Source organism: Kitasatospora sp. NPDC001095 (genome assembly GCF_053598615.1).
The window spans coordinates 169,555-283,298 of record NZ_JBSFKQ010000004.1; the positions used below are offsets into that span (position 1 = coordinate 169,555).

Genomic DNA, 113,744 nt, shown 5'->3' on the forward strand with positions numbered 1-113,744 from the left:
CCCCGACTCGGCCAGTCGCAGCCGGACCGCGTCCACCAGGGCCGCCGTCCGCTGCTCGCGGGCCGTCCGGCCATACGGGCAGGGCCCGTGCCCGGGCTCCGGCGGCACGCCGGGCACCGGCACGCTCCGCAGCGGCCGGTGCTCCCGCGCACCGCCGTCCTGGCCGGGCGTGCCACCCCGGAGGACCGTTCCACGCAGACGGCCCATCAGTACACACCTCCCCCGACCGCCGGCACCGGCGGCAGCACCTCGTTCAGGAAGCTCGCGCAGAAGCGCGCGAGCGGGCCGCTCTCCCGGATTCCGGGCGGGACGCCCTTCACGACGTCCTGGGCCAGGCCCGGCTCCGGCTCCACCTCCCCCGCCAGCGGCAACCGCAGCCCTCGGACGATCTGCCGGGCCGGCAGCCCGCCGGCCCGCACCGGCCGCACCACGGCCCGCACGTCCCCGAGCCGCATCCGGGCCGCCGCGGCGACGCGGTCGGCAGCGGCCACCGCGCGCAACTCGGCCGACACCACCAGGAGCGCCAGGTCGGACTGCTCCAGCGCCTGCCCCGCGGCCGCGTCGAGGTGTCGGGGCACGTCGACCACCACCAGCCCGCCGCGCCGCCTGGAGGCGGCCAGCACGCTGCGCATGGCCTCCGGCGGCACCGTCAGGGTGTCGCCGCGGTCCCAGGAGAGACAGGACAGCGCGGAGAGCCGCTTGAGCACCGGCAGCGCCCGGGCCAGCTCGGCCCCGCTGACCCGCCCGCGGGAGCCCGCCAGATCGGGCCAGCGCAGCCCGCTGACCCGCTCGCCGCCGAGCAGGATGTCGAGGCCCCCGCCCAGCGGATCGCCGTCCAGCAGCATCGTCCGCCGTCCCGCCCGCGCGGCCGTGACCGCCAGCGCGCAGGCCAGGGTCGAGGCCCCGGCCCCGCCCGAGCCGCCGAGCACCGCGACGGTGACCGCCGGGCAGCCGACGCCTTCGGCCGCGTCGGCGATCCGGTCGAGCAGCCAGGCCTCCGCGTCGGGCAGGAACAGCACGTGTTCGGCCCCGAGTTGGACGGCTCTGACCCACACCCCGGGGTCGTCCAGGTCCAGCCCGAGCAGCAGCACCCCGCCGCGCCGCCCCAGCGCGGAGCAGCGGACGGCCTGGTCGTCCCCGACCAGGACCAGCGAGGCCCCTTCCCAGAGGGCCCGCGTCGGCGGGGCGCCCCGGACCAGCCTCGGCTCGGTGCCCGCCGCCGCGCAGACCCGCAGCAGGTGCTCGGCCAGGCCCTCGTCCTCGGTGACGATGAGCGGCCCGGCGACCGCGGGGCCCTCGGCGGTGATGTGGTCGGCGATCGGCGTCGACATGGATGCTCCCCTCCGCGCCGCCTGCCACCAGGCCGGCGACGCACGTCGGACGATTCCGGCGGGCGGCCGCCCGACAGGCCTCTGAGGGAGGAAGGGGTGAGGCCCTGCCCGGCGACCGCCGCCGGTCATCACGGTGGGGGGAGATCCGGATTCCGTCATCCGGCATTCGATTGCCTGTGGATAACCCGTGGGCTGTGGATGAAATCGTTCACCCGGGCGGGGGGCTAATCGGCGAAGAATTGACGAAAAGGGGTCACCGAGATGAACCGGCGGTCCGTCGCACCCCGTTCGACCGATCTCTCCGACCCCCGCCCGCCGCCTTCCGGACACCGCCTCCGGGCGGGCTCGCGGCACCGATCGGAACCAGCCGTTCGATCTCCGACGAACATGAGCGAATGGCAACGCAGAGTGACGGAAGTCGATCGGCGGGCCGAGGTGTCGACACCCCCTGTAGGCCGCCGAGGCCAGGACGGCGGCTCCGCCGCGAGAGGCGTTCAGGCCCTGAAAATGGCCCCGGACGTGCGACGACCCCCGCCGGGGGGGAGAGCGGGGGTCGTCTATCCACAGCCCGGCTCGGGGGGGAGGAGCCGGACCGGGTTAGCACGGTCGCGAACGATCCGTGACTTCCATGGTGTACCCGAGCGGCCAGAAACACAAACCCGCACGCCCGCGAGTACGCCGAATGGCGGGGTGTTTTGCGGCTCCCTCTATCCTCGGTTCCCGTGGACACCACCGAGAACGCCGACGACCACGCCGACGAGTCCCAGGGCGACACCACCGGCGCCGAAGAGCTCCGCCCGCAAGAGCTCCGCCCGCCCGTTCGCCCGAGGCCCGGAGGGCCGCGCACGGCGGCCTTCTTCGACCTCGACAAGACCATCATCGCCAAGTCGAGCGCGCTGGCCTTCAGCCGCCCCTTCTACCAGGGCGGTCTGATCAACCGTCGGGCCGTACTGCGCAGCGCGTACGCCCAGTTCGTCTTCCTGGTCGGCGGCGCCGACCACGACCAGATGGAGAAGATGCGCGAGTACCTCTCCGCGCTCACCCGGGGCTGGAACGTCCAGCAGGTCCGCGAGATCGTCGCCGAGACCCTGCACAACCTGATCGACCCGATCATCTACGACGAGGCGGCCTCGCTGATCGAGCAGCACCACGCGGCCGGCCGGGACGTGGTGATCGTCAGCAGCTCCGGCTCCGAGGTGGTCGAGCCGATCGGCCGGCTGCTCGGCGCGGACCACGTGATCGCCACCCGGTTGAAGGTCGAGGACGGCTGCTACACCGGCGAGATCGAGTACTACGCCTACGCCGAGAACAAGGCCGCGGCCATCCGGGAGTTGGCCGCGACCGAGGGCTACGACCTGGCCGCCTCGTACGCGTACAGCGACTCCTCCACCGACCTGCCGCTGCTGGAGGCGGTCGGCCACCCGTCGGCGGTCAACCCCGACCGCGCGCTGCGGAAGGAGGCGCAGGCCCGGGAGTGGCCGGTGCTGGTCTTCGACAAGCCGGTGGAACTGCGGCGGCGGCTACCCGAGTTCTCCGCTCCGAGCGGCTCGGTGCTGACCGCCGTGGCGGTCGGGACGGCCGCGGTGACCGCCGGGGTGATCTGGTACCTGGCCCGCCGGCGGCGCCCGCTCGCCTGAGGCGCCGGGGCCCACACCCCCGGAATCCTTGGCCAAAACGGGCAATCGGGACAGACTTCTCGTTTCGGGTTCCCCTTTCGCCCGAAACGCGATACAAATGAAGCACGGCCCGCGAGACCCGGTCAGGACCTAAGAGGTCAAACCGACAACGCAGTTCAGGCCCCACGGACCGCACGTACAGATATCCGGGCACCCACATGCAGCCGACCCGCTGTCGGGCCGCCGGACCAGACGAACGGGCAGGATCCCCGTCTGATCGGCACTTCCGGTGCATGCATGGTCACCCGGTATCTGCACCAGCGGCGGCACCCGGCAGGATCAGGTGCCGCCGCATCTTCGTTCCCGCACGCCTCCAGGGTTCCCACGCGCTTCCCGACGTCCGCACGCCCCTCGCGGGGCGTGCGCGCCGCTCCACGTCCGGCCGCTCAGACCATCCCGCGCTGCATCGCCTCGCAGACCGCCGTGCTCTCCCGCACGCCGAGCCGCAGCGCCCGGCCACAGTGGGCGATCCAGGCCGCCATCCCGTCCGGGGTGCCCGCCAGGTAGCCGGCCAGGGCCCGGCGGTAGGCGGCGGTGCCGAGCTCCGCCAGGCCGACCTCGGCCGGGCAGATCGACTTCGGGTCGAGCCCCTCGGCGATCAGCACGATCCGCTGGGCGGCCCGCGCGATCACCCCGTTGTGGGTGCCGAACGGCCGCAGCGCGAGCAGTTCGCCGTGCACCACCGAGGCCACGACGAGGGCCGGCGTGCCCACGCCCTGGCCCTCCGCGCGCGCCACCAGCAGTCGGGAGAGCTGGTCGAGCCGGGCCGCGACCTCCTCCGCACCGGGCGCCGGCGGCAGCGCGGGCAACGGCCCGTCCGCGGCGTCGACCTCGACGCTCTCCACCGGCTCCAGTGCCAGCGGGAACAGCTCCTCTGCGCCCTCCCCGGCCCGCCGCGGACGACCGGCGGCCGGATCGCCGTCACCGACCGCGAGCAGGTGCAGCCGGGCCAGCACCTGGAGCGGCGAGTGCCGCCAGATGCTGAGCAGCTGGCCGGCCTCGGCGGCGATCCGCAGGGCCGCGCCGACCGTCCGGGCTTCGGGGTCCGCGCCGAAGTCGCTGCGGCGGCGGACCTCCTCCAGCGGCCAGTCGGCCCCGGCCAGGGCCGCCGACGCGCGGGCTCCGCGCAGCGCGGACTCGGAGGTGACCTCGGCCGCGCGGCGGCGCATCACCCGGTGGCCGTAGAGCCGGTCGACGGCCTTGCGCACCTCGGCCACCGCGTCGGGCACCCCGGGGAGCTGGGCCAGCGGGGCGAGGGGATCAGTTCCAGTGCTCACCTACCCGAGAGTAATGAACGGGCCGCCCCTCCCGGAACAGCAACCCCGCATCACCCGTTAGAGGCAATCCTCACTTCCCGCCCCCGGCGAAACCCAAACCCCGGCTAGCATGACCACTATCGGAGACGATAACGATTTCCAACTGGGGAACGCGTCGCGCGCCCTGGGCAGGCGGCCCACCCCGAGGGCCCTGAGTGAGAGCCGGAGTCCCCAGATGAAAATCGCCTTCGTCGGCAAGGGCGGCAGCGGGAAGACCACGCTGTCCGCACTGTTCATCCGCCACCTGGCGGCCATGGGCCGACCGGTCATCGCCGTGGACGCCGACATCAACCAGCACCTGGGCCCGGCCCTCGGCCTGACGGACGACCAGGCCGCAGAACTGCCCTCGCTGGGCAGCCGCCTGCCGGAGATCAAGGAGTACCTGCGCGGCAGCAACCCGCTGATCCGCTCCTCCGACGAGATGATCAAAACCACGCCGCCCGGCCGCGGTTCGCGACTGCTGCGGATCGTCGAGGAGAATCCGGTCTACGCCTCCTGCGCCCGCCCGATCGCGCTGGACGAGGGCTCGGTCCGACTGCTGGCCACCGGCGCGTTCACCGTGGAGGACCTCGGGGTGGCCTGCTACCACTCCAAGGTCGGCGCGGTGGAGCTGCTGCTCAACCACCTGCTGGACGGCCCGGGCGAGTACCTGGTGACCGACATGACGGCGGGCTCGGACTCCTTCGCCTCCGGCCTGTTCACCCGCTTCGACCTGACCTTCCTGGTGGCCGAGCCGACCCGCAAGGGCGTCTCCGTCTACCGCCAGTACAGGGACTACGCCCGCGACTTCGGCGTGCGACTGAAGGTCGTCGGCAACAAGGTGCAGAGCCCGGACGACCTGGCCTTCCTGCGCCGCGAGGTCGGCGACGACCTGCTCACCACCTTCGGGCAGTCGGACTGGGTGCGCCGCCTGGAGCAGGGTGCCGAACCGCCGCTGAAGTCCCTGGAGCCGGCCAACCGGACGGTGCTGGAGGAGCTGCGGATCGAGGCCGACGCGGCGTACGGACGGCGGGACGCCCGCCGCTACACCGAGCAGGCGGTGCTCTTCCACCGCCGCAACGCGGAGAGTTGGGCCAACTCCAAGGTCGGCATCGACCTCGCGACCCAGGTGGACGAGGACTTCGTCCTGGGCGGGCTCGCGGACGACGGCGAGCACACGGCCCCGGCGGGCGCCCACGTCTGACCGGCACCGCCGCAGTCGAACGGGCCGCGGCCTCCCCACCCCGGGGAGGCCGCGGCCCGTTCCTCGTGCCCGGGCGCGTCCACGCGCCGCCCGCTCCCGAGGCCGACCGACCCACCGCCACCAGCAGATTCCCGACCGTTCGGCCACCACCCATTGGAGTGAACCAGGGGGTTTTCCGCTTCCCTCCCGGAACCACGCTGTGCAAAGCTTTCATTACCCTCGGTTTACCGAGTCTTGATGGTTCGTCCGGCGGCCCCGGTGAGACGTCCCGCACCTCGCCCGGAGTCCTGGCGGGCCTGATGGTCAACGCCGGCCGGTGGCGCCCGCACTCCCCCGCCGCGCCCACGCCATCCCGCCACACCGTCGCGCCCACGACAGCCGATCCGCCCCGGAGCCCCACCCCCGGACTCACCGCCGGACCTGACTGCGTTCGCTCCCCCGGACAGACGGGAAGACAATGACCCTCGACATCTCCAGTGCCCCCATCGCCTCCGACACCACCGACCACGCACCGCCGGGCCCCGGCCCCCGGATCCGCTGGGCCCAGGACCTCTCCGCCTCCCTCGTGGTCTTCCTGATCGCCGTGCCGTTCTCCCTCGGCATCGCGCTCGCCACCGGCGCCCCGCTCACCGCCGGACTGGCCGCCGCGGCCGTGGGCGGGATCGTCGCCGGGCTGTTCGGCGGCACACCGCTCCAGGTCAGCGGTCCCTCCGCGGCGCTGACAGTGATCACCGCCGGGCTGATCGCCCAGTACGGCTGGCGGGCCACCTGCGCCGTCACCGTCGCTGCCGGCCTGCTCCAACTCCTGCTCGGCGCACGCCGGGTGGCCCGGACGGCGCTCGCCGTCTCGCCCGCGATCGTGCACGGCATGCTGGCCGGCGTCGGGATCACCATCGCCGTCGCGCAGCTGCACGTCGTCCTCGGCGGCTCGCCGCAGAGCTCCACGATCGCCAACCTCCTGGCCCTTCCCGGGCAGTTGGCCGGCCCGCACCCGCCGGCGCTGCTGGCCGGCGCGGTGACGGTGGCCGTCCTGCTCGGCTGGCCCCGGCTCGGCCGACTGCCGGGCCGCGCGGGCGAGTTCGGTGCCCGGCTGGCCAAGGTGCCCGGTCCGCTGGCCGGGGTCGCGCTGGCCACCGCGCTCGTGTTCACCCTGGACCTGCGGCTCGCCCGGATCGAACTGCCCGCCTGGCGGCCGCAGGCGTTCCTGCCCGCGCTGCCGCACGGCCCGGTGCTGGGGCTGCTCGCCGCCGTCCTCACCGTCACCGCGGTCGCCAGCGTGGAGTCGCTGCTGTCCGCCGTCGCGATCGACCGGATGGCCCGCCGCACCGGCGACCTCGACCGCGAACTGCGCGGCCAGGGCCTCGCGAACCTGGCGAGCGGCCTGGTCGGCGGGCTGCCGGTCGCCGGCGGCGCGGTGCGCGGCACCGCCAACGTACGGGCCGGCGGCCAGACCAGGTGGTCCTCGGTACTGCACGGCGTCTGGGTGCTGGCCGCCGCGCTGGCGCTGACCGGCGGGCTGCGCCGGATCCCGCTGGCCGCGCTCGCCGCGTTGGTGCTGGCGGTCGGGCTGCAGATGGTGGATTTCGCGCACATCCGAAAGGTGCACCGGCACCGCGAGTTCCCCGTCTACCTGATCACCGTGCTCGGCGTGGTGGCCGCCGGCGTGCTGTGGGGCGTCGCGATCGGCGCCGGCACCGCCATGCTGCTCGCCCTCTACCGGCTGACCCGCGCCCACGTGGACGTGGAGACCGGCCCCGGCGGCACGGTCACCGTCCACACCCACGGCCCGCTCACCTTCACCACCGTGCCCAGGCTCGGCCGGGCGCTGGCCGGCATCCCGGCCGGAGCCGAGGTCACCGTGGTCCACGACGGCTCCTTCCTGGACCACGCCGCGTACGAGACGCTGCACACCTGGCGGGCCGGGCACCAGGACACGGGCGGCCGGGTCTCACTGGTGACGCGCCGCCAGGACGACGAGGTGCTCGACCCGGACGGCACCGTGCGCGCGGGCAGTTCACCGGGCCCGCACCGCTGCCGGGCCTGGACGCCCTGGGTCGGCCACCACTGCATCGAGCAACAGGAGGACCCGCACGGCCGGCTGCTGGACGGCGTCCGGGTGTTCCAGCTGCACACCGCCCCGCTGATCCGGCCGGAACTCGCCCGGCTGGCGCGCGAGGGGCAGACGCCCTCCCAGCTCTTCCTGACCTGCGCGGACTCCCGGATGGTCACCAGCATGATCACCAACAGCGGTCCGGGCGACCTGTTCACCGTGCGCAACGTGGGCAACCTGGTGCCGGCCCCGCACGAACCCGGCGCGGCGGACGACTCGGTGGCCGCCGCGGTGCAGTACGCGGTCGAGGTGCTGGAGGTGCGGTCGATCACGGTCTGCGGCCACTCCGGCTGCGGTGCGATGCAGGCCCTGTTGGACGGCGTGCACGAGCGCCCCGGGCCGCCCACCCCGCTGGCCCGCTGGCTGCGCAACGGCCGCGGCTCGCTGGACCGGCTCCGACGCGTCCCGGCGGAGTTCGCCTCCCGGCCCGTGGTGGACGTCGTGGAGCAGCTCTGCATCACCAACGTGGTCCAGCAGTTGGACCAGTTGATGGCGAACCCGGCGGTCGAGCGCCGGGTCGAGGAGGGCACCCTGCGGCTGGTCGGGATGTACTTCGACTTCGCGACGGCCCAGGCCTACGTCCTGGACCGGGCCGCCGGGACGTTCAGCCCGGTCGAGGCCCACCCCGGGAAGCATCCGAACGCGATCGAACGCCCCGCCGAGGCTCCGATCGGAACCGACCCCGGCGTCCGACCGAACGCGGCATCGGCCGAACGGGTGAATGAGGACGATCGGGTTCCGGTCGAGGGTGGTGAGGCGGACCCCCGGCTGGCTGCCTGAGAGCCGGGCCCGTGTCCCCGCCGGGCGGGCCGGGGCACGGGCCCACCCGCCCCCGCGCGGTCGTCCGGTCCTCCCCGGCGGACCGCACCGGAGGTCGGTCGACCGCCGATCAAAGGTCTACACCAATTCCCAGGAGCCTCTTGTCAACTGCCCCGTTCGCCTGGTGAGCTGTGCGCTGGGACACACGGGACAATCCCCACGCACGGGATCGCCCCCGATCATGACTCGATGAGGAGTGCGCGTTGAGCAACGAGAGCCTGGCCAACCTGCTCAAGGAGGAGCGGCGCTTCGCCCCGCCGGCAGAGCTCGCCGCAGCCGCCAACGTCACCGCGGCCGCGTACGCGCAGGCCTCCGAGGACCGTCTGGGCTTCTGGGCCGAGCAGGCCCGCCGCCTCACCTGGGCCGTCGAGCCGACCGAGACCCTCGACTGGTCCAACCCGCCCTTCGCCAAGTGGTTCGCCGACGGCAAGCTCAACGTCGCGTACAACTGCGTCGACCGCCACGTGGAGAACGGCCTGGGTGACCGGGTCGCCATCCACTTCGAGGGCGAGCCCGGCGACGGCCGTTCGATCACCTACGCCCAGCTCAAGGACGAGGTCTCGCAGGCGGCCAACGCGCTGCTGGAACTCGGCGTCCGCAAGGGCGACCGGGTCGCCGTCTACCTGCCGATGATCGCCGAGGCGGTCATCGCGATGCTCGCCTGTGCCCGGATCGGCGCCACCCACTCGGTGGTCTTCGGCGGCTTCTCCTCCGACGCCGTCGCCTCCCGCATCCAGGACGCCCAGGCCAAGCTCGTCATCACCGCCGACGGCGGCTACCGCCGCGGCAAGCCCTCCGCCCTCAAGCCGGCCATCGACGAAGCACTCACCAAGGCCGACGGCGTCGAGCACGTCCTGGTGGTCCGCCGCACCGGGCAGGACACCCCGTGGACCGAGGGCCGCGACGTCTGGTGGCACGAGATCACCGCGCGCCAGTCCACCGAGCACACCCCCGAGGCGCACGACGCCGAGCACCCGCTGTTCATCCTCTACACCTCGGGCACCACCGGTAAGCCCAAGGGCATCCTGCACACCTCGGGCGGCTACCTCACCCAGGCCAGCTACACCCACCACGCGGTCTTCGACCTCAAGCCGGAGACCGACGTCTACTGGTGCACCGCCGACATCGGCTGGGTCACCGGCCACTCGTACATCGTCTACGGCCCGCTCTCCAACGGCGCCACCCAGGTCATCTACGAGGGCACCCCGGACACCCCGCACCAGGGCCGGTTCTGGGAGATCGTCCAGAAGTACGGCGTGACCATCCTCTACACCGCGCCGACCGCGATCCGCACCTTCATGAAGTGGGGCGACGACATCCCCGCGAAGTTCGACCTGTCCTCGCTGCGCGTGCTGGGCAGCGTCGGCGAGCCGATCAACCCGGAGGCATGGGTCTGGTACCGCGAGCACATCGGCGGCGGCCGGTGCCCGATCGTGGACACCTGGTGGCAGACCGAGACCGGCGCCATCATGATCAGCCCGCTGCCGGGCGTCACCGAGACCAAGCCGGGCTCGGCCCAGCGCGCCCTGCCGGGCATCGCGGCCACCGTGGTGGACGACAACGCCGTCGAGGTGCCGAACGGCTCCGGCGGCTACCTCGTGCTCACCGAGCCGTGGCCGTCCATGCTCCGCACCATCTGGGGCGACGACCAGCGCTACATCGACACCTACTGGTCGCGCTTCGAGGGACGCTACTTCGCCGGTGACGGCGCCAAGAAGGACGAGGACGGGGACATCTGGCTGCTGGGCCGGGTGGACGACGTCATGCTCGTCTCGGGCCACAACATCTCCACCACCGAGGTCGAGTCGGCCCTGGTCGGCCACCCGTCCGTGGCCGAGTCCGCCGTGGTCGGCGCGACCGACGCCACCACCGGTCAGGCCATCGTCGCCTTCGTGATCCTGCGCGGCGGCGTCGCCGACAGCCCCGAGCTGGTCGAGGAACTGCGGGCGCACGTCGGCCGCACACTCGGACCGATCGCCAAGCCGAAGCAGATCAAGGTGGTCGGCGAGCTGCCGAAGACCCGCTCCGGCAAGATCATGCGCCGCCTGCTGCGCGACATCGCCGAGGGCCGCGAGGTCGGTGACACCACCACCCTGGCCGACAGCACGGTGATGAGCCAGATCCAGGCCCAGCTGCCGTCCTCGGACAACGGCAACGGCTGAACCCACCCGGCCGGTGACGGCCGAGCCCCTTGAGACAACGGCTGTGCCCCGGGCGGCAACCACCGCCCGGGGCACAGCCGTTTCCCGCAGCCGTTTCCCAGAGCCGGATCCGTCAGCCGTTACGTCACCACCCCCCGTGACTGCTGGGCCCCGGGGTGCAGAACCAGTCCACAGGGTTTAAGTCCTTTAGTAAGACAATCCGGATGTCACCCAAACGTCCCGCTAGACTATTAAAGACGCATCAAGACCCTTGACAGGAGTCACGGGCGTCACAGGGCGCGCCGGGAAGTCTGGTCGGCAACTGCACCACCCGTGCATCCGTTGCCGCTCCCAGTCCCAGGAGGTCCCGCGTGACCGATCAGCCGCCCGTCCACGAGCCGACGACCCGCCGCCGGCAGTTCCTCGGTCGGCTGTCACTACCCGAGCGAACCTTCATCACCGACGCCCTGCGCACCGAGACGGTCGGCGGCATGCTGCTGCTGGGCGCCGCCGTCGTCGCACTGATCTGGGCCAACGCCTGGCCTCAGGCCTACCAGAGCGTGCTCGACTACACCGTCGGCCCCTCCACCCCGCTCCACCTCGACCTCTCCCTGGCCACCTGGGCCAAGGACGGCCTGCTGACGATCTTCTTCTTCGTCGCCGGGATCGAGCTCAAGCGCGAGTTCGTCGCGGGTGAGCTGCGCACGCCCAGCGCCGCGCTGCTGCCCGTCATCGCCGCCGTCTGCGGGGTGGCGCTGCCCGCGATCCTCTACGTCCTGGTGAACTCCGGCAGCGGCGGGCATCCCGGTGGCTGGGCGATCCCGACCGCCACCGACATCGCCTTCGCACTCGGGGTACTGGCCGTGGTCGGCAGCCACCTGCCCTCCCCGCTGCGCGCCTTCCTGCTCACCCTGGCGGTGGTCGACGACCTGATCGCGATCCTGATCATCGCAATCTTCTACAGCCACGGCATCAAGTTCTGGGCGCTCGGCCTCGCCTTCGCCGGCCTGGTGCTGTTCTGGTTCCTGCACCGGCGCGGTGTCCACGGCTGGTACCTCTTCGTACCGCTGGCCTTCGTGACCTGGGCGCTGATGCACGAGAGCGGCGTCCACGCCACGGTGGCGGGCGTCGCGATGGGCCTGATGCTGCGCTGCCACCGGGAGGGCGACGAGCAGCACTCCCCCGGCGAGCACATCGAGCACCTGGTCCGCCCGCTCTCGGCCGGCCTGGCCGTCCCGGTGTTCGCGCTGTTCTCGGCCGGGGTGGCCGTCTCCGGACCGAAGCTGCGCGAGGTGTTCACCCAGGCCGCCCCGCTCGGCATCGTGATCGGTCTGCTGGTCGGCAAGTCGATAGGCGTGCTCGGCGGCGCCTGGCTGACCGCCCGGTTCACCAGGGCCGAGCTGAACCCGCAGCTCAAGTGGGCCGACATGGTCGCGGTCTCGGTGCTCGCGGGCATAGGTTTCACCGTCTCGCTGCTGATCAGCGAGCTGGCGTTCCCGGACGACCCGGCGCTCGCCGCCCGGGCCAAGACGGCCGTGCTGGTCGGTTCGGTGCTCTCCGCGGTGGTCGCCACGGTGCTGCTGAAGCTGCGCAACCGGCACTACCGCGCACTGTGCGAGGAGGAGGACCGCGACGTGGACGGGGACGGCATCCCGGACATCTACCAGGAGGACGACCCGGCCTGGCGGGCGCGGGTCGGTGAGTTCACCCACCGGGCCGGCGAGGAACACAGCCCCGGCCCCGACCCGAGCCCCGACTCCGGCCACGCCTCCGACCCGCGCTCCGGCGCCGACCCGGGCTCCGCCTCCGACCCGAGCTCCGGCTCCGGTTACCGGGGCCGCCCCGGACAGCCCGACTGAGGCGCCCGCAGGCTCCCGGCGAAGGCGCCCGGAAGCCCCCCGCCGCCGGGACACGTCCCTCCCGCGGGGCCCCGGAGTGGTGTCCGACTGACCGGTAGGGGCATGATTCTGAGCTGTCGACAACCCACAGACGCCTCCGGGACTCCCCACCGGCCCCGGAACCGCTACCCGCGGCGGCGTCACGCCGCACAGCCGCAGAGGAGAACAGCTGATGCCCACAGGAGCCGCAGACCCGTCCAGCAACGGCCGGGTGCCCTACGAGGGCGAGCGTTCGGTGGGGCAGCTGTTCGCGGCGGCCACCGCCGACCTGTCCGCGCTGGTCCACGACGAGATCGCGCTCGCCAAGGCCGAGATCCGGGCGGACGTCAAGCGCGGCGTCTCCGGCGGCGTCTCGCTGACCGTCGCCGGCGTGGTGGCGCTGTTCTCCATCCCGATGCTGAGCGCCGCGGCGGCCTTCGGCATCCACGCGCTGGGCCTGTCGCTGGGCTGGTCGTTCCTGGTCGTGGCGGGCGCCTACCTGCTCCTCGCGGTGCTGCTCGGGATGCTGGCCTGGCGCTCGTTCAAGAAGATCGAGAAGCCGGTCCGCACCATCGAGGGCGCCCAGAAGACCGCCGACGTGCTGAAGAACGCCCGGCCGCGCCCGGCCACCCAGGAGGAGATCGACCGGGCCTTCGGCCGCATCCCGTAACCGACCCGGCCCGGCCTACCGACACACCGGGCCCAACGACGCACCGGTACAGCGCGCACCGGCAAACCGGCGCACCGACGGCCCGGCACCTGCTGGACCGTCGGCACGTCGGCCTCGGCTCCCCCGGACGCCCCGGACACCCCGGGCCCGCCGAGGCGGCCGGGGCCCCAGCAGCCCCGACGGCCCCAGCGGCCCCGCATCGACAAGCACCGAAGGCACCGAACCCGCCGACAGCGAGTGCCGGGCACGTGTCGGGCCCGCGGATGTGACACGCTCTCGGTATGCCGCTTGACCAGAAGCCCGTGCCCGCGCAGCCGTCCGCCGACTCCGGCCCCGACTCCGACGCCGGACTCACCCCCGAGGGCTCCGTCGACCCCGACGAGCCCGGCGCCGCCCCCAAGGGCACACCCGAGGGCATCGGCCTGGCACCCGCGCGGGAGCCCGACCGGGAGCCCCGCGCGGCGGCATCCGCCGGGTCCCCGGCGGACGGCGACGAGGCCTGGAGCATCCGGCAGCCCGGCCCGTGGACGCACCGCGACCTCGCGGCCAACGGCGCCCGCTTCCACATCGCCGAGCTGGGCTCCGGCCCGCTGGTGCTGCTGGTGCACGGCTGGCCCGAGTACTGGTGGGCCTGGCGGCACCAGCTGACCGCGCTCGCCGAGGCCGGCTACCGCGCGGTGGCGCTCGACCTGCGCGGCATCGGCGGCAGCGACCGCACCCCGCGCGGGTACGACCCGGGCAACCTCGCCCTGGACATCACCGGGGTGATCCGCTCGCTCGGCGAGCGCCGGGCCCACCTGGTCGGGCACGCCTCCGGCGGCACCCTGGCCTGGGTGGCGGCGGTGATGCGACCGTCCGTCATCCAGAGCCTCACCGTGGTCTCCGCAGCGCACCCGAGGGACCTGCGCCGGGCGCTGCTGACCGACCGCCGGCAGTTCGCCGCCTTCGAGCACGTGCTGGGCTTCCAGCGGCCGTGGATACCCGAACGCCGTCTGGTGGCCGACGACGCCGAGCTGGTCGGCCACTACCTGACGTCCTGGACCGGCCCGAACGGTCTGGACGAGGCCGCGGTGCGCGCGTACCGGCAGGCGATCCAGATTCCCAGCACCGCGCACTGCTCGATCGAGCCGTACCGCTGGCTGCTGCGCTCGATGGCCCGGCCGGACGGCATCCAGTTCGCCCGGCGGATGAAGAAGCCGATCACCGCGCCGACCCTGCACGTCCAGGGCGCGGCGGACCCGGTGCTGCTGTCGCACACCGCGCTCGGCGGCGGCGAGTACGTCGCGGCGCCGTACCGCTGGCGGCTGCTGCCGGGGGTCGGGCACTTCCCGCACGAGGAGGCGCCGGAGGAGTTCACCGCCGAGCTGCTGGACTGGGTCGGCCGCCACAAGGAGTGACCCGGCACGGAGCCGGACACGGGCCGGGCACGGAGCCCGACACGGGGCCGGACACGGCCGTACGTGCGGTCGGGCGGAAGGGTCCTTGGCCCCAACTCCCTTACTTTGTCGCTCATATGACAACCGCATAGGCCAATTTCGGCGAAGCCCGGGCGGTTACCTCCACCGGCCCAGGGGCATCCATACCGGTATGAGTTGGATGCCCGAAAGCGGCGGCGCCCCGCGCGGCCGACGTCACAACAGCCCCCAGCGCTCCGCCCACCGTCCCGACCGGGCGGACGACCTCGGCTTCGACGGCCCCGACGGCCGTCAGCGCTCGGAGCGGCGGCAGCTCGGCATCCCCCGCATCCTCGGCCGGCGCGCCCGCTGGGTGGGCGCACGACTGCGGCGCGAGACCTGAGGCCTCGCGCCGCATCCGTCCACGGCCCGAACGCACGGGCCGAACGCACCCGGCCACATGCACCGGCCGAACGCGCCGGCCACAAGCGCCGGGCCGCCCACACCGGGCCGCACGCACCGGCCGCCCACAGGCCGAGCGCCCCGCCCGGCTCCCCGTTCAGTTGACGATCGTCGGCGACAGCGCGGTGAACCAGAGCAGGACGAAGGTCGCCACCGACATGATCGGCACCAGCACCTTGGTCTCGACGCTGTTGCCGCTGCGCTTGATCAGCACGATCTCGTAGCGCTCCTTGTGCGGCCAGAGCAGCGGTGCGCCCTTCTTGGTCAGGCAGTCGCCGAGCAGGTGCGCCAGCGTGCCCAGGCCCACCGCGTACGGCAGCCAGCCTGGCGAGTTGGGCATCCAGGTGTTCATCCCGAAGGTGCCGAGCGCGGCCAGGCCGATGACGGTGATCCACGCCTCCGGTCCGTCGCCCGGCGGGCAGAGCCGCAGGGCCCGGATCGCGAGCGCCAGCAGGAAGAAGGTCATCCCGAGGGTGAAGTTGCGGCCCAGGTAGGTGACCCCTGCCCAGGTCCCGCCGCCCATCAGCGCGACGAACAGCAGCGAGTGGGTGGCGTGCCGGTGGCCGCCGGAGATCCAGGCCACGAAGCGGCAGAGCACCTTGGAGACCGGCCCGAGGAAGTTGGCGATCGAGCCGTCGTGGTGGTCGAGGTCGGGCAGCAGGGCCGCGCCCGCGCACAGCACCGTACCCATCAGTATGTCCGCCGGCTGCAGCGTGGTGTGCAGCAGCAGCGGGGGCAGGAAGGGGGCCGAGGCGGCGTACAGCATCGCCCCGCTCACCGCGTGCGAATGACCCATCATCGGACTGCCGGTCCCTCCCGTCGGCCCACACCGGGACGGCGCCCGGTTGAGCCGAACGGGTGAGCGCGGCCGACGCTACCAGGGCCACCTGACGGAGCGACGGATATCGGACGGTCCGGCCCGGCGCGCCCGCCGGCCGCTCCCGGAGCCGGGCCCGTACCCTCCCCGGCCACTCCCGGGGCCGGGCCCGCACCCTCCCCGGCCGCTCCCGCACCCTCCCCGCCCCCGCCCGGTCAGAGCGCGCAGCCCTGGGTGTCCACCCGGGCGGTCGCGGCGCCGCCCTGCTCGACGTCCTCGCGCACCTCGGACGCGGTCAGCACGTAGCCGGTGTCCGCGCTGTCCAGGGACTTGGCGAAGACCACGCCGTACACCTCGCCGTCCGGGGTGAGCAACGGGCCGCCGCTGTTGCCCTGCCGGACCACCGAGCGCACCGAGTAGACGTCGCGGACCACCTGCCCGCGGTGGTAGATGTCCGGGCCGTTGGCCTGGATCCGGCCGCGGATGCGGGCCGGCTGGACGTTGAAGGCGCCGTTCTCCGGGAAGCCCGCCACGATCGCGCTGTCGTTGGTCTTCGCCTCGCCCGCGAAGGCCAGCGCGGGCGCGTTCAGCTTGGGCACGTCCAGGACGGCGATGTCGCGCTGCCAGTCGTAGCGGACCACCGTCGCGTCGTACAGCTGCCCGACGCCGCCGATCTGCACGGTCGGCTCGTTGACCCCGCCGACCACGTGGGCGTTGGTCATCACCCGGTGCGGGGCGAAGACGAAGCCGCTGCCCTCGAGGGTCTTGCCGCAGGAGGTCGCGGTGCCGACCACCTTGACCAGGCTCTGCCGGGCCCGTGCCACCGCCGGGCTGGCGGCCAGCGCGGGGTCGGGGCTGTCGACCTGGGTGATCGGCTCGTGCTCGAAGGGGTTGAAGACCTGCGGGAAGCCGTTGCGGGCGAGCACCTTGGAGAAATCCGAGAACCAGTTCGGCGCGTCGTCGGGCAGCGCGTTCTGCACTCCGCCGAGGACCGCCGAGGAGCGGACCTGCCGGGAGACCGTCGGAAGGGACGCCCCGGCCAGCGCCGAGCCGATCAGCCAGGCCACCAGCAGCATCGAGACGACGTTCACCACCGCGCCGCCGCTCGCGTCCAGCACCCTGGCCGGGCGCCGCCCGATGTGCCCGCGCAGCTTCCAGCCGTAGTGCGCGGTGATCGCCTGGCCGATCGCGGCGAGGACGATCACCACCACGACCGCCACCACCGAGGCCGTGGTGCCGGGGCCGATGTGGTCGAGCACCAGCAGCGGCAGCAGCTCGACGGCGAGCAGGCCGCCGCCGAGGAAGCCGACCAGTGAGAGCACGCCGACCACGAAGCCCTGCCGGTAGCCCGACACGGCGAATGCCACGGCCGCGGCGATCAGCAGCCCATCCAGGACGTTCACTCGGACACCCTCCCACGGTCCGCGCGCCGGACGCGCCGACGGCCGGTCACGAAGCGTCGGCTTCGCCGCCCGGCAGCACCCGGGAGTGTTCGAGGTCGCCCCGGACCAGCGCCAGCGCGTCGTCCGGGAGGTCGACGATCCGGGACGGGTCCCAGGGCAGCTCCAGGCCGCTGTGGTGCAGCACCCGGTCGATCACCCCGGCGGTGAAGCCCCAGACCAGCCGCCCGGCGACCGAGAAGGCCGGGCCGAGGTGCCCGGACGGCTGGCGCAGCCGCACCCGGTTCGCCGGGTCGGCCAGCTCCGTGATGGGGACCCGGAACACCGCGCCGGTCTCGGCCGTGTCCACCGGGCGCACCGGCGTCTCCTCGCGCCACCAGCCGAGCACCGGGGTCACCACGAAGCTGCTCACCGGGATGTACAGCCGGGGCAGCTCCGCGAACACCTGCACCCCGGCCGGGTCCAGGCCGGTCTCCTCCCAGGCCTCGCGCAGCGCCGCCGCGATCGGGCCCGGGCCGTTCGGATCGCCGTCCTCCGGGTCCAGCACACCGCCCGGGAAGGACGGCTGCCCGGCGTGCGAGCGCAACGAACGGGCCCTCTCGATCAACAGCAGGTCCGGCCCTTGGGGCCCCTCGCCGAACAGCATCAGCACGGCCGCCGGACGGCCGCCCTCGGCCGGTGGCAGGAAGCGGCTCAGCTGCTCTGGCAGCACCCGCTCGGCCGCCACACGGACCGGCTCCAGCCAGGCCGGCAGCCCGTCCGGCTCGATGCCCCGCGCGACTCCTCCGGCTTCCGGCCCGGGGTGCCCGCACCGCCCGCTCACGCGTCCACCGCCAGGTCCGCGACCCGTCCCTGGTGGACGGCTGCGTCCGCGCGGGCGGCCGCCTCACCGGGGAAGTCGGCCGGCGGCCGCAGCCGCTGCCCTGGCTGGCCGCCCATCTCGTACTTCAACAGTTTGCGTGCCTTCTCCGGGTCGGTCTCCCCCTCGCCGTACGAGGGGCAGAGCGGCGCGATCGGGCACGCGCCGCAGGCGGGCTTCTGGGAGTGGCAGATCCGGCGGCCGTGGAAGACCACCCGGTGCGAGAGCATCGTCCACTCCGACTTCGGGAAGATCTCGGCGACGGCCGCCTCGACCTTCACCGGGTCCTCCTCGGTGGTCCAGCCGAACCGTCGGGCCAGCCGCCCGAAGTGGGTGTCCACGGTGATGCCGGGAACACCGAAGGCGTTGCCGAGGACGACGTTGGCGGTCTTGCGGCCGACGCCCGGCAGGGTCACCAGGTCGGCCAGGCGGCCCGGGACCTCGCCGCCGAACTCGTCGCGCAGCGCTATCGAGAGGCCCAGCAGCGACTTCGCCTTGTTCCTGAAGAAGCCGGTCGGGCGGATGATCTCCTCCAGCTCCTCCGGGTTCGCCGCCGCCATGTCCTCCGGCGTCGGGTACTTCGCGAACAGCGCCGGGGTGGTCTGGTTCACCCGCAGGTCGGTGGTCTGCGCCGACAGCACGGTGGCCACCAGCAGCTGGAAGGGGTTCTCGAAGTCCAGCTCGGGATGCGCGTACGGGTACAGCTCCGCCAGTTCGCGGTTGATCCTCCGGGCCCGACGCACCATCGCCAGGTGCGATTCCGGCTTCCTCGGCTTCACCGCCGCCTTCTTCGCCACCGGCTTCTTCGCCGCGGCCTTCCGGACCTTGCTCTCTGCCATGCACGAAGGCTACGCCGACCGGCGGACCGCTCGTGGCCGATCAAGCACGGAAACCGGCCCTGGCAAGGCCTGTTGTCCGATGAACTCCGCCCGCGGCCGTCACCTGTGAGGGGGAGTGCGCGGAGGACCGGGGTCCTGCCGGCGGAGGGCCACGGCGTGGTGCGCGGCGCGTTGACGGTCCTCCTCGCGTACGAGGAGGACGCGGAGCTCGTCGCCGTCCCGGAGGCCGGTGACACCGGACCGGTGCACCACGCCCGCCTGCGCGCCGCGTTCGCCGCCCGCGCGCTCGGTCTCCCCGGCGAGGACGCCCGGGCACCGCCGGCGCCGGGGCGGCGCCGTTGACGCCTCGTCACCCCCTCGGCGGCTCAGCCCACGGTGCGGCCGATCGTCCCCTCAAGGCTGTTCAGCAGCCCGCTGAGGGCCTCGGCGAGCCGGTCCTGCTCGGCGGGGGTGAGGCCGGCGAGCAGGGCGCGGTCGTAGGCGACGAGTTCCTGGATCAGTCCGTCCACCAGCGTCCGGCCCTGCTCGGTGAGCGCGAGGTGGGCGACCCTGCGGTCCCGGTCGTCGGTGCGGCGGCTGACCAGGCCGCGCTCCTCCAGCAGCCGCAGCCGCTTGGTGACGGCGGCGCCGGAGGCGAAGCTCTCCCGGGCCAGCTGGGTGGGGGTCAGCTCGCGGTCGAGGCGGAGCAAGGCGCCGAGGATGTCGAACTCGGCGCGGGTGAGGCCGGCCCGGGTGAGCGGGTCGGGGGTCTGCTGGAGCAGCGCGGCGCAGCGGTTGATCCGGCCGAGGACGGCGATCGGGCCGGTGTCCAGCCCCGGGTAGGCCCGCTCCCACTGGCGCAGCACACCTGCGACGACGTCCTCCACGCGTGCTGCTCCCGTTCTGCGGCCTGCCGATCGGCTTCGATCCTAGGCCGTGTCCGGCAGGGGCCCGGCCGGGTCGGGAAGGCGGCCGCGGCCGCGGCGTTCCAGCAGGGCGGCCAGCAGGTGGTGGGCCTGCTGCTCGGTGGCGGTGGCGCGCTGGTGCGGGAGGTCGGGGCGGCGCCACTCGCCGGCGGCGGTGTCGGTGGCCTCGCGCAGCTCCAGCAGGGCGGTGGCGAGGCCGGTACGGGCGGCGCGCGCCTCCGGGGCGCTCACGGCCTGGTCGGCGCGGACGGCGGCCAGCGCCCGCTGTCCGGCGGCCTCGGCTCCGGCCAGGGCGCGGGCCAGTCGGGCGGCGGTGCGGCGGTTGGTGACCAGCAGGCAGGCCGCGAGGCCGGTGAGCGCGCCGACGCAGGTGTCCAGCCAGCGGTCGGCGACCAGCGCCCCGGCCGGCTGGGGGCCCGCGAACTCCGTCATCAGCAGCGCCAGAGGGGTCACGAAGACCGTCGCCAGCCAGTAGCTGCGGGCGATCGTCGCCTCCGCGCCGAACTGGCAGACCAGCCCGAGCCCGATCAGCGCCGCCGGGCCCGAGTGCGCGAGGGGCAGCGCGGCGGTGAACAGCAGCAGGCCGAGCAGGTTGCCCAGCACCCGCTGCAGGGCGCGCTGCCAGGAAAGCGTGCTGTTGGCCTGGAACACCGAGGCCGCGGTGACCACCGCCCAGTACGGCCGGCCGACGCCGAGCGCCAGCGAGAGCCACCCGGCGGCGGCGCAGCCGACCGCGACGCGCAGCGCGATCGGCAGCAGCGCCGACCCGGGCCGCAGCGCCCGCCGGAGCGGTGGCCGGGTGCCGGGGCGGCGGGCGGCCGGCTCGGCGGCCTCCGCCTCGGTGAGGTCCGGCGACGGCAGCGGGCGGCCGCGCCGCAGGTCGCGGGCCCAGCCGAGGTACCGCGCGGCGTCCTCGGGCCGGGCCGGTCCGGCCAGTGCGGCCTCCGCGCGCACCAGCAGCCGCTCGGGCGCGTCGCCGAGGGCGCGCCGCCGGGCCGGGGCGGAGAGCGCGAGGCTCTGCCAGGCCGCCTCGACCGCGCCGACCAGGGCGGTACGGGCGGCCCCGTCCGGCGCGCCGGGCCCGGTCCGCAGCAGCCGGGCGGCGGCCTCCAGCGCGCGGGCGGTGGCGATCCGCTCCGGCCCGTACGGGCGCACCAGGGCCGGGGCCATGCAGACCAGCCAGGCCAGGGTGGCGCCGAGCACGGTGAGTGCCAGGTGCGGCGGGACCTCGGCGAGCCGCTGCGGGACGAAGGCGCAGCTGGCGGAGGTGAAGGTGATGATCAGGCTGCCGGGCGGGCCGACCCTGGCGGCGTCGCAGAGCAGTTTGTGCAGGGCGGCGAGCACCGCCGCCACCGCGACCAGGACGGCGGCGTCCCGGGTCAGCGCGGCGGCGGTGAGGGCGGCGCCGGTGCTGAGCACGGTGCCGAGCAGCACGCCGGCCAGTGTCCGGGCCCGGGCCCGGTAGGGCAGGCCGTGCCCGTACAGCGCGCCCAGGCCGCCGGCCGCGGTGTAGAGGGCGAGGTCGAGTCGGCCGAGGCCGAGCAGGGCGAGGTCGAGCGCGCCCAGGGTGACCACGGCGCTGAGCGCAGGCTTGTGCCAGCCGTCTCCGGCCGGACCGACCCGAACTGCCTGACGGAACTGGGCGGTTGTGACCATACAAAAAGATTAGCAGGTAATTTACCCGTAAAGTATATCCCTCTCGGACTCCCGCGCGCACCCGGCCCCGGACAGTAGATTGCCGCCGGACCGATGAGTTGCGCGGCGAACCCCGGTCCATCCCCCAGACCGACTCGCACGACCGAAGGAACACCCGATGAGCACCGTGGTCTCCACCGACGGCACCGTCCTCGCCTGCTCCGTGACCGGCTCCGGCCCGGCCGTCGTCCTGGTCGACGGCGCGCTGTGCCACCGCGGCGTGGGGCCGAGCGCCGCGATCGCCGAGCAGCTGGCGGCGCACCACACCGTGTGGACCTACGACCGGCGCGGGCGCGGCGACAGCGGGGACAACGGGCCCTTCGCGGTGGAACGCGAGATCGAGGACCTGGCCGCCGTCATCACGGCGGCGGGCGGCTCGGCCCGCGTCTTCGCCCACTCCGCCGGCGCCGCGCTCGCCCTGCGGGCCGCCGCCGCGGACATCGGCATCACCCGGCTCGCCGTCTACGAGCCGCCGTTCAGCACCGAGGAGGCGCAGAGCGAGCGCTTCCGCGAGTACGTCGCCGAGCTGACGGCGGCGCTCGCCGAGGGGCGCCGCGGGGACGCCGTCGCGGCCCTCATGGTCTACGCCGGGGCGCCGGCGGAGGCGGTGGAGGGCATGCGCGGCGCGCCCGGGTGGTCACTGTTCGAGGCGGTCGCACCGACCCTGGCCTACGACGCGGCGGCGCTCGGCGACCGGACCGACTCGGCCGTCCCGGTCGACCTGCTGGCCACCGTCGCCGTACCGACCCTGTCCCTGGACGGCGGCGACAGCCCGGAGATGCTGCGGGCCCCGGCCCGCGCGGTGGCGGCGGCCGTGCCCGGCGCCGAGCACCGGACGCTGGACGGCCAGACCCACGAGGTGGTGGCCGAGGTGCTGGCGCCGGAACTGGTGGCGTTCTACGCCTGACGCACGGCCGGTGCCGCGGGGCGACCGTCTATTCGATCAAATCGCACAGAGATTCGATAAAAGGCTCCCGGCACCGGCTCCGCCCGGTAACCGGCCGGTACGAATGGCCCCGCACGGCACACCTCGGCACACCCCCTCCTCATATGATCGGAGCGACATGCGCCATGCTTGGTGACGCAGAACACTGAACGGAACTTGCGCCGGACGGCCCACCCGCCGTACGGCCGAGAAGGAGGAAGCACGTGGACGACGTTCTGCGGCGCGCCGCACTCTTCGCGGCACTCGACGACGAACAGGCCGGCGAGCTGCGCGCTTCCATGACCGAGGTCACCCTCGCCCGTGGGGAGTCGCTGTTCCACGAGGGCGACCCGGGCGACCGGCTGTACGTCGTGGCGGAGGGCAAGGTCAAGCTGCACCGCGCCTCGCCGGACGGCCGCGAGAACATGCTGGCCGTGCTCGGCCCCAGCGAGATGATCGGCGAACTGTCGCTGTTCGACCCGGGCCCGCGCACCGCGACGGCCAGCGCGCTGACCGAGGTCAAGCTGCTGGGCCTCGGTCACGGCGACCTCCAGCCCTGGCTGCACGCCCGCCCCGAGGTCTCCATCGCGCTGCTGCGGGCCATCGCCCGCCGACTGCGCCGCACCAACGACGTGATGTCCGACCTGGTCTTCTCCGACGTGCCCGGCCGCGTCGCCAAGGCCCTGCTGGACCTCTCCCGCCGGTTCGGCGTGCAGTCCGAGGAGGGCATCCACGTCGCCCACGACCTCACCCAGGAGGAGCTGGCCCAGCTGGTCGGCGCCTCCCGCGAGACGGTCAACAAGGCGCTCGCCGACTTCGCCGGCCGCGGCTGGCTGAAGCTGGAGGCCCGCGCGGTGGTCCTGCTGGACGTCGAGCGGCTGTCGCGCCGCTCGCGCTGACGCCCGCGAACGCGGAAGGGCCCGTCCGATCGGACGGGCCCTTCCGCGTTCGCGGTCAGTCGAGCTCGGGGATCAGCCCGTGCTCCTCCAGGTAGTCCAGTTGGGCCCGCACCGACAGCTCGGCGGCCGGCCAGAGTGCCCGGTCCACGTCAGCGTAGACCCTGGCCACCACCTCGGGCGCGGTCCGGCAGCCCGTCTCGACCGCCGTCTCCACCTGGGCGAGCCGGGCCGCCCGGTGGGCCAGGTAGTAGTCGACGGCGCCGAGCGCGTCCGCGAGCACCGGGCCGTGGCCAGGCAGCACGGTCCGCACGCCGTGGTGCGAGGCCATGGTGTGCAGCCGGCGCAGCGAGTCCAGGTAGTCGCCGAGCCGGCCGTCGGGGTGCGCGACCATCGTGGTGCCGCGGCCGAGCACGGTGTCGCCGGTGAGCACCGCGCCGTCGTCCGGCAGGTGGAAGGTCAGCGAGTCCGAGGTGTGCCCCGGGGTGGCCACCACCCGCAGGTCCAGGCCGCCGACGTCCAGGCGCTGGCCGCCCACCAGGCCCTCCGAGCCCAGCCGGTGTGCCGGGTCCAGGGCCCGCACCTCGGTGCCGGTCAGCTCGGCGAAGCGGGCCGCGCCCTCGGAGTGGTCGGGGTGGCCGTGGGTGAGCAGGGTCAGCGCGACCCGCTTGCCCCGCTCCTCCGCGAGGTCGATCACCCGGCGCAGGTGGCCCTCGTGCAACGGGCCCGGGTCGATCACCACCGCGAGGTCCGAGCCGGGCTCGGAGAGCAGCCAGGTGTTGGTGCCGTCCAGCGTCATCGGCGACGGGTTCGGTGCCAGCACGCACAGCGCCCGAGGGGTGGCCTCGCCGCCGACGACGGCGGCGGGGTCGCCCGGCAGGATTCCGCTCACCGGCCGCCTCCGCCGTCTCGGTGCAGGGCCCGCAGCGGCAGCACCCGGGTGAGGGCGCGCTGCGCCACCTCGGCGAACGGGACCTGGCTGTCACAGGCGGGGGTACGGGGAGTCAGGCGGCGGGCGGGCATCTCTGGCGCCGTCCGGCGAGCCACGTCGTTGTGGGTCATCGGGCGTCGGTCCTTTCTCTGCGTCGGTACGGGTCGGTCACGTCGTGCGGGAACACGGGCCCGCGCGGTCCTACGGGCCTCGCGGGATTCGTACGGGCCTCGCGACCCCGACGGGTCCTGCGGGTCCTGCGGATCGTACGGATCGTACGGATGGTCCCAGTGGGTGGAACGGTCAGGAGCCCTCCGGGAACTCCCCGTCGATGGTCAACTCCTCGTGACCGGGCCAGCGGACCGTCAACCGGTCGCCGCGGACCTCGGCCCGGCCCAGGACCGGCGCCAGCCGGCGGTCGGCCGCCGCGGCCAGCGCCTCGGCCGCGGTCCGCACCGAGGACAGCTCGCGCAGCACCGTCACGGTCGGCGGCAGCATGCCGAACCGGCCCTCCCGGTAGCCCCGCACCGCCTCGGCCGGCGTCAGCCAGGCGACCCGGTCGGCCTCGCCGACCTCCAGGGCCGCGCGCTGGCCGGCCGGCAGCGCGGCGACGAAGAACCAGGTGTCGTAACGCCGTTCCTCGAACTCCGGGGTGATCCAGCGGGCCCAGCCGCCCAGCAGGTCGCTGCGCAGCACCAGGCCGTGGTCGCGGAGGAACTCGGCGAAGGACAGCTCGTGCGCCTCCAGCGCGGCCCGTTCGGCGGACCAGTCGCGCGGTACGGCGATGCTGTCGGAGTCGGGGCCGGCCAGCAGCACGCCGGCCTCCTCGAAGGTCTCGCGGACCGCCGCGCAGACCACCGCCCGCGCCGTCCGGGCGTCCAGCCCGAGCCGCCGGGCCCACTCCTCGGGAGCCGGTCCGGCCCAGCCCGGCTCGACCTCGGCGTCCCGCGGGTCCACCCCGCCGCCCGGGTAGGCGTACATCCCGGCCGCGAAGGCCATCGAGGTGCGCCTGCGCAGCAGGTAGGCCTCGGGCCCGTCGGCGGCGTCGCGCAGCAGCACGACCGTCGCGGCGGCCTTGGGCACCGGCGGGGTCACCGCGCCGGATTCGACCGCCCGGATCCGGGCGGGCCAGCCGGGCGGCATCGGGAGCGTCGTCGCTCGATGGTCCATGCCCGGATGCTAGGGCGTGTCCGACGATTCCCGCCAGGCTCACCGGTCGATCGGACACCCTCCGGTCACACGGAGGCGGGGCCGGAAGGTGCCCGGCCCCGCCTCCGCGATCAGGCTCAGGCGGCCTTGACGCGCACCACGAGCTCGACCTCGACCGGGGCGTCCAACGGCAGCACCGCGACGCCGACGGCGCTGCGGGCGTGCACGCCGGCGTCGCCCAGCACCTGGCCGAGCAGCTCGCTGGCACCGTTGACGACGGCCGGGACGGCGATGAAGTCGGGGGCGGCGGCGACGAAGCCGACGACCTTGACGACCCGCTCGATCCGGTCGAGGTCGCCGATCACCGACTTCACGGCGGCCAGGGCGTTCAGCGCGCAGATCTGCGCCAGCTCCTTGGCCTCCTCCGGGGAGACCTCGGCGCCGACCTTGCCCGTGGTCGGCAGCTTGCCGCCGACGACCGGGAGCTGGCCGGAGGTGAACACGAGTTCGCCGGACTCCACGGCCGGCACGTAGGCGGCGACCGGGGCGGCCACCGGAGGCAGGGTCAGGCCCAGCTCGGCGAGCTTCTCCTCGACCTTGCTCATGCGTTCTTCTCCCGCTTGAAGTAGGCCACCAGCTGCTCCGGGTTCGGGCCGGGCACGACCTGGACGAGCTCCCAGCCGTCCTCGCCGAAGTTGTCCAGGATCTGCTTGGTGGCGTGCACCAGCAGGGGCGCCGTCATGTATTCCCACTTGGTCATGGCCAGACTCTAGACGAGCCGTCGCGGCGAACCGCGCCGCCCGCCCCCGGGCGTGTGAGGTGGGGCACAAAGAGGGCATGATCGGGCCTGACGACCCAGGTGCTCCGGGCATCCGGTGCGCTCCCTGGTTACCCTCGCGAGAGGGCACCCTGGTGAGGGGCACCCTCGTCAGGAGGGGACGCCCGTAAGACGGAGACGGACGGAGACGGAGCGTGGCACGCACCCCCGACCAGGCGGCCCGGCGCGACCCCGACTGGGAGGGCGTCCGGCTGCACGTGGTCAGCGGCAAGGGCGGCACCGGGAAGACCACGCTGGCCGCGGCGCTGGCCCTGGCGCTCGCCGCGGACGGCGGACGGGTGCTGCTGATCGAGGTCGAGGGCCGGCAGGGCGTCGCCGAGCTGTTCGGGATCGCCGCACTGCCGTACGAGGAGCGCCGGATCGCCTCGGTCTCCCGCCCCCAACTGGGGCTCCCGGCCGGGGAGGGCGGGCCCGGCGAGGTCTTCGCGCTGGCGATCGACACCGAGCTGGCGCTGCTGGAGTACCTGGAGATGTTCTACAAGCTCGGCCGGGCCGGGAAGGCGCTCCAGAAGGTCGGCTTCGTCGACTTCGCCACCACCATCGCGCCCGGCGTGCGGGACGTCCTGCTCACCGGCAAGGCCTGCGAGGCGACCAGGCGCAAGGACCAGGACGGCCGGCGGCGCTACGACGCGGTGGTGATGGACGCCCCGCCGACCGGGCGGCTGACCCGGTTCCTGAACGTCAACTCCGAGGTCGCCGGGCTGGCCCGGATCGGCCCGATACACACCCAGGCGCAGGCCGTGATGCGGGTGCTGAAGTCGCCGGAGACCGCGGTGCACCTGGTCACCCTGCTGGAGGAGATGCCGGTGCAGGAGACGGTCGACGGCATCGCGGAGCTGCGCGAGGCGAAGCTCCCGGTGGGCGGGGTGATGGTCAACATGGTCCGGCCCCCGGTGCTGGACGCGGCGGCGGTGGCCGCGGTGGACGGGGACCACCGCGAGGAGGTCGCCCTGGCGCTCGGGGAGGCCGGGCTCGGCGGCCGCACACGCACCGCGGAGAAGGTCAGGGCGGCGGTGGAGCCGCTGCTCGACCCGCTGCTGGACCAGGCCAGGGAGCACGCCGAGCGGGTCGAGCTGGAACGCGCGCAGCGCGCCGACATCCAGCAACTGCGGCTCCCCACGTACGAACTTCCGCTGCTGGGCGAGGGCGTGGACCTCGGCGGGCTGTACCGGCTGGCGGGCGAACTGAAGCGGCAGGGGGCGGCATGACCTCGAACAGCGGGGTGCGGAGCACCGGGCGGCGGCTCGCGGTGGACGAGCTGATCGACAACCAGAAGACCAGGATCATCGTCTGCTGCGGCTCCGGCGGCGTCGGCAAGACCACCACCGCCGCGGCGCTCGGCCTGCGGGCCGCCGAACGCGGCCGCAAGGTCGTGGTGCTGACCATCGACCCGGCCCGCCGGCTCGCCCAGTCGATGGGCCTCACCGAGCTCGACAACACCCCCAGGGTGGTCAAGGGCGTCAGCGGTGAGGGCGAACTCCAGGCCATGATGCTGGACATGAAGCGGACCTTCGACGAGGTCGTGCTGGCCCACGCCGAGCCCGAACGGGCCCGGGCGATCATGGAGAACCCCTTCTACCAGTCCCTGTCGGCCGGCTTCGCGGGCACGCAGGAGTACATGGCGATGGAGAAGCTCGGGCAGCTGCGCGCCGCCGAGGAGTGGGACCTGATCGTCGTGGACACCCCGCCGTCCCGCTCGGCGCTGGACTTCCTGGACGCACCCAACCGGCTCGGGTCCTTCCTGGACGGCCGGGTGATCCGGATCCTGACCGCCCCGGCCAAGGTCGGCGGGCGCAGCGCGATGCGCTTCCTGAACGCCGGGATGGGCCTGCTCACCGGCACCCTCGGCAAAATCTTCGGCGCCCAACTGCTCACCGACGTGCAGACCTTCGTCAGCGCGATGGACTCGATGTTCGGCGGCTTCCGGGAGCGCGCGGACCGCACGTACCAGCTGCTCAAGGCGCCGGGCACGGCGTTCCTGGTGGTGGCCGCGCCGGAGCGGGACGCGCTGCGCGAGGCGGCGTACTTCGTGGACCGGCTGGCCGCGGACCGGATGCCGCTGGCCGGGCTGGTGCTCAACCGGGTGCACGGCACCGGGGCACCGCAGCTCACCGCGGAACGGGCGCTGGCGGCCGCCGAGACGCTGGAGGAGAACGGCTCGGAGCACGCCTCGCCGGAGGCCGAGCTGCTCGCGGCCGGGCTGCTGCGGCTGCACGCCGAGCGGATGCAGATCATGGGGCGCGAACGCCGCACCCGCGACCGCTTCGTCTCGGTGTACCCGGACGTGCCGATCGTGGAGGTGCCGGCGCTGCCGGGGGACGTGCACGACCTGGACGGCCTGCGGGCCATCGGGGAGCGGCTCAACGGCGCCGAGTAGCCGACGGTGTGGCGTGGCCTCTCGCCGGAGCCACGGTCTCGCCGGAAGTGCGATCTCGCCGGGGGCGATCTGGCCGGATCCACGGCCCGGTTGACGGCGCGGGGGTGACCGCCGGCGCGCGGTGGCCCGCGCCCGAGGGCCGACCGGCCCGGACCGCGCGGTGCGGCCGGGCTCAGCCCGCCTGGGCGTAGTCCGTCAGTATCACCCCGGTCGCGAGGGACTCCTCGTACTCGGTGCGCGCCGTCTCCAGCAGCTTCCGCCATGAGATGACGGTCGGGCGGCGGCGCAGCAGCGCCCGGCGCTCCCGCTCCGTCATCCCGCCCCACACCCCGAACTCCACCCGGTTGTCCAGGGCGTCCGCGAGGCACTCCGTCCGGACGGGGCAGCCGCTGCACACCGCCTTCGCGCGGTTCTGTGCCGCCCCCTGGACGAACAATTCGTCCGGATCACTCGTGCGACAGGCGGCCTGCGCACTCCAGTCGTCAACCCAGCCCATGCCGGCGCCGTCCTCTCCCGTATTCGAGGCTCCCCCACGGCGGCAACGGCATATTCACCGTTGCCAGTTGAGGACGTTACGGAAGAACGACAGCTTGCAACAGCCCCTTCGGGCTCAATCTCGAATGACCCAATCGGACTATGGGTGGCGATCAGCTCACTCGTTGGAGTGATCGCAGGTCGCACACCTTGCCAAGAGCGGCGCCCCCACGCTCGTCACAGGAATCGTCACGGAGAGCGACCGGCCACACGGGCACAACAGGTCACAGTCGCCTCAGAACCCGGCCATCGGCGGGCAATCCGGGCAACTCTCCTCGCCCACAAGAGTGAATGATGTTGACGCACCGAAGCTGTCGCAAGCTTGTGACAAGCCTAGGCGAACACCTGCCCCGGTGTGCGGGAATCCGCAACGTAGGGTTCTCCTCATGGCACCGAAGCGCCCTCAGGCATCCCAGCCCCCAGGCAACACCGGAGCTCCGCGCGGCAAGGCCGACGGATCCCCGATGGAGCACGTCGGCAACGGCGTCAAGTTCCTGGGCGTCAGCGTGCTCTCCGGAGTCCTGCTGGCAGGCCTCGCCCTGCCCGCGGTCGGCGCCATCGGGCTGACCGCCAAGGACACGGCGGAGAGCTTCTCCAACATCTCCGACGACTTCAAGACGCCGCCGCTGACCCAGGCGACCCAGATCTTCGACGCCAAGGGCGGCCTGATCGCCAAGGTCTACGAGCGCGACCGCACCGTCATCACCGCCGACCAGATGTCGCCGTTCATGCGGCACGCCCAGGTGGACATCGAGGACGCCCGCTTCTACGAGCACGGCGCCGTCGACCTCAAGGGCGTGCTCCGCGCGATCAGCAAGAACGCGGAGAGCGGCACCACCGCGCAGGGCGCTTCGACGCTGACCCAGCAGTACGTGAAGAACGTCAACGTGGAGAAGGCAGGCGACGACCAGGCGGCCGTCCTGGAGGCCCAGCGCAAGACCCTGGGCCGCAAGATCCAGGAGCTCAAGGTCGCCATCAAGCTGGAGGAGGACCTGTCCAAGGACCAGATCCTCACCAACTACCTCAACATCACCTTCTACGGCCACCAGGCCTACGGGGTCGAGGCCGCCTCCCAGCGCTACTTCAGCAAGAGCAACAAGGACCTGACCATCGCCGAGGCCGCCACCCTGGCCGGCATGGTGCAGAACCCGTCGTCCTACGACCCGGTGCGCTACCCCGAGAACACGGTCAAGCGCCGCAACGTCGTGATCGACAAGATGCTGGAGAACAAGCACATCACCGCCGACCAGGCGAAGGAGGCGAAGGCCGCCCCGCTGGGCCTGAAGTACAAGGACCCGCAGAACGGCTGCATCACCGCCCAGGCCGGCATGGGCTTCTTCTGCGACTACGTCCGCCACGTGGTCAAGCAGGACCCGGCCTTCGGCAAGAGCGCCGACGAGCGCAAGAAGGTGTGGAACACCGGCGGCCTGAACATCTACACCACGCTGGACCCGGACAAGCAGGCCGCCGCCCAGAACGCCGTCACCAAGAAGGTCTACGTGACCGACACGGTGTCGGCCGCCGCGACCATGATGGAGCCGGGCACCGGCAAGATCCTCGCGATGGCCCAGACCCGCCCGTACGGCCTGGACTCCAACAAGAACCAGACCGTCGTCAACCTCAACGTGGACGCCGCGATGGGCGGCGGCAACGGGTTCCAGACCGGTTCGACCTTCAAGCCGATCCTGGCCGCGGCCGCGCTGGAGTCTGGCATGTCGAACACCCAGTCGTTCCCGTCCGAGAACAAGATCGAGTACCCGCAGATGTCCACCTGCTCGGGCACCTGGAAGAACACCGTCAAGCCCAAGGAGACGGTGAAGAACGAGCAGGACAGCGAGGTCGGGCCGTACCAGCTGAAGGAGGCGATGGCCCGCTCGGTCAACACCTACTTCGTGCAGATGGAGCAGCAGGTCGGCCTCTGCGCGATGAAGCAGATGGCCAACAAGCTGGGCATCACCCAGTCCGCCAAGGGCGACGCCTTCCAGGAGGTGCCCTCGATGGTCCTCGGCACCCTGGAGCTCTCGCCGCTGACCATGGCGAACGTCTACGCGACCTTCGCCGCCCGCGGCAAGTACTGCACCCCGGTCGCGATCAACAAGATCACCACGGTGGACGGCAAGGACATCCCGGTCCCGCAGTCCCAGTGCAGCCAGGCCTTCTCCGAGCAGACCGCCGACTCGCTCAACGCCGTCCTGCTGAACGTGACCGAGAAGGGCACCGCGGCCGCCCTGACCATGGACGACGGCCGCAAGATCGCCGGCAAGACCGGTACCACCGACGAGAAGAAGGCCGCCTGGTTCAGCGGCTACACCCCGTCGCTGGCCACCGCGGTCTGGCTCGGCGGCCCGGCCGGCGGCGTCAAGATGAAGAACATCACCATCGGCGGCAAGCCCTTCACCGAGGTGTTCGGCGCCGACGGCCCCGGCCCGATCTGGGCGATGGCGATGAACCAGGCGCTCAAGGGCACCCCGCTGGAGCCGATCCAGACCGCCAGCATCCCGGACCCGCAGCCGGCCGCTCCCGCGCCGGGCGCCCCCGCGGCCGGCGCCACCCCGCCGGCCGCCGACCCGAACGCCCCGCAGCCCGGCGGCAACCCCCCGCCGCCGCAGCAGGGCGGGAACCCCGGCCAGGCCGGTGGCCAGCCCGGCGGGCTGCCGGGCGGCTTCCCGGGCGGGTTCACCTTGCCGCCCCTCCCCGGGGGCGGGAACGGCGGCCGGCACGGCGGCGGCAACGGGAACGGGAACGGCTGACCCGGCGGCCGGGTGACCGGCCCTCCGGAACATGCCGAAGGGGCGCCCTCCAGCGCGGAGGGCGCCCCTTCGGCATGTTCCCGGGGCGTGCTCGCGGGGCGCGCTCGCGGGAGCGGCCGGGCGCGCCGGTTCAGGCCAGGGCGGCCTTCACCGCGGCGGCGACCCGGCCGCCCTCGGCCAGGCCGTCGACCTTGGGCTTCACCAGCTTCATGACGGCGCCCATCGCCTGCGGGCCGCTCGTGCCGCCCTCGGCCACGGTGGCCACGGCGGCCGCGACGATCGCGGCCAGCTCCTCGTCGGAGAGCTGCTTGGGCAGGTAGGCCGCCAGCACCTCGCGCTCGGACCGCTCGCGGGCCGCCTGGTCCGTCCGGCCGGCGGTGTCGAAGGCCTCGGCCGCCTCCCGGCGCTTCTTCGCCTCGCGAGCGATCACCTTCAGCACGTCGTCGTCGGACAGCTCGCGCTTCTGCTCGCCCGCCACCTCCTCGCTGGTGACGGCGGTCAGGGTGAGCCGGATGGTGGACGCGCGAAGCTCGTCCCGTTCCCTGATGGCAGCCGTGAGGTCCGCTTGCAGCTGCTCCTTGAGCGTTGTCATTTCCTCTTCTTATCCTTCGGCCGTGGGTGGGCTCAACCAGGTTTCCGCTGGGCATCCACCGGGATTTCCGCAGTTGAACGAGTATCCCCGACGGTCCCGGCCGGCCGTCGCCCGACAGCGCACGGGTCGCAGGCGGTTCCGCTCGGAAGCGGGCGACGATCCGGGGCGGGAACGCGCGGCGGTCGAATCCGTGAACAATCGACGTCCGGGACCGGGAGCGGACGAATGGATTCGGCCAAGATGGCCGATAATGCTCGTACAATTTCGGCCGCAATGCCGAAAACTGCCGCGGGCGGCGCGAAGTTGCCGGTCACAAAGGGGCAAATCGAACGTTGTGACCACTTCGCCGAAAAAAGTCCGCGTAGTACACTCGTTCGCGCGTCGCTCGAGTAGCCCGATGGCGGCGATCGACTCACCGTCGAATCAACGCCGAATCACCGCCGAAGGCCGCCACGAACAGCTGCGACAAACCGTCACCACGTCCCCGATTCATTATTCCACAGCACTGACACACTGCTGCCCGAGCACCGTTCGACCCTGACACCTTGTGTCCGGGCGCCTTGCGGCCCAGGCCGACACGAGCGTTCACGCCTGCGCTCCGCCCGGCTGTCCGACCGCCTGGCCGGCAGTGATCGTTTTTCGGAGTGATCGGCGCCGACAAAAACGGCGCATCGAGTTCTGACTTTTATTCTGCTCACGACGGCAGGAAGCGCGGGGGAATGGACAACAATCAGCTTCGCTCGATGCTGGTAACCCAACGGAAGATGATCGGATGGAGCCAGGAGCAATTAGCCGAGCACTCCACCGTCAGTGTCCGCACCATCCGTAACCTGGAAACCGGCGCCATCAAGAATCCGCGGCGCAGTTCCGTGGAACTCCTGGTGGGCGCGCTGTTCTCCGCGGCGACCGACCGGAACGACACCGTGCTCTCCCGGGCCGTCCAGGCGGGCGCTCCGGCGGAGCTGCTGTCCGCCCGGCCGGAGGCCGGATGGCCGACCCACGTCGCCGAACTCCCGGACAACGCGCGCTGGCGGGGCCTGCGCCCCAAGACGGACATCACCGTCGGCCGCCGGGCCGACCTGCTGCACGTCGTGACCGCCCTGCGCCCGGGCCGGCCGCTGGTGCTCACCGGCCCCGCCGGGGTCGGCAAGACCCGGCTGGCGCTGGACTCGGCCGCCCACCTGTTGGACCGCTTCCGGGACGGCGTCGTGGTCCTGGAACTCGGCTCGGTGACCCCCGAGGGCGTCGACCCGGCCGCCGCCGCGGCGCAGGCCCAGCGCGCGCTCGACACGCTCTTCCGGAGCTTCGACCGCGATCCGCGGACCACGCCCGAGCCGCAGCTGCTGCTGGTCATCGACAACGCCGAGCACGTCATCGACACGGTGGCCCGGCAGGTCAGGGCGCTGCTGGCGCGCCACCCTGCGCTCCACATCATGATCACCTCGCTGCGGGCGCCCGCCGGGGTCCCCGCCGACCTGTGGGAGGTCTCACCCCTGCCGGTCGACCATCCGGACGGCCCCTACGGCTGCCCGCCCGCCGCCGAACTGTTCTGCCGCCGGGTGCACTCGGTCGCCCCCACCCTCGACCTGCGCGACCAGATGCCGCAGGTGGTCGAGCTCTGCCGGCGCCTCGGCGGCCTGGCGCTCGCGATCGAGAACGCGGCCGTCCGGATGCGCTCGGTGCCCCTGCACGTCCTGGTGGAGGAGTGCCGGGTGCTGCCGATCCTCGGCCAGGAGGAGGTCGGCGGGCTCTCCCACCACCGCTCGCTGCACCGCAGCCTCGCCTGGGCGTACGGGCTGCTCGACGAACGGCAGCGCCGGGCGCTCAGACGGCTCTCCCGGTTCCCCGAGGAGTTCTCCATCGACGACGTCCGCCGGGAGCCGGACGGCGGCGACCGGGAGCCCGCCCGCAACCTCGACGTCCTGGCCGAGCTGGTCGACTTCTCCGTCGTCCAGGTCAAGCGCGGGCACCAGTACGCGTACCGGGTCCCCCGGATGATGCGCGAGTACGTCAACGCCATCCCGGCCTGAGGACCGGCCCGCACCGCCGTACCCCGCCGTACTCGCCGTACCCCTCCGTACCCGCCGCGCCAGGAGTGCCGGCCGTGCCCGGAATGCCGCTCCGGGCACGGCCGGTGGGCCGGCGGCCGCCGCTCTCACCACCGACGCCGGGCGTGCGCCGGCTGATCGACCGTCTGAGAGCATGGCCTGATGCGACCGCTGCACTCCGTTCCCCTCGGCATCGCCGTCACCGGCGCCGCCTGTCTCGCCTACTCCGTCGGGTACGAGGTCCGGGCCTTCCGCCTCCGCCGGATCGAGGTCCCCGTCCTCCCGCGCGGCGCCCGGCCGATCCGGATCCTCCAGGTGTCCGACATCCACATGGTGAGCGGGCAGGGCAAGAAGCAGCGCTGGCTGAAGAGCCTGGCCGGCCTGCGCCCCGACCTGGTGGTCAACACCGGCGACAACCTCTCCGACCCGCTCGGCGTCCCGGCCACCCTCGACGCGCTCGGGCCGCTCATGGAGTTCCCGGGCGTCTACGTCTTCGGCTCCAACGACTACTACGGACCGGCCCGCAAGAACCCGGCCCGCTACCTCCAGGCCATGCGCAGCGGCGCCCACGGCCTGAACAACCCCGACGGCACCGCCCGCCGCGGCATCACCGGCGCCGTCCACAACCCGTGGGAGAAGCTCCGCGACGGCTTCGACGGGGCCGGCTGGCTCGACCTCACCAACACCCGCGGCCGCCTCACCGTGAACGGCCTCGACCTGGAGTTCACCGGCCTCGACGACCCGCACATCCGCCGCGACCGCTACAGCGAGGTCGCCGGCGGCCCCTCCGCCGACGCCGACCTCTCCCTCGCCGTCGTCCACGCGCCCTACCTGCGCGTCCTCGACGCCTTCACCGCCGACCGCTACCCGCTGATCCTCGCCGGGCACACCCACGGCGGCCAGCTCTGCATCCCCTTCTACGGCGCCCTGGTCACCAACTGCGACATCGACACCCGGCGGGTCAAGGGCCTCTCCACCCACACCGCCGGCGGCCACCGCTCGTACCTCCACGTCTCGGCCGGCTGCGGCACCAACCGCTACACCCCCGTCCGCTTCGCCTGCCCGCCCGAGGCCACCCTCCTCACCCTCACCCCGGCCCCCCGCTGACCCCCGCCGGACGCCCGCCCGGAACCGGATTTCGTGTCTAGGCGAGCGTCCGGTAGAGTTCTACTCGTCGCGAAGGAGACGGAGCGACAAACAGAAAGACCGGGGTGTGGCGCAGCTTGGTAGCGCGCTTCGTTCGGGACGAAGAGGCCGTGGGTTCAAATCCCGCCACCCCGACCCAGGTCAGAGGCCCTATCGGAGAGATCCGATAGGGCCTCTGGCGTATCTGCCAGCACGAAAGTACAGCAACCGCTCCGGCCCTCCCCGACCGCCAGCAGTGGATGCTAAGGAAGTGCCGGCAGAGCCGAAGTACTTCGCCGACACCATGGCGTGATTCAGGTCACACCCGGGCTGTGGCGCTCAAGGCGCATGACGTCGCGCCAGACCCCGTGGTGTTTGCCAATGTGCTCACGGGCGCCGATGACTCAGAAGCCGGCGCGGGCGTGGAGGGCAAAGCGAACGGCTCCGGCCAGAAGTCCTGGACCGTCGCCTCGCTCTGCTCGCCCCGCCGCGCCCCCGACCGCGTCCTCGTCCTGGAAGACCGCTGGGTCGACCAGCACTGCCTTGGCCCTGACCGGGCTCGACCAGCCGGGGCTGGCGGTGGCCGATGTCGGTACCGACTCGCGCTGGTCGTAGAGGTCAAGGTGCCCTTGCGGCCGTGCGGAGCCGGCGGCGGTGATGCCGGCCCGCGTCGGGCCGCCTACCTGACGGGGCAGGCCCGCTTGGCGAGCTGGGTCCGGGTTTCCGGATACGGGGGGAGGGGCACCGCAACCTGGCGGGGCCGAGGCGTGGTCCGCAGCGAGCGGCCCCGATACGGCGGCATCCACGCTCGTTGGGGTCGAGCGTGGATGCCGGTGAAGCGTTCGGCTGTTCAGGTGTGCCGGCCCTATGGGCCGGTGGCCAGGGGTGGTGCGGTCACCAGTGGTTACTTGGGTCGGACCGTCGGCACCACGGCCGGCGCGGCCTCGCCCGAGGAGGTCGCCACCCTGCCAGCTGCCGCATGGACCGACCAACGGTGACCTGAGCCCGCAGATGAGCCTCGTCCAGGGAAGCCTCAACAAGTGCCGGCGTCCGGGACTTCGCCGCCCGCGCGGGCGTCCAGATCATCTGATCCATAGCCGGATTACGGCCCGTAGTCCGGCTACGAATCTGGCCTTCCGCCCAGCAGTTCACTGGGGAACGCCCTCCCCTGCCCTGCTGCCGAAGGCCTCCCATGCCAACGCACAGCACCAGGAGGTCGGCTGCCTCCCACGGGCGTCCCGCAGCAGCGACTGCGGGACGCCCGCTGGGTCGACCTTCCTCACGGCGGCCGTCAGCTGTTCGGCTCAACAGCGGAGGTGGATCGGACTCAAAGCGCCCATGGTTGACACATGGCCAAGGCTGGCAGCCGGATCGCACGTCGGTTGCCCCTACCCGCGGAGCGGACCTGGCTGGATCGCCGACGGGCTCTCGACGCCACCGTCCTGCTGCGGGACCGCCAGGGGTTGGACACCTCACTGGCCTGCTCAAGGAACGACGGAGCGAAGGCGGTAGGCAGCCGGCAAGGCAACCACCTGGAGGATGATCGTGACGCTCACCGAGGCCGAGTTGCTGACGGCCGACGAGGATCGTCTGGGGGAACTCTTCCGTACGAGCCCGCCCGGTGACATTCCCGACGGCCCGATGGAGGGCACCGCCATCATCGGCGCGGGCACGGGCGTGACCCGACCGATCGCCGCGTTGGTGCGCCTGGCCGTGTGGCGGGGAAAGGTCTTCGACCGCACTGGCGGGTACCTGAGCAATCGGCTGTCCGCACTGGACGCGCTCGCCGTCCTCGCCACGGTCGCTCCGGGACCGAGTCGGCTGGACGGCGAGGAGTGCATCGTCATCGACTACTCCAGAACATCCCTCGTCGCTCGCGGCGTGCGCGATGAGATCCGCCAGGTGGGCCCGGACCTGTATCTGGGCGTGATCTGGCTGCTGGGCGCCAAGGTGGGCTGGTTCTCGCTGAGGAAGCCGCAAGCAGGAACCGGACCGGACGAGAAGCAGCCGAACGCGAGCGCATGATCGCCCCGATCCGCTTCGCCGCTCTTCCGGCTGCCCGACAAGGCTGCAGGAACATCCCGATCGGCTGACGTCTGGCGGCCTGGGCACCGATCGGGCGAACTCCGGGTGAAGGCCATGGTCCATCCCGGCCGGGCTGCTCTGTTTGAAAGGTCCTACAACGATGACCACCCCCATCATGCGCGCTCGCAGGTCAGCACTCGGCACGTCCCGCCGTGCACGAAGGTGGACCGCGGCCGTCTCAGCCACCGCGGCTGCCTCGCTCGTCGCCGCTCTGACCTCCTGCAGCGCCCCGCAAGACGCTCCCGCCGCCACCCCGAGCACACTGGCGGGAACAGTCGCAGGAGCGGGCAACGCGCTACACGGGGCCCAGGTGACGCTCTTCGTCGGAACCCGCCAGGGAACCGAGGCACTGGGCCGCGCCACAACCGACGCGACCGGCTCCTTCAACATCTCCTACGCCCAGCCGACAGACGGAGTGCTGTACGTCGAGGCCGCGCCTGCGGACACTCCCGGGCTCCGGCTGCGTTCCGTCGTCGGCACCGGCGCCGGAGGTGGCGTCCCCCAGCGGGCCCTGAGCGCGGTGAAGGTCAACGAACTCACCACCGTCGCCGCCACCTACGCCTTGGCCCAGTTCAGCGACCAGCACGGCATCTCCGGTCCGAGCCCCGGGCTGCAGAACGCCGCGGCGACATCGTTCAACCTCGCCGATCCGGCCACCGGCAAGCCGGGCGGAGTCGTCACGAACCAGGACAACGGCACCAACAACGAGACACTCGCCACCCTTGGCACGCTCGCCAATCTGCTCTCGCTCTGCGCGACGCCGAACGCCCCGCACTGCGGGGACGTGCTCCGCCTCGCCACACCGCCCGGTGGCACCACCCCGGTCGACACGGTGCAGGCGGCCCTCAACCTCGTCCACAACCCGACACTCTCCCCGGCCGAGCTCTACGCCCTCGCGCAGACGGCGAACGCCTTCTCTCCCGCGCTCACCGCGGCCCCCACCTCCTGGATCCTGGCGCTGCGCTACACCGACACCGGCCTCTACGCCCCCGGGCGCATCGCGTTCGACGCCAAGGGAAACGCCTGGGCGACCAACAACTGGCAGGCCGGCACCAGGGACCCGAGCCCCTACGTCACCGTGCTCGATCCGGTCGGCCGCCCCACCCTTGGGAGTCCCATCAGCGGCGGCGGCATGAAGGCCGGGGCCTGGGGTATCGCGATCGACCATGACGGCTCCGCGTGGGTGAGCAGCTACGGGGGCGACGCGATCTCGAAGTACTCGGCCTCCGGAACCCCGCTGTCGCCCGACACGGGCTGGAAGAACGGCGGCCCCGACCATCCGCAGGGTGTCGCCGTCGACCAGAAGGGCAACGTGTGGATCGCCAACTTCTATGGCATCAAAGGCGCGCCCGGCCAGGGCAGCGTGATCGTTTACCCGCACGGCGACCCCTCGAAGGCGATCACGATCACCGGCGGCGGCCTCGACCACCCGTTCGCCGTCCAGATCGACGGCCAGGGACGGGCCTGGGTCACCAACGCCCGCCTCAGCGGCGCCAAACTCTACGAAACGCGCGTGCCCGATTCCAACGTCGAGTTCGGTGGAGGCGTCACCGTCATCGGCCCCGACTTCAAACCGACCGCGTTCTCGCCCGTCAAGAGCAGCTCGTTCAGCTGGCCCCTGGGACTTGCCATCGATTCCAGGAACAACGTCTGGGTGCCCGACTTCTTCAGCAACACCGTCACCGAGATCCGGCCCGATGGAACCATCGCCGGTGAGCACAAGCTGCCGATCACGGTCGCCCCCTGGTCCGTGGCCGTGGACGGGTCCGACCGCGTATGGGTCGCCGGCTTCGGCGCCCCGTCCGTATGGCTGCTGTGCGGCGAGAACACCGCCGCCTGCCCGAACGGCACCTCCACCGGCACGTTCCTGTCCCCCTCACAGGGGTTCCGCAACGCAGCGATCCAGCACCTCACGGCAGTGCAGCTCGACCAGTCCGGCAACGTCTGGCTGGCCAACAACTGGTCGGCACTCCTCCCCCCGACCGGCGGCGTAGGCCTGGTGGAACTCATCGGACTCGCCACCCCGGTCTGCACACCCCTCACCCCGCTACCGATGCGACCGTCATCGGCAACCGCGACCGCCTGCCCGAAGCAGTGAAACCGGCGCACCCGACCGGCCCGCGGGTAGCGAATCCGGCCCCCAACCGACCACTACCCGTGCGCCCCAGGCAGACACCCGGAACGGAACGGCTACCGCCCCTGGTGACACTCCAGCCCGACCAGCGGCCGACGCGAAGGAGCCGACGGAGCACTGGCACGGGGGCTTGCCGAAAAAGCCTGACCGCTGACGAGCCACTGGCGCGCGTCCGCTGTACAGCAGCAAAGTACAGCAACCGCCCCGTCCAGCAGTGACCATCGGCGCCCCTGGCACCACCTCTGACGTGCGCAGATGACCTCAGCGACCACCCTGCCCGTAATTCGGGACGAAGAGGCCGTGGGTTCAAATCCCGCCACCCCGACCCAGTGCAGAGGCCCTATCGGAGAGATCCGATAGGGCCTCTGTCGTTGTGCCCGGCCCACCGGGTGACCGTGCCTCAGCCGACCCGGCGACGGGGATCCGTCCGAGCACCTTCCTCCTTCCGTGCCCCGCGCACTTCCTTCCGTGGCGTTCCGCCGATCCGGGCCCGCGCGTGGTTCACCCGCGTCGTGGCCGGGGTCCGGTCGGAGGACGGTGGTGAGTCCGGTGCGGGAGGTGATGTCGAGCTCCCGGTAGGCCCCGTAGAGGTGGTGGGCGACCGTACGGGGGCTGAGGAAGAGCGGGCGGCGGATATCGCGGTTGGTGAGGCCCTGGGCGGCGAGGCGGGCGATCTGGAGTCCCTGGGGGTGAGGGGGCGCTGCGGGGTGTCGGCCGGGGTTGAGGGCCGGGGTGCCGGTGGCGGAGAGTTCGGTGCGGGCGCCGCCGGCCCCGGACGCGGACACCCCGCCGGTGCGGGCGGCGAGCAGCAGGACGCCCCCTCGGCCTGGAACCGACGGGCGGCCAGCAGCAGCGCGTCCAGTGAGGCCCGGTCCAGCCCAGCCACTGGATGTCGCCCAGGACGCACAACCGCGGCTGGTCTGCGGCGAGTTCGGCGAGCAGTCCGAGTCCGGCGAGGCCGACCAGCAGCCGGTCGGCTGCGCCCCGCCGCCCGCCGGTCCGTCACCGGCCGCGCTGCCACCGGCTCCCCCGTCAAGAGCCCGAACGCCACCTCCAGCGCCACCGGTCAAGGCGCCACCGCCGACACCCCGCTGGTCGACACCCGGCTGTTCCGCAGCCGCTCCTTCGGCGCCGGCCTGCTCGCCCAACTCGCCTTCTGGCTCGGCCAGGGCTCCTTCTTCCTGGTCCCCCCTGCACCTCCGGTTCGGCCGCGGTCCGGATGCCCTCGGCGCCGGGCCGGTCTTCACCGCGCCCGCCGGCACCCCGGGCGGGCGGGCCGAAGCCCACCCGCCCGTTCCCTTCCCTCCCCCCGATCGGGTTGGATGGTCGGATGAGCGAGGAGAAGAGCGCCGTCCCGGCGTGGGAGCAGAGGTTCAGGGCGGCCCGGGTGTCGCTGCCCGACTGGGCCGAGGACGCCCCGGACCGGGCGCTGTACGTGTCCAACGCGACCGGCACCTACGAGGTCTACGCCTGGGACCGCGCCACCGGCGCCCACCGCCAGGTCACCGACCGTCCGAACGGCACCACCGACGCCGAGCTGTCCCCCGACGGCGACTGGGTCTGGTGGTTCGACGACCACGACGGCGACGAGTTCGGCGTCTGGCGCCGCCAGCCGTTCGCGGGCGGTCCCGACGAGGAGGCCGTGCCCGGCCTCGCCGCCTCCTACTCGGCCGGCCTGGCACTCGGCCGCGACGGCACCGTGGTCGTCGGCCGCTCCACCGACGAGGACGGCACCACCCTGCACCTGTACCGCCCCGGCAGCGCCGGGCCGGTCGAGATCTACCGGCACGAGGAGTACGGCGGCGTCGGCGACCTCAGCCACGACAGCACACTGCTCGCCATCGACCACACCGAGCACGGCGACGCGATGCACTCCGCGATCCGGGTCGTCCGGATCACCGGGGAAGGCGGCGTCGAGACCGTCGCCGAGCTGGACGAGGTCACCGGCCGGGACGAGCCGCGCGGCGTCGCCTGCCTGGGCTTCGCCCCGGTCGAGGGCGACACCCGCCTGCTGGTCGCCCACCAGCGCACCGGCCGCTGGGAGCCGATGATCTGGGACGTCGCCACCGGCGTCGAGACCGCCCTCCCGCTGCGCGACGAGCAGGGCCGCGAACTGCCCGGCGACGTCTCCGCGCAGTGGCGCCCCGGCGCCGAGGAACTGCTGGTGGAGCACGAGTACGAGGCGCGCAGCGAGCTGTTCTCGTACGGACTCGCCGACGGCCTGCTGACCCGCCTGGACACCCCGCGCGGCACCGTCGGCGGCGCCACCGCCCGCCCGGACGGCACCGTCGAGTACCTGTGGTCCTCCGCCGCCGAGCCCTCCGCCGTCCGCTCCACCTCCGGGACGGTCGTGCTGCGGGCGCCCGGCACGGTGCCGCCCGGTTCGGTGCCGGTCGAGGACGTCTGGGTGGACGGCCCCGGCGGGCGGGTGCACGCCCTGGTGCAGCGGCCGACGACGCCCGCGCAGGGCCCGTACCCGACCGTGTTCGAGATCCACGGCGGCCCGACCCACCACGACAGCGACTCCTTCGCCGCCGGCCCGGCCGCCTGGCTGGATCACGGCTTCGCGGTGGTCCGGGTCAACTACCGCGGCTCGACCGGCTACGGCCAGGCCTGGACGGACGCGCTGCACGAGCGGGTCGGCCTGATCGAGCTGGAGGACATCGCGGCGGTCCGCGCCTGGGCCGTCGACAGCGGGCTCGCCGACCCGGCCCGGCTGGTGCTCACCGGCGGCAGCTGGGGCGGCTACCTGACCCTGCTCGGCCTCGGCGTCCAGCCCGACAGCTGGGCCCTCGGCGTGGCCGCCGTGCCGGTCGCGGACTACCACACGGCGTACGCCGACGAGATGGAGGCGCTCAAGTCGCTGGACCGCACGCTCTTCGGCGGCACCCCGGAGGAGGTCCCGGAGCGCTTCACCGCCTCCTCGCCACTGACCTACGTCGAGCAGGTGCGGGTGCCGGTGTACATCAGCGCCGGGGTCAACGACCCGCGCTGCCCGATCCGGCAGATCGACAACTACGTCGAGCAGCTGGAGCGGCTCGGCAAGCCGCACGAGGTGTACCGCTTCGACGCGGGGCACGGGTCTCTGGTGGTGGAGGAGCGGATCAAGCAGCTGCGGCTGGAGATCGACTTCGTCCGGCGGCACCTGGGCGCGGCGCCGGCGGAGGCCGACGCGAGCGGCGCCGGAGGGCAGGCGTGAGACGCCTGCTGATGCTCGCGGGGGCGGCGGTCGCCGGGGCCCTGGTGCTCACCGGCTGCTCGGGCTCGCAGCAGAACGAGGCCTCCTGCCCGCCCCCGGCGGGCCCGGTGGTGCCGAGCCCCTCGGCGGTCGTGCCCACGAGCTCGGCCGCCACACCGCCCGCCGCACCCACTGCCACACCGCCCGCCGCACCGCCCGCAGCACCGCCCGCCACCGCGACCAAGGCGAGCGCACCGGGCGCGGGGAGCACGGGGAGCACAGTCGGCGGCGGAGCCGCGGGCACATCCGTGCTGCTGACGGCGTACGAGCCGACCGATCCGGACGGCACCGTCGAACTCGCCAAGGGATCGAAGGGGTCCGGCGGCTCCAAGGGTTCCTCGGGCTCGAAGGGCTCCAAGGGGTCGAAGAGCGGTCGCACCGTGCACCACCACATCGACCACTACGACTCCGACGACGACCACGGCGGCAGCGGCAACGGCCACTGCCACAGCGACCCGACGCCGCTGCCCACCGGCTCGTCCTCGCCGACCCAGTCGCTGCTCCCGACCCAGCCGGCGATCCCGACGCCCACTCCGACGCCGCCCCCGCCGGCGGTCAAGCCGACGCCGGCGCCGGCCCTGCCGACCAAGCGCTGAGCCGGGGGCGGAGCGGGACTCCGCCGGTCAGTCCAGGACCGGGTCCAGTCCGAGGGCCCGGTCCTGCTCCGCCTCCGCCTCGCGGCGCACCAGGCGGAACCACATGAAGACGACGAACCCCGCGAAGACGAACCACTCCAGGGTGTAGCCCAGGTTCTGGAAGGCGCGCAGGGTGAGCCCGTCCCCGCCCTGCGGCTGCACGCTCGGTACGGAGGCCAGCCCGGCGGGCACGTCGTCGGCGGCCACCCAGCCGTCGTACCAGCCGTCGTACTCCAGCACGTTCAGCAGCGACGCCCGGTTGATCATGCCGAGCTGCCCGGCAGGCAGGCCGCCCGCCACCGCGCCGTTGCTGCCCACGGCCTCGTTGGCCTGCAGGCGCCCGGTCACCGTCACCTCTCCGCCCGGCGGCGGCCCGGCGGCGGCCGGGGTTCCGGGCGCCCAGCCGCGCACCACGGCGACGGCGTGTCCGTCGGGGGTGCGCAGCGGGGTGAGCACGTAGTAGCCCTGCTTGCCGTCCACCACGCGGTTGGGGACGAGCAGTTGGTGTTCGGTGTCGTAGCTGCCGGTCACCGTGACGGTCCTGCCGACGGTCTCGGTGGTCACCTGCGGGGTCGCCTGGTTGAGCAGCGCGTCGAGCGGCCGGGCATCACTCGAAGCGGTGATCGCCTGCTTGGTCTCCTGGTGCGTGGACACCCGGTCCTCGAACCGGCCGAGCTGCCAGGAGCCCAGGAACAGGCAGACCGCCACGGCCGCCACGGCCACGACGGTGCCGCCGAGCCAGCGCGGAGTCAGGAGGAACCGGTACACACCCCCACGGTATCCACTCCTCACACCCGGCCCGCCCCCCGGGCCCCGTACCCGGCGGCCTCCGACCCGCTACGACCCGCCGAGCACGCCGGGCCCCGCCGGTCACCGCCGGGCGGTCACCCCGCCGTCGGTGAACCCGACGGCTGCGGCGCCGGGCCGCCCAGGCCCTGGACGCCGCCGCGGTAGACGGTGCCGCCGCACGACACGGGCAGGATCGCCGTGGCGACCGCCGGGCTGCCGGGGGCGGGAGTGTGGGCGATGGTCACGGTGGGCGCCGTGGTGGGCGGGTTCCCGGTCGGGCTGGCGCTCGGGCTGGGGGCCGTGGTGGGGTCCGCCGACGGGGACGAGGAGGCCGGCGGGTTGGCGCTGGGCGCGTCGCTGGTGACGGAGCCCGGGGCGCCGGGCTCGACGGCGGCCGGGACGTCCGAGCGCAGGGCCACCTGGTTGACGCCGTTCGAAGCCGGGGTGGTCAGGGAGCCGGAGCCGGTGCAGGTCCGTTCGGGGACCCAGGCGAACGGCACCCGGTACCCGGCCCGCGGCGCGAGCACCGGCGGCTCCCCGTCCATCGCGGGCAGGTCGGCGGCCGGGTCGCCCGGGGCGTGGTCGGCGGAGTGGACGCGGCCGCGGTCGCCGCCGCTGACGGCGGTGACCGCCACCGAGCCCGGCCCACCGAGCCGGCAGCTGTGCCCGGAGACGTTGTAGACCGTGAAGGAGCCGTAGATCCGCCCGGTGCCGTCGGCCGCGCCGACCTGCGAGACGCCCTCGCCGAGGTCCTTCCGGGTGCAGAGCGGGACGATGCCGCCGCCGTCGGCGCCGCCGGTGCCGGAGGGCGCGATGCCGCCGTCGGTGTGCGTCAGCCCGCCGCCGGGGGTGTGCGGGGCCGTGGCCGAACCGGACGGCGACGTGACCCCGCCGGTGCCGCTCGGGTCCCCGTGCGAGGCCCCGCCAGTGCCGCCGGCGCTTCCGGTGACGCCGCTGGAGGAGGTGGCGGCCGGGCTCTTGGCGTCCGCCGATCCGGGGCCGCCGGAGAGCCCGAGGTGCTCCCCCTCGTGCAGGACGGGCAGGCCGATCGCGACGACGAAGGCGAGCGCGGCCACCCCGGTCCAGGCACCGCGCCGGGCGGCCTGGCGGCGGGGCACCGCCCGGCGGATCCGCGGCAGCGCCTCGGCCGCGGGCTGGATGCCGGAGACGGCGCCGTGCAGCAGTTCGCGCAGCGCCCGTTCCTCGGTGGAGAGGTCCGGCAGCTCCGGGGTCAGGGAGTCCGCCTCGGACGACGACGCGTTCGCGGCGCCGGGCGCGTTCGGGGCGGGCGCGTTCGCGGCGCCGGGCACGTTCGGGGCGGGCGCGTTCGGGACGGGCGCGTTCGGGACGGGCGCGTTCGGGATGGAGGCGTCAGGCCCGTTCGGGCCGGAGGCGCCGTCCGCCTCAGCCATGTCCGGCCTCCATCTGGACGCGGAGGGCGGCGAGTCCACGCGAGCCGTAGGCCTTCACCGAGCCGAGCGAGATGCCCAGGGTCTCGGCGACCTGCGCCTCCGTCATGTCCACGAAGTAACGCAGCACCAGAACCTCCCGCTGACGGCGTTGCAGACCACGTAGCGCGGCCTTCAACTGGTCGCGCTCCAGGGCATCGTAGGCACCTTCTTCTGCACTGGCCATGTCAGGCATGGGCTTCGGCAGCAGTCGCAGCCCGAGGATGCGGCGGCGCAGCGTGGAGCGGGACAGGTTGACGACCGTCTGCCTGAGGTAGGCCAGGGTCTTCTCGGGCTCTCGCACCCGGCGCCGGGCGGCGTGCACCCGGATGAACGCCTCCTGGACGACGTCCTCGCAGGTCGAGAGGTCGTCGAGGAGCAGCGCGGCGAGCCGCAGCAGCGAGCGGTAGTGCGCCTGGTAGGTCGCGGTGAGCAGGTCCTCGCTGGTACCCGCGTCGGTACCCGCGCCGGAGTCCGCCGCACCGGGTGCGGCCGCCGTCATCTGGTCTTCTTCCGGCCTACTCGCAGGCCACGGGGCGCGCGACGGGAAGGACACCGCGGCTCTCGCCGGGATGCCCGCCCTTGCCCCCACCATCACGTTCGCCACGCACGTTGGACACTCGATCCCCTGTCATGGTTGCCCGGCCCGGGGCCCATTCTTCCGCATCGGCGGAAGCGGGCTCCAGGGGATTCCCACGGGATTCCGGACAGATTGTGTCGAGGAGCGGACACAGGTATGGACAGCTGGGGAGACAGGTGGGGAAACCCGATGCCTACTCGGTCGGTTGGCCCGCCGTCAGCTCCGCCGCCACCAGTTCGGCCAGCTGCACCAGGTTGAGCGCCGCGCCCTTGCGCAGATTGTCCCCGCACAGGAAGAGGTCCAGCGCGTCCGGTTCGTCCAGCGCCCGCCGGACCCTCCCGACCCAGACCGGGTCCGTTCCGACCACGTCGTTCGGCGTCGGGAACTCGCCCGCCGCCGGGTCGTCGTAGAGGACCACGCCGGGCGCGTCCCGCAGGATGTCCTGCGCATGCTCCTGGGTGACCTCCCGTTCGAACCGGGCGTGCACCGCCAGCGCGTGGGTGCGGACGACCGGGATGTGGACACAGGTCGCCGAGACCTTCAGGGCGGGAAGGCCGAGGACCTTGCGGGACTCGTCGCGGATGCCCATCTCCTCGGCGGACCAGCCGCCCTCGCACAGACCGCCGGTCCAGGGCACCGCGTTGAACGCGAGCGGGGCGGCGAACGGACCCTGATCGGCGATCAGCGCGCGCAGGTCACCGGTCTGCCGGCCGACCTCGGCGCCCGCCACCAGAGCGGTCTGCGCGCGCAGCGCCGCCTCGCCGGCGCGGCCCTCGCCGTCGGCGGCCTGGTAGGAGGCGACCACCAGCTGCGCCAGCCCGTACTCGGCGTGCAGCGCGCCGAGTACGGCGATCATCGCGAGGGTGGTGCCGGCCGGACTGGCGACGATCCCGCGCGGGCGGATCCGCAGCGCGGCCGCGTTGACCTCGGGGACGACCAGCGGCACGTCCTCGGCAGTACGGAAGACGGCCGAGTCGTCGATCACCACGACGCCCTTGGCCGCCGCGATCGGCGCCCACTGGGCGGAGACCTGGTCGGGGACGGCGAACACCGCCACGTCGACCCCCTCGAAGGCCTCCTCGGCCAGCGGGACGACCCGGACGGACTCCCCGCGCACCACCGCCGTACGGTCGGCCGAGCGCGGGGAGGCGACGAGACGGATCTCGCCCCAGACGTCCTGGCGGAGGGAGAGCAGCCCGAGCAGCACCTCGCCGACCGCGCCGGTGGCGCCGACGACGGCGAGGTTCGGACGCCGGGTCATCGCCCGGCGTCCCGGCCCGGTGCCCGGGTCATCGCCCGGCGCTCCCGCTCCGCTCCCGGGTCATCGCCCGGTGCCGCCGTAGACGACGGCCTCGTCGCTCTCGCTGTCCAGGCCGAAGGCGCTGTGCACGGCCCGGACGGCCTCCGGGACGTCATCCGCGCGGGTGACCACCGAGATGCGGATCTCCGAGGTGGAGATCAGCTCGATGTTGACGCCCGCGGCGGACAGCGCCTCGAAGAAGGTCGCCGTGACCCCGGGGTTGGAACGCATGCCGGCGCCGACCAGCGAGATCTTGCCGATCGCGTCGTCGTAGCGCAGCGACTCGTAGCCGATGCCCTCCTTGACCCGGCCCAGTGCGTCGATGGCCTTCTGGCCCTCGGTCTTGGGCAGGGTGAAGGAGATGTCGGTCAGGCCGGTCGATGCGGCGGAGACGTTCTGCACCACCATGTCGATGTTGACCTCGGCGTCGGCGATGGCGCGGAAGATGCGCGCCGCCTCGCCCGGCTTGTCGGGCACGCCGACGACCGTGACCTTGGCCTCGGAGGTGTCGTGGGCGACTCCGGAGATGATGGCCTGCTCCATCTCGCCCCCTTCGGGCTGGTTCGGGTTGTCATTGCTGACGATCGTCCCGGGAAGACCCGAGAAGGACGAGCGTACGTGAATCGGGATGTTGTAGCGACGGGCGTACTCGACACACCGATCGAGCAGGACCTTGGAGCCCGACGAGGCCAGCTCCAGCATGTCCTCGTAGGCGATCCAGTCGATCTTGCGGGCCTTCTTCACCACGCGCGGGTCGGCGGTGAACACGCCGTCCACGTCGGTGTAGATCTCGCAGACCTCGGCCTTGAGCGCGGCGGCGAGCGCCACGGCGGTGGTGTCCGAGCCGCCCCGGCCCAGCGTGGTGATGTCCTTGCTGGTCTGGGAGACGCCCTGGAAACCGGCCACGATCGCGATGTTGCCCTGGTCCAGGGCGGTGCGGATGCGGCCCGGCGTCACGTCGATGATGCGCGCCTTGTTGTGGACGGAGTCGGTGATGACACCGGCCTGGCTGCCCGTGAAGGACTGCGCCTCGTGCCCCAGGGATTTGATCGCCATGGCCAGCAGCGCCATGGAGATGCGCTCTCCAGCGGTCAGCAGCATGTCGAACTCACGGCCGGCAGGCAGCGGTGACACCTGCTCGGCGAGTTCGATGAGCTCGTCCGTCGTGTCGCCCATCGCGGACACCACGACGACGACCTCATGGCCGGCCTTCTTGGCGTCAACGATTCGGCGGGCCACGCGCTTGATGCCTTCGGCATCCGCAACGGATGAGCCGCCGTACTTCTGCACGACAAGGCCCACGTGCGCTCCTCGACTCGAAGTCTTTTCCGGGGGCTACGGGCCCCCGTACCCCCCTGGGAAGAGGGGGGTGCGGTCGTCGTCAGTCTACCGAGCAGGGGTGCTCCGACTGGCGCTTTCCATATGGTGAGACGGTAGTTTCAGCACGTGAGCGGCGTGCGGGTGGCTCCGCCGTCAGGTCTGCGGGCGATTCGGCGCGGTTCCGAAGAATCGGCGGATCGGGGGGCGGCGATCCGGCCGGATTTTCTTTTCCGGCCGGGCGCTGAGGCATCCGTCACAATCCGGGCCCGCCATTGCTGAATTCCGCCGGTCGCCGGTCGCCTGCCGCCGGTCGCCTATCGCCTGGCCGCCTGGCCGCCTGGCCGCCTGGCCGCCTGGCCGCCTGCAGACGTTCCTGTACCGGCTGCGACCTGCTGCCTAGCGGCCCAGACCGAGCTCGGCCGCCATCAGGTCGCCCGCCTGCTGCTCCAGCTGCTCGTCGGTGAGCCCGTCGTCGTCGGTGTCCGCGCCGTCCGGCACCGCGCCGATCGGGCTGTCCAGCCGGACGTGGGCGATCAGCGACTGCAGGGCCCGCAGCACCGCCGTACAGGTCGTGCCCCAGTTGGAGAGGTACGAGAACTGCCACCACCACAGCGCCTCGCTGACCCGGCCCTCGCGGTAGTGGGTCAGGCCGTGCTGGAGCTCGCTGACCACGCCGGCCAGGTCGTCCGAGATCCGGAAGGCGTTGGGCTTCTCCGGCGGACCGTACGGGTCGAAGACCTCGTGGTAGACGTCGATCGGCGCGAGCAGCTCGGCGAGGCGCTCGCGCAGCTGCTCGCCGTCCGGCTCGGGGCCCGCGTCGGGCTCGAAGCGGTCCTCCGGGACGACGTCCTCGATCGCGCCCAGTCGGCCGCCCGCCAGCAGCAGCTGCGAGACCTCCAGGAGCAGCAGCGAGACCGCGCTGCCGGGCTCGTCGCCCTTGGCGACCTCGGTGACGGCGAGCACGAAGCTCTCCACCGAGTCGGCGATCTGCACGGCGAAGTCGTCCGGCTCCGAACCGTGGCCGTGGGTGTGCGGGGCGTGGACGTCCGCGTGCGGGGCGTGTGCCCCTGCGTGCGGGGCGTGTGCCCCCGGTTCCCCGTGGGACTGCTGGCGGGGGGTGTGGGGCTGCTGGTTGATCGTCCGGTCAGACATCGAGCAGTCGTCTCCCTTCGAAGGCGCGGCCGAGGGTGACCTCGTCCGCGTACTCCAGATCCCCGCCGACGGGCAGGCCGCTCGCCAGACGGGTCACCTTCAGGCCCATCGGCTTGCAGAGCCGGGCCAGGTAGGTGGCGGTCGCCTCCCCCTCCAGGTTGGGGTCGGTGGCCAGGATCAGCTCGGTGACCGTGCCGTCCGCAAGCCGCGACAGCAGCTCGCGGATGCGCAGGTCGTCCGGGCCGACGCCCTCGATGGGGCTGATCGCGCCGCCCAGCACGTGGTAGCGGCCGCGGAACTCACGGGTGCGCTCGATGGCGACGACGTCCTTGGGCTCCTCGACCACGCAGATGACGGCGAGGTCGCGGCGGGGGTCCAGGCAGACCCGGCACTGCTCGGCCTCCGCGACGTTGCCGCAGACCACGCAGAAGCGGACCTTGTCCTTGACCTCCAGCAGGGCGTGCGCCAGCCGGCGCACGTCGGTCGGGTCGGCCTGCAACACGTGGAAGGCGATCCGCTGGGCGCTCTTGGGCCCGACGCCGGGCAGCCTGCCCAGTTCGTCGATCAGGTCCTGAACCACGCCCTCGTACAACGTCGCGCCTTCCCTCGGATGGTCGGTGGTGCCGGTCGTCCGGCGGTACCGGTTGGTCGGTGGTGCCGGTTGGTCGGCGCACCGGCTCGTCGATGGCACCGGATGGCCGGTGGTGCTCCGGTGCCATCATCCAACGAATCGGGCGTCGGACACAGCGCCCGACGCCCGACTCCCACATAAATCACATGGGTCTGTCGTCTGAACTTCAGACCTTCTGGAACTCGAAGCCGAGGTTAGAACGGCAGACCGGGGATGCCGCCGCCCAGGCCCTGGGTCAGCGGGCCCATGCGCTCGGCCTGCATCTTCTGCGCGGTCTGGCTGGCGTCCCGTACGGCCGCCAGGACCAGGTCGGCCAAGGTCTCGGTGTCCTCCGGGTCCACGGCCGCCGGGGCGATGGTCAGCGCCACCAGCTCACCGGCGCCGGTCACCGTCGCCTCGACCAGGCCGCCGCCCGCCGTACCGTTCACCTTCGTCTCGGCCAGCTCCTGCTGGGCCTTCGCGAGATCCTGCTGCATCTTCTGCGCCTGCTTCAGCAGCTGCTGCATGTTGGGCTGGCCACCACCGGGGAACACGGCTGTCTCCTTGCTGTCACGGCTGTCTTGCGGTGCTTCGTGCGTCACCGCCGAGCCTACGTGCTGCCCGCTGCTCCGGGCCCCGGAAAGGGGCCCGGTTCAGGGTCCGCTCAGGGCTCCGCTCAGGAGCCCTGGTGGTGGATCTCCTCCAGCACCGTCGCCCCCAGCTCGCGGATGATCAGCTCCTGGCCGGAGAACACGTCCTCCTTGAGGTCCGGGTCGTCCGCCTCCGGGATGTCGTCCTCCGGGGCCACCGACTGCACCGGACGGGCCGGCGCCGCGGGCGGCGGGGCCTGCACCGGCGCGGGCTGCGCGGGCTGCACCTGGACGGGCGCCGGCGCGGCCTGGACCGGCGGAGCCTGCACGGGCGTCGGCGCGGGGGCGGGCATCGACGGCGCGGCGGCCGCCGGACGGGCCGGGGCTCCCCAGCCACCGCCACTCTGGGCGCCGCCACCCGGCGCACCGCCACCCGGGCCTCCGGCGCCGCCGGACGGGTCCACGATGCACTCGATCCGCCAGTCCACGCCCAGCGCGTCGGCCAGCGCGGAACGCAGCACGTCGTCGCTGTTGCTGCCGACGAAGCTGTCCCGGGCGCCGGCGTTGATGAAGGACACCTGGAGCACGCTGCCGTCGAACCCGGCCACCTGGCCGTTCTGGCTGAGCAGGATCCAGGTGAAGCGCCGGCGGTTCTTCACCGCCTCCAGGATCTGCGGCCACAGCTGCCGCACCTGCGCGGCCCCCTGCTGCGCGGAGGCCGAAGGCTTCCCACCCGGAGCCGCCGGGGCGGGGGCCGGAGCGGGCACGGGAGCGGGAGCCGGCGCCTGGGCCGGGGCGGCCTGCGGCTGCGCCACGGGCGGCGCCGCGGGGGCACCGCCGACGGGGGCACCGCCGGCGGGTGGGAAGCTACGCGGGATCGGCCAGGCACCCGGCGCCGGCCCGGCGGGCGCGGCGGGCTGCGGAGCCGGTGCGGGCTGCGGAGCGGGTACGGGCTGTGCGGCCGGCATCGGGGCGGGAGCCGCCAGAGCCTCGGCCACCGGCGCGGCCGCCATCGGAGCCGCCGTCGGCATGCCCACCGGAGCCGCCAGCGGCGCGGCGAACCCGCCCGCCGCGGCCCGCCGCTCCAGCTTGTCCAGCCGCGCCTGCAGCGACAGCTCGTCGCTGTACGCGCCCGGCAGCATCACCCGGGCGCAGATCAGCTCCAGCTGCAGCCGGGGCGCCGCGTTGCCGCGCATCTCGGTCAGCCCGGTGTTGACGAGGTCGGCGGCCCGGCTCAGCTCGGCCGCGCCGAACGCGTCCGCCTGCGCCTGCATCACCGCGACGCGGTCGGCCGGGGCGTCGATCAGCCCCTTCTCCCCGGCGTCCGGCACGGTGGCCAGGATCACCAGGTCGCGCAGCCGCTCCAGCAGGTCGGTGACGAAGCGGCGCGGGTCGTGCCCGCCCTCGACCACCCGGTCGATCACCTGGAACACCGTCGCCCCGTCGTGCGCGGCGAAGGCGTCCACCACCTCGTCCAGCAGCGCGGAGTCGGTGTACCCGAGCAGCGCCGTGGCCATCTGGTACGTGACGCCGCTCTCCGCAGCCCCGGCCAGCAGCTGGTCCATGACCGACATCGAGTCGCGCACCGACCCGGCGCCCGCCCGCACCACCAGCGGGAACACGGAGTCCTCGACCTGGATCCCCTCCCGGCCGCACACCTCCGCCAGGTAGTCGCGCAGCGTGCCGGGCGGAACCAGCCGGAACGGGTAGTGGTGCGTCCGGGACCGGATCGTCCCGATCACCTTCTCCGGCTCGGTGGTCGCGAAGATGAACTTGAGGTGCTCCGGCGGCTCCTCGACCACCTTCAGCAGCGCGTTGAAACCGGCCGAGGTCACCATGTGCGCCTCGTCCAGGATGAAGATCTTGTACCGGCTGTGCACCGGCGCGAAGAACGCCCGCTCGCGCAGCTCGCGCGCGTCGTCCACACCACCGTGCGAGGCGGCGTCGATCTCGATCACGTCGATCGACCCTGGCCCGCCGGTCGCGAGGTCCCGGCAGGACTGGCACTCCCCGCAGGGCGTCGGCGTCGGCCCCTGCTCACAGTTGAGGCAACGGGCCAGGATGCGCGCGCTCGTCGTCTTGCCACAGCCGCGCGGCCCGCTGAACAGGTACGCGTGGTTGACCCTGTTGTTGCGCAGGGCCTGCTGGAGCGGGGCGGTCACGTGCTCCTGCCCGATGACCTCCGCGAAGGTCTCGGGGCGGTAGCGGCGGTACAGGGCTAGGGACACACCACCGACGATATCGGGACGGGCCGACAAACGCGTCGCCCCTCACCCCCCACCGGGCTCCGGGAACGCAAAGACCCCCCGTGCACCCGCCAGAGCCCTCCTACCCTTGCTGCCTTCCGGCCCTGGGGGGGTTCAGAGAGATGACGCCACACGAGGGGCTGACCCCCACACTACCGGATCCGCGGCCCGACGATCCACAGGCCACCCCCACCCTCCCGCCTGCGGGATAGGTGGTCGCGAGCACCCCGAAACATGTACTAAGCTCTCCCTCGGAGGATTCGCCTAGAGGCCTAGGGCGCACGCTTGGAAAGCGTGTTGGGGGCAACCCCTCACGAGTTCGAATCTCGTATCCTCCGCCTTGATCGAAGGCCCGGACCGCTCAGCGGCCCGGGCCTTCGTCGTTTACTCTCTGGCCCGCTCAATCGATGTACGTTATTCTGTACAACATGAAGACGATGAGTGCCACCGAGCTCCGCGGCAATCTCGCCGCCGCGCTCGATGCCGTCGAGAGCGACGCCGAAGAGCTCGTCATCACACGCGCCGGCCACGAGCCGCTGGTCGTCGTCTCGCTGGCCGAGTACGCCTCGCTCCGCGAGACCGACTACCTGCTGCGCTCCCCGGCCAACGCCGACCACCTCCGCCGCTCCCTGCAGGAGTACCGGGAGGGCCGTGCGGTGGCCCGCGAACTGATCGACCCCGAAGACCTCACCGAGCAGAGCGCGTGAAGGTCCAGTTCACCGAGCGCGGCTGGAGCGACTACCTGTCCTGGCAGGCCGACGATCGCCGCCTTCTCAAGCGCATCAACCTGCTGATCGACGACATCCGCCGAAACGGCAACGAGGGCATCGGCAAACCCGAACCCTTGCGGCACGAGCTCGCCGGGGCCTGGTCCCGCCGGATCGATCAGGAACACCGCCTGGTCTACATCCTTGACGAGCAGGCCGACACCCTGTGCGTCATCGCATGCCGTTACCACTACGGCAAGTAGGGCCTGAGACGACCAGAGAGACACACGCCCCGGTCTCAGTTCTGGTCTCATTCACCCCCGTCCAACCGGGTTCGGCCGCCGCCCAGCGGTTCGCTCCGCCACTGGTCAGGACGGGTGTGAACCCCGACGAACAGCGTTCGGGAGAATTGGAAAGGTGTTGGGGGCAACCCCTCACGAGTTCGAATCTCGTGTTCTCCGCCTTCACGGAGGCCCGGACCGCATCACGCGGCCCGGGCCTTCGTCGTTCCGTGGTCCCGATTTTTGCTCGGACCCGCTGCAACCCGTCATCCGACTGTCAGCCGATCCTCGTCCCGTTCGCCGGGTGCCAGCAGGCGGCGCAGGGCGGTCGGGGTGTGGCCGAGGTGGCGGCCGTGTCGAGGGCTACCGGACGCCGGGGTGGCCCGAGGGGAGCACCCGCCTGCACCTCGACTTCACCGTCCCCGACCTGGACCGCGCGGTCGAGGAACTGCTCGCCCTCGGAACCTCCCGGCCCGCCTTCCAGCCGGGCGAGGGTCAGTGGGTCGTCCTCACCGACCCCCAGGGCGGCCCCTTCTGCCTGATCCCCGCCACGACCGCCACCAACTGACCGTCCGAGACGAACGGAGAATCCCCGTGGCAACCATCCACCGAGCCGTCCCGATCGACGCCACCCCCGAAGAGGTCTGGGCAGCGATCCGCGACTGGGGTGAGGTCCACCGCAGACTCGCCCCCGGCTTCGTCACCGACACCCGCGTCGAAGGCGACGTCCGAGTGGTGACCTTCGAGGACGGCACGGTGGTGCGCGAGCTCATCGTCTCGCTGGGCGACGACGCCCGGCGCATCGCCTACGCGGTGGGGGGCGGCTCCCTGAACGTCCTCCACCACCACGCCTCCACGCAGGTGTTCGCCGAAGCCGGCGGCCGCAGCCGCTTCGTCCGGATCACCGACGTGCAGCCGCACGGCCTGGCGGAGCCCATCGCCGCGATGGTCGACCAGGGAGTCCGGACGATCCGGAAGACGCTGGAGGCCACTGCCGCCCCCGCTTCCCGATGACTTCCGGGTCCTGCGCCGGGCCGGGGGCGGGAACGTGCGCGGTAGGGAGCCGACGGAGCAGGCGGTCGAGGTGCTGGCGTTCGGCCGAGCGGCAGCGGCTTCGGGCGCCGCCCCGGCCGCCTCGGGGTGTTGCGGACATGCTCAGAGCGCCCCTAGCGTGAGTGGCCCCGTTGATCCATTCACACGGAGAGGCAAGCCTTGATGATCCGTCACATCAGAACCGCGGCACGAACGGTGTTGGCAACCGGCCTGCTCGTCACCGGCGCGCTCGCCGGGGCGCCTCCGGCGGCGGCCGCCACGGCGCCGACGGCCCTGACCGCGTCCGACTACACCCTCACCGCGGACTACCACCGGTTCGACACGCTCAACTCGGCCCTCGTCACGACGTTGGGCACCTCCGCCGTGCACACGGTGATGGAGAACGCGAACCACACCCGGCAGGCGCTCCCCTCGTCCTTCTCCGTCGCCGGCCTGTCCACCGGTTTCCGGTTCGACGACGGCGACAACTCCGACTGCCAGAGCGTCCCGCAGGGCATCACGACGAGCCGGGACGCCGTGGGGACGGCGAACAGCGGCAACTACGACGGCCACCAGCTCGTGCTGGTGAGCTGGTACACCAAGGACGGCTGCGACGGCGCCCAGCAGCGCAGCCGGATCACCCTGGCCGACTGGGACGCCACCTACCCCAACACCTACCGCAAGATCCTCCTCGTGGAGCCGACCGGCACCGCGGCAGCGCCGGACTTCAAGGACATCCCGATCCACGCCGGCGGCGTCTCCTGGTACGGCGACTACCTCTACGTCGCCGACACCGGGCGCGGGATGCGCGTCTTCGACATGCGCAAGATCCTGAACACCGACACCGGTGGCACCGCCGACCAGATCGGCCGCCAGTCCGGCACCACCTACTACGCCCACAACTACGCCTACGTGCTGCCCCAGGTCGGCACGATCACCGCGCAGACCACCGCCGCCGACAAGCTGGTGTGGTCCTCGGTCTCCCTCGACCGGGTCAGCAAGTCGATCGTGATGACGGAGTACACCTGCCAGTCGGGCTGCACCGACTACCCCAACCGCCCGCCGAGGGCCGTCCGCTTCCCGTTCGCGACCGGGGCGACGACGTTCGCCGCGACGACGACCGCCAGCCAGGCCCTCCAGCTGCCCTGGTACAGGCTCAACGGGGTGGCCTCCCACAACGGCCGGTGGTGGTTCAACTCCTCGGGACAGAAGCAGCTCTACTACTGGACCCCGACCGCGGGCCCCTCGACCTTCGCCTGGGTGAGCGGCGGCGAGAGCCTCTCCTACTGGGAGGACGCCACCAACCCCGACCTGCTGTGGTCGCTGCAGGAGACCACGGGCGGACGCAACGTCTTCGCCGTGACCCAGAGCACCTACGGCGGCGGCTGAGCCCCGGGCCCGTGACGTGGCCCGTCAGGCCCGGAACGGCGGAGACCGCCCGCCCGACCTCCCGTGCGCCCGGGGCTGCGGGCGGCGGTGGGTGTCCGATTCGTTCAAGACCGGGTGGGCGGCAGGTGCCTAGCGTGGCGGGCATGGACAGCACACGTGTAGCGCGGTTCGCCTTCGTCGGGTTGGCCGTTTCGGATGTGGCCGCGTCGGTTGCCTTCTACCGGCGGTTGGGGGTGGGGTTTCCCGAGGGGGCGGAGGGGGAGCCGCACGTCGAGGGCGAGTTGCCGGGCGGGCCGCTGCTGGTGCTCGATGCCGAGGCCACCATTCGGTCGTTCCATCCCGGTTGGCGGCCGCCGAGCGGCGGCACCCGGACGGCGCTGGCGTTCCACTGCGGGAGCCCTGCGGGGGTGGACGCGTTGTACGGGGAGTTGACCGGCGCCGGGTACCACGGGGAGCTGGCGCCGTGGGACGCCTTCTGGGGACAGCGGTACGCCGTGGTGCACGATCCGGACGGCAACGGGGTGGATCTGCTCGCGCCCCTGCGGGCGAGCCAGGGCGACACCCCCTAGGAGCGCAGCAGCGCGGTCACCGGCAGGCCCGCCAACTGCCGTACGTCGCGGGCCAGGTGGGCCTGGTCCGCGTAGCCGGTGCGGGCCGCCGTGTCGGCCAGCGGGACGCCGCCGCGGGCGAGGGCCAGGGCGCGCTGCATGCGCAGGATCCGGGCGAGGGTCTTGGGACCGTAGCCGAAGGCGGCCAGCGAGCGGCGGTGGAGTTGGCGTGCTCCGAGGCCGACCGTCTCGGCCGTCGCGGCGACGGAGCGTCCGGCGGCGAGCGAGGCGGCCACGGCGCGGACCAGTGGGTCCTCGGGCCGGGCCTCGGCCGCCAGCCGCAGGGCCAGGGCCTCCAGTGCGGCGGCCGGATCGGGAGCGGCGTCGATGCGTTCGGTGAGACGCCGGACCGCGGAGGACGGCCACAGGTCGGCCAACTCGACGCGGCGGTCTAGGAGTTCGTGGGCCGGGACGCCGAGCAGCGCGGGGGCGGCGCCGGGGCGGAAGCGTACGCCCGCCCACGGGCCGCGCAGTGCGGGGTCGGGGTGGAAGGCGTGGCTGTCCGGTCCGGCGACCAGCAGCCGGCCCTCCGTCCACAGCAGGTCCATGCAGCCGTCGGGCAGGACGGGCAGGGCGGGCGCCGCACGGACGGGCAGGGCGGGCGCCGCACGGGCAGGCAGGGCGGGCGCCGCACGGGCAGGCAGGGTGGCTGTAGGAACGGGCACCCGGGCCGCGCCCGTACGCCCGACGGCGCGCTTCGTCCACACGACCGCGCCGGGCAGCCGGGACGCGCGCTCCTGGTACGCCGAGGACGAGTGCATGGCGTGAGGCTACGCGCCGCGGGCCGGGGACGCGCGCACGCCGATGGCCCCGGCCGCGGTGGGGCGGCCGGGGCCATCGGCCCGGAGGGGGGAGGTCAGCCGACCGGCGAGGACGCGGGCTCCGCCGGCCCCTCGACCCCCGCGTCGGGGCCCTTCCGCCCGTCGCGCATCAGCACCAGGGTGAGTGCCGCGGCCGCGACGACCGCGAGACCGCCCACCGTGAAGGTGGTGGAGGTGGCGGTGTTGAACGCCTCCCGGGCGGCCGCGACCAGCCCGCCGTCCCCGGTGGAGCCGGCCGCCGCGAGCGCACCGGTGATGTCGTGGCGGGCGGCCTCGGGGGCGGCGGCGGGCATCGCGCCGGTGTAGGTGCTGGAGAGCACGGTGCCGAGGATGGCCACGCCGAGCGCCGCGCCGGACTGCTGGATGGTGTCGTTGAGCGCGGAGCCGACGCCGGCGTGCTCGCTGGGGATGGCGCCCATCAGCGCGTTGGCGGCGGCCGGCATGCCGAGGCCGGAGCCGATGCCGAGCACCAGCATGGCCACGGCGACCTTGGTGAAGCCGTCGCCGACCGAGAGGGTGGCCAGCAGCCCGAAGCCGCCCGCGATGATCAGCATGCCGATCGAGGTGAGCACCCGCGCCGGGACCTTCTTGCCGAGCACCGCGCCCAGCGCGTTGAACACCAGCGAGGCGATGGCCAGCGGGATGAAGGCGAGGCCGGTGTCGGTGGGCGAGAACTCCAGCACGAACTGGAGGTACTGGGTGAGGACCAGCATCAGTCCGCCGGTGGCGAAGGTCAGCAGGACGAGCGAGAAGCTGGCGCCGGTGAAGACCCGGTTGCGGAACAGCTTCAGCGGCACCATCGGCGAGTCGGTGCGGACCTGCCGGACGGCGAAGCCGACCAGCGCGGCCACGGCGAGGAGGAGCGCGCCGAGGGTGCTCGGGCTGGTGAAGCCGTCCCGGGGCACCACGATGATCGACCAGACCAGGGCCGCCATGCCGACCATCGACAGCACCATGCCCAGCAGGTCGGGACGGCGCCACGGCCCCTTGGACTCCGGCATCAGCAGCACCGCGGCGAGGATGGCGACCGCCGCGATCGGCACGTTGAGCAGGAAGACCGCGCCCCACCAGAAGTGCGCGATCAGCGCGCCGCCCAGCACCGGACCGCCGACCAGGCCGATCATGGCCACCGCGGTCCAGGCGGCGATCGCCTTCGGGCGCTCCTCGTCGTCGAAGACGGTGATCAGGATGGAGAGCGTGCTCGGCATGACCAGCGCACCGCCGACGCCCATCAGGACGCGCCCGGCGATCAGCTCACCGGGGCTTCCGGCGTACGCCGCGACCAGTGAGGCCGCACCGAACAGCACGAGGCCGACGATCATCACCTTCCTGCGTCCGAAGCGGTCGGAGAGGCTGCCCGAGGTGAGCAGCAGGCCGGCGAAGACCAGGATGTACGAGTCGATGATCCACTGGATGTCCTGCGCCCCGGCCTTGAGGTCCTCCGCGATCGGCGGGATGGACACCGTGAGCACCATGTTGTCGATCACCAGCACCAGGCTGCTCAGGCAGAGCACGACCAGGATGAGCCAGCGCTGTGGATGACGTTCCACGGCGTTTCCCCCTTTGGACTGCGGATGAACTCCGGATCGGGCGCGGGCCGTCGGCCGCGCGGAAGTCGGCGCGGGCACACCGACCTCCGTCCCCTGGGGTACGGTGTGCGCCGCTCCGAACACTGTACGGACACCGCACACTGTTCGCAATGGCGTACACCGTTCGACCTCCGCACACCGTTCGCATCGCCGTACACTGTTCGCAGCAGCCGCTGCGGGCTGCGCCGGACCGGACCGGGTCCGGACGACTGGTGAGGAGGGCCCACATGGCGGCCAAATCAGAGGACGGTACGACCCCGGGCATCCCCCTGCCGTGGAACCGGCCCCAGCGACGGAGGGAGCAGCCCGCCCTCAGCCGCGAGCAGATCGTCGCCGAGGCCTTCGCGCTGCTGGACTCCGACGGCATCGAGGCGCTGAGCATGCGCAAGCTCGCCGCCCGACTGAACGCCGGCGCGACCTCGCTCTACACCCACGTCGCCAACAAGGACGAGCTGCTCGCCCTGGTCGTCGACCAGGTCTTCGGCACCCTCCCGCAGCCCCGGACCGAGGGCTCCGAGGACCCGAAGGTCTGGCGCGCGACGGTCATGGAGTGCGCCGAGAGCATGCGCGCGGCCATCATGCGCCACCCGTGGATGGTCTCGGTGATCGGCGACGTCGGGATGATCTACCTCGGCCCCAACTGGATGCGGCTCTCCGACGCCCTGCTGGCCGTGCTGGAGACGGCCGGCTTCGAGGTCGGCCAGGCGAACGACGCGATGAGCGCGGTCATGGGCTACACCATCGGGACCGCCGCCGTGGAGGCCTCCTGGGTGAACGCGCTGGCCCGCAGCGGCCAGGACGAGCAGGAGTGGATGAACCAGCTGCTGCCCGCCGTCATCGAGGCCACCAAGGACTTCCCCCGGCTGCACCGGCTGTACACCACCGAGGTTCCGGACGAGGTCGCCGCGGGCCGGGACAGCAGCTTCGCCCGCGGCGTCAACGTCATCCTGGACGGGGTCGAGGCGGCTCTGGCCGCCAGCCGCCAGGCCTGAGGGCGCCGGCCCCCGGGTGGGCTCGACTCCCCTCGGGGGACTCGGCTCCCCTCGGGGGATCAACTCCCCCATGGGCAGGCGCCTTTGCCCTAGGGGTGCTCAACTCCCGCTGAGCGCCTGCACCTCCGCGTACCCCGGCACCGAACCGACCGGCTCGCCCGCCGCGACGGCCGCCGCCGTGGCCACCGCCGCCGCCAGTGCCGCGCGGTACAGCAGCGAGCCGAGGCTGACCCGGGCCACCCCGAGCGCGGCCAGCTCGGCGAGGCCCGGGCCGGCCGGCGTCCAGAGGATATTGAGCGGGACGGCGAGCGCGCCGACCAGTCGGCCGATGGCCGCCGGATCGGACAGTCCGGGGACGAACACGCCGTCCGCGCCCGCCTGCTGGTAGACCTCCAGGCGCCGGAGCGCCTCCGTCTCGGGGGCATCCTGCCCGCACCAGTAGGTGTCGGTGCGGGCATTGACGAACAGCTCCGGCACGGCCGCCTTCACCGCCGCGATCTTCGCGGCATGACGGGCGGACGGGGTCAGCGAGCCGTCCGCCCGACCGTCCTCCAGGTTGATGCCGACCGCCCCGGCCGCCTCCAACTCCACTGCGAGCTCGGCGACTTCGTCCGGGTCGTCACTGAAACCGGCCTCCACGTCGACGCTGAGCAGGAAGTCGGCGCACCCGAGCCGGCGCGCCAGCCGTACGGTCTCCTCGCGGGTGGCGGCGGCGCCGTCGGGCAAGCCCGCGACGGCCGCCACGCCCAGGCTGGTGGTGCCGATCGCGGGGTGGCCCTGGGCGGCGAGGGCGAGAGCCGAGGCGTGGTCCCAGGCGTTGGGGAGCAGCAGCGGGCGGCCGGGGCGGTGGTGCAGGGCGGCGAAGGGGGTCATCGGGTCGTCTCCGTCGGGTCGTTCGTACGGTCTCCGGCGACACCGGCCGGGTCGGCGGTTGTGCCCACCGGGTCGGCGGTCGCGCAGGACGTGCTCCCGACCGATTCCGCGTAGTAGTACCCCGCCTCGGCGACGTGCCCGACGAGCTCCCGGAAGCTCCAGCCCGTCCCCGGCGAGTCGTCCAGCCGTTCGTCCGGCAGCGCGGCGATCCGCTGCGACCAGATCGCGGCCAGCCGGATCAGTCGGCTGCGGGCCTCGTCCAGGTCGGCGATGGTGAACGGGGCGAGGTCGGCGGGGGTGGTGGCGCCGGAGGCGTGCCAGTGGTCGGGCTCGGTCGGCCGGCCCGCCAGTCGGGCCTCCAACTCGGCCAGGTGGTCCAGGAGATGGTCGGCGATGCGGCGAACCGCCTTGTGCGGGGCGTAGGTCCGCCCGTCGGCGTTGACGATCGGGCGACCGTCCCAGGCCGTCCAGCCCGCCGCCAGCGCGAGCACGTGGTCGACCATCGCCGGTACCAGCGCGGCGAGTTCACCCTTTCCGAGGTCCCGCACGGACGGCGGCGCAGCAGCGGACGCATCGGTGTCCGCCGGATCGGAGGCGCCGTACAGGATGCCCTCGGCGATGACCAGGGCCTGCGAGCGGCCCGGGCAACTCCTGGGCGGTGCACCGAAGGTGAGCGCGACACCCTCGGGCGCGCCGGACTGGGCGGCCTGGATGTCGAGCAGGACGAGCGTCCCGGCCGGTACCACGACCTCGCCGAGCGCGGTCGCCCGGACGGCGAGCCGACGCATCGTCCGGATCGGCGGGTCCGCGCGCAGCACGCCGGCCAGACCGTCCTCGTGCCCACGGGCGCCCTCGACCAGGGCGGCGGTGGCGTCGCAGGCCTGGACGAGCAGGCCGATCCGGTTCGCGGCGGTCTCCTCGTCCCCGTCCCCCATCGCGGGCAGCAGCCGGGTGACCGCCGCGTCCTCCGCCGGGGAGTGCGGGCCGTCGGCGAAGTACGCCCGGGAGACGGTCGCGACGTCCCGCGCCACCGCCTCCGGGTCGGCCAGGCCGAGCTCCGCCGCGAGCACCCGGACCACCCGCAGCCGGACGTCGGGCTCGAAGCCGGCGGCCGCGGCCACCCGCAGCCGGTCCGGGTCAAGGCGCTCCAGGTCGGCCAGCACCAGCGCCCGGCGCCGGTCGTGCGGCGCACCCGAGCTGAACCGGGCGACGGTGGAGCGCAGCCAGGCCACCGTGCCGGGGGCGGCGCCGGGCGCCGCGGGTTCGGCGGGCGGCGGGACCAGCGCAGGGTCGGCCAGCGCCGCCGTGACGTCGTCGTAGCGGGAGAAGGTCATGGTCGCGGGGCCGGCGACCGCCGTGGTTTCGCTCATGCCGCCATCGTGGCCGCGGGTCGTTTCGGCGCCGGCCGAACCGTGCCGGGGCGATCCTGGAGGCATGTCCCCGGCTCCGCTCCCCCACGCGGCCCCGCCCCGGCGACCGCCCCGGCCCCCGCACGCGGCCGCGCCGGAACCTCCGCACCCGGCCGCGCCAGACCTTCCGCACCCGGCCCCACCCGCGCTCAGTCCCTCGAACACGCCCCCGTGCCCCGACCATGGAGGCATGACGCTAGCCGCCTTCGCCGCCCTGCTCGCCGACCCCACCCGCGCCGCCATCTGCACCGCGCTGCTCGACGGCCGCGCCTGGACCGCCGGCGAGCTGGCCCGGCACGCGCGCGTCGCGCCGTCCACGGCCAGCGAGCACCTGTCCCGGCTGATCGCGGGCGGGCTGCTGGCCGAGGAACGGCAGGGCAGGCACCGGTACGTCCGGCTGGCCACGCCCGCGGTGGCCACGCTGATCGAGGACCTCACCGTCTTCGCCGAGTCCGGCCCCGGCCGCACGACCGCACCCCGGACCCTCGGCGAGGCCACCCGACTGAGCGCCGAGGCCCGCGCCCGCACCTGCTACGACCACCTGGCCGGCCGCCTCGGCGTCGCCGTGTCGGACGCGCTGCTCGCTCGCGGCCTGGTCACCGAGGAGGGCGGGCTGGCCGTCACCGAGCGCGGCCGGGACTGGCTGGCCGCGCAGGCGATCGAGTTGCCGCCGCGCTCGGGCCGTCCGGGCGGGCGCCCGGTGGTGCGCGGCTGCCTGGACTGGACGGAGCGCCGCCCGCACCTGGGCGGGGCGCTGGGCGCGGCGCTCTGCCGGGCCGCGTTGGACCGTGCCTGGGTGGAGCGGATCGGCTCCGGCCGGGCGCTTCGGGTCACTCCGGACGGCGGTCGGGCGCTGCGCGAGCTCCTCGGCGTCGAGTTGCCCTGAAGCGTCGAGCCGCCTGGTGGCGGGGGGCGTCCACCCGCCCCCAGCAGCGCCACCCGACCGGCCCGGTCCCGCTCAGCCCATCGTCTTCGCCCCGTCCAGCGACTCCCGGATGATGTCCGCGTGCCCGGCGTGCTGCGAGGTCTCGGCGATCAGGTGCAGCACCACCCGCCGGGCCGACCAGGCCGTCCCCGGCGGGAACCAGGGCGCGGCCGGCAGCTCATGGGCGAGGCCGAGGTCGGGCAGGGTCCGGATCAGCTCGTCCGTCTCGTGCGCCACCCGCTCGTACTCGGTGAGCAGTCCGGCAAGCGTGTCGCCCTCCGCCATCCGGAACTGGGCCGCCCAGGCCTCCGCTTCGCCGGGGCCGTGCTCGCCCTCCCTGCCCCGCATCGCCTCCGCGCCGCCGGTGATGAACCGCGCCCAGCGCGCCTCGACCGCCGCCACGTGCTTGATCAGTCCGCCGAGGCTCAGGTCGCTGACCGTGGTGCGTTCGGCCGCCTGCGCGTCGGTGAGGTCCCGGACGGTGCGCCGCAGCAGGCCGCGGTGCTTGTCCAGCGTCTCGACGAGTTCCTCGCGCTCATCCATCAGCAACTCCCCTCGGTCGTCCCGTCGTTCAGCACGCCGATCCGCCGCCCGTCAGGCCTTCACCGTCTTCGGCTGATCGCCGACCGTCCGTCCGAGGTCGATCAGCCCGAAGGCCGCGCCCTGCTGGTCGCCGACCGCCGCGAACCGGCCGAACGGGCTGTCCATCGGCCCGAAGTGCACCTTGCCTCCGCGCTCCGTCAGCCGTCCGATCGCGGCGTCGGTGTCGTCCACCGCGAAGTAGATGCTGACGTACGAGGGCGCCTCGGGCGGCAGGAAGTCGCCCTCCGCGCCCATCCGGCCCAGCACCGGCCGATCCCCGACCTGGAACAGCCGGTAGTCGAAGTCCCCGCCCTCCATCTTCCGCACGCCGTACGGGAACACGGCCGGGAAGAAGGCGTCCGCCTTCGCGGGCTCACGGGTCACCAGCTCGGCCCAGCTGTAGGCGCCGGGCTCGCCCTGCTTCTCGAAGCCCTCGTGCCGCCCGGCCTGCCAGACCCCGAACACCACGCCGGCCGGGTCCTTGGCGAGCACCATCGTGCCGAAGTCGCCGACCTGCAGCGGCCCCATGGCCACCTCCCCGCCGTTGGCGCGGATCCGCGCCGCGGTGGCTCCGGCGTCCGGCGAGGCCAGGTACAGGCACCAGGTGGACTTGGCCGCCGCGCCGGGCATCGGTGGCACGATCGCGGCGACTGCCTTGCCGCCCGAGTACGCCTGGGTGTAGTTGCCGAACTCCGACGAACTCTCGCCGAAGGTCCAGCCCAGTACGTGGCCGTAGAAGGCCTTCGCGCCCTCCAGGTCGGTGAACATCGCGTCGGCCCAGCAGGGTGTGCCCTCAGGTAGCGCAGCCATCTTTCTGCCCTCGTGTGTGGCGAAGTGCGCGCGCCGGGAGGGCGCGTGCCACCCCCGGTTCGCCAGCCTAGCCACGACGCGGCGCACCCGCACGGGATGGCCCGCGCGGGTACGCCCCCGCAACGTCAGCCGCCGGCCGACAGGCGCAGTGAGGCCGTCCCCAGGCCGGTCGGGCCGAGCGGTACCGGGGGCATCGCCGCGACCGTGGGCACCGAGGGCGCCACCAGCCCCGCCGGCCCCGCCGGACCCGCCGGACCCGTAGGCGCCTCGGCGGCCGCCGCCGTGGCCGCCCGCCGGGCCCCCGAGGCCTCCGCCAGGTCCCGTCCCGCGCCGAAGTGCCGCTCCAGGTCGGCCGTCCCGTACCGCCGGCAGCCCTCGTGCCAACCCAGGATGCCCGCGAGCCAGTTCTGCAGTTCGCCCACGTATCCGTCGAGCAGTTCCCGGGCCGCCTGCTCCAGCCCGAAGTCCGCGTACATGACCGGGAGTTCCTTCTGCGCGACGTGCTGGAACTGGTCCAGCCGCGAGTGCATCAGGTCGTCGACGATCCGGACCGCCGCTTCGTAGTCGCAGTTGAAGAAGTTCTGCACCACCAGGACGGTGTTGTGCAGCTCGCCCTCGTACTCGACCTCCTTCTGGTACGAGAAGAGGTCGTTCATCATGCACGCGTAGTCCATCGCGGAGCTCTCCAGCGCGCGCATCGAGCCGTGGTCGTACACCTCCGGCGGCACGGACTCCCCGTGGCCGAGGCGGGAGAGGCTCGTGGTGAGCTCGGAGCCGAAGGTGGAGCGGCGCATCTCCAGGTAGTCCACCGGGTCCGGGATCCGGTTCTGGATCTGGTTGGCCAGCTCCCAGATCCAGCTGTCCAGCATCGCCTCGACCGCCGTCCGGAACCGGCCCCTGGCCTCGACGGTCATCGGGCCGGCGGTGCGCTCCCAGATGTCGGCGAGGCCGCGCTCCAGCGCGTTGGCGGGCTCCGGTGCGGGAGTGCCGTCCACTGGCATGAACAGCGACAGCCGCGCGTTGGCGGCCTTGGCGCCGCCCAGGTCACGGGTGTGCCCGAAGGCCCGGGGGTAGTAGTCGTCGGCCCAGGTGCCCCAGGCCAACCAGGCCGAGGCGATGTCGAGTTGGTCGGCCGTGGCGTCCGGGTGGATGCCGGCCGCGCAGAGCGGGAGGTCGTAGTCGCGCATCGACGCGGCGTCCCAGATGCCGGACGCGGGGGCGCCCGGCTCCGCCGAGAGCAGTCCCATCCGCTCCGCCCACTCGACCACGCGCTCCCGGGCGCCGTCCAGGTGGGGGCTCAGCCGGAGCTCGTACGGCAACCTGAACTCGGGCAGCCTGGAGGGCCCGACCGCCCGGTACGGCACGTGGCCGTACGACCGCGCCCGCCGTCCCTCCGGGCCCGCCGCGCCCCTGGCCGCCGCCGTCGCGCGCTTCCCCACCGAGGCCGCCGGGCCTGCCGGGCCTGCCGGAGCCGTCATGGCGGTGCTGCGCAGGATGTCCAGCGCCGAGGTGCCGATGCCCCCGATCGCGTACTGGTCCCACCAGTTGCCGCCCCCGGCCCCGCCCGATCCGGGCGCCACCTCACCGCCCGAACCACCGGCCGCCCCACCACCGTTCATGTACCGGCTGGAGCGCAGGTGCCACTCGTGCCCGCCGGACTGCCAGTCCTGGAGGCCCTTGACGTACGCCATCACCCGGGCGCGGCCCGCCGGGTCGAGCCCGGTCTCCGCGAACAGCACCGGCAGTTCGGTGAACACGGTGTTCTCGAACTGCTGGAGCCGTGAGGTGAGCAGGTCGTTGACCGCCTCGGCGGCCTCCTGGGTGGAGCACTCCAGGAACCGCTCCAGCACCAGGACGCCGTTGCTCAGCTCGCCCTCGTCCTCCACTTCCCGCTGGTACGAGAAGATGTCGTTGCGCAGGTGCACGCCGTCGGAGAAGGCGTCCATCAGCACCCGCAGCGCCCGCGAGCCCGACACCTCCTGCGGCACCTCGGCGTCGGCCGCGTACTCGACCAGCTGCGCTGACCAGGGCGCACCGCCGACCTTGCGGCGCATCTCGATGTACTCCACCGGGTTCGCCACCCGGCCCTCGCCGATGTTGGCGAGCTCCCACAGCGACTCGTCGAGCAGGTTCCGGGTGCTCGCGGCGAACCGGGTCCGCCAGTCCTCGCCCATCGCCGGCACGGTGCGCCGCCACAGGTCGGCCAGCCCCGCCTCGACCGGGTTCTCCGGCTCGGGCAGCTCGGCGCCCGGGTCGGCGGGCATGAACAGCGGCAGCCGGTCGAGGTGGGCCTTGCCCGCGTCGCGGTCGTTGGTGCGCTTGAACATGTCGAGGAAGTAGTCGTCGAAGAAGAAGACCCACACGTACCAGTCGGTGACCAGCGAAAGCGCCTCGGCCGACGCGTCGGGGTGGGTGTACGCGCAGAGCAGGCCGTAGTCGTGGGCGTCCAGGTCGGCCTGGTCCCAGATTCCTGATCCCTCCAGCATCCCCATCTTCCGGGCCCAGGCGGTGGAGTGGGCCCGTGCCTCGTCCAGATGGGGGTTGAGGCGTGCCGGGTGCGGCACGTAGAAGGAGGGCAGTTCGAACGGCTGGGTCACGGCGGGCGGGCCTTTCTGGATGCTTCGGATGGACCAAGAATGACTTGCCGTCAGGTCACCGCACCGGCACAACAAAAATAGTCATATGAAATGACTCACCGCCCCTCCCAAAATCCACCCACCCGGCCGAGCGCCCTCCCCGCCCCCGCACACCCCGACAACCGCCCCCACGCGCAAGACCCGTAGGGGCGGCCCCGGTTCAGGACGCGAGGCCGAGGGCGAGGGAGGCCGCGGCGGGCGCCATTCCGCGCCACTCCACCGTTGTCCTCGACAACCGCTCCGCCAACGAACAATGCAGATCCGGCAAGGCCTTGAAGAGACAAGATCCCCGGTGACGGGCGTGTTGACTGCGTACGGCAACGCCGCTTCCACCAGACTGGGCGCCGACCCGACGTCAACTCCGAGGAGGGCAAGCCCATGAACGTCACCGTTCGGCTCGCACAGCAGCCCGAGGCCGACGAACTGCTCGGACGCAGCGCGCTCGCCGCGCTCGTCGGCATGCTGCTGGACCAGCAGGTCCCGATGGAGTGGGCGTTCACCGGCCCGCTGACCATCGCCCAGCGCCTCGGCCACGACGACCTGGACGCCCACGAGATCGCCACCTACAACCCGGAGGAGTTCGTCGCGCTCCTCTCCGCGAAGCCCGCGGTCCACCGCTACCCGGCCGCGATGGCCAAGCGGGTGCAGCAGCTCTGCCAGTTCCTCGTCGCGCAGTACGACGGCGACGCCGCCGCGCTCTGGAAGAACGTCCGCACCGGCAAGGAGCTGCTCAGCCGCCTCAACGCCCTGCCCGGCTTCGGCAAGCAGAAGTCGCAGATCTTCCTGGCCCTGCTCGGCAAGCAGTACGGGGTACGGCCGGAGGGCTGGCGCGAGGCGGCCGGGGTGTACGGCGAGGAGGGCGCGCACCGCTCGGTGGCCGACATCACCGGGCCCGAATCGCTGGTCCTGGTACGGGAGTTCAAGCAGGAGATGAAACGCGTGGCGAAGGAGGCCAAGGCCGCCGCCAAGCCGCGCACCACCACCCGCACATCCGTCGCCTCCGCCGCCGCCCCGACCGGTGCGCGCTGATCACCGACCGACCGACCCGACTGGTCAGACCGATCGGACCGACCCGACTGGCCGGACCGACCCACCCGACCGCCCGCCCCGCCGGCCGTACGCCGACCGGGCCCTCCCAGAGCGCGACGCGGGCCCCGGCCGCGCCGCGCGACCGGGGCCCGCGCACGGGAGCACTCCGTCAGAGCAGGACCGGCTCCTGCTCCTCCGCGGTGGAACCGGCCGAGCCGTCGGCACCGACCGATCCGGCCGCCGCCCCGGCAGAACCGGCCGCCTTGCGTCGCCGCGGCAGCGCGAACATCAGCAGGAACACGGCGAGCAGCACCCCGGCGACCCACCACATCGCGTGCACGAAGGCCCCGCCGAACGCCGTCCCGAGCGCCTCCGGCGCGACGACGTCGTCCATCGCCCCGAAGAAGGCCACCGAGACCAGGCCGAGCCCGAGCGCGTTGCCCACCTGCTGCACCGTGTTGATCAGCCCGGACGCCGAACCGGCGTGTTCGCGCGGCACCTCCGCCAGCACCGCGTCGGTGATCGGCGCGACGATCAGCCCCATCCCGAGGCCCATCACCACCAGCGGCAGCGCCATCTGCCAGGCCGTGATCGCCGTCCCGTACCGGTCCGCCTCCCAGATGTAGACGAGCACGCCCGCCGCCATCACCAGCGCACCGGTCTGCAGCACCTTCCGCCCGAACCGCGGCACCAGCTTCTGCACCGACAGCCCGGCCGCCGTGGAGACCGCGATCGAGAACGGGATGCCGGTCGCACCGGCCTTGAGCGGGCTCCAGCCCAGCCCCACCTGCATGTAGAGGGTCCAGACCAGGAAGTAGATGCCGAGCGCCACGCCGAAGGCCAGCTGCACGCAGATCCCGGCCGCGAAGGACTTCACCCGGAACAGCGCCAGCTCCACCAGCGGCGAGCCGTCCCGCCGCGTCTTGACCCGCTCGTACGCCACGAACAGCGCGAACACCGGCAGGCTGCCGGCCATCGACAGGTAGCCCCACAGCGGCCAGTCGGCCTCCCGGCCGTGCGTCAGCGGGTAGATCAGCATCAGCAGGCCGAGGCTGGCCAGCGCCACGCCCACCAGGTCCAGCTTCAGCGCCTGGTCGGCCTTCGACTCGTCGATGAAGCGGCGGCCGAGCAGCAGCCCGGCGATGCCGACCGGCAGGTTGATCAGGAAGATCGGGCGCCAGGCCAGGCCGAACAGGTCCCACTCGGTGAGCAGCGCGCCGATCAGCGGGCCGGAGACCGCGCCCAGGCCGACCACGGCGCCGAACAGGCCGAACACCTTGCCGCGCTCCTCCGCCGGGAAGGTCGCGTGGATGATCGACAGCACCTGCGGCACCATCAGCGCCGCCGTTCCGCCCTGGAGCAGTCGGGTCGCGACCAGCATCTCCGGGCCGGAGGCCAGCCCGCACAGCGCCGAGGCCAGCGTGAAGCCGCCGATCCCGATCAGGAACACCCGCTTGCGGCCGTGGATGTCGCCCAGCCGGCCGCCGGTGATCAGGCCGATCGCGAAGGCCAGCGCGTAGCCGCCGGTGACCCACTGGATGGCGCTGAAGGAGGCGCCGGTGTCCTGCTGGATGCTCGGGATCGCGATGTTGACGATGGTCACGTCCACCAGGTCCATGAAGGAGGCGACCATCACGATCGTCAGCGCGATCCACCTCCTCCGGTCCGCTGCCGCGGTGCTCATTCGGTTGTCCTCTTTCTTACGCACGTCCGGGACGCTCTTCTCCACGCCCATGACAGTACGGGGCATGTAGGTCAGAACCTGTCCCAGTTGGCAGCCGCCCGCCGCCGCCCGCCGGGACGGCATGCTGGACGGCATGACCGACACCCCTGCCCGGCTGCTGAGCCTCCTGTCCCTGCTCCAGACGCCGCGCGAGTGGCCCGGCAGCGAGCTCGCCGAACGTCTCGGCGTCAGCCCCCGCACCATCCGGCGCGACATCGACCGGCTGCGCGAGCTCGGCTACCCGGTGCGGGCCAGCATGGGCGCGGACGGCGGCTACCGGCTGGTCGCGGGCACGGCGATGCCCCCGCTGCTGCTGGACGACGAGGAGGCGGTGGCCATCGCGGTCGGGCTCCGCGCGGCAGCCGGGCACGCCGTGGTCGGCATCGAGGAGGCCTCGGTACGGGCACTCGGCAAGCTGCTCCAGGTGCTGCCGGGCCGGCTGCGGCACCGGGTCGGGACGCTCAACTCCGCGACCGTGCCGCTGCTCACCGGGGACGGCCCGACCGTCGACCCGGAGGACCTCACCGTGCTCGCCCGCGCCGTCACCGCCCGGGAACGGCTGCGCTTCGGCTACCGGGCGTACGACGGCGCCGAGACCAAGCGGCAGGTCGAGCCCGAGCGGCTGGTCTCGGTCGGCCGCCGCTGGTACCTGGTCGGCTACGACCTGGACCGCTCGGACTGGCGGCTCTTCCGGGTCGACCGGGTGAGCGGCCCGGCCACCACCGGCGTGCGCTTCACCCCGCGCCCGCTCCCCGCCGAGGACGCCGCCGCGTACGTGGCGGGCAAGCTGCGCCGCCCGTCACCGAGCGGCACCGTGGTCGCCACCGTGCACGCCCCCGCCGAGCGGGTCGGCCACAGCCTGCGGCCGGGCGACGCGGAGGTCGAGCCGATCGACGCGCACAGCTGCCGGCTCCGCTCCCGCTCGGACTCGCTGGAGTGGACGGCGATGCGGCTGCTGTCGCTGGACTGCGCCTTCGAGGTGCACGAGCCGCCGGCGCTGCGCGAGCACCTGCGCCGACTCGCCGCCCGCGCCCAGCACGCGGCGGGTCCGGAGGATCGGTCCCGCGCCCAGCACGCGGCGGGCCCGGAGGACCGGTCCCGCGCCCAGCACGCGGCGGGGGATCAGGCCCAGGTCTAGGCCCCGACCCGGTACCAGCCGTTGCCGGAGCGGAACCAGAGCGCCCCGTCCCGGCCGTACGCGCGCTCCCGGTCGAGCTCCCCGAGGCCGCCCACCCGCTCGCGGCGCACCTCCCGCCAGCCCTTCCGGCTCTCCCGCTCGCAGCGCAGCAGCTCGCCGCCTGGCTGGAGGAACACGGCGCGGTCCCCGGCGATCGCGAAGCCGACCGGTTGCCGGGCCGGCAGTCGCATGACGACGGGCTTGCCCTCGGCGGGGTCGATACCGGTGAGGTGGCTGCGCTCCCCGTACCAGGCCAGCCAGGTCCGCCGTCCCTCGGTGGCGGCGGCGAGGCCCTCCAGCGGTTCGTCGCCCAGCTCCCTGAAGTCCGGCCGCCAGACGATCCGCCCGGCGGTGTCCAGCCCGAGCAGACCGCACTGGGCCAGCGGGTTGTCGCCGTAGTTGCCCTCGTCCCCGAAGGCCAGCCAGATCCGGCCGTCCCGGTCGGTGGTCAACGCCTGGACGTCATCGCCGAGTTGCAGCTCCCGGGCCGGGCTGCCGTCCGGCCCGAACACCAGGCCGTTGCGCTCCCAGCCGTCCGTCGACTCCTCGGCCCGGCACCCGGCCAGCAGCACCCGCCCGCCCGGCAGCAGCGCCAGGAGGTCGGGCGGGACCCCGACCCCCGCCAGCGGCACCCGCCACTCGCCCTGCGGGCCGCGCACCACCACCTCGCCGTCGAACGGCAGCCGGGCGTACGGCCACGATCCGGCCGGCGCCGCGTACTGCTCCGGCACCACCAGGACGGCCAGTTCCCCGCCCGGCTCGACCGTCCAGGTCAGGGCCCGGCGGCCGGCCCGGACGTCCTCCTCGGGCAGCCGCCAGACCTCGACCGGACGATCGGACACGGCCAAGGCTCAGACCCCGTACTCGGCGGTCAGCAGCGCCCGGCCCAGGGTGTGGAAGGTGAGGTTGAAGCCCACCTGGGCCGGCGGGGTGTCGGCGGTGACGTCCAGCTTCTCGACGTCCAGCGCGTGCACCGCGAAGACGTAGCGGTGCGGGGCGCCGGGCGGCGGGGCGGCGCCGTCGTACCGGTTGGACGGGAAGTCGTTGCGGCCGTGGAAGGAGGCCCCGCCGGGCAGGTCGGCGTCCGAGGACCCGGCGCCGCGCGGCAGCTCGGTGGTGTCGGCGGGCAGGCCGAGGGCGAGCCAGTGCCACCAGCCGGAGCCGGTCGGCGCGTCCGGGTCGTAGCAGGTGACCGCGATACTCCGGGTGCCCTCCGGCAGGCCCGACCAGGACAGCTGCGGCGAGAGGTTGCCGCCGGCGTGGATGAACTCCTGCCCCAACGTGCCCCCTTCGGTGATGTCCTGGCTGCTCAGCCGGAACGACGGCACCTTCGGCAGGAACTCGTACGGCAGCGGCGGGCGATTGCTCATGGGGTGTGCCACCTCTCACGGTCGGAATGACAGAGGTCACTGTAATGGGGTGCACGCGCGCTCCCGGCGCCCCTAGAGTCGGTGGCATGGCCGCCAAATTCGCCCAGTTGTTCGCAGACTCCCGCCGCGCGCTGTTCACGATGCTCGGCGTCCAGGCCGTCATCTGGTCGGTGCAGGTGGCCAACTGGCTGGACGACTACGGGCTGTCGCGGGAGTTCGGCCTCCGCTCGGAGCAGGTCGGCGACCTGCCGGAGATGTTCACCTCGCCGTTCCTGCACTTCAGTTGGAGCCACATCGAGGCCAACTCCTGGCCGCTGTTCGTGCTCGGCTTCCTGTCCGCCTACCGGGGCATGCGGAAGTTCCTGCTGGCCAGCCTGGTGATCGCGGTGTCCGGCGGCCTGCTGGTCTGGCTGCTGGAGAGCCCGAACACCGTGACGGCCGGCGCGAGCGGCATGGTCTACGGCTACCTGGGCTACGTGGTGCTGCGCGGCGTCCTGGACCGCAACGTGCTGGACGCGGTGGTCGGCACCGTCGTCGCGGTGGTCTACTCGACCATCCTGATCGGGGTGCTGCCGGTCACCCCCGGCGTCAGCTGGCTGGGCCACCTCGGCGGGCTGATCGGCGGACTGGCCGCCGCCGTCCTGCTCCGCAACCAGCCGGCCGCGAAGCGGGCCCCGCAGTCGGCCGCGAAGCAGGCGAGCACCCCGGACAGCCCGGGAACCGCCCTGCTCAAGCAGCTGGACGAGCTCGGCCTGTAGCCGGCGCCTCGGCCGCCCCGCGGCCGGCGTCACAGTCGGCCGCGGCCCCCGCAACCCACCTGGGCCATCAGGTATAGACCAATCCCGACCCCTGCGGATAGCGTGGACGGCTCACCCTCCCCCAGCTCCGGAGCCGCACCGTGGAGTCGTCCGTCCTCGCCTTCGCCACCGACCTGCTCGACGAGGGCGCCGACACCTTCTTCGGCAACCTCACCGACCGCGCCGGGGTCGGCGGCGTCACCCTCGCCTCGGTCTACCACGAGGCCCGCGACGTCTTCCCGCACAACCCCCGCCGGGTGCTCCGCCACCTGGAGCCGGGCGCGGCGTACTTCCGTCCCGACCCGGTCCGCTGGCTGGGCCGCCGCCTCGCGCCCGTGCCGTCCACCGCGATCGGCGAGCGCGACCCCTTCACCGAGGCCGCCGAGGAGGCCCGCCGCCGCGGCCTGAAGCTGCACGCCTGGACGGTCTTCTGCCACAACGACCGGCTCGGCTTCGCCCACCCCGACTGCGCCCCGGCCAACGCCTTCGGCGACCGCCACCTCACCGAGCTCTGCCCGGCGAACCCGGAGGTCAGGGAGTACGCGCTGACCCTGGTCGCCGAACTGGCCCGGTACGGGGTGGACGCGATCCGCGCCGAGTCCCTGCACTTCCACGGCCTGCGCCACGGCTACCACCACGAGCGCTACTTCGAGGAACTGGGCCCGACCGCGGAAGCCCTGCTCGGGGTCTGCTTCTGCCCGCACTGCCGCGCCGCCGCCACCGCCGCCGGGGTCCCGGCCGAGGAGGTGGCCGAGGCGGTCCGCGCCGAGCTGCGCCGCCGGCTGGCCGACGAGTCCGCGGCCGCCGAGCCGGCCGACCTGAGCGCCCTCGCCGACGGCGCCTTCGCCGCCTACGTGGACGCCTCCGCCGCCACCGTCACCTCGCTGGCCGCCGACCTCACCGAGCAGGCCCGCCGGGACGGCATGCGGCTGAGCTTCATGGACGGCGGCGGCCCGGGCAGGGGCTGGCTCGCCGGCATCGACCTGCCCGCCCTCGCGCAGGTCACCGACCAGGTCGAGACCCTCGGCTACGAGCGGACCCCTGAGGCCGTCCGGGAGAAGATCGCCGCCTTCGCCCTGCACGGCGTCCGTCCGCGGTCCATGGCGGTGATCCTGCGCCCGATGTCCTCCGACTGCGACGGCCCGGAGAACCTCGCCGCCAAGATCACCACCCTGCGCGAACTCGGCGTCCCCGAGGTGGAGTTCTACCACTACGGCCTGATGCGGCTGTCCTCCCTGGACCGGATCGGCGCCGCGCTCGCCGGCTGACCGCCCGGCGCCCCCTGGCGGCCGGTCAGCCGGCACCCGTCGCCCACCTGGCCGCTCAGCCGCCGCGCGGCGGCGCCGCTCGGACCTCCCGAACAGGCTGAGCGAGATCTCCTGCCCGAACCGCCTGCCCGCCGAGCGCGCCCGCCCAGCGGGATGCGCACCCGGGCGTCCGGGTGCGCGGCGCCGTCCAACAGCACCGCACCGAGGTCGAGCGCGGGCCCGGTGAAGGCTCACCCGTCGGCGCTCTCCGGGCGGCCGGAGGGGTGAGGCCGGAGGCCATCGGTGCACACTCCTGAGCGGATCGGAACGCTTCGGAACGCTTCGGCGTCAACGCGGAACCCGATCGGCACCGGGCGATGTTCGCGACATTTCCCACCAAACAGCCGCATTCGTCCATGCGCAGTTCACACCGGCGCGCGTGGCGGCGCCGCGGCTGCTGCGCCATCCGCCGCCCAAACGGTAGGCTTTCCGTGTGATCTTCAAGCGCATCGGCAATGGGCGGCCGTACCCGGATCACGGCCGGACGAGCACCCGCCAGTGGGCTGACGTCGCCCCGCGCCCGGTGCGACTCGACCAGCTGGTGACCACCAAGGGTCAACTCGACCTCGAAACCCTTCTGGCCGAGGACTCGACGTTCTACGGGGACCTCTTCGCCCACGTGGTGAAGTGGCACGGCGACCTCTACCTGGAGGACGGTCTGCACCGGGCCGTCCGCGCGGCGCTGCAGCAGCGCCAGGTGCTGCACGCCCGTGTCCTCGAAATGGAGTGACGGGCCCCACCCCGGGGCCGTCCCTCCCGCACGGACCTTCCGGACCGCCCCCGCCACCAGGCGGAGGGCGGTCCGTCCGTACCCCGGTACCCCCTTTCGGGTACCGGGGTACGCCAGATGATGATCGTTTAGTACCTTCGAAGCCGTACGGCACTACGCTGCTGACTACGGCCGCGACCAGGGGATTCCGCCCGCACCGGGGGAAGTCCCCACCCGGCCGATCCGTCATCCCGACCCCGCCCTGGCACGAGGGGGAGACAAACCGTGAGCATGTTGACTCCCCGAGGCCTCAAGGGGAAGCAGTACCGCGTCACCGGCAACACCTACCCACGGTTGGGCCGGCCCCCGAAGAAGAGCCGCAAGGTGGTCGCCACGCTCGCCGCCCTGCTCGCCCTGGCCCTGGTCGCGCTCGGCGGCGTACAGCTGTACGACATCTTCACCGGCAGGAACAAGAACGCCTCGGCGCAGGCCTGCGCGAGCCCGTCCGGCAAGGCCCTGGCCGCCCCGACCCCGGGGGCCACCCCGGGCGCCCCCGCCGCCGGGGCGCCGGCCGCCGGGCAGGGCGACCCGAACGCCGTCCCGCAGCCCACCGCGGTCACCGTGAACATCTACAACGCCACCACCAAGGCCGGTCTGGCCGGCCGGACGGCCGAGGAGTTCAAGAAGCGCGGCTTCGTCATCGGCAAGGTCGGCAACGCCCCGGCCGAGCTGGACAAGAAGGTGCCGGGCACCGCCCAGGTGATCGCCGGTCCGACCGGCGCCGGCGCGGGCACCCTGGTCAGCTCTCAGATCGCCGGGGCCGCCGTCACCGCCGACGCCCGCACCGACGCCAGCGTGGACTTCGTGATCGGCGACAGCTACAACGCCCTGCTGGACGAGACCCAGGCGGCCGCCGCCCTCGCGCTGGCCACCAAGCCCTCTCCCACCCCGACCGCCACCGGCAGCTGCTGAGCCACCGGTCGGACGGACAGGAGAGCCCCCGGCAGACGCAGTGCCGGGGGCTCTCGGTGTTCGGTGGTTCGGGTGGGCGGGCTCAGCCGGCCGTGCCGTAGAGCCGGTCGCCCGCGTCGCCCAGGCCGGGGACGATGTAGCCGTTCTCGTTGAGCCGCTCGTCCAGGGCGGCGGTGACCACGGTGACCGGCAGATCCGCCAGCTCCCGTCGCATCACCTCGACGCCCTCGGGGGAGGCCAGCAGCACCACGGCGGTGACGTCGGTCGCGCCGCGCTCGATCAGCATCCTGATCGCGGCGACCAGGGTGCCGCCGGTGGCCAGCATCGGGTCGAGCACGTAGACCTGGCGGCCGGAGAGGTCGTCCGGCATCCGGGTGGCGTAGGTGGAGGCCTCGAGGGTCTCCTCGTTGCGGACCATGCCGAGAAAGCCGACCTCGGCGGTCGGCAGCAGGCGGGTCATCCCGTCCAGCATGCCGAGGCCGGCCCGCAGGATCGGGACCACCAGCGGGCGCGGGTAGCTGAGCCGGGTACCCAGCGTGACCGCCACGGGCGTGGTGATCTCCACCTCGTCGGTGCGGACGTCCCGGGTGGCCTCGTACGCGAGGAGGGTCACCAGCTCGTCGGTCAGGCGACGGAAGGTCGGCGAGTCGGTGCGCTCGTCGCGCAGGGTGGAGAGCTTGTGGGCGACCAGGGGGTGGTCGACGACGTGGAGACGCATGTATCGAGGTTAGCCCGCCCCTGGACGGGTGTACGACCCGCCGTGCCCCACCCGTGCGCCAGTGCGGGTGACGCGCCGGTGACACGCCGTGACCCGCCGCGGCTGTTCGGACGGAAGTGCCTTCTGTGGTATCAACCGGACCGTTCTGGGAATGTCACGTCTTATGACGAGCAACCCGAACGCCGGGGACGGCTCGATGGACGAGCCCTTCGACGGGGCGGGCCGCAGCCAGGGCCCGCCGTACGACCACCCGGAGACCGAGGCGGAGCGCCGCAAGCGGCGGGCCGTCTTCCTGCGCGAACTCACCGAGGCGCGCGAACTGCGGGAGCGGGTCCAGCCCCGGCGGACCAAGGAGCGGCGGATGCGCGAGGCGATGCGGATGCGAACCTTCCGGATCTGACGCGGCCCGGAGGCGCCCCCGGCCCGTCCTGACGCGATCCTGACGCGCGCCCGCCGCGGGCCCCGGACCGCCCGCGATCGGAGGCGGCGGCCCCCTTCCGGCGTTCGGAGCAAATTTCGACCGGCTTCGGACCGCCCCGGCCGGAAAACGCCCTCCGCCACCCGGTCCTTCCGACACGACCTGCAAAGACGCGCTGCCGAACACCCCCCGCGAGGGCGGGCTTTCTGTCACGATTCCGATGGGACGGTCCGAACAAGCGGACCGCCTCTGGCGCGGGGGCGGCCAGTTTTCCGCGTTGCCCGTGCGCGCCGGCAGCCGAGACCGATGATCTTGGGAGTGTCCCTGGTGGCGTACTTCGCTGCAGTGCTTGCTCGCACCGAGGACGGGTGGGATGTGAGCGAGACGGAGCTCGACGACGTCGAAACCCTGGCCGATCTGGCCGACCTGGCCCGCGACTCCGCCCAGGACGACGACAGCGTCCTGATCTTCATCGAACAGGAGGACGTCTGGTTCGCCATCGTCCGCGTGGACGGCGAGGAGGACCCGCGGATCTTCGTGTCGGACGGCGCCGCGGCCGCCCGCAGCTCCTACGGCTCCGTCCTCACCGACGAGTTGGTCGACCAGGCCGGAGAGAGCGAGTTCGGCGACCTGGACCACCTGCTGGACGAGTCCGAGGAGGCCGAGGAGCAGGACGAGGAGGAGGCCGACGTCCGCGGCGGCGTCCCGGTCGGCCCGCTCGGCGACGCCCACCTGCTCACCGAGTTCGGCCTCGCCTCCGAGGAACTGCTCGCGCTCAGCGGCGAGGGCGCGGTGCCGGGCGACGCCCTGGAGGAGATCGCCGAGGCCCTCGGCTGCGGCGAGGTCCTGGAGGCCGTCCGGTAGCGGGGTCGGCCGTGCCGGTGTCCGCCACCGGATACCCGACACTGGATGCCATGCAGCCCGCCACCTCGCTGACCGTCCCGCACGTCCCCCCGCTGCCCGCCCCCGTCCGCCCCGACCCGGTCCGCGACCGCTGGGCGGCGCCGATGCGCCTCGCCATCGCCGAGGCCGCGCTGGCGCCGGCCACCGGGGACGTACCGGTCGGGGCGCTCGTCCTGGGTCCGGACGGCCGGGTGATCGGGCGCGGCCACAACGAGCGCGAGGCGGTCGGCGACCCGACCGCGCACGCCGAGGTGGTCGCGATCCGGCAGGCGGCCGAGCAGATCGGAGAGTGGCGGCTGAGCGGCTGCACACTGGTCGTCACGCTGGAGCCGTGCACGATGTGCGCCGGGGCCATCGTGCTGTCCCGGATCGACCGGGTGGTCTACGGCGCCCTCGACGAGAAGGCCGGCGCGGCCGGCTCGCTCTTCGACGTGATGCGCGACCGCCGGCTCAACCACCGCCCCGAGGTGGTCTGGGGCGTCCTCGCCGAGGAGTGCGGCGAGCAGTTGCGTGCCTTCTTCGACACCCACCGCTGAACACCCGCTGAACACCCGCCGCCGACGGCCCGCCGGACGCCGTGGCGGTACGGATTTCGTGACTGCGCCACCCCTCCGGTAGAGTTCCTCTCGGTAGCGTGTCCGAGCGGCCAAAGGAGCACGCCTCGAAAGCGTGTGTGGGGGCAACTCCACCGTGGGTTCGAATCCCACCGCTACCGCTCGAAGCCCGAGGGCCCGTCCGATCCGGACGGGCCCTCGGCGTTTGTCGGGTCGGTGCGCCGCCCACCGGCGCCGTGCACGGGTCGGCGCGGGCACGGGAGCGGGAACGAAAACGGCTCCGTACCCCGGGCCGATGACCACCGGTGCCCGGTCCGTACGGAGCCTGGAGGGGGGAGCGGCTCGGGGGGACTGACCGCTCCCCCGGCGGAGTCCCACAACCGGCGCCGCGTCGGGGGGAAGCCGCGGCCACCGGTCCCACAGCGGGGAGCTCCGGATCCATGCACCGGGGATTCCTGCCAGATCCTCGGTACGTCTTCCATCCTGCCGCCCGGCCCACGACGGGGCACCCGGAGAAAGGCCTCACTCGCGGGGACCTTCGTCCCGCCGGCCGAACGCGTCGCACACTTGATAGCCCGTCCGGGTGGATAAGCTGCCCCTGCAGGCCGCTCGGGGACCGGATGACGGCGGCCCACGGCTCGGAGGAAGGTCACCCGATGGCGCAGGCGAAGAAGATCGGCATGGTCCTCCTGCTCGTCTTCGTGCTCTACTCGATCATCACCTCCCCCTCGCGGTCCGCCGAGCTGGTGCAGCTCGGGTTCGAGGGGATCTCGAACGCGGCCAAGGCGGTCGGCGCCTTCATGACCGGTCTGATCAAGTGACGGACGGCCGCCCCTTCGAATGGCCGCCGGCCCCCGTGCACCGGCTACGGTGTGCGGGACCCTCTGTCCCCGTCCGCGAGGAGCGGCAATCGTGATCCGCCACCTGGTCCTGTTCAAGCTCAACGAAGGCGTCGGCAAGGACGAAGAGCGCGTGCTCGCCGGCGCCAAGGCCTTCGAGGCGCTCGGCGCGGTGATCCCCGAGCTGCGCGAGTGGGAGTGCGGCTGGAACACCACCGAGCGCGACATCGCGTACGACTACGCGATCAACAGCCTGGTCGAGGACCGCGACGCCCTCCAGGCCTACCTGACCCACCCTGACCACCAGGCGGCGGCCGGCCTCTGGCGCGAGTTCGCCACCTGGGTCATCGCCGACGTCGAGGTCTGAGCACCCGTCCGGCCCAGAGCCGTCCGACCGGCCCGCCCCGAGCCGGTCCCGCGCCCGTCCCGGGCCCTTCCCCCGGACGGCCGCCGCGCCCCGTCCGCACCCGCGGGCGGGGTGCTCTGCTCCGTCCCCGGAGCGACCCGTGCGGCGCTTCGCCGGCCGGCCCGGGAAACGTTGAAAGCCCCACCAACACACCTCCGTCGGGTGCTTGCCCGACCTGTGCCCACCTTGTGATGCTATGACCGGTTTTGCCGGACCTGGCTAGGTGGAGAACCGGCCGCGACACCCGATCCGCGGGGCCCGCCGTCGACGACTTTGGGAGGGGTGAGGTGTCCGTGGACGAAGTGCTGGCTGCGATCACCAGCCCGGCCGGCGAGCTCCGCCCGGACCGGCTGCGCGGTCCCGGCGGCCGGCCCGTCGTGGACGTCCGGACGCTGACCCGGGTGCTGTTCGAGCGGCTCGCCGAACTGCCCCCCGACGCCCCCGAGCGGGAACGGGTCAGGGCCGCCCTGATCGAGGTGAACATCCCGCTGGTCCGCTACGCGGCCACCCGCTTCCGCAGTCGCAGCGAGCCCATGGAGGACGTCGTCCAGGTCGGCACGATCGGCCTGATCAACGCGATCGACCGCTTCGACCCCGGCCGCGGCGTCCAGTTCCCCACCTACGCGCTGCCGACCATCCTGGGCGAGATCAAGCGCTACTTCCGGGACAACGTCCGCACCATGCACGTCCCGCGCCGGCTCCAGGAGCTGTGGGTCCAGGTCAGCGGCGCGATGGAGGAGCTGACGGTGCAGCACGGGCGGGTGCCCAAGGTGCCCGAGATCGCCGCCAGCCTGCGGATCCCCGAGGAGGACGTCCGGGCCTGTCTGGACGCCGGGCGGGCCTACAACGCGGCGTCCCTGGAGGCCGCGCAGGAGCACGAGGGCGGGCTCGCCCTGCTCGACCGGCTCGGGTACGAGGACTCCGCGCTGGCCGAGGTCGAACACCGGGACATGGTCCGCCACCTGCTGGTCCAGCTCCCCGAGCGGGAGCGGCGGATCGTGATGCTGCGCTTCTTCGCCAACCTGACCCAGTCCCAGATCAGCACCGAGCTGGGGATGTCCCAGATGCACGTGTCCCGGCTGCTCTCACGGATCCTGACCAGGCTTCGGACCGGCAACTCCTGGGAAGAGTGAGATTGCAGCGCGTCACCCCGGCGTGACATCTTGCGACGTTCGGGTTTGCCGTGGACCGTGTTCCGGTATGGAGGGGGAAGGCCCTCGCCCGGGAACCACCGCGCGACGGCCCCCGTTCAACTGACAGTCACAAGGGGGTGGGTGCATGTCCGGAGAGCTGGGCACTGCGGAGATCCACGCTGGCCAGGCCAACGGCACGGCCGTCGTCGAGGACCTGGTCCCGCGGCAGCGGGTCGAACCGGTCCGGCCGCCCGGCCCCCAAGCGGGATCGGAGACGCCGCCCGGCTCCGGGCTGGACACCCGGACGCTCTCCCGCTCGCTGTTCCTGCGGCTGGCCTCGCTGGACCCCGGCAGCACGGAACACGCCTACGTCCGCGACACCCTGATCGAGCTCAACCTGCCGCTGGTCCGGTACGCCTCGGCGCGCTTCCGCAGCCGCAACGAGCCGATGGAGGACATCGTCCAGGTCGGCACGATCGGCCTGATCAAGGCGATCGACCGGTTCGACCCGGAGCGCGGGGTGGAGTTCCCCACCTTCGCGATGCCCACCGTGGTCGGCGAGATCAAGCGCTTCTTCCGGGACACCAGTTGGTCGGTCCGCGTTCCGCGGCGGCTCCAGGAGCTGCGGCTGGCGCTCACCAAGGCCGGCGACGAGCTCTCCCAGCGGCTGGACCGCTCCCCCACCGTCGCCGAGCTGGCCACCTGCCTGGGGGTCAGCGAGGAGGACGTGGTCGAGGGCCTCGCGGTCGGCAACGCGTACACCGCCAGCTCGCTCGACTCCAGCACCGGCGAGGAGGACAGCGACGGGCCGCTGGCCGACCGGCTGGGCTACGAGGACCTCGCGCTGGAGGGCGTCGAGTACCGGGAGTCGCTCAAGCCGCTGCTGGCCAAGCTGCCGCCGCGTGAGCGCCGGATCATCATGCTGCGGTTCTTCGGCAACCTGACCCAGTCGCAGATCGGCGAGGAGATCGGGATCTCCCAGATGCACGTCTCCCGGCTGCTCACCCGGACGCTCACCCAGCTGCGCGAGGGTCTGATCAACGAGGGCTGAGCCCGCCGCACCGGGGCCGGGCCGTTCTTCGGCCCGGCCCCGAGCCGTGTGCCGGGCCGATCCGGCGCGGTGGCACGGTTCAGGCCATCGCCGCGCAGCGCCGTCCCGCGACGGGAAATCCGCCCGTCAGCCGCCCGTCAGCGGCCCGGATCCCGGGTGTCCGGCGCACCGCGCGGCACCGGGGTCCGCGTCCGACCAGCGGCGTTCCGCCCGGCTCCGGTGACGCATTCCGTACGGTCCGGAATCCCCGCGGCTCGGTATGCTGATCAACCGCGCGAGCACTTCCATTGCATATTCGGACTGTCACATGGCACAGCGGTGCCCGATATTGCATGAACCTGCCCAACGGGGCAGCGGGATGTGCAAGAGTGTGATGGGCAAGGGCAACAGTGCAGGTGTCCCGTCCGCCCCACCGGGCCACACCGTCGGTAACCACCTGTAGCACTCAGCTTCCGATTTTTCATTCTCAATTCATTATTTGCGCCGCCGGTACGGTTCCGGTCACAATCAGCGCCTTCATGGCTTCGCCATGAACGTTGGTAACAGGTTCGCTGCACTCTCGCCCAATTGGCCCCTCGCACCGCTGTCCCTCGACCAGGATGGGCCCCGGGCAGCCTGCTGCCCGCGAACAGCTACACGGGCAGGCGAGCGGCGAGCAGCGCCGCGCCTGCCCCAAGGGGAGGATCACCATGGGTCGAGCGACCCGAAGAGTCGCCGCGTGTGCGGCGGCAGTCCTGCTGGCCAGCGGCCTGCAGAGCACCCTGGCCCACGGCGAGACCACGCCGCCCAGGATCGACCTCACCGTCCTGGTCGTCGACGACGGCGGCCCGTCCGTCGCGGCCATCGCCGCCGAGCTGAAGAGCCAGGGGACGCCCTACAAGGTCGTCAGCCTCAACGACCCCAACCGACCCGTCATCACCTCCGCTTTCCTGAGTGACACGGTGAACGGCCTGCCCCGGGGGAAGTTCCAGGGCATCGTGCTGCCCAACGAAAACCCCTTCCCCAACAGTGCCGCCGAGATGACGGCGATCGCGAGCTACGAAGCCGCATTCAACGTCCGCCAGATCGACGCGTACACGTGGGCCAACCCGGCCGTGGGTCTGAACTACGCTCAGAATCCGGGATTCGTGGGCACTCTGGACGGATTCCAGGGCGCCACCACCGCCGCCGGAACTTCGGGCCCGTTCGGGTACCTCAAGGGCAGCGTCCCGTTCGAGGACAACGACCCGAACGTCAGCGAGAGCTACGGGTACCTGGCCACCCCGCTCGCCGGCCTGCCGGCCGGCTCCTCGTTCGTCCCGCTGGTCGACGCGCCGATACCCAGCACGACCGCCCGCGGTTCTCTGGTCGGCGAGTACACCCACGACGGCCGCAAGGAACTGGTCGTGACGTTCGTCTACAACCAGTACCAGCAGCAGTACCGCCTGCTGGCCCGCGGCATGGTCGACTGGCTGACCCAGGGCGTCCACCTCGGCTACGACCGCAACTACTTCGCCACCCACGTGGACGACGTCTTCCTGGCCGACGACCGCTGGGACACCGCGCTCAAGTGCACCCCCGGCGACGTCACCTGCCCGCCCGGCACCCCGGACACCGCCAACCCGATCCGGATGACCGTCGACGACGCCAACCACCTGAAGCAGTGGCAGGCCGCCAACAACTTCACCCTGGACATGGTGTTCAACGGTGGCGGCAGCGAGGACTGGAAGGCCGACCACGAGACCACCGTGGACCCCACGGCGGACCAGATGATCGCCGACCAGAGCAGCTACCGGTGGGTCAACCACACCTACACCCACCCGTACCTGGGCTGCGTCCAGAACGTCACCGTGGTGCCGTGGGTCTGCAGCAAGAACGCCGCGGGCGGGACGGTCTGGGTCGACCAGAACACCATCTCCACCCAGATCCGGAACAACTTCGACTGGGCCGCCGCGCGCAGCCTCCAGGTCGACCCGCAGACCCTGGTCACCGGTGAGCACTCCGGTCTGCTGACCGCCCCGCAGGAGACCAGCGACAACCCGAACCTGGCGCCGGCGCTGGCCTCCAACGGCATCAAGTTCACCGCCAGCGACGCCTCCCGCGAGAGCGGCCAGCGCGCCGTCGGCACCTCCACGCTGACCGTGCCGCGGTACCCGATGAACGTCTTCTACAACGCCGGCACGGCGAAGGAGGAGGCCGACGAGTACAACTGGATCTACACCAGCAAGGCCAACGGCGGCAGCGGCGTCTGCGAGAACAACGCCAACTCGACCTGCCTGTCGCAGCCGCTGGACGTCAACACCGGCTACCAGTCGTACATCGTGCCGCTGGAGGCCCGGATCGACCTCGGCCACGTGCTGAACAACGACCCGCGGCCGCACTTCGTGCACCAGTCGAACCTGTCCGAGGACCGCATCCTGTACCCGGTGCTGGAGAAGGTCCTCGGCACCTACCGCTCGCTGCACGCGGACAACGCCCCGATCGTGAACCTGAGCCAGCGCGAGATCGGCCAGGAGTTCCAGCGCCGCGCGGCCTGGAACAACGCGCTCGCCGCCGGCCAGGTCACCGCCTACCGGGTCGGCAACACCGTCACCGTGAACGCGCCGTCCGGCGTTCAGGTCCAGGCCACCATGCCGACCGGAACCGCTCAGAAGCTGGCCATCGGAACGGGCGGGTTCGGTTCGTCCTACGCCGGTACCCTCTCGGGTTGGGTGTCCCCGGGCGCGCTGCAGAGCAGCGTCACCCTGCAGCTGCCGTCCGCCCCGGCCGCCCCGGCGGCCGTCGCCCCGAGCGTCGCGGCCAAGTCCGTCCCGGCCCCGGTGCCGGCGGACAAGAAGGTCGTGCCGCAGGGCGTCGCCACCCCGGTCCCGGTGGGCCCGAGCGACACCACGCGCAAGCCCGCCGCGTCCCTGGTCCCGGGTAGCGGAACCCCGGTGCCCGGCAAGGACGTCGTCGCTGGCACCATCGGTCAGGGCGGCAACGGCCACCACGGCGACACCGCTGCGACGAAGAACGGCAAGGCGTCTGGGGGGACGGCCACGCCGAGCAGCACCACCGGACGCTCCGACAACCGGTAACCGGTACCACCCGCCGTCGGCGGGGTCGGGCCGGGCGACCGGCCCGGCCCCGCCACGGCTCCCGTTCCGGTCATCCAGGCCGGAACCGACGCAAGAACAGGAGGGGGGACAGGAATGCGCGTCACCCTGCTCACCGAGGGGACGTATCCGCACCAGCACGGCGGCGTGAGCGTCTGGTGCGACCAGCTCGTTCAGGGCATGCCGGACGTCGAGTTCGACGTCATCGCCGTCACCGGAACCGGTCACGAGCCGCTGGCCTGGGAACTGCCCGCCAACGTGCGGTCGGTCACCACCGCACCGCTGTGGGGGCCGGCCTCGGAAGGCCGACCGCCGCGCGGCAAGGAGATGCGGCGCTTCCTCAACGCGTACGAGCGCTTCCTGCACTCCATCCTCGATCCGGTCTACACCACCCACTTCGGCACCGAGCTGTACGGCTTCGCCGACCTCGCCAGGCACGGGCTGCTCAGCCCGGCGCTGCGCAGCGAGCGCGCCCTGCGCACCCTCCAGCACGTCTGGACCCGCGACTACCTGCCGACCGCCGTCTCCCGGCCCACCCTGCACGACGCCCTGAACGCCACCGACCTGCTGGAGCACGCCCTGCGGCCGCTCTCGGTCGAGCCGCCCAAGGACGGCGTCGCGCACGCGGCCAGCGGCGGGCTCGCCACCCTGCCCGGGCTGATCGCCGCTCAGCAGTACGGCGTACCGTTTCTGCTCACCGAGCACGGCATCTACCTGCGCGAGCGCTACCTCGGCTACCGCACCGGCCCGTACCGCTGGCCGGTCAAGGCACTGCTGCTCGGCTTCTACCGGATGCTCGCCGAGGAGAGCTACCGGCAGGCCGCGCTGGTCACCCCCGGCAACCGGTACAACCGGCGCTGGGAGGAGCGCGGCGGCACGCCGTCCTCGCACATCCGCACCGTCTACAACGGGGTGGACCCTGCGGCCTTCCCGCCGGCCGGCCCCGAACCCGAGACGCCGACCCTCAGCTGGGCCGGCCGGGTGGACCCGATCAAGGACCTGGAGACGCTGATCCGGGCCTTCGCCATCGTCCGGCGCGAGATCCCCGAGGCGCGGCTGCGGCTCTTCGGCGGCACTCCCAAGGGCGGCGAGGCGTACCGGGACGGCTGCATAGCCCTGGCCGCCGAGCTCGGCATAGCCGACTCGGTGGCCTTCGAGGGCCGCGTCGCCGACATCACCGACGCGTACGCGGCGGGCAACGTGGTCATGCTCTCCAGCATCAGCGAGGGCTTCCCGTTCACCCTGATCGAGGCTATGTCCTGCGGCCGCGCGACCGTCTCGACCGACGTCGGCGGTGTGCGCGAGGCCGTCGGCGACACCGGACTGGTCGTCCCCCCGCGCGAACCCGAGCCGATGGCGGCCGCCGCGATCGAGCTGCTGCGCGACCCCGAACAGCGCGCCCGGCTCGGCGAGGGCGCCCGGCTCCGGGTGATCGAGCAGTTCACCCTCCGCCAGAACATCGACGGCTTCCGCGGCATCTACACCGAACTCCTGGGCACCGCCCGCTGGATGCCGGGCGGCATGGTCGCCGTCACCGACCAGGCCCCCAGCCCCGACTGGGACCGGCAGCTGGCCGCCGCCCGCCCCGAGCCGAGCGAGGTCGGGGCGTGAACGAGCGTTGGAGGTACCCCCGGCCGAAGGCCGCGGGAGAGGGAACCATCGAGCGGCGCGTGTCCCGCGAAGCGGCCGCCGAGCACAGTGAGGTGGGCGCATGAGTGGTCCACTGCGTCTGATCCCCGGCGAGGGCGGTCCCGAGCACACCATGCAGCTGCGCGCGCTGCCGCTCAAGCGCCGCCGCCCCGTCCCGCCGGAGCCGGAGCCGGAAGACTCGCTCTACCTGCCCGCGGACCCGCTGGACGAACTCGCCGAGCGGCTGCGCGAGGTCTGCGCCGACGCCGTCCACCCCTACGAGATCGCGGCCTTCCTGGAGTCCGACGGCCTCTCGGACGAGCAGGCCGCCCTGCTGTACGGCCGCCCCGACGCCTTCACCGTCGCCGAGGAGCTGTTCGAGAAGGTCGAGCGCCGCTACCCCGGCCCGAGCTCCGAGTTCGCCAACCCCTGGCGGGCCGACCCCTGGCGCTGCGTGGTGCGCGGCCTGGTGTTCGCGCTGCCGGGACTCGGCTACCTGCTCGGCGCCAACCTGTTCGCGACCGCCCGGATGCGCTTCGGCCTGCCCTCGGGCATGCTCGCGCTGTCCGTCGCCACGCTGGTCAGCTGGGGCTTCAACCAGGCACTGGCGCACCGCTCCTACCGCTGGCTGAGCCGGCTGCGCCGCCGCGACGCCGCGGTCTGCCTGGCCTTCGGCGCCCCGGCCGGCGCGCTGGTCGCCTCGGCCGCCGCGTACGTGGTCGGCGGGCCGCTCGGCGCGCTGTGCTTCGCCGCCGGGCAGTCCTGCTACCTGGCCGCGGCCACCGTGCTGCTGGTGCTCGGGCGGGAGAAGTTCCTGCTGCTGGCACTGGCCCCGGCCTCGGTCGGCGCGGGCGTGGTGCTGGCGGTGGACGTCCCGCAGCTGGTCCGTACGGTGGTGCTGCTCGCCTCGGTGGCACTGGCGGTCGGGCTGGCCGTCCGGGAGCTGATGGTCTGCATCCGCGGCGGCGAACGCGAGTCCGTCGAGCTGAAGCTGTCGGTCCGCCAGGAGCTCCCGCACCTGCTGTTCGGCCTGGCCTGCGGCGCGCTCACGCTGATCGCCGGCCTCGGCGGGACCATCCACCAGGCCGTACAGACCGGCGGCCACGCCACGCAGGGGACGTCGACCACCCCGACCGGCCCGGCCATGATCGCGCTGACGCTCAGCCTGGGCCTCGCCGAGTGGCTGCTCTTCCGCTACCGGGCGCTGGCGGTGGCCGCGCTGCGCACCAGCCACACCAGCGGCCAGTTCTCCCGCCGCACCGGTGCGATCCTGCTCGGCTGTCTGTTCATCTACCTCACCACCGTGGCCGCGCTGGACGCAGCCGCGACCGTGCTGTGGCCCGGCGCCCCCGCGCTCGGCGTACCGCAGCTCGGCGCGATGCTGCTCCTCGGCGGCTCGCTCTGGCTGGCGCTGCTGCTGAACGCCTTCGGGTTCAGCTGGAGCACCGCCCTCGTCTGTCTGGCCGCCGCGGTCGCCGAGAGCGCCGGGCTGCTGGCAGGTGTGGACCCGATCGTCCTGCAGCTGATCGGCTGCGGGGCGGCCGCCGTCGTCCTCACCGCACTCGCCGGGCCCGCGCTCGGCCGCACCACCCAGCACCGCTGAACACATCGAATATCCCGCACGCCTTCCTTCGCGTGCACCGCCGTACCCGTTCCACCCGAGACACCCACCCGTCGACGGCGGCGGGCCGTCACCCGGCCGCCCCGGCAGATCGAGAAAGCGAAATCCGCATGAGCAGCGTCGCGGTAACCGGAGCCGAGGGCTTCATCGGCTCCCACCTCGTCGAGACCCTGGTCGCCGACGGGCACCACGTCCGCGCGATGGTCCAGTACAACTCGTTCTCGTCCTTCGGCTGGCTGGAGACCCTGTCCGCGGAGGTGCTGGAGTCGGTCGAGATCATCCTCGGCGACGTCCGGGACCCGGGCTCGGTCAACGGCCTGGTCAAGGGCACCGAGGCGGTCTACCACCTGGCCGCCCTGATCGCGATCCCGTACTCCTACCGAGCCCCCCACTCGTACGTGGACACCAACGTCACCGGCACCCTGAACGTGCTGGAGGCGGTGCGCCACCTGGAGATCCCCCGCCTGGTGCACACCTCCACCAGCGAGACCTACGGCACCGCGCAGACCGTGCCGATCACCGAGGACCACCCGATCAACACCCAGTCCCCGTACGCCGCCTCCAAGGCGGGCGGGGACCGGCTGGCGGACAGCTACCACGCCAGCTTCGAGACCCCGGTCGTCACCCTGCGCCCGTTCAACACCTTCGGCCCGCGCCAGTCGATGCGCGCCGTCATCCCGACCGTGATCGCCCAGGTCGCGGCCGGCCAGACCGAGATCACCCTCGGCGACCTGCGCCCGACCCGCGACTTCCTGTTCGTCAAGGACACCGCCAACGCCTTCCGCACGGTGGGCACCGCCCCCGCCGAGACGGTGGTCGGCCGGACCTTCAACGCCGGCACCGGCGGCGAGATCTCGGTCGGCGACCTGGTCACCCTGATCGGCAAGCTGATGGGCGTGGACCTGGTGGTGAAGGAGGACGAGCAGCGCATCCGTCCGACCAACTCCGAGGTCATGCGCCTGGTCGCGGACGCGACCCGGCTGCGCGGGGCCACCGGCTGGGCCCCGGAGTTCAGCCTGGAGCAGGGCCTGGAGCAGACCATCGAGTTCTTCCGCGACCCGGCCAACCTGGCCCGCTACAAGACCGACATCTACAACGTCTGACCCGCCGCAACCGATCTTGCTCGTCCTGGCAACCAAGGTTCGTGTCCTGCACATCCTTTCCGTGGGGGAAACACCATGCACGCAGTGATCCTGGCCGGCGGTAAGGGCGTCCGTCTCCGCCCGTACACCACCGCGCTTCCCAAGCCGCTCGTTCCGATCGGCGACCAGCACGCGATCCTGGAGATCGTGATGCGACAGCTCGCCGCCGCGGGCTTCCAGAGCGTCACCCTGGCCATCGGCCACCTCGGCCACATCATCCGCGCCTACGTCGGCAACGGCTCCCAGTGGGGCCTGCGGGTCGGCTACGCCGTCGAGGACAGCCCGCTCGGCACCATGGGCCCGCTGCTCACCATGCTGGAGCGCCTGCCCGAGCACTTCCTGGTGATGAACGGCGACATTCTGACCGACCTGGACTTCGCCGGGGTGCTCAAGCACCACGAGGCGTCCGGCGCCCCGCTGACCATCGCCACCTACGCCCGTCAGGTCAAGATCGACTTCGGGGTGCTGACCACCTCCGAGGGCACCATCACCGGCTTCCAGGAGAAGCCCAGCATCGACTACCGGGTCTCGATGGGCGTGTACGGCGTCTCCCGCTCGGCACTCGCCGACTACACCCCCGGCCTGCCGCTGGGCTTCGACGAGCTGGTGCTGGACCTGCTGGCCGCCGGAACCCCGCCCGCGGCCTACGAGTTCGGCGGCTACTGGCTGGACATCGGCCGGCCCGACGACTACGACCGGGCCAACGCCGAGTTCTCCACCATCCGCCCGGTCCTGATGCCCTTCGAGTCGACCGGCCCCACCCCGGGCGGCGTCGCGGAACTGCCGATCCCGGCCGCCCGCACCGCTCCGGACGACGCGACCGCCGAGCCCGCCGCCGCGGGCGTGGAGAGCGACGGACGGGCCGCGTGAGAATCCTGCTCCTCGGCGGCGACGGCTTCCTCGGCCGTCACGCCACCGCCGTCCTGCGGTCACTGCCCGGTGCCACCGTGCTGACCGCGGGCCGGCGGCCCACCCACGACCTCCGGCTGGACCTGGCCACCGCCCAGGCCGGCCCGTTCGGCGAGGAACTGTCCGCGCTGGCCCCCGACGCGGTGGTCAACTTCGCCGGCGCGGTGGCGGGCAGCGCGGTCAAGCTCGCCGAGGTGAACGCCCGCGGCCCGGCGGTGCTCTGCGAGGCGCTGTCCCTCGGCGCCCCGAAGGCCCGCCTGGTGCACATCGGTTCGGCCGGCGAGTACGGCGTCTGCGCGCGGGGCGAGTCCCTCGCCGAGGACGCCGACGCCCGCCCGGTCGGCGTGTACGGCGCGACCAAGCTGGCCGGCTCCCTCGCGGTGGCCGGCTCGGCGCTGGACGCCGTGGTGCTGCGGGTGTTCAACCCGGTCGGCCCCGGGGCCCCGGCGGGCTCGCTGCCCGGCCGGCTGGCCGCCGAGCTGCGCCGGGTGGCGCCCGAGGGCGCCGACGGCGTGATCACGGTCGGCGACCTCTCCGCGTACCGGGACTTCGTCGACGCCCGGGACGTGGCGAAGGCGGTCGGCCTGGCCGTCACCGCCGACCGCCCGCTCCCCCGGGTGCTCAACCTGGCCTCCGGGCACGCCCGGCAGGTCCGGGCGATCGCCGACGGGCTGGTCGCCGCAGCCGGCTTCACCGGCCGGATCGACGAGAGCGGGGCCGGCTCGGAACGCTCGGCCGGGGTCTCCTGGCAGCAGGCCGACGTGTCGGCCGCCGCCCGGGAACTCGGCTGGCAGCCGGAGACGGAGCTCCCCGACACCCTGCGGGACCTGTGGCTCGGCACCGCCGGGCCCACGCCCGACCCGGTGGTCGCATGACCGCCGGGCAGACCCCCGACGGCCGCCTGCTGGTGCCGCTGTACGTCCACCCCGCGGTGGACCCGGCGGCCTGGCGGGCGGTCGCCGCCGCCGACCCCGCCCGGGTCGCCGCCGTCGTGCTCAACCTCGCCGACGGCCCGGGCGCGGTCCCGGATCACGTCTTCGCCGAGGCGGCCGACGAACTCCGCGCCGCAGGCCTGCCGTTGGTGGGATACACCGACACCGACTACGGACGCCGACCGCACGCCGCCGTGGTGGCCGACATCCTGACGCACCGCCAGCGCCACGGCATCACCGGCGTCTACCTCGACCAGGTCAGCACCCACCCGGGCGCGCTGGCGCACTACCGGCGGCTGGCCACGGCCGCCCGCGCGGCCGGCTGCGGCACCGTGGTGTTCGGCCACGGCGAGCACCCGGACCCGGGCTACGCCGAGGTCGGCCTCGCCGACCTGCTGGTCACCTTCGAGGGCGACTGGGACGCCTACCGCGGCATGACGCTGCCGCTGTGGACCGGCCGGCACGCGGCCTCCCGCTTCTGCCACCTGGTCTACGACGTCCCCGCCGAACACGCCCGGGACGCCGCCGCCCTGATCGCCGCCCGGCGAGCCGGCGTCGGCTGCGCCGTACCGGGAGCCGGGGACAACCCCTGGCGCACCCTGCCGTACGGCCTGAACGCCGCTGAACTGACCTGACCCGATCCGGAGTCCGACTACCGTGAACCGTCGCAACCGGCTGCTTCCGGCCGCCCTGGCCCTCGCCACCGCCACCGCCCTGCTGGTCAGCTCGTGCAGCAGCTCGGGATCGGAGGACGACCAGGACTCGGCCGACGGCACCCCGAGCAACTCCCCCGCGGCCACCGCGCCGAACACCCCCGGCACCCCCGACGCGACCACCGCCGCGCCGGAGAACCCCGCCCCCGTACCCACCGCTCCCGGCACCACCGTCCCGGCCCCGGGCACGCCCGGCGGAACCCCGCCGCCCGCCACCCCGCCCGGCAGCCCGGCACCGCCGCCGGCCGGCGCCCGCTGGCAGCCCACCCCCGGCCTGGCCTGGCAGTGGCAACTCGGCGGCGGCGTGGACCAGTCCGTGGACGTACCGGTCTACGACATCGACGGCTTCGAGAACGACGCCTCGGTGGTGGCCGCCCTGCACGCCAAGGGCCGCAAGGTGATCTGCTACATCAACGCCGGCTCCTGGGAGGACTTCCGCCCCGACTCCGCCGCCTTCGCCAAGTCCCTGCAGGGCTCGGACACCGGCTGGAAGGGCGAGAAGTGGTTCGACATCCGCAAGCTCGACCAGCTGAAGCCGCTGATGGCCGCCCGCTTCGACATGTGCCGGAGCAAGGGCTTCGACGCCGTCGAACCGGACACCATCGAGGCCTACAACCAGAACAGCGGCTTCCCGCTGACCTCCGACGACCAGCTCAGGTACAACCGGATGCTGGCGCAGCTCGCCCACGAACGCGGCCTGGCCATCGGGCTCAAGAACGACCTCGACCAGATCCCGGCGCTGCTCGGGGACTTCGACTTCGCGGTCAACGAGGAGTGCGCGCAGTTCGACGAGTGCGACCGGGTCGCCCCGTTCGTCAAGGCGGGCAAGGCGGTCTTCCACGTCGAGTACAAGCTCGACACGGACCAGTTCTGCGCCAAGGCCAAGTCGCTGGGCTTCAGTTCGATGCGCAAGAAGCTCGAGCTGAACGCCTGGCGCAAGCCCTGCTGAGGATTCCCGCTCCCGTCGCGCGGGTGACCCGGACGAGGGCCACCCGCGCGAGGGTCACTTGACCGCCAGCCAGATGACGCCGCCCAGGACGACCAGCGCGACGACGGCGATCAGCGCGATCACGCCGGTGCGGCTGCCGCTCTTGCTGCTGCCGTAGGTGGAAACGTTGCCCGGAGCCTGCGGGGCCGGGCTCTCGTCGACGAACGCCCGGAACATCTGGGTGCTGCCGGCGGGGTCGTAGTCGTTGTCAGCCATGGCAGGGACTCTAACGAATCGGCCCACCTCAGGCACACCCCGGACCCCCGTCGCGCGGGACACACCACCCCCACGTGCGACAGCGGTACGACGGGCCCGTGAAACCGTACGGTTCACGGAACACACCCCGCCGCGATCCGGTTGACTGGGATCATGACCGGAAACCACAGCCGGGTGAGCCTCGGCACCTCCGACCTGTCCGTCTTCCCGCTCTCCCTCGGCGGCAACGTCTTCGGCTGGACGGCCGACGAACAGCAGTCCTTCGCCGTCCTGGACGCCTACGCGGCGGCCGGCGGCAACTTCGTCGACACCGCCGACGTCTACTCCTCCTGGGCGCCGGGCAACACCGGCGGCGAGTCCGAGACCGTCCTCGGCAACTGGCTGCGCAGCCGCGGCAACCGCGAGGACGTCGTGATCGCCACCAAGGTCGGCATGCTCGCCGAGCGCTACGGCCTGGGCGCCGCCAACGTCAAGGCCGCGGCCGAGGACTCGCTGCGCCGCCTGGGCGTCGAGCGGATCGACCTCTACTACACCCACCGGGACGACGACACCCCGGTCGAGGAGTTCGTCACCGCGCTGGACGAGCTGGTCCGCGAGGGCAAGGTCCGGGCGGTCGCCGCCTCCAACATCTCCGCCGAGCGGCTCGCCGAGGCGCTGGCCTTCGCCGACCGCGAGGGCCTGGCGAAGTACGTCGCCGTCCAGCCGCACTACAACCTGGTCTCGCGCGACACCTTCGAGGGCCCGCTGGCCGACGTCGTCGCCGAGCACGGCCTGGCCACCGTCCCGTACTACGCGCTGGCCTCCGGCTTCCTGACCGGCAAGTACCGCCCGGGCGTCGGTGGCGTGGACAGCGCCCGCGCCGAGGGCGCCGCCCGCTACCTGGCCGAGCCGCGCGGCCCCAAGGTGCTGGAGGCGCTGGACACCGTCGCCGCCGAGCAGGAGGTGGAGCCCGCCTCCGTCGCCCTGGCCTGGCTCGCCGCCCGACCGACGGTCGCTGCCCCGATCGCCAGCGCCCGCACCGTCGAGCAGCTCCCGGCGCTGCTGGCCGGCGCCACCCTGAAGCTCACCCCGGAGCAGACCGCCCTGCTGGACGCCGCCTCCGCCTGAGCCGCGCCGGTCCGGAAGCTCCCCCTCGTAGGCCGCGAACTCGCCCCGCTCCGGGCGCGGTTCGCGGCCCGCGACGTTCCGGATCACGTCCGTCGGCTCGGGAACCATCGACGGGGCCGAAAAGTCATGGTCAATGAACGACCATGCACGGACCAAGACTTCATGACCGAGACGCCAGCACGGGGGAACGCTTTGGCTGACAATCCTGCCTGGGACGGCCTGTTCGACGACGAGGACCGGAAGAAGTACGCGGGCCTGCGGCTCAACTCCGCCGGTGGCGGCGGGGGCGGCGGCAAGCTGACCGTCAGCCCCGCAGACCTGAAGGCGCGGGCCGGCACCGTCGACGAGATCAGGGGCAACTTCCACACCGTCGACGACACCGCCGCGGAGAAGACCACCACCGCCTATGCCGCGCTGACCAGTTGGCAGACCGGCCCGGAGCTGCGCAACCGCTCCATCCGCTGGGACAGCCAGGTCTCCACCCTCGGCAACCTCCTCTACGACATCGCCGAGCGGCTGCGGAAGACCGCCGACCAGTACACGGCGACCGAGAACGCCAACAAGCAGAACCTGTCCGGCGGGAACTGAGGGGGCCACCACCGTGCTGAGCTACGAGATCGTCCGCAACGCCAGGATCGAGCCGCTGCACGCGGCCGCCGAGGAGTGGAAGACCCTCCAGGCCCGCTACGTCGGCCTGAAGGACCGGCTGACCAGCGAGGTCGCCGACAAGCTGGCCGCCGGCTGGGAGGGCGAGGCCGCCACCCAGGCCCGCGCGCAGATCAAGAAGGCCGCCGAACAGCTCGACGCCGCCGGAAAGGAGTCCGCCGACATCAGCGGGCTGCTCGCCGACGCCGCCCAGCAGTTCACCGCCGCCCAGAACCTGCTCAAGAAGATCGCCGACGAGGACGGCCCCGCCGACCACCTGAAGGTGGACGGCACCGGAAAGGTCACCGACGTCCACCCGCTGCTCAACGACAAGAGCGCCCAGGAGGACCCGGACTACCAGACGGTGTTCCTTCCCCAGCGCAAGCGCGCGGTGGAGAACCTGGTCCACAGCCTCGAAGCGGCGCTCCAGCAGGCCGCCGACGCGGACCAGGCCGCCGCCTGGGCGCTGCGCGCGGACCCGAACGGCGCGAACGACCACTCGTTCAACGCCAACGGCTACCACAGCCTCCAGGAGGCCACCGAGGCCCGCAAGGACCTCGCCGACGCGCTCGCCCTGGCCGGAAAGGGCGGCGACCTCTCGGTCGAGGAGCTGACCAGGCTCAACTCCCTGCTGGAGAAGCGCAAGAGCGACCCGGCGTTCGCCGAGCAGTTCGCCACCACGCTCGGCCCTCGCGGCACCCTGGACTTCTGGCGCGACGTCAACGACCCGGCGAAGTTCGGCAGGTACAGCAAGGAGCGCAACGAGGCCGTGAAGCAGCTCCAGGCCTCGCTGGGCGCGACCCTGGGCACCGCCACCCAGAGCCACTCCAAGCCCATGCAGGACTGGGAGAACGAGATGATCAAGCTCGGTCCCCAGCTCGTGAAGCGCGAGGGCGGTGGCCCGATGCCACTCGGCTACCAGCTGATGAGCAGCCTGATGCGCTCCGGCGAGTACGACTCCGACTTCCTCAACTCCTACGGCGAGAGCCTGCTCAAGTACGAGCGCGACGCCAAGGTGGATCCGCAGGTGGTCTGGGCGCCCGACTCCACCCAGCCGAAGTGGGACCACCTCGGCGAGGGCCGTGGCGGCGACGCCGTGGCCGGCTTCATGGAGTCGCTCAGTCACAACCCCCAGGCCTCCACCCGCTTCCTGGACCCGGGCGACCCCCGGACCAACGACCACCTCAAGTACCTGCTGGACGAGCGCGGTTGGCCGGACGAGATCCGCGACGGCAAGTACGTCCAGGGCCAGCACTCGCTCGGCCTGGCCATCGAGGCCGCCGCCACCGGCGACCGGGCGGGCCAGGAGGACACCGTCAGGCATCACAGCGAGGCCCAGGCCCGGGTCATGCGCGACACCGTCAACATGCTGGACGGCGGCATCGGCCACGAGAAGCTCCCGGCCGGCATGCAGCGCCCGATCGCCAACGCGCTGGCCGACTACACCGCCGACACCCACGACATCCTCTCCGGCACCAACCGCGCCGCCAAGGACCACTCCGGCGAGGACGCCAGCGGCGTCTGGGTCGACCCTGTCACCGGGGAGACCAGGATGGCGACCGACAAGGGCTCCCTGGTCCGGGTCCTGCGCGGCATCGCCGACGACCCCGAGTCCCACCACGTCGTCCAGCAGGCCGAGATGGTGCACGTCGCCCAGCAGCTCGCCGAACTCCCGCCCAACGTGGGCGAGAAGGAGTGGAAGGGCGTGATGGCCAACTCCTCGGTCGCCCTCGGCGTGTACGACGCCGTCCAGGCCGACGCCATCCTCGACGAGCGCGACGACGACACCAAGGTCAAGGCCTGGCAGGCCAAGGGCCTGTACCAGGGCATCGGCACCCCGCTGAAGCTCGTCCCGGTCCCCGGGGTCGGGGCGATGGCCCAGAGCCTGCTCGGTGACGGGATCATGGGGTGGCAGATGAACGCCACCGCCGAGATCAACGCGGCCGCGGCCGGCCGGATCGAGGCGAACACCCTCACCGGCGCCGACGGCCGCAGCGGACACGAGGGGATCAGCGCCATGGTCGAGAAGTGGCAGCAGCAGCGGGCCGGACTCAACCCGGACGCCCCGGCCGTCGACTGGGACGAGCAGCAGATGCGGACGATCTACAACACCGGCCGCAGCGACGCCGCCGCCGCCCTCGGCCGCGGGGGCGAGAACAAGTGACGGCCGAGCCCGCGGAACCGCGCGGGGCCCGTCGGCGGTGGCGGCTTCCGGTCGCCGCCGCCGTCGGGCTGGTCCTCGTCACCGGCGCCGTGTTCTACCTGGGCGGCGGGTACGACCGCTGGCAGGACGGCCGCTCGCTGGCCGGGCTCTGCCACGGCAGCGTGGACACCGCCGAGGTCGAGGACCTGCTCGGGGTGGACCGGGCGCGCGGCAAGGACGCCAAGGTGCCCGAGGGCCTGGCCGCCTGCTCCGTGGACAACGCCGGGAATCCCGGCAACGGCTTCCTGGACGTCCGGATCGACCGGAGCCAGCAGCGGGCCGACGGGGCGCTGCACAGGCTCGGCCGGGACCGTCCGAACCTCTCCACCACCATGGTGATGCCGCTCGGCCACGGCCGCAGGGGCGTCCTGGACCTCCAGGGCCGGATCGGCGCGACCGCCGTGGTCGCCCTGGACTGCCCCGCCCCGAACTCCCCTGGCCTGCTGGTCACCGTCGGGGCCGTCCCGGCCGACGGCAAGCACGTCCTCGACGACCCGGCCCGGCGGGCCCGGTTCGCCCGCATCGCCGCCCGCGCCGCGGACGGCGCCGCCCGGGTCTGGGGCTGCACCGCGCCCTCCGGACCGGAGATCACCGAGGTCCCGGCGGACACCCGGTACGTCAAGGTCGCGGACGGCGCGGCCACCGGCACCTGCGCCGGCCTGTCCGGCACCACCAACGAGTCCGCGGCGGACCCGGACGCCCCGATCGAGGACTGCTTCCTGTACGCCGGCCAGGACGCCCCGCGCTTCCGCCTGGGGGCGTACTACCCGCCGTTCGCGGACGTCCTCCCCGCGGTCGCGGACTACCCGGTCACCGGCCCGGCGGGTGCCAAGGACGACGTGGCCTGGGCCACCGCCACCTGCCCCGGCGGCGCCACCGCCCTCTTCACGGTGGCCACCGTGTTCGACGGGAACCACATCGCCGCGGCCGACCCGGCCCTGGAGAAGGACGCCCTGCGGACCTTCGCCGCCCGGTCCGCCCAGCGCCACGGCTGCTCGGCGCCCCAGCTGCCCTGAGCACACGGGACGGGCCCCCGGCGGCATCGCGCTGCCGGGGGCCCGTCACCGTTCTCGCGGCTACGGCCGCCCGAAGTGGGTCGGGTAGTAGCCCGAGTTGAGTGTCGAGACCCGGACGGTCGTACCCGGCCGCGGGGCCTCCACGAACTTGCCGCCGCCCAGGTAGATGCCCACGTGGTGGATCCCCGAGGCCCGGCCGCTGTCGGACCAGAACACCAGGTCGCCGCGGCGCAGCTGCCCGGCGCTGATCGGCGTGGTCGCCGCGTACTGGTCGTCGGCCACCCGCGGCAGGCTGATCCCGGCGCGCCGGTAGGCCTGCTGGACCAGTCCCGAACAGTCGTAGCCGGACGGGCCGTTGCCGCCCCAGACGTACGGCTTGCCCAGCTGGGCGAGCGCGTAGTCGATGGCCGCCTCCATGCTCCCGGAGGCCGGCGCGGGGTTCGTCGACGGACGGCTCGCGGGGGGCGCGGGCTGGGCGGTGGCGCCGGCCGAGCCGCCGGACTGACCGGCGTGGCTCGCGTAGACGTCGTAGTGGCTGGTCCAGCGCCACTCGCCACGGCCGTTCTTGAACCAGTACTTCGACCCGTCCCAGCCCTGGCGCATCCCGGCGGAGGAGGCCGAGCCGTTGGAGACGGCCTGGGCGGTGGCGCCGGCCGAGCCGCCGGACTGACCGGTGCGGCTCGCGTAGACGTCGTAGTGGCTGGTCCAGCGCCACTCGCCACCGCCGTTCTTGAACCAGTACTTCGACCCGTCCCAGCCCTGCTTCCCGGCCGCGGCGTGCGCGGATCCGGCGCCGGCCGTCAGGCCGACGACGCCGGCGCCCGCCAGCACGGTGGTGGCCAGACAGGTGCTCCGCACGGCCCGGTGTATTCGGCTGCCGCCGGCCGCCGCCGCGGAGCGGGCGGTGCGCGGCCGGACGACACAGTTCGCGCAGCCGCAGCCCTCGATCGCGGGGATGCGGCCGAGGCGCTCCTCGAAGCCGATCAGACCGGGATCACCGTCGGGGCCGAGCGGGCCCACGGCCTCGGCGGGTTCGGCGTACGCGCCGGTGGCTATCCTCATGCGGGTCGTCCTTCCTTCCGCCCGGCGCGGGCGGCCGGGGGCGGTACCGAGGCGGCCACTCCGGCCGGGGCGACGAAGGCGACCAGCAGCTGTTCCATCAGCGCGCTGCGGGCGGCCTCGTCCAGTTCGTGCGCCGTCGCCCGCTCCAGACGGCGGACGGCGAGCGCCGCCGCCTCCACCGCGTCGTCCACCAGCACGGTGCGCAGACCGGCGTCCAGGTCGGCCAGCCGGCGGCGGCGCATCGACTCGGCCACCTCCGGCGCGTAGTCCAGGGCCAGCGGCTGCACCGAGTAGACCTCCAGGCCGGCCGGGGCGACTTCGGCGGCCAGCGCCCTGGTCATCTCGTCGGCGAACCACTGCCCGTCGCGCAGCGCCGGTCCGGGCGCGGCGTTGCTGTCGCAGGGCAGGGTGGACGCGGTACGGGTGAGTACCGCCTGGACCTGCTCGCGCAGGTAGCTCTCGTGGTCCTCGATCGCCAGCAGCGCCCGTGCGGTGTCCTTGACCCGCCAGACGATCAGCAGCCGGACCACGATCGGCGTGCCGGTGCGGTCGACGACCCTGACCGGCTCGCTGCGCCAGTGCCGCAGCCGCACATCCGCCCGCCGACGGCGCAGCAGCGGGTTGACCCAGACCAGGCCGGTCCGGCGGACGGTGCCCCGGTAGCGGCCCCAACGGGTGAGCACCCGGGTCTCGCCGCCCGCGTTGACCAGCAGCCCGGAGAGCGCGGCCACCGCCAGCAGGCCGGCCGCGGCCGCCGCGGCGATCCACTTCGCGTCCACCTCCACCAGGCCGCTCTCCCGCACGGCACTGCCCCGCAGGTCGGGCAGCGCGTCCCAGTACGGGATGACACCGGTGCGCAGCAGTACGAGCAGCACGCCGACCACGCCGATCAGCACCGCCAGCAGGGCGACCCAACCGGGCAGCGCGGTGGCGGGCTGCTCCCGCAGCGCCTGGTCGGCGCGCGGCGGGCGCCGGGAGGTGGTGGCGGCCGGGGCCCCGGCCGCCGTGGGGTCCGGGAGTTCGACGGTCTCCGGGGCGGCCGACTCCAGCGGGTCGCGCACCGCCGTCGCGCCGCCGGCCGGCGACGGGTGCGGGACGACGGCCAGCGGGGTGGTCGCCGGACCGCTGTCGACCGGGCCGCCCGGCTTGACGGTCCGGACGGTCGTGGCGCTGGCCAGCGGACTGGAGCCGGAGCCGGAACGTTCCGGCAGTGCCGGCGGGAGCGCCTTGGGCAGGTTGTCGGGTCGCTGCGAAGAATCGCGGGTGACGTCCATGCACGGATCCTCTGGGTCTGTGTGTCGCGCAACGGGCGGCCCGGATCTGACGGGCAGTGCCAGGGTCAGGCTAAGTTCATACGTCATCAAATGCGACATTTGAACCGAGGTGTGTCGACATTTACTGACGAATCATCCAAAGCCGACCTGACGCGCAGGCACATGAGTGGATGGTCGGGACAGTTCGGCGCGGGTCAGCGCCGAGGAGCACCGTTCCTATGGGCGAACACCCGACGGGTGATCAGCCCGAGGCCGGTGAGCACCAGCAGGACTCCGGCGAGTCCACCGCGCCAGCCGTCCGCCCCGGGCCGCCCGGACCAGCCCTGCGCGGCCACCACCGGCGCCGCCGACGGCCGGGCGGCGGGCTCGCCGGGCTCCACCACGGCGGCCGGTACCGGCGAGGCGCCGAGGCCGATGGCCGGAGCCCGGGCCGGGGTCGGGGTCGGGGAGACGGTCGCGGTGGCCGAAGGGGCGGGGACGGCGGGCCGGGTGGGCACGGTCGGCGAGGTGGCCCTGGACGGCGCCACCGCCGGCACCGCCGCGACGGACGGACTCGACGTGGCCACCGCCGAACCCGTGGCGCCCGGGCTCGGCTCGGCCGGGCGCGACGCCGCAGGGCTCGACGCCACCGCGACGGAAGGACTCGACGTGGGCGTCGCTCCCCCGGTGGCACCCCGCACCCGCACGAACTCCCCCGGAGCCGGCGAGGTGAGCACCGGCCGCTCCGGCAGGCCGGTGGCGACGACCAGCTCGCCCGGCGGCCCGGGCGTCCGGCCCCCCGCCACATCGACCGCGAACGGGGTGAGCAGGTGCTGCCCGTCCGCCAGGTCCTCGACCGGCAGACAGGACCACCGGCCGTCCGCCGGCACCCCGGTGATGCAGAGGTCGTCGCCCGAGTCCTGGTCGACGACCGAGACGATGCCGCCGGCCTCGCCGGTGCCGGTGAGCCGCAGGCCCGGGTCGTCGGTGTCCGCGGGGACGGTGATCGTGGGGACGGTGATCGTGGGGACGGTGAGCGCGGGAACGTCCGGGGCCTCGGCGGAGGGCCAGGCGTCGGGGTGCCGCAGGGCCGCCGCGAGCGGGGCGTTCCACGCGGTCAGCGGCCCGCTCGCGAGGACGGCCAGGGCGACAGCCGTACGGGGAAACTGTCGGCTCATCCGGCTCTCCTTCGCGGTCGGCTGCCTGGGCGGCGGGCAGTCTGCACAAGATCCGACAAAAAGGAATCACGATCCTGAGCCGGTCATATCGAGACACCTGGGCTTTTGACCGTGTCCCACCCGTTCGGCGGTCATCCGGGCGGCAGGACGGGATGTACCCGAAACAGCTGCATTTCATCCATTAGGCGGCAATCGACGCCACCCGAACGGACGCGGGAACGGGAGCACCGGACCCATCCGGCGAGTGCCGGCCCCCGGAACGGGACCATCCACCCGACGGCCCCGTTCGAATCACCCGCGGGGAACCCCGGGGAACGCGAGAAACCCCCGGCCGATGGCCGGGGGTTTCTCGATGGTGCGCTCAGCAGGATTCGAACCTGCAACCTCTTGATCCGTAGTCAAGTGCTCTATCCGTTGAGCTATGAGCGCAAGGAACGGGCGAACCCGATCTTGCGGAGTTTGGTGCGCTCAGCAGGATTCGAACCTGCAACCTCTTGATCCGTAGTCAAGTGCTCTATCCGTTGAGCTATGAGCGCTCGCCCTGGTGAACTCTGCCTCCGGGGCGTTGCGGGGACAACATTACATGACCTGCGGCGTAGGACGAAATCGGTTGATCCGGGCTCGTCCGGGGCCCCGCCACCGCCGCGCTACCGAACCGCTCCGGGCTGCTCCGAACCGCCCTGAACGGGTTCCGAACGGGTTCCGAAACCGCTCCGGGCCACCCCCGGTCCGCACCCGGGAACGCGAAGAGCCCCCGCCGACGAGATCGTCGACGGGGGCTCCCGGCTGGCGGAGGCTGAGGGATTTGAACCCTCGATCAGGAATAACCCCGAAACCGCATTAGCAGTGCGGCGCCATAGACCGGACTAGGCGAAGCCTCCCCACAAGGAGCGTCCCCGCGCGAGCGGAACCGTTCCGTGTGTCAGTGATGATGCCACAACCGTGGGCCTTGGCACCAACCGCTGCCAACGTTACTAGGCGGGTCGTCCCCACCGCAAAGAAGAATGAGATACTGCCGTCTCCGGAGGAGCTGCCCCGAGCCGAGGAGACCTGTCCACGTGAGCAGCAGGCCGATCCGAGGCGCTGCTCGCCTCGCCGCCATACTCGACGCCCTGCCCGACGCGCTGCTGCTGGTGAACAGCAACGGCACCGTCGTGGATGCCAACAGCGCGGCGGTCCAGGCGTTGCAGGCACCGGGCACCTCGCTGGTCGGCATGGGCGTGCTGGGTCTGCTGCCCGAGTTCGACCCCAGCCGGATCCCCGGCTCGATGCGCCCGGCCACCCGCGACGGAGAGGCCCTCGACCGCCCGGTCCGGATGACCGCCCACCGCACCGACGGCACCACCTTCCCGGTCGAGGTCTCCGGCAACGACTTCGCCGACGACGGCGAAGGCCGCGGCTACGCGCGCTCCCCGTACGACTCGTACCGCGAGAACTCGCCCTCCTCCTCCGACCTGCTCCTGCTGCTGGTCCGCGACCTCTCCGGCCGGCTCGGCGTCGAGGCCGAGCTGCGCCGCCAGCACAAGCAGACCGAGATGATCCTGCGCGCCGCCGCCGAGGGCGTGCTCGGAGTGGACCTCGAAGGCCGCTGCGTGCTGGTCAACCCGGCCGCGGCGCACATCCTGGAGTACCGGGCGAGCGAGCTGGGCGGGCGCGAGCTGCACCCGCTGATCCAGCACTCCCGGGCCGACGGCACCCCGCTGGCGCTGGAGGAGTCGGCGCTGCTGGACACCCTGACCTCCGGGCGCAAGCACCGGGTGCGCGGCACCGTGCTGTGGCGCAAGGACGGTCGGCCGGTCACCGTCGACCTCACCACCGCCCCGGTCCGGGACGGCGACCAGCTGGTCGGCGCGGTGATGACCTTCACCGACCGCAGCCGCGAACTCGCCCTGGTCGCCCGCAACGAGCACCTCACCGCCGTCCTGGAGAGCGAGCTGGGCGGCGCGCTGAACGCGCTGAACCAGCGGCTCGACGCGCTCGCCGCCGACCCGGCCGGCCAGCTCTGGCCGGAGGCCAACTGGACGCTGCGCCGGCTGGCCGCCGAGTGCCGCCGGTTCGGGAAGCTGATCGACGGGGTCCTCGACCACCAGCGCTGCGAGGCCGGCGAGAGCGGCGCCGCCGAGGCCAAGGACGGCAAGGAGTCCAAGGCGGGCAAGGACGCCATGGACGGCAAGGGCGGGCGGAAGGCCGCGCCCCGGGTGCCGGTGGGCCTGGACAAGGTGGTCCGCCGGGCCGTCGAGGAGGCCGGCGAGCTGGTCGGCCCCGGCCGGGTCCGGTTCTCGGTGCACGCCGCCGCGGTCGAGGTGATCGCCGACGAGCGGCGGCTGGCGCAGGCGCTGGCCCACCTGGTTGCCGACGTCAGCGGCGTCGGGCTGGCGCTGGCCACCCCCGACGCCCCCTCCCCCGGTCTGGCCGTGCCCGGGCTGAACGGCGCCGCGCCCGCGCTGTCGCCCGCCCCCGAGCCGCCGACCGTCGTCCTGGCCGCCGCCCAGCGCGGCGAGGTCGCCCGGGTCGAGATCCGCGGCCCCGGCGTCGGCGGCAGCCCCGTCCACCTGCCGATAGCCCGGGCGGTGGTCGAGCGCCACGGCGGTGTGCTCCAGCCGCACGAGCTGCCCGGAAAGGCCGGCACCACGTACGTCGTCGAGCTGCCGCTGGACCCGGCCGCCGCCAAGGCCGCCGCCGAGCGCGCCGCCGCCGAAGGCCGCTCCGACCGGCCCAAGGAGAGCGACAGCGCCGTCCTGCCCGAGCTTCCGGGCATCCCGCAGCTGCCCAGCAGCGGCGAGGCCGCCGACACCGCCGAGGCCGCGCCGGCCGGCGAGCGGCCCGACCCCGAGGCTGCGGGAGCCCCCGCGGCACCCGCGGCACCCGCGGCTCCCGACGCGGAGCGGGCCCCTGCCGAGGAGGCCCCCGCCGAGCGGCGCGGCCGCCGTGGCCGACCGGCCGCCGAGGCCCCGGCCCCCGGCACCCCCGACGTTCCGGCCGACCAGTGGCCGAACGCCCCCGCCCGGGTCGAGCGAGCCGTGCCCGAGCAGTGGAACGGCACCGGCAACGACCCCGCGTACGGCCGCCAGGGCCTGGCCGGCCCGGACGGCGCCCAGAGTGACCCGTGGGGCAAGGACGACGGCCGCTCCGGCCCCGCCTACGCCGTACCCGTCGAGGGCCACCGGGCGCAGCCGAACCGCCCCGGCGGACGCGAGCCGCTCGCGCTCGGCCCGGCGCCCACGCCCGCCGCCCCCGATGGCACCCCGCCCGGCGGCACCCCGACCGACGAGGCCGCCGAGGAGCTCTCCCAGGGCGAGACCAAGCACCGGCGCCGGCGCGCACTGCCCTCGGCCGACGAGGCCCCCGGCGGCTTCGCCCTGCCCGGAGTACCCGAGACCCCGGTCTACCCCGGCCTGGAGCACGCCCTGCCGACCGGCCCCGCGCCCGTGCTGCCCGAACCGGCGGCCGCCGCCCCGACCGGGCGCCGCCGCCGGCTGGCCGTCCCGCCGGGGCCGGGACCGGACGCGCTGGTGAACGCCTCCGGTCCGGCCGGTCCGGTCGCCCAGCCACAGTCCTCCCCCGGCACCGCGCTGGCGCCGGCCCGCGCCGCGCTGCCCGCCGCCGCCGAGGAGCCGTCCGGACCGCGCCCGGTCGGCACCGGCCTGGGCGAGCTCGCCCCGCCGCGCCAGCTCGGCCCCGCGCCGCTGCCCGCCAACGCGCCGCAGCCGCCCGTCCCCGCCGACGCCGCCCGGACCGCGCCGCGCCCGATGGCCGAACTCACGGCCGCCGACGAACGGCCCGCCGCCGGACAGCCGTCGGCCCCGACCGGCGAGCTGGCCAACACCCGTCGGCTGCTGGTCTGGCCCGAGCCCGACCCGGCCACCAAGCAGGCCCTCCAGGCCCGCGGCTACCTGCCGGTGATCGTCAGCTCCCGCGAGGAGGTGGACGCCCAGGTCGCCGGCTTCCCCGCCGCCCTCTTCGTCGACCCGCTGACCGGCCCGATCACCCGCACCGCGCTCCAGTCGCTGCGCACCGCGGCGCTCAACCGCAGGGTCCCGGTGCTGGTCACCGCCGGCCTCGGCCAGGCCACCCGGGACGCCGCGTACGGGGCCGACCCGGCCGTCCTGCTGCGCGCCCTCGCGCCGCGCGACGGCGAGCACCACGCCCCGCGGGTGCTGCTGGTCGAGGGCGACCCGGACATCGCCGCCGCCATGATCGGCAGCCTGGAGCGGCGCGGCATGCACGTCGAACACGCGGTGGACGAGAACGACGCGGTCGCCCGGGCCAGCAGCGTGCAGCCCAACCTGGTGGTGATGGACCTGCTGCAGATCCGCCGCCGCCGGGTCGGCCTGCTGGACTGGCTGCGCGCCAACGACCGGCTGCACCGCACCCCGCTGGTGGTCTACACCTCGGTGGACCTCGACCCGCGCGAACTGCCCCGGCTGCGCACCGGCGAGACGGTGCTGTTCCTCGCCGAGCGCTCGACCAGCGAGGACGTCCAGTCCCGGATCGTCGACCTGCTCGGGCGGATCGGCGCGATGGGCGAGGCGGGCGTCGCCGCCGCGGGCTGACTCGACTCCTCGGCACGGGGAAGGGCCGGCCGCCCCCGTTCGGTACGGGGGCGGCCGGCCCTTCCACCGGGAGCTCCGCGCCGATCGTCACCGGGCGGTCACTCCTCGCCGGTCACTCCTTGCCGAGCACCGTGACGTCCAGCTCCTCGGCCGCGTAGCCGGCCCGGATCACCTTCTTGTCGAACTTGCCGACCGAGGTCTTCGGCACCGACTCCACGATCGACCAGCGCTCCGGCAGCTGCCAGGAGGCGATCCGCTCGCCCAGGAAGGCCCGCAGCTCCTTCAGCCCGACGGTCGCGCCCGGGCGCAGCACCACGGTGGCCAGCGGGCGCTCGCCCCACTTCTCGTCCGGGACGGCGACCACGGCGGCCTCGGCCACGTCGGGGTGGGCCATCAGGGCGTTCTCCAACTCGACGGACGAGATCCACTCGCCGCCGGACTTGATGACGTCCTTGGCCCGGTCGGTGAGGGTCAGGTAGCCGTCGGCGGTGATGGTGCCGACGTCGCCGGTGCGCAGCCAGCCGTCCTCGGAGAACTTGTCCTCCGGGCGGACCGGGTCCTGGCCGGCGCCGCCGTAGTACGCCCCGGCGATCCACGGGCCGCGCACCTCCAACTCTCCCGCCGAGACGCCGTCGTGCGGCATCCGCTCGCCTCCCGGACCGATCAGCCGGGCCTCGACGGAGGCCGGGAAGATGCCCTGGGTGACCCGGTACGGCCACTCCTCCTCGGGGGTGAGGCCGCCCGGCGGCTGGGCGAAGCAGCCGAGCGGGGAGGTCTCGGTCATGCCCCAGGCGTGCAGCACCCGGATGCCGTGCCGCTCCTCGTAGGCCTTCATCAGGGAGGGCGGGCAGGCGCTGCCGCCGATGACCACCATGCGCAGGCTGGAGGTGTCGTAGTCGCCCGCGTCGAGCTCGTCCAGCAGGCCGGCCCAGATGGTGGGGACGGCGGCGCTGACGGTCGGGCGGACGGCGGCGATCATCTCGGCCATCGGCTTGGGCTGGAGGAAACGATCCGGCATGAGCAGGTTGGCGCCGGACATGAAGGCCGCGTGCGGGATGCCCCAGGCCTGGACGTGGAACATCGGCACCACCGGCAGCGCGGTGTCGCGCGGGGTGAAGGCGAAGTTGTCACCGGTGTTGACCTGGAGGCAGTGCAGGTAGACCGAGCGGTGGCTGTAGAGCACGCCCTTCGGGTCCCCGGTGGTGCCGGAGGTGTAGCAGAGCACCGCGGCCTGCCGCTCGTCGATGTCGTGCTGCCACGGGTACTCGGTGGGGCGGCCGGCGATCAGCTCCTCGTAGTCGTGCACGCCGCCCGCGAAGCCGGCCAGCACCGAGCGGTCGCCGGGGCCGCTCACCACGATGTGCTTGAGGGTCGGTGCGAGGTCCTGGAGGACGGCGGCGAGCAGCGGCAGGACGGTGCCGTTGACGACGATCACGCGGTCGGCGGCGTGGTTGACGATGAACGACAGCTGCTGGGAGGGCAGTCGCAGGTTCAGCGTGTGCAGCACGGACCCCATCGCGGGGACGGCGAGGTACGCCTCCAGGTGCTCGGCGTTGTTCCACATCAGGGTGGCGACCCGGTCGTCGGCGGTCACCCCCAGCTCGTCGCGCAGCGCCCAGGCGAGCTGCGCGGCGCGGGCGCCCACCTCGGCGTAGCTGCGGACGACCGGCCCGGTGCCGTCCCAGGTGGTCACGGTCGAGCGGCCGTGGATGGTGGCCCCGTGCTCCAGGATCCGGGCGACGGTGAGCGGAACGTCCTGCATCGTGCTGAACACGGGTCCTCCTTGACCTGGCGGCACTGGCGGCAGCGCCTGCGGCACCTACCGGGCGGTAATGCGCGCGGACGTGCCCGATTGTGCCGCCCCCACCCCCCGCTGTCAGTATCCCGACCCCGTTGCACGGATCACGGATTCGTCCCGGTTCCGCCCCGGCCCCTCTCGGGTGGGTCAGGGGAGGGTGGGGCGGGTGAGGCGGAGGGAGTTGGCGGGGTCGGGGGCGTAGGCGGGGTCGAGGGTCCAGCCCTGTTCGGCGGCGAGGCACAGGGCCCGGTGGGCGCCGGCGCCGCGGTAGGTGGCGCGCTTGAGGTGGACGCGGTCCACTCGGGGGCCGTCGGGGGTGCGGGCGGCGGTGCTGATGCGCTTGGTGTCGCGGTCGAGGATGCGGCGGATGTGGCGGTCCCAGGCGGCGGGGCTGTTGGTGAACTCGGCGCGGAAGGCGCGCGGGCCGACGGTCCAGCGGGCGCCCCAGCGGTCCCAGTAGTCGGGCTCGGGGCGGCTCACCCAGCAGGTGAGCAGGCCGTACACCGGGACGTAGACGATCTGGAGCAGGAGGACGAACGGCAGCAGCGGCGCGAAGCGGACCGGCTGCGGGCCCCACGGGGTGCCGGGGGCGGCGGGCGGGTCCTGCGGGGTGGGGGCGTTCGGGACGGCCGGGGCGGGGAAGTGGCGGGCGAGCCGGACGTGCCCGGCGTCGGTCCCGGCCGTCACGCCGTGCCAGCCGTGCCGCTCGGCGAGCCGCACCACGCCGGCCGCGCCGAGGCCGCGGTAGAGCCGCAGCGCGAGCCCGACCCGCACGACCCGGCCGAGGTCCGCCTGCACCTCGCCGTCGCCGGCCGCGTACGCCGCCTCTGCGGCGGCGATCCGGCGCGCCAGGATCGGGGCGACGTAGCGCTCCCAGTCCTCCGGGCGGCCGGTGAGCTCGGCCCGCAGCCGGCGCGGCGGGAGGAAGCTGCGGTTGACCTTCAGCCAGCCGTCGGAGCTGGGGCCGGCCCCGCCGCCGACGTTGTCGGCGAAGATCAGGAGGACGAAGAGGAGCACCAGGCCGAGGATCCAGAGCGGTGCGTAGATCCACTGGAGGAGGAACTGGGTCAGCACCGCCGCGCGGCCGCGGCGCGGCGCGGGGCCGGGGAAGCCGCCGGGAAGCCCGCTCGCGGGCCTCGGCGGGGCGGACCCGTGCGGCTGCTGGGGCGGGTACGGCTGCGACGGCGGCACCGGCTGCGCGTACGGGTTCTGCGGGGGCGGGTTCTGCGGGGACGGGCTCTGCACGTACGGGTTCTGCCGGTACGACGCCTGCCCGTACGGGTACTGCGGCGGCGGCGCGCCGTGTCCGCCGGTGCCGCCGTACCCCTGGCCGTTCGTCATGCCGTTCCCCCCGTGCTCGATCGGGGGCCACCCTATCCGCGGGTCTCAGAGGGCGGTCGGGCCGTCCACGTGGTTGCGGTCGACGGTGAGGGTGGCGCCGCCGAAGGTCTCCTCGACGTTGCCGTTGTACTGGTGGACGCGCTGGTGGGAGCTCCAGAGGTCGGGGGCGATGCCGCCGGAGCCGTCGGTGTCGGCCTTGCCGTCCCACCGGGCGTACCAGAGCGCGTCGGGCAGCGGGGAGCTGCCGGCCCGGGCGGCGGCGGCGAGGTCCGCGATGCCGGAGTCGAGGCTGGAGTAGAAGCCGGATCCGTAGCCGGCGGCGTGCAGGCCGGCGGTCCAGCCGAGGGTGAAGTCGACCACCGCCTGGCCGCAGACCGGGTCGCGCGGCGGGTAGGCCTCGATGTCCAGGTAGACCGGGCTGCCCGGGGCGAGCCCGAGCGCGCGCAGCGCCAGAACGGCCTCGCCCGCCTCCTCCTGGCCCTGCTCGACGGCGTTCACCGGGTCGATCCGCTTGGGCTTGTGGCCCGGGTCTGCGCACGGCGCCTGCAGCCCGACGTGCACCGGCAGGAACCGCCAGCCCATCGTCCGCGCCTGGCGCACCCACTCGGCGGTGAGCCGGGGCTGGGTGCAGCCGCGCTGGGAGCCGCTGGTGTAGATGCCGAGCGCCCCGTAGGGGGAGGCGTCGCGCCAGGCCTTCAGGGTGTCGAGCGGTGGTGCGGTGCAGGCGTCGAAGGCGGGGCCGCTCCAGGTGTCGCGGATCCGGGGCGGGCCGGACCGGTCGGCCAGTGTGACGGCCCGGCCGCGGGGAGCGGCGGCGGTCCGGGCGGCGGCTTCGGCGTTCACGCCCGTCCCGTCGGTGGCCAGCAGGAGCACGAGGGCGGCGGCGAGGAGGGCGGCGGGGCGGAGATGGCGCACCCCGCCTTGTTACTGACGGTCCGTCGGACGGCTGCGGCAACCACGCCGCGGCACCCTCGGGAGTCCACCCTTTCGGACGCACCCGTCCGGATCCGTCCCGATTTTTGTAACGAGCTTGCCCGTTCATCACTCCTTACGGCAAACTCACAAGCATGCCCACCTCCCATACCAGCGAAACCCACACCGCCTCGTCGTCGGCCGCCGCCGTCGCCGAGGCCCTTGCCATGCCGCCCGCCCCCAAGGGCGAGCCTGCCGGCGAGCGGGGAAGCTGGCGACGAGGTGGGGCGTCCGGACCCGCGGCGCCACCCGGAACCCACACCGGCCGATCCCCCGGCCGGTTCGGCAAGGTCCTGCGGCGCCCGGAGCGGATCCCGGCGCCGCTTCTCTGTCTGGCCGCGATGTTCCTGGTGCAGACCGGCATCGCGCTGTCCAAGCCGCTGTTCGGCCCGCTCGGGGTCAGCGGCACGACCTTCCTGCGGCTCGGCTTCGCCGCCGTCATCCTGCTCGCCGTGACCCGGCCGAAGCTGCGCGACAAGCGCCCGCGCGACCTCGCCGCGGCCGCGCTGCTCGGCATGGCCTCGGCCGGGATGACCTTCCTGTTCGCCGGGGCCATCGACCGGCTGCCGATGGGCACCGCCGCGACCATCGAGTTCCTCGGCCCGCTCGCGGTCGCCCTGGTCTTCGCCCGGCGCGCCAGCCACCTGCTCTGGGCGCTGCTCGCGGCCGCGGGCGTGGTGCTGCTGACCCTGCTCGGCGAGGGTGACGGCGGCGGGTCGCTCGACCCGGTCGGCCTGCTGTACGCCTTCGGGGCGGCCGCCTGCTACTCCCTGTACATCCTGTTCACCGACAAGGTCGGCGCGACCTTCCAGGGGTTCCAGGGCCTCGCGGTGTCGATGACGGTCGGCGCGCTCACGCTGGCGCCGTTCGGGCTCGGCCAGGCCTGGCACGGGCTGACGGCCCCCGGGGCCTCGGCTCCGGCGCTGCTCGCCGCCGTGGCCGGGGTGTCGCTGCTGCTGCCGGTGATCCCGTACGCGCTGGAGATGACCGCGCTGCGACGGATGCCGCAGCGGGTGTTCAGCGTGCTGGTCAGCCTGGAGCCGGCGGTCAGCGCACTGGTCGGGCTGGTGGTGCTGGGCCAGCTGCTGGGCGCGCCGCAGCTGGCCGGGATCGGCTGCGTGGTCGCGGCCAGCGTGGGCGCGACGCTGACCGGGCGGCGGTAGCCCCGCGGGTGCCTGCGGAGGCCGTAGTCCGCGCAGGGCCGTGCGCGGACTACGGCCAGAGCAGGGTGCGCGACCACTCCGCGGAGCTGACCGGGCCGATGCGGGTGTAGCGCAGCCGGACGTGGCGGCGCTGGCTGTCGCCCTGCCAGAACTCCACCTCTTGCGCCCACAGGGTGTAGACCGCGTGGCCGGGCGCCACCGCGTCCGGGTGCGCCTCCAGTCGGCGACGGGCGACCGCCACCGCCTCGTCGTACTCGTCGAGAGAGCCCAGCGGCTCGCTCTGCCGCCCGACCAGCGAGACGACCCGGGCAGCGGGCGAGCGGGTGGCGAACTCGGCGGCGGCGACCAGGTCGGCGGCCCGCTCGACGGTGCCGCGCACCCGGACCTGGCGGCCCAGCTGCGGCCAGTAGACGGTCAGCGCGGCGGCCGGGTGGGCGGCGAGCTGGCGGCCCTTGACGCTGTCGGCGTCCGCGGAGAAGTTCCAGCCGGTGCCGGCCGCGTCGACGTCGCGCAGCACCAGCACCCGGGCGTCCGGCATGCCGTCGGCGTCGACGGTCGAGAGGGTGAAGGCCTGCGGGTCCAGCACACCGGCGTGCAGCGCGGTTTCGAGCCAGTCCACGAACAGCGGGCCCGGCTCGGCGGGGGCGGCCTCGTGGTCGAAGGACGGCAGCGGGCGGGCCATC

At 73.2% G+C, this 113,744-nt stretch carries 98 protein-coding genes, 6 tRNA genes, 1 other RNA gene and 2 pseudogenes (2 of these 107 only partly in view); 58 read left to right on the top strand and 49 right to left on the bottom strand.

Annotation, left to right across the window (positions count from 1 at the left end; translation table 11 throughout):
* Both ACWDBB_RS06165 and ssd read right to left on the bottom strand, forming a co-directional pair.
* Positions 1-207, bottom strand: a pseudogene (locus ACWDBB_RS06165) (ATPase, T2SS/T4P/T4SS family); its annotated part reaches 543 nt to the left of the window's first position; the annotation flags it as partial.
* Complete coding sequence (gene ssd, locus ACWDBB_RS06170) at positions 207-1,331, bottom strand: septum site-determining protein Ssd (protein WP_449788439.1); 1,125 nt, start codon at positions 1,329-1,331, stop codon at positions 207-209. The gene ssd and the pseudogene ACWDBB_RS06165, both read right to left, overlap by 1 nt.
* A gap of 722 nt (positions 1,332-2,053) precedes the next feature.
* Between ssd and ACWDBB_RS06175 the strand changes: the two genes are divergently transcribed.
* On the top strand, positions 2,054-2,968 hold the full coding sequence (locus ACWDBB_RS06175; RefSeq protein ID WP_449788440.1) for an HAD family hydrolase: 915 nt from the start codon (positions 2,054-2,056) through the stop codon (positions 2,966-2,968).
* Between the two features lie 425 nt (positions 2,969-3,393).
* Here the strand turns inward: ACWDBB_RS06175 and ACWDBB_RS06180 are convergent, their stop codons facing one another.
* Positions 3,394-4,284, bottom strand: a complete 891-nt coding sequence (locus ACWDBB_RS06180) for an oxidoreductase (RefSeq protein WP_449788441.1) — start codon at positions 4,282-4,284, stop codon at positions 3,394-3,396.
* Positions 4,285-4,498: 214 nt separating this feature from the next.
* Between ACWDBB_RS06180 and ACWDBB_RS06185 the strand changes: the two genes are divergently transcribed.
* From ACWDBB_RS06185 to ACWDBB_RS06215, 7 genes are all read left to right on the top strand, one after another.
* Positions 4,499-5,506: an ATP-binding protein gene (locus ACWDBB_RS06185; RefSeq protein WP_449788442.1), complete on the top strand. Its 1,008-nt coding sequence runs from the start codon at positions 4,499-4,501 to the stop codon at positions 5,504-5,506.
* Between the two features lie 457 nt (positions 5,507-5,963).
* On the top strand, positions 5,964-8,396 hold the full coding sequence (locus tag ACWDBB_RS06190; protein WP_449788443.1) for a SulP family inorganic anion transporter: 2,433 nt from the start codon (positions 5,964-5,966) through the stop codon (positions 8,394-8,396).
* 242 nt (positions 8,397-8,638) lie between these two features.
* Positions 8,639-10,597 (top strand): acetate--CoA ligase, encoded by a 1,959-nt coding sequence (gene acs / locus ACWDBB_RS06195; RefSeq protein WP_449788444.1) that lies wholly within the window; start codon positions 8,639-8,641, stop codon positions 10,595-10,597.
* Positions 10,598-10,947: 350 nt separating this feature from the next.
* A complete protein-coding gene (nhaA, locus tag ACWDBB_RS06200) occupies positions 10,948-12,435 on the top strand; it encodes a Na+/H+ antiporter NhaA (RefSeq protein WP_449788445.1) in 1,488 nt (495 codons plus the stop codon).
* A 211-nt stretch (positions 12,436-12,646) separates the two neighbouring features.
* Positions 12,647-13,123: a phage holin family protein gene (locus tag ACWDBB_RS06205; protein ID WP_449788446.1), complete on the top strand. Its 477-nt coding sequence runs from the start codon at positions 12,647-12,649 to the stop codon at positions 13,121-13,123.
* A 281-nt stretch (positions 13,124-13,404) separates the two neighbouring features.
* On the top strand, positions 13,405-14,520 hold the full coding sequence (locus tag ACWDBB_RS06210) for an alpha/beta fold hydrolase (RefSeq protein WP_449788447.1): 1,116 nt from the start codon (positions 13,405-13,407) through the stop codon (positions 14,518-14,520).
* A 190-nt stretch (positions 14,521-14,710) separates the two neighbouring features.
* Positions 14,711-14,920, top strand: a complete 210-nt coding sequence (locus tag ACWDBB_RS06215; protein ID WP_392868227.1) for a hypothetical protein — start codon at positions 14,711-14,713, stop codon at positions 14,918-14,920.
* Positions 14,921-15,076: 156 nt separating this feature from the next.
* On the opposite strand, the gene ACWDBB_RS06220 is transcribed toward ACWDBB_RS06215, so the two are convergent.
* From ACWDBB_RS06220 to nth, 4 genes are all read right to left on the bottom strand, one after another.
* Positions 15,077-15,778: a metal-dependent hydrolase gene (locus ACWDBB_RS06220; RefSeq protein ID WP_449788448.1), complete on the bottom strand. Its 702-nt coding sequence runs from the start codon at positions 15,776-15,778 to the stop codon at positions 15,077-15,079.
* A 233-nt stretch (positions 15,779-16,011) separates the two neighbouring features.
* A complete protein-coding gene (locus ACWDBB_RS06225) occupies positions 16,012-17,199 on the bottom strand; it encodes a MarP family serine protease (protein WP_449788449.1) in 1,188 nt (395 codons plus the stop codon).
* Between the two features lie 46 nt (positions 17,200-17,245).
* The gene (locus ACWDBB_RS06230; RefSeq protein ID WP_449788450.1) at positions 17,246-18,019 is read right to left on the bottom strand and encodes an NUDIX hydrolase; all 774 of its coding nucleotides are present in this window, start codon (positions 18,017-18,019) and stop codon (positions 17,246-17,248) included.
* Positions 18,016-18,894 carry an endonuclease III gene (gene nth / locus ACWDBB_RS06235; RefSeq protein WP_392868237.1) on the bottom strand — a complete coding sequence of 293 codons (879 nt, stop codon included), beginning with the start codon at positions 18,892-18,894 and terminating at the stop codon, positions 18,016-18,018. Before nth ends, ACWDBB_RS06230 begins: the two co-directional genes overlap by 4 nt.
* Before the next feature lie 171 nt (positions 18,895-19,065).
* Between nth and ACWDBB_RS06240 the strand changes: the two genes are divergently transcribed.
* Complete coding sequence (locus ACWDBB_RS06240) at positions 19,066-19,236, top strand: hypothetical protein (protein WP_449788451.1); 171 nt, start codon at positions 19,066-19,068, stop codon at positions 19,234-19,236.
* 23 nt (positions 19,237-19,259) lie between these two features.
* Here the strand turns inward: ACWDBB_RS06240 and ACWDBB_RS06245 are convergent, their stop codons facing one another.
* Together ACWDBB_RS06245 and ACWDBB_RS06250 are read right to left on the bottom strand one after the other, a co-directional pair.
* On the bottom strand, positions 19,260-19,760 hold the full coding sequence (locus ACWDBB_RS06245) for a MarR family winged helix-turn-helix transcriptional regulator (protein ID WP_449788452.1): 501 nt from the start codon (positions 19,758-19,760) through the stop codon (positions 19,260-19,262).
* A 42-nt stretch (positions 19,761-19,802) separates the two neighbouring features.
* The gene (locus tag ACWDBB_RS06250; RefSeq protein ID WP_449788453.1) at positions 19,803-21,455 is read right to left on the bottom strand and encodes an FUSC family protein; all 1,653 of its coding nucleotides are present in this window, start codon (positions 21,453-21,455) and stop codon (positions 19,803-19,805) included.
* A 157-nt stretch (positions 21,456-21,612) separates the two neighbouring features.
* Between ACWDBB_RS06250 and ACWDBB_RS06255 the strand changes: the two genes are divergently transcribed.
* Positions 21,613-22,401, top strand: a complete 789-nt coding sequence (locus tag ACWDBB_RS06255; RefSeq protein WP_449788454.1) for an alpha/beta fold hydrolase — start codon at positions 21,613-21,615, stop codon at positions 22,399-22,401.
* A gap of 242 nt (positions 22,402-22,643) precedes the next feature.
* On the top strand, positions 22,644-23,318 hold the full coding sequence (locus tag ACWDBB_RS06260) for a Crp/Fnr family transcriptional regulator (protein WP_030288117.1): 675 nt from the start codon (positions 22,644-22,646) through the stop codon (positions 23,316-23,318).
* 55 nt (positions 23,319-23,373) lie between these two features.
* Here the strand turns inward: ACWDBB_RS06260 and ACWDBB_RS06265 are convergent, their stop codons facing one another.
* The 5 genes from ACWDBB_RS06265 to ACWDBB_RS06285 form a co-directional block, all read right to left on the bottom strand.
* Positions 23,374-24,207, bottom strand: a complete 834-nt coding sequence (locus tag ACWDBB_RS06265) for an MBL fold metallo-hydrolase (RefSeq protein ID WP_449788455.1) — start codon at positions 24,205-24,207, stop codon at positions 23,374-23,376.
* The gene (locus tag ACWDBB_RS06270; protein WP_449788456.1) at positions 24,204-24,377 is read right to left on the bottom strand and encodes a hypothetical protein; all 174 of its coding nucleotides are present in this window, start codon (positions 24,375-24,377) and stop codon (positions 24,204-24,206) included. Before ACWDBB_RS06270 ends, ACWDBB_RS06265 begins: the two co-directional genes overlap by 4 nt.
* Positions 24,378-24,549: 172 nt before the next feature.
* Positions 24,550-25,416 (bottom strand): NUDIX hydrolase, encoded by an 867-nt coding sequence (locus ACWDBB_RS06275; RefSeq protein WP_449788457.1) that lies wholly within the window; start codon positions 25,414-25,416, stop codon positions 24,550-24,552.
* 116 nt (positions 25,417-25,532) lie between these two features.
* Positions 25,533-26,000, bottom strand: coding sequence for a RidA family protein (locus ACWDBB_RS06280; protein WP_449788458.1), 468 nt, complete (start codon positions 25,998-26,000; stop codon positions 25,533-25,535).
* Positions 25,997-26,155 (bottom strand): DUF4177 domain-containing protein, encoded by a 159-nt coding sequence (locus ACWDBB_RS06285; RefSeq protein WP_094743074.1) that lies wholly within the window; start codon positions 26,153-26,155, stop codon positions 25,997-25,999. Before ACWDBB_RS06285 ends, ACWDBB_RS06280 begins: the two co-directional genes overlap by 4 nt.
* Before the next feature lie 212 nt (positions 26,156-26,367).
* On the opposite strand from ACWDBB_RS06285, the gene ACWDBB_RS06290 reads away from it, so the two are divergent.
* Both ACWDBB_RS06290 and ACWDBB_RS06295 read left to right on the top strand, forming a co-directional pair.
* The gene (locus ACWDBB_RS06290; protein WP_449788459.1) at positions 26,368-27,441 is read left to right on the top strand and encodes an ArsA-related P-loop ATPase; all 1,074 of its coding nucleotides are present in this window, start codon (positions 26,368-26,370) and stop codon (positions 27,439-27,441) included.
* Positions 27,438-28,610 carry an ArsA family ATPase gene (locus ACWDBB_RS06295; RefSeq protein ID WP_449788460.1) on the top strand — a complete coding sequence of 391 codons (1,173 nt, stop codon included), beginning with the start codon at positions 27,438-27,440 and terminating at the stop codon, positions 28,608-28,610. The genes ACWDBB_RS06290 and ACWDBB_RS06295 overlap by 4 nt, the downstream gene beginning before the upstream one ends.
* Positions 28,611-28,782: 172 nt before the next feature.
* Here ACWDBB_RS06295 and ACWDBB_RS06300 read toward each other — a convergent pair whose 3' ends face one another.
* On the bottom strand, positions 28,783-29,106 hold the full coding sequence (locus tag ACWDBB_RS06300; RefSeq protein WP_195911063.1) for a WhiB family transcriptional regulator: 324 nt from the start codon (positions 29,104-29,106) through the stop codon (positions 28,783-28,785).
* Positions 29,107-29,530: 424 nt separating this feature from the next.
* Between ACWDBB_RS06300 and ACWDBB_RS06305 the strand changes: the two genes are divergently transcribed.
* Positions 29,531-31,894, top strand: coding sequence for a transglycosylase domain-containing protein (locus tag ACWDBB_RS06305; protein ID WP_449788461.1), 2,364 nt, complete (start codon positions 29,531-29,533; stop codon positions 31,892-31,894).
* 130 nt (positions 31,895-32,024) lie between these two features.
* Here ACWDBB_RS06305 and ACWDBB_RS06310 read toward each other — a convergent pair whose 3' ends face one another.
* Positions 32,025-32,486, bottom strand: coding sequence for a GatB/YqeY domain-containing protein (locus ACWDBB_RS06310; protein ID WP_449788462.1), 462 nt, complete (start codon positions 32,484-32,486; stop codon positions 32,025-32,027).
* Positions 32,487-33,205: 719 nt separating this feature from the next.
* Here ACWDBB_RS06310 and ACWDBB_RS06315 point away from each other — a divergent pair.
* From ACWDBB_RS06315 to ACWDBB_RS06335, 5 genes are all read left to right on the top strand, one after another.
* Positions 33,206-34,516 carry a helix-turn-helix domain-containing protein gene (locus ACWDBB_RS06315; RefSeq protein WP_449788463.1) on the top strand — a complete coding sequence of 437 codons (1,311 nt, stop codon included), beginning with the start codon at positions 33,206-33,208 and terminating at the stop codon, positions 34,514-34,516.
* A gap of 180 nt (positions 34,517-34,696) precedes the next feature.
* On the top strand, positions 34,697-35,641 hold the full coding sequence (locus tag ACWDBB_RS06320; protein WP_392914264.1) for a metallophosphoesterase: 945 nt from the start codon (positions 34,697-34,699) through the stop codon (positions 35,639-35,641).
* A gap of 100 nt (positions 35,642-35,741) precedes the next feature.
* Positions 35,742-35,815 (top strand) — tRNA-Pro (locus tag ACWDBB_RS06325).
* 1,389 nt (positions 35,816-37,204) lie between these two features.
* Entirely contained in the window at positions 37,205-37,684 is a 480-nt protein-coding gene (locus ACWDBB_RS06330; RefSeq protein WP_449788464.1) for a hypothetical protein, read from the top strand.
* Positions 37,685-37,844: 160 nt separating this feature from the next.
* A complete protein-coding gene (locus ACWDBB_RS06335) occupies positions 37,845-39,842 on the top strand; it encodes an NHL repeat-containing protein (RefSeq protein ID WP_449788465.1) in 1,998 nt (665 codons plus the stop codon).
* Between the two features lie 92 nt (positions 39,843-39,934).
* Here ACWDBB_RS06335 and ACWDBB_RS06340 read toward each other — a convergent pair whose 3' ends face one another.
* Complete coding sequence (locus ACWDBB_RS06340; protein ID WP_449788466.1) at positions 39,935-41,140, bottom strand: response regulator transcription factor; 1,206 nt, start codon at positions 41,138-41,140, stop codon at positions 39,935-39,937.
* 68 nt (positions 41,141-41,208) lie between these two features.
* On the opposite strand from ACWDBB_RS06340, the gene ACWDBB_RS06345 reads away from it, so the two are divergent.
* Both ACWDBB_RS06345 and ACWDBB_RS06350 read left to right on the top strand, forming a co-directional pair.
* Complete coding sequence (locus tag ACWDBB_RS06345; RefSeq protein WP_449788467.1) at positions 41,209-43,077, top strand: S9 family peptidase; 1,869 nt, start codon at positions 41,209-41,211, stop codon at positions 43,075-43,077.
* Positions 43,074-43,712 (top strand): hypothetical protein, encoded by a 639-nt coding sequence (locus ACWDBB_RS06350; protein WP_449788468.1) that lies wholly within the window; start codon positions 43,074-43,076, stop codon positions 43,710-43,712. Before ACWDBB_RS06345 ends, ACWDBB_RS06350 begins: the two co-directional genes overlap by 4 nt.
* 27 nt (positions 43,713-43,739) lie before the next feature.
* Here ACWDBB_RS06350 and ACWDBB_RS06355 read toward each other — a convergent pair whose 3' ends face one another.
* From ACWDBB_RS06355 to ffs, 10 genes are all read right to left on the bottom strand, one after another.
* On the bottom strand, positions 43,740-44,519 hold the full coding sequence (locus tag ACWDBB_RS06355) for an SURF1 family protein (protein ID WP_449788469.1): 780 nt from the start codon (positions 44,517-44,519) through the stop codon (positions 43,740-43,742).
* Between the two features lie 116 nt (positions 44,520-44,635).
* Complete coding sequence (locus ACWDBB_RS06360; protein ID WP_449788470.1) at positions 44,636-45,952, bottom strand: hypothetical protein; 1,317 nt, start codon at positions 45,950-45,952, stop codon at positions 44,636-44,638.
* Positions 45,945-46,490 (bottom strand): SigE family RNA polymerase sigma factor, encoded by a 546-nt coding sequence (locus ACWDBB_RS06365; RefSeq protein ID WP_392868345.1) that lies wholly within the window; start codon positions 46,488-46,490, stop codon positions 45,945-45,947. The genes ACWDBB_RS06360 and ACWDBB_RS06365 overlap by 8 nt, the downstream gene beginning before the upstream one ends.
* A 271-nt stretch (positions 46,491-46,761) precedes the next feature.
* Positions 46,762-47,829 (bottom strand): aspartate-semialdehyde dehydrogenase, encoded by a 1,068-nt coding sequence (locus tag ACWDBB_RS06370; RefSeq protein ID WP_449788471.1) that lies wholly within the window; start codon positions 47,827-47,829, stop codon positions 46,762-46,764.
* Between the two features lie 60 nt (positions 47,830-47,889).
* Entirely contained in the window at positions 47,890-49,170 is a 1,281-nt protein-coding gene (locus tag ACWDBB_RS06375) for an aspartate kinase (RefSeq protein ID WP_316522622.1), read from the bottom strand.
* A 414-nt stretch (positions 49,171-49,584) separates the two neighbouring features.
* Positions 49,585-50,340: a DUF5063 domain-containing protein gene (locus tag ACWDBB_RS06380; RefSeq protein ID WP_449788472.1), complete on the bottom strand. Its 756-nt coding sequence runs from the start codon at positions 50,338-50,340 to the stop codon at positions 49,585-49,587.
* Complete coding sequence (gene recR / locus ACWDBB_RS06385; RefSeq protein ID WP_350575393.1) at positions 50,333-50,932, bottom strand: recombination mediator RecR; 600 nt, start codon at positions 50,930-50,932, stop codon at positions 50,333-50,335. The genes ACWDBB_RS06380 and recR overlap by 8 nt, the downstream gene beginning before the upstream one ends.
* Before the next feature lie 233 nt (positions 50,933-51,165).
* Entirely contained in the window at positions 51,166-51,504 is a 339-nt protein-coding gene (locus tag ACWDBB_RS06390) for a YbaB/EbfC family nucleoid-associated protein (protein ID WP_449788473.1), read from the bottom strand.
* A gap of 122 nt (positions 51,505-51,626) precedes the next feature.
* The gene (locus tag ACWDBB_RS06395; RefSeq protein WP_449788474.1) at positions 51,627-53,768 is read right to left on the bottom strand and encodes a DNA polymerase III subunit gamma and tau; all 2,142 of its coding nucleotides are present in this window, start codon (positions 53,766-53,768) and stop codon (positions 51,627-51,629) included.
* A gap of 66 nt (positions 53,769-53,834) precedes the next feature.
* Positions 53,835-53,931, bottom strand: an RNA gene (gene ffs, locus ACWDBB_RS06400) — signal recognition particle sRNA small type.
* Between the two features lie 108 nt (positions 53,932-54,039).
* Between ffs and ACWDBB_RS06405 the strand changes: the two genes are divergently transcribed.
* The 7 genes from ACWDBB_RS06405 to ACWDBB_RS06435 all read left to right on the top strand — a co-directional run bounded on the left by ACWDBB_RS06405 (position 54,040) and on the right by ACWDBB_RS06435 (position 57,764).
* A tRNA-Ser gene (locus ACWDBB_RS06405) sits at positions 54,040-54,124 on the top strand.
* Positions 54,125-54,214: 90 nt separating this feature from the next.
* A complete protein-coding gene (locus ACWDBB_RS06410; protein ID WP_355201984.1) occupies positions 54,215-54,493 on the top strand; it encodes a type II toxin-antitoxin system Phd/YefM family antitoxin in 279 nt (92 codons plus the stop codon).
* A complete protein-coding gene (locus ACWDBB_RS06415; RefSeq protein ID WP_355201987.1) occupies positions 54,490-54,756 on the top strand; it encodes a Txe/YoeB family addiction module toxin in 267 nt (88 codons plus the stop codon). The genes ACWDBB_RS06410 and ACWDBB_RS06415 overlap by 4 nt, the downstream gene beginning before the upstream one ends.
* A 322-nt stretch (positions 54,757-55,078) precedes the next feature.
* Positions 55,079-55,342, top strand: coding sequence for a VOC family protein (locus tag ACWDBB_RS06420; protein ID WP_449788475.1), 264 nt, complete (start codon positions 55,079-55,081; stop codon positions 55,340-55,342).
* Between the two features lie 26 nt (positions 55,343-55,368).
* Entirely contained in the window at positions 55,369-55,788 is a 420-nt protein-coding gene (locus ACWDBB_RS06425; protein WP_449788476.1) for an SRPBCC family protein, read from the top strand.
* A 201-nt stretch (positions 55,789-55,989) separates the two neighbouring features.
* Positions 55,990-57,195 carry a hypothetical protein gene (locus tag ACWDBB_RS06430; protein WP_449788477.1) on the top strand — a complete coding sequence of 402 codons (1,206 nt, stop codon included), beginning with the start codon at positions 55,990-55,992 and terminating at the stop codon, positions 57,193-57,195.
* Positions 57,196-57,338: 143 nt separating this feature from the next.
* Positions 57,339-57,764 (top strand): VOC family protein, encoded by a 426-nt coding sequence (locus tag ACWDBB_RS06435; protein ID WP_449788478.1) that lies wholly within the window; start codon positions 57,339-57,341, stop codon positions 57,762-57,764.
* Here ACWDBB_RS06435 and ACWDBB_RS06440 read toward each other — a convergent pair.
* Together ACWDBB_RS06440 and ACWDBB_RS06445 are read right to left on the bottom strand one after the other, a co-directional pair.
* Complete coding sequence (locus ACWDBB_RS06440) at positions 57,761-58,564, bottom strand: helix-turn-helix domain-containing protein (RefSeq protein WP_449788479.1); 804 nt, start codon at positions 58,562-58,564, stop codon at positions 57,761-57,763. The two genes, ACWDBB_RS06435 and ACWDBB_RS06440, sit on opposite strands and share 4 nt — an antisense overlap.
* 95 nt (positions 58,565-58,659) lie before the next feature.
* Positions 58,660-60,174 carry an MFS transporter gene (locus tag ACWDBB_RS06445; RefSeq protein WP_449788480.1) on the bottom strand — a complete coding sequence of 505 codons (1,515 nt, stop codon included), beginning with the start codon at positions 60,172-60,174 and terminating at the stop codon, positions 58,660-58,662.
* Positions 60,175-60,440: 266 nt separating this feature from the next.
* Between ACWDBB_RS06445 and ACWDBB_RS06450 the strand changes: the two genes are divergently transcribed.
* Positions 60,441-61,205, top strand: coding sequence for a TetR/AcrR family transcriptional regulator C-terminal domain-containing protein (locus ACWDBB_RS06450; protein WP_449788481.1), 765 nt, complete (start codon positions 60,441-60,443; stop codon positions 61,203-61,205).
* A 99-nt stretch (positions 61,206-61,304) separates the two neighbouring features.
* On the opposite strand, the gene ACWDBB_RS06455 is transcribed toward ACWDBB_RS06450, so the two are convergent.
* Both ACWDBB_RS06455 and ACWDBB_RS06460 read right to left on the bottom strand, forming a co-directional pair.
* A complete protein-coding gene (locus ACWDBB_RS06455; RefSeq protein ID WP_449788482.1) occupies positions 61,305-62,078 on the bottom strand; it encodes an isocitrate lyase/PEP mutase family protein in 774 nt (257 codons plus the stop codon).
* Positions 62,075-63,448, bottom strand: coding sequence for a hypothetical protein (locus tag ACWDBB_RS06460; RefSeq protein ID WP_449788483.1), 1,374 nt, complete (start codon positions 63,446-63,448; stop codon positions 62,075-62,077). The genes ACWDBB_RS06455 and ACWDBB_RS06460 overlap by 4 nt, the downstream gene beginning before the upstream one ends.
* A 229-nt stretch (positions 63,449-63,677) precedes the next feature.
* Here ACWDBB_RS06460 and ACWDBB_RS06465 point away from each other — a divergent pair, with 229 nt between their 5' ends.
* A complete protein-coding gene (locus ACWDBB_RS06465) occupies positions 63,678-64,373 on the top strand; it encodes an ArsR/SmtB family transcription factor (RefSeq protein WP_449788484.1) in 696 nt (231 codons plus the stop codon).
* A 72-nt stretch (positions 64,374-64,445) separates the two neighbouring features.
* On the opposite strand, the gene ACWDBB_RS06470 is transcribed toward ACWDBB_RS06465, so the two are convergent.
* From ACWDBB_RS06470 to ACWDBB_RS06480, 3 genes are all read right to left on the bottom strand, one after another.
* On the bottom strand, positions 64,446-64,955 hold the full coding sequence (locus tag ACWDBB_RS06470) for a DinB family protein (RefSeq protein ID WP_449788485.1): 510 nt from the start codon (positions 64,953-64,955) through the stop codon (positions 64,446-64,448).
* 51 nt (positions 64,956-65,006) lie between these two features.
* Positions 65,007-65,804: a VOC family protein gene (locus ACWDBB_RS06475; RefSeq protein WP_449788486.1), complete on the bottom strand. Its 798-nt coding sequence runs from the start codon at positions 65,802-65,804 to the stop codon at positions 65,007-65,009.
* A 125-nt stretch (positions 65,805-65,929) separates the two neighbouring features.
* Positions 65,930-68,401, bottom strand: a complete 2,472-nt coding sequence (locus tag ACWDBB_RS06480) for a terpene synthase family protein (RefSeq protein WP_449788487.1) — start codon at positions 68,399-68,401, stop codon at positions 65,930-65,932.
* A 417-nt stretch (positions 68,402-68,818) separates the two neighbouring features.
* On the opposite strand from ACWDBB_RS06480, the gene ACWDBB_RS06485 reads away from it, so the two are divergent.
* Positions 68,819-69,469: an HhH-GPD-type base excision DNA repair protein gene (locus tag ACWDBB_RS06485; RefSeq protein WP_449788488.1), complete on the top strand. Its 651-nt coding sequence runs from the start codon at positions 68,819-68,821 to the stop codon at positions 69,467-69,469.
* Between the two features lie 169 nt (positions 69,470-69,638).
* On the opposite strand, the gene ACWDBB_RS06490 is transcribed toward ACWDBB_RS06485, so the two are convergent.
* Entirely contained in the window at positions 69,639-71,153 is a 1,515-nt protein-coding gene (locus ACWDBB_RS06490; protein ID WP_449788489.1) for an MFS transporter, read from the bottom strand.
* 133 nt (positions 71,154-71,286) lie between these two features.
* Here ACWDBB_RS06490 and ACWDBB_RS06495 point away from each other — a divergent pair, with 133 nt between their 5' ends.
* On the top strand, positions 71,287-72,330 hold the full coding sequence (locus ACWDBB_RS06495; RefSeq protein WP_449788490.1) for a helix-turn-helix transcriptional regulator: 1,044 nt from the start codon (positions 71,287-71,289) through the stop codon (positions 72,328-72,330).
* On the opposite strand, the gene ACWDBB_RS06500 is transcribed toward ACWDBB_RS06495, so the two are convergent.
* Together ACWDBB_RS06500 and ACWDBB_RS06505 are read right to left on the bottom strand one after the other, a co-directional pair.
* Complete coding sequence (locus tag ACWDBB_RS06500) at positions 72,327-73,211, bottom strand: hypothetical protein (RefSeq protein ID WP_449788491.1); 885 nt, start codon at positions 73,209-73,211, stop codon at positions 72,327-72,329. The genes ACWDBB_RS06495 and ACWDBB_RS06500 overlap by 4 nt on opposite strands.
* 9 nt (positions 73,212-73,220) lie before the next feature.
* Positions 73,221-73,739 carry a YbhB/YbcL family Raf kinase inhibitor-like protein gene (locus tag ACWDBB_RS06505; RefSeq protein WP_449788492.1) on the bottom strand — a complete coding sequence of 173 codons (519 nt, stop codon included), beginning with the start codon at positions 73,737-73,739 and terminating at the stop codon, positions 73,221-73,223.
* Positions 73,740-73,825: 86 nt separating this feature from the next.
* Here ACWDBB_RS06505 and ACWDBB_RS06510 point away from each other — a divergent pair, with 86 nt between their 5' ends.
* The 4 genes from ACWDBB_RS06510 (at position 73,826) to ACWDBB_RS06525 (ending at position 77,524) form a co-directional block, all read left to right on the top strand.
* Entirely contained in the window at positions 73,826-74,497 is a 672-nt protein-coding gene (locus ACWDBB_RS06510) for a rhomboid family intramembrane serine protease (protein ID WP_449788493.1), read from the top strand.
* 140 nt (positions 74,498-74,637) lie between these two features.
* On the top strand, positions 74,638-75,804 hold the full coding sequence (locus ACWDBB_RS06515) for a hypothetical protein (RefSeq protein WP_449788494.1): 1,167 nt from the start codon (positions 74,638-74,640) through the stop codon (positions 75,802-75,804).
* A 472-nt stretch (positions 75,805-76,276) separates the two neighbouring features.
* A complete protein-coding gene (locus ACWDBB_RS06520; RefSeq protein WP_030061387.1) occupies positions 76,277-76,573 on the top strand; it encodes a type II toxin-antitoxin system VapB family antitoxin in 297 nt (98 codons plus the stop codon).
* Between the two features lie 270 nt (positions 76,574-76,843).
* Positions 76,844-77,524 carry a LytR C-terminal domain-containing protein gene (locus ACWDBB_RS06525; protein WP_449788534.1) on the top strand — a complete coding sequence of 227 codons (681 nt, stop codon included), beginning with the start codon at positions 76,844-76,846 and terminating at the stop codon, positions 77,522-77,524.
* A gap of 82 nt (positions 77,525-77,606) precedes the next feature.
* Here the strand turns inward: ACWDBB_RS06525 and upp are convergent, their stop codons facing one another.
* Complete coding sequence (upp, locus tag ACWDBB_RS06530) at positions 77,607-78,242, bottom strand: uracil phosphoribosyltransferase (protein ID WP_392868411.1); 636 nt, start codon at positions 78,240-78,242, stop codon at positions 77,607-77,609.
* 196 nt (positions 78,243-78,438) lie between these two features.
* Between upp and ACWDBB_RS06535 the strand changes: the two genes are divergently transcribed.
* From ACWDBB_RS06535 to ACWDBB_RS06610, 16 genes and pseudogenes are all read left to right on the top strand, one after another.
* Positions 78,439-78,642, top strand: a complete 204-nt coding sequence (locus ACWDBB_RS06535) for a hypothetical protein (protein WP_392868779.1) — start codon at positions 78,439-78,441, stop codon at positions 78,640-78,642.
* Positions 78,643-78,966: 324 nt separating this feature from the next.
* A complete protein-coding gene (locus tag ACWDBB_RS06540; RefSeq protein WP_449788495.1) occupies positions 78,967-79,524 on the top strand; it encodes a tRNA adenosine deaminase-associated protein in 558 nt (185 codons plus the stop codon).
* Positions 79,525-79,574: 50 nt separating this feature from the next.
* The gene (tadA, locus tag ACWDBB_RS06545; RefSeq protein WP_392868415.1) at positions 79,575-80,099 is read left to right on the top strand and encodes a tRNA adenosine(34) deaminase TadA; all 525 of its coding nucleotides are present in this window, start codon (positions 79,575-79,577) and stop codon (positions 80,097-80,099) included.
* Positions 80,100-80,191: 92 nt separating this feature from the next.
* Positions 80,192-80,278 (top strand) — tRNA-Ser (locus tag ACWDBB_RS06550).
* A 495-nt stretch (positions 80,279-80,773) separates the two neighbouring features.
* Positions 80,774-80,938, top strand: a complete 165-nt coding sequence (locus ACWDBB_RS06555; RefSeq protein WP_392868417.1) for a hypothetical protein — start codon at positions 80,774-80,776, stop codon at positions 80,936-80,938.
* Between the two features lie 91 nt (positions 80,939-81,029).
* Positions 81,030-81,323, top strand: coding sequence for a Dabb family protein (locus tag ACWDBB_RS06560; RefSeq protein WP_392868419.1), 294 nt, complete (start codon positions 81,030-81,032; stop codon positions 81,321-81,323).
* A 326-nt stretch (positions 81,324-81,649) separates the two neighbouring features.
* Positions 81,650-82,495 (top strand): RNA polymerase sigma factor SigF, encoded by an 846-nt coding sequence (locus ACWDBB_RS06565; RefSeq protein ID WP_449788496.1) that lies wholly within the window; start codon positions 81,650-81,652, stop codon positions 82,493-82,495.
* Between the two features lie 145 nt (positions 82,496-82,640).
* Entirely contained in the window at positions 82,641-83,546 is a 906-nt protein-coding gene (locus tag ACWDBB_RS06570; RefSeq protein WP_449788497.1) for an RNA polymerase sigma factor SigF, read from the top strand.
* A 689-nt stretch (positions 83,547-84,235) separates the two neighbouring features.
* Positions 84,236-86,602, top strand: coding sequence for a hypothetical protein (locus ACWDBB_RS06575; RefSeq protein WP_449788498.1), 2,367 nt, complete (start codon positions 84,236-84,238; stop codon positions 86,600-86,602).
* Between the two features lie 114 nt (positions 86,603-86,716).
* The gene (gene pelF, locus ACWDBB_RS06580; RefSeq protein ID WP_449788499.1) at positions 86,717-88,231 is read left to right on the top strand and encodes a GT4 family glycosyltransferase PelF; all 1,515 of its coding nucleotides are present in this window, start codon (positions 86,717-86,719) and stop codon (positions 88,229-88,231) included.
* Positions 88,232-88,331: 100 nt separating this feature from the next.
* Entirely contained in the window at positions 88,332-89,852 is a 1,521-nt protein-coding gene (locus tag ACWDBB_RS06585; RefSeq protein ID WP_449788500.1) for a hypothetical protein, read from the top strand.
* A gap of 128 nt (positions 89,853-89,980) precedes the next feature.
* Entirely contained in the window at positions 89,981-90,973 is a 993-nt protein-coding gene (locus ACWDBB_RS06590; protein ID WP_449788501.1) for an SDR family NAD(P)-dependent oxidoreductase, read from the top strand.
* 75 nt (positions 90,974-91,048) lie between these two features.
* Positions 91,049-91,750, top strand: a pseudogene (locus tag ACWDBB_RS06595) (nucleotidyltransferase family protein); the annotation flags it as partial.
* Positions 91,751-91,878: 128 nt separating this feature from the next.
* A complete protein-coding gene (locus ACWDBB_RS06600; RefSeq protein WP_449788502.1) occupies positions 91,879-92,796 on the top strand; it encodes an NAD-dependent epimerase/dehydratase family protein in 918 nt (305 codons plus the stop codon).
* A complete protein-coding gene (locus tag ACWDBB_RS06605) occupies positions 92,793-93,488 on the top strand; it encodes a spherulation-specific family 4 protein (RefSeq protein ID WP_449788503.1) in 696 nt (231 codons plus the stop codon). Before ACWDBB_RS06600 ends, ACWDBB_RS06605 begins: the two co-directional genes overlap by 4 nt.
* A 22-nt stretch (positions 93,489-93,510) precedes the next feature.
* A complete protein-coding gene (locus ACWDBB_RS06610) occupies positions 93,511-94,515 on the top strand; it encodes an endo alpha-1,4 polygalactosaminidase (protein WP_449788504.1) in 1,005 nt (334 codons plus the stop codon).
* Between the two features lie 54 nt (positions 94,516-94,569).
* On the opposite strand, the gene ACWDBB_RS06615 is transcribed toward ACWDBB_RS06610, so the two are convergent.
* Positions 94,570-94,770: a hypothetical protein gene (locus ACWDBB_RS06615; protein ID WP_449788505.1), complete on the bottom strand. Its 201-nt coding sequence runs from the start codon at positions 94,768-94,770 to the stop codon at positions 94,570-94,572.
* A gap of 153 nt (positions 94,771-94,923) precedes the next feature.
* On the opposite strand from ACWDBB_RS06615, the gene ACWDBB_RS06620 reads away from it, so the two are divergent.
* From ACWDBB_RS06620 to ACWDBB_RS06635, 4 genes are all read left to right on the top strand, one after another.
* Positions 94,924-95,877: an aldo/keto reductase gene (locus ACWDBB_RS06620; RefSeq protein WP_449788506.1), complete on the top strand. Its 954-nt coding sequence runs from the start codon at positions 94,924-94,926 to the stop codon at positions 95,875-95,877.
* A gap of 192 nt (positions 95,878-96,069) precedes the next feature.
* A complete protein-coding gene (locus ACWDBB_RS06625) occupies positions 96,070-96,465 on the top strand; it encodes a WXG100 family type VII secretion target (RefSeq protein ID WP_449788507.1) in 396 nt (131 codons plus the stop codon).
* A gap of 13 nt (positions 96,466-96,478) precedes the next feature.
* Positions 96,479-98,686, top strand: coding sequence for a hypothetical protein (locus ACWDBB_RS06630; RefSeq protein ID WP_449788508.1), 2,208 nt, complete (start codon positions 96,479-96,481; stop codon positions 98,684-98,686).
* Positions 98,683-99,741, top strand: coding sequence for a hypothetical protein (locus ACWDBB_RS06635; protein ID WP_449788509.1), 1,059 nt, complete (start codon positions 98,683-98,685; stop codon positions 99,739-99,741). The genes ACWDBB_RS06630 and ACWDBB_RS06635 overlap by 4 nt, the downstream gene beginning before the upstream one ends.
* Positions 99,742-99,801: 60 nt before the next feature.
* On the opposite strand, the gene ACWDBB_RS06640 is transcribed toward ACWDBB_RS06635, so the two are convergent.
* The 6 genes from ACWDBB_RS06640 to ACWDBB_RS06665 all read right to left on the bottom strand — a co-directional run bounded on the left by ACWDBB_RS06640 (position 99,802) and on the right by ACWDBB_RS06665 (position 104,115).
* Entirely contained in the window at positions 99,802-100,803 is a 1,002-nt protein-coding gene (locus ACWDBB_RS06640) for a C40 family peptidase (RefSeq protein WP_449788510.1), read from the bottom strand.
* Positions 100,800-102,077 carry an SPFH domain-containing protein gene (locus tag ACWDBB_RS06645; RefSeq protein WP_449788511.1) on the bottom strand — a complete coding sequence of 426 codons (1,278 nt, stop codon included), beginning with the start codon at positions 102,075-102,077 and terminating at the stop codon, positions 100,800-100,802. Before ACWDBB_RS06645 ends, ACWDBB_RS06640 begins: the two co-directional genes overlap by 4 nt.
* A 194-nt stretch (positions 102,078-102,271) precedes the next feature.
* Positions 102,272-103,234: a hypothetical protein gene (locus ACWDBB_RS06650; RefSeq protein WP_449788512.1), complete on the bottom strand. Its 963-nt coding sequence runs from the start codon at positions 103,232-103,234 to the stop codon at positions 102,272-102,274.
* A 353-nt stretch (positions 103,235-103,587) separates the two neighbouring features.
* Positions 103,588-103,663 (bottom strand) — tRNA-Arg (locus ACWDBB_RS06655).
* A 31-nt stretch (positions 103,664-103,694) separates the two neighbouring features.
* Positions 103,695-103,770 (bottom strand) — tRNA-Arg (locus ACWDBB_RS06660).
* A 251-nt stretch (positions 103,771-104,021) separates the two neighbouring features.
* Positions 104,022-104,115 (bottom strand) — tRNA-Ser (locus ACWDBB_RS06665).
* Between the two features lie 177 nt (positions 104,116-104,292).
* On the opposite strand from ACWDBB_RS06665, the gene ACWDBB_RS06670 reads away from it, so the two are divergent.
* A complete protein-coding gene (locus tag ACWDBB_RS06670; RefSeq protein ID WP_449788513.1) occupies positions 104,293-107,787 on the top strand; it encodes a PAS domain-containing protein in 3,495 nt (1,164 codons plus the stop codon).
* A 112-nt stretch (positions 107,788-107,899) separates the two neighbouring features.
* On the opposite strand, the gene ACWDBB_RS06675 is transcribed toward ACWDBB_RS06670, so the two are convergent.
* The 3 genes from ACWDBB_RS06675 to ACWDBB_RS06685 form a co-directional block, all read right to left on the bottom strand.
* On the bottom strand, positions 107,900-109,561 hold the full coding sequence (locus tag ACWDBB_RS06675) for a long-chain fatty acid--CoA ligase (protein ID WP_449788514.1): 1,662 nt from the start codon (positions 109,559-109,561) through the stop codon (positions 107,900-107,902).
* 171 nt (positions 109,562-109,732) lie between these two features.
* Positions 109,733-110,926, bottom strand: coding sequence for a hypothetical protein (locus ACWDBB_RS06680; protein ID WP_449788515.1), 1,194 nt, complete (start codon positions 110,924-110,926; stop codon positions 109,733-109,735).
* 45 nt (positions 110,927-110,971) lie between these two features.
* Positions 110,972-111,841, bottom strand: a complete 870-nt coding sequence (locus tag ACWDBB_RS06685; protein WP_449788516.1) for a DUF1906 domain-containing protein — start codon at positions 111,839-111,841, stop codon at positions 110,972-110,974.
* 152 nt (positions 111,842-111,993) lie between these two features.
* Here ACWDBB_RS06685 and ACWDBB_RS06690 point away from each other — a divergent pair, with 152 nt between their 5' ends.
* Positions 111,994-113,061 carry an EamA family transporter gene (locus ACWDBB_RS06690; protein WP_449788517.1) on the top strand — a complete coding sequence of 356 codons (1,068 nt, stop codon included), beginning with the start codon at positions 111,994-111,996 and terminating at the stop codon, positions 113,059-113,061.
* 49 nt (positions 113,062-113,110) lie between these two features.
* Here ACWDBB_RS06690 and ACWDBB_RS06695 read toward each other — a convergent pair whose 3' ends face one another.
* Positions 113,111-113,744 carry the 3' portion of a pyridoxine/pyridoxamine 5'-phosphate oxidase gene (locus ACWDBB_RS06695; protein ID WP_449788518.1) on the bottom strand. 164 nt of this gene lie beyond the right edge of the window, so the window shows 634 of its 798 coding nt (coding positions 165-798); its start codon lies beyond the right edge, outside the window; its stop codon occupies positions 113,111-113,113.

Excerpts from the sequence above, each read along its gene's own strand:
- ssd (WP_449788439.1), bottom strand. The coding sequence starts at position 1,331 with ATGTCGACGCCGATCGCCGACCACATCACCGCCGAGGGCCCCGCGGTC.
- ACWDBB_RS06185 (WP_449788442.1), top strand. The coding sequence starts at position 4,499 with ATGAAAATCGCCTTCGTCGGCAAGGGCGGCAGCGGGAAGACCACGCTG.
- ACWDBB_RS06190 (WP_449788443.1), top strand. The coding sequence starts at position 5,964 with ATGACCCTCGACATCTCCAGTGCCCCCATCGCCTCCGACACCACCGAC.
- ACWDBB_RS06205 (WP_449788446.1), top strand. The coding sequence starts at position 12,647 with ATGCCCACAGGAGCCGCAGACCCGTCCAGCAACGGCCGGGTGCCCTAC.
- ACWDBB_RS06210 (WP_449788447.1), top strand. The coding sequence starts at position 13,405 with ATGCCGCTTGACCAGAAGCCCGTGCCCGCGCAGCCGTCCGCCGACTCC.
- ACWDBB_RS06215 (WP_392868227.1), top strand. The coding sequence starts at position 14,711 with ATGAGTTGGATGCCCGAAAGCGGCGGCGCCCCGCGCGGCCGACGTCAC.
- ACWDBB_RS06220 (WP_449788448.1), bottom strand. The coding sequence starts at position 15,778 with ATGATGGGTCATTCGCACGCGGTGAGCGGGGCGATGCTGTACGCCGCC.
- nth (WP_392868237.1), bottom strand. The coding sequence starts at position 18,894 with ATGGCAGAGAGCAAGGTCCGGAAGGCCGCGGCGAAGAAGCCGGTGGCG.
- ACWDBB_RS06250 (WP_449788453.1), bottom strand. The coding sequence starts at position 21,455 with ATGGTCACAACCGCCCAGTTCCGTCAGGCAGTTCGGGTCGGTCCGGCC.
- ACWDBB_RS06255 (WP_449788454.1), top strand. The coding sequence starts at position 21,613 with ATGAGCACCGTGGTCTCCACCGACGGCACCGTCCTCGCCTGCTCCGTG.
- ACWDBB_RS06270 (WP_449788456.1), bottom strand. The coding sequence starts at position 24,377 with ATGACCCACAACGACGTGGCTCGCCGGACGGCGCCAGAGATGCCCGCC.
- ACWDBB_RS06275 (WP_449788457.1), bottom strand. The coding sequence starts at position 25,416 with ATGGACCATCGAGCGACGACGCTCCCGATGCCGCCCGGCTGGCCCGCC.
- ACWDBB_RS06280 (WP_449788458.1), bottom strand. The coding sequence starts at position 26,000 with ATGAGCAAGGTCGAGGAGAAGCTCGCCGAGCTGGGCCTGACCCTGCCT.
- ACWDBB_RS06285 (WP_094743074.1), bottom strand. The coding sequence starts at position 26,155 with ATGACCAAGTGGGAATACATGACGGCGCCCCTGCTGGTGCACGCCACC.
- ACWDBB_RS06295 (WP_449788460.1), top strand. The coding sequence starts at position 27,438 with ATGACCTCGAACAGCGGGGTGCGGAGCACCGGGCGGCGGCTCGCGGTG.
- ACWDBB_RS06300 (WP_195911063.1), bottom strand. The coding sequence starts at position 29,106 with ATGGGCTGGGTTGACGACTGGAGTGCGCAGGCCGCCTGTCGCACGAGT.
- ACWDBB_RS06305 (WP_449788461.1), top strand. The coding sequence starts at position 29,531 with ATGGCACCGAAGCGCCCTCAGGCATCCCAGCCCCCAGGCAACACCGGA.
- ACWDBB_RS06310 (WP_449788462.1), bottom strand. The coding sequence starts at position 32,486 with ATGACAACGCTCAAGGAGCAGCTGCAAGCGGACCTCACGGCTGCCATC.
- ACWDBB_RS06315 (WP_449788463.1), top strand. The coding sequence starts at position 33,206 with ATGGACAACAATCAGCTTCGCTCGATGCTGGTAACCCAACGGAAGATG.
- ACWDBB_RS06320 (WP_392914264.1), top strand. The coding sequence starts at position 34,697 with ATGCGACCGCTGCACTCCGTTCCCCTCGGCATCGCCGTCACCGGCGCC.
- ACWDBB_RS06335 (WP_449788465.1), top strand. The coding sequence starts at position 37,845 with ATGACCACCCCCATCATGCGCGCTCGCAGGTCAGCACTCGGCACGTCC.
- ACWDBB_RS06345 (WP_449788467.1), top strand. The coding sequence starts at position 41,209 with ATGAGCGAGGAGAAGAGCGCCGTCCCGGCGTGGGAGCAGAGGTTCAGG.
- ACWDBB_RS06360 (WP_449788470.1), bottom strand. The coding sequence starts at position 45,952 with ATGGCTGAGGCGGACGGCGCCTCCGGCCCGAACGGGCCTGACGCCTCC.
- ACWDBB_RS06365 (WP_392868345.1), bottom strand. The coding sequence starts at position 46,490 with ATGACGGCGGCCGCACCCGGTGCGGCGGACTCCGGCGCGGGTACCGAC.
- ACWDBB_RS06370 (WP_449788471.1), bottom strand. The coding sequence starts at position 47,829 with ATGACCCGGCGTCCGAACCTCGCCGTCGTCGGCGCCACCGGCGCGGTC.
- ACWDBB_RS06380 (WP_449788472.1), bottom strand. The coding sequence starts at position 50,340 with ATGTCTGACCGGACGATCAACCAGCAGCCCCACACCCCCCGCCAGCAG.
- ACWDBB_RS06410 (WP_355201984.1), top strand. The coding sequence starts at position 54,215 with ATGAAGACGATGAGTGCCACCGAGCTCCGCGGCAATCTCGCCGCCGCG.
- ACWDBB_RS06430 (WP_449788477.1), top strand. The coding sequence starts at position 55,990 with ATGATCCGTCACATCAGAACCGCGGCACGAACGGTGTTGGCAACCGGC.
- ACWDBB_RS06435 (WP_449788478.1), top strand. The coding sequence starts at position 57,339 with ATGGACAGCACACGTGTAGCGCGGTTCGCCTTCGTCGGGTTGGCCGTT.
- ACWDBB_RS06440 (WP_449788479.1), bottom strand. The coding sequence starts at position 58,564 with ATGCACTCGTCCTCGGCGTACCAGGAGCGCGCGTCCCGGCTGCCCGGC.
- ACWDBB_RS06450 (WP_449788481.1), top strand. The coding sequence starts at position 60,441 with ATGGCGGCCAAATCAGAGGACGGTACGACCCCGGGCATCCCCCTGCCG.
- ACWDBB_RS06455 (WP_449788482.1), bottom strand. The coding sequence starts at position 62,078 with ATGACCCCCTTCGCCGCCCTGCACCACCGCCCCGGCCGCCCGCTGCTG.
- ACWDBB_RS06460 (WP_449788483.1), bottom strand. The coding sequence starts at position 63,448 with ATGAGCGAAACCACGGCGGTCGCCGGCCCCGCGACCATGACCTTCTCC.
- ACWDBB_RS06465 (WP_449788484.1), top strand. The coding sequence starts at position 63,678 with ATGACGCTAGCCGCCTTCGCCGCCCTGCTCGCCGACCCCACCCGCGCC.
- ACWDBB_RS06470 (WP_449788485.1), bottom strand. The coding sequence starts at position 64,955 with ATGGATGAGCGCGAGGAACTCGTCGAGACGCTGGACAAGCACCGCGGC.
- ACWDBB_RS06475 (WP_449788486.1), bottom strand. The coding sequence starts at position 65,804 with ATGGCTGCGCTACCTGAGGGCACACCCTGCTGGGCCGACGCGATGTTC.
- ACWDBB_RS06485 (WP_449788488.1), top strand. The coding sequence starts at position 68,819 with ATGAACGTCACCGTTCGGCTCGCACAGCAGCCCGAGGCCGACGAACTG.
- ACWDBB_RS06490 (WP_449788489.1), bottom strand. The coding sequence starts at position 71,153 with ATGAGCACCGCGGCAGCGGACCGGAGGAGGTGGATCGCGCTGACGATC.
- ACWDBB_RS06495 (WP_449788490.1), top strand. The coding sequence starts at position 71,287 with ATGACCGACACCCCTGCCCGGCTGCTGAGCCTCCTGTCCCTGCTCCAG.
- ACWDBB_RS06505 (WP_449788492.1), bottom strand. The coding sequence starts at position 73,739 with ATGAGCAATCGCCCGCCGCTGCCGTACGAGTTCCTGCCGAAGGTGCCG.
- ACWDBB_RS06510 (WP_449788493.1), top strand. The coding sequence starts at position 73,826 with ATGGCCGCCAAATTCGCCCAGTTGTTCGCAGACTCCCGCCGCGCGCTG.
- ACWDBB_RS06525 (WP_449788534.1), top strand. The coding sequence starts at position 76,844 with ATGTTGACTCCCCGAGGCCTCAAGGGGAAGCAGTACCGCGTCACCGGC.
- upp (WP_392868411.1), bottom strand. The coding sequence starts at position 78,242 with ATGCGTCTCCACGTCGTCGACCACCCCCTGGTCGCCCACAAGCTCTCC.
- ACWDBB_RS06535 (WP_392868779.1), top strand. The coding sequence starts at position 78,439 with ATGGACGAGCCCTTCGACGGGGCGGGCCGCAGCCAGGGCCCGCCGTAC.
- ACWDBB_RS06540 (WP_449788495.1), top strand. The coding sequence starts at position 78,967 with ATGATCTTGGGAGTGTCCCTGGTGGCGTACTTCGCTGCAGTGCTTGCT.
- tadA (WP_392868415.1), top strand. The coding sequence starts at position 79,575 with ATGCAGCCCGCCACCTCGCTGACCGTCCCGCACGTCCCCCCGCTGCCC.
- ACWDBB_RS06555 (WP_392868417.1), top strand. The coding sequence starts at position 80,774 with ATGGCGCAGGCGAAGAAGATCGGCATGGTCCTCCTGCTCGTCTTCGTG.
- ACWDBB_RS06570 (WP_449788497.1), top strand. The coding sequence starts at position 82,641 with ATGTCCGGAGAGCTGGGCACTGCGGAGATCCACGCTGGCCAGGCCAAC.
- ACWDBB_RS06575 (WP_449788498.1), top strand. The coding sequence starts at position 84,236 with ATGGGTCGAGCGACCCGAAGAGTCGCCGCGTGTGCGGCGGCAGTCCTG.
- pelF (WP_449788499.1), top strand. The coding sequence starts at position 86,717 with ATGCGCGTCACCCTGCTCACCGAGGGGACGTATCCGCACCAGCACGGC.
- ACWDBB_RS06585 (WP_449788500.1), top strand. The coding sequence starts at position 88,332 with ATGAGTGGTCCACTGCGTCTGATCCCCGGCGAGGGCGGTCCCGAGCAC.
- ACWDBB_RS06590 (WP_449788501.1), top strand. The coding sequence starts at position 89,981 with ATGAGCAGCGTCGCGGTAACCGGAGCCGAGGGCTTCATCGGCTCCCAC.
- ACWDBB_RS06605 (WP_449788503.1), top strand. The coding sequence starts at position 92,793 with ATGACCGCCGGGCAGACCCCCGACGGCCGCCTGCTGGTGCCGCTGTAC.
- ACWDBB_RS06615 (WP_449788505.1), bottom strand. The coding sequence starts at position 94,770 with ATGGCTGACAACGACTACGACCCCGCCGGCAGCACCCAGATGTTCCGG.
- ACWDBB_RS06620 (WP_449788506.1), top strand. The coding sequence starts at position 94,924 with ATGACCGGAAACCACAGCCGGGTGAGCCTCGGCACCTCCGACCTGTCC.
- ACWDBB_RS06640 (WP_449788510.1), bottom strand. The coding sequence starts at position 100,803 with ATGAGGATAGCCACCGGCGCGTACGCCGAACCCGCCGAGGCCGTGGGC.
- ACWDBB_RS06645 (WP_449788511.1), bottom strand. The coding sequence starts at position 102,077 with ATGGACGTCACCCGCGATTCTTCGCAGCGACCCGACAACCTGCCCAAG.
- ACWDBB_RS06650 (WP_449788512.1), bottom strand. The coding sequence starts at position 103,234 with ATGAGCCGACAGTTTCCCCGTACGGCTGTCGCCCTGGCCGTCCTCGCG.
- ACWDBB_RS06680 (WP_449788515.1), bottom strand. The coding sequence starts at position 110,926 with ATGACGAACGGCCAGGGGTACGGCGGCACCGGCGGACACGGCGCGCCG.
- ACWDBB_RS06690 (WP_449788517.1), top strand. The coding sequence starts at position 111,994 with ATGCCCACCTCCCATACCAGCGAAACCCACACCGCCTCGTCGTCGGCC.